We start from the raw sequence: 115,343 nt of genomic DNA on the forward strand, positions 1-115,343 counted from the left end.
GGCGACCGGCACCAAGGCGGCCACCGCCAAGGCGGCGGGCACCAAGGCGACCACGGCGAAGGCGGCCAGCAAGAAGACCGCCCCGGCCAAGGCGAGCAAGACCGCCACGGCGACCAAGACGGCCGCCAGCAAGAAGACCGCCCCGGCCAAGGCGAGCAAGACCACCACGGCGACCAAGACGGCCGCCAGCAAGAAGACCACCGCGGCGAAGAAGACCACCGCCGCGACCCGGTCGACCGCGGCGAAGAAGACCACCGCGGCGGCGAGCAAGAGCACGGCGGCCAAGAAGGCGCCGGCGAAGAAGGCTCCGGCCAAGAAGGCGGCCAGCAAGCGCTGACCGACCCGTACCGCAAGGGCGTCTACCAGTGGGTGGGCGCCCTTTCGGCGTACCGGACGGCTTTTCGGCGTACGGGGAGCCGTTGACCGGGTTGGCGCGGCTCGCGCAGAATCGCCGTGCCGGCCACCCCTGGGCCGGCCCGTCGACGGGAAATGGGGCGCCGGTGCGCTACCGCCAGCTCACCACCGGCACGCTCGCGCTGGGCGTGCTCCTCCTCATCGACGTGCTGCGGGTCTGGTTGCCCGGCATCATCACCATCTTCGGTCAGGCGGCGTCCACCCCGGCCGAGCTGATGGGGGCGTTCGCCCTCGGCTGGTTCGTGCTCGCGATGGGCGCGCCCGCCGTGGTCCGCCGAGTCGGAGCCCGCCCGGTCACTGTCGTCGCCGCTGTCGCGCTCGCCGTCGCCCGGCTCGCGCTCACCGCCGCTCCCGGCGGGCGTACGCAGCTCTGGTTGGCCACCGCCGGGTTGCTCGCCGGGCTGGTCTGGCTGGTCGGCGTCGCCGCCGACACCGACCGCCCGGTCCCGGGGCTGGCGTTGGGGTTCGCGGTCAACGCGGCAGTGCACGCGGTGCTGGACACCGTCGACCTGGTCTGGCGGGGTGACTGGGTGGCCTGGCTGCTCAGCGCCGTCGCGGTGGTGGTGTTCCTGGCCGGCACGGCGCAAGCCGGTCAGCGCGGCGGTGCAGGTAACGCCCTCGCTGGCCCCGCTGACGCCCCTGTCGGCCCCGCTGACGCCACTGCGGGCCCTGGTGGTGGTCGAGCCTGGCTGCTGGCCGGGCCGGCGCTGCTGCTGGCCGGGATGGTGGCGCTCTCTCCGGCGCTGGCCCGAACCGGGATGTCGTACCTGGTCGCCGGGGACGGGGTGGCTCGTTCTCCGCTGTTCGGCCTGGCGCCGGTGCCGGTGGCGGTTGCCGGGTTCCTGTGCGCCGCGTTGACCCGGCCGCCCAGCGGGTGGGGCCGGGCGTACGGTCCGGTGGCGCTGCTCGGCGGCGCTGTGCTGTTCGCCCTCGACCGGGGCGACCTGCTCCTGCCGGCCATCCTCCTCGCCGCTGTCGGCCTCGGCGCCTGCCTCGCGCTGACCGATGACACCAGCCAGCCTGCCATCGACACCGCGAGCGCCGGCACCGCTGGTGGCACCAGCGCCTCCCGGCGGGGGTACGCGGTCGCCGCCGGGATGCTCGTCTTCGCGCTGGGGGCGGTCGGCTACTACTCGGCCTACGACCTCGGCTACCCCAACGCGGCGGTGCCAGTGGTGGTGGCCGTGCTGATCGCCGCCATGGCGTTCACCGCCCGCCCCGTCGTCCACCGGCTTCCCGGGCCGTTTCCGCCGCTCCGGGCCGCCGCCGCGGTCACCGCGCTGGCCCTGCTGGCACCGGTGCTCGCCGACGAGGTACCGGTGGCCAGCAACCGGGACGGCCCACCGGAACGGTTGACGGTGGTGGCGTACAACATCCGGATGGGGTTCGGGCTGGACGGCCGGTTCGACCTGAACGGCCTCGCCCAGGTCGTCGACCGGCAACGGCCCGACGTGGTGCTGCTCAGCGAGGTCGACCGGGCGTGGCTGCTCAACGGCGGCCACGACACCCTGGACCTGTTGTCAGACCGGCTCGGTATGCCGTACGTCTTCGGGCCTGCCGCCGACCCGGTCTGGGGTGACGCGGTGCTCAGCCGTTGGCCGGTACGCGATCCGCGGACGCTGCCGCTGGCCGCCGTCGGCGCGCCCACCGGAGCGCAGGCCCTCGCCGTCACGCTGGACCTCGGCGACGGTGTCCGTACCGCAGTGGTCAGCACCCACCTGCAACCGCCACCCGGCAAGGGCCCGGTGGTCCAGGCCCGCGCGGTCGCCGACTTCGCCACCCGGTACGCGGCCGGTCGGCCGTTGGTGGTGGGGGGTGACCTGAACACCGAGCCGGGCGACGAGGCGTTCGCGGAGTTCACCAAGGCCGGCCTGGTCGACGCGTTGGCCGCCGCCCGACCACTGGCGACCAGCCCGGCGGACGACCCGCGCCAGCAGATCGACCACATCTTCGTCTCGCCCGGCCTGACCCCCGGCGATCCCGTCGCGCCGCACAGCACGGCCAGCGACCACCTGCCGGTCGCGGTGACAGTGACCCTGCCGCCCCGCTGACCAGGCCGGGCCCGTCGAACGCGGGCCCTACAGGCGATCGGTGGCGAGCAGCCGGTCGGCGGCGAAGGCGAGCAGCCACCCGCCGCCCTTCGGGGTGGCGAAGTCCTCATCGGTGCGGCCGGTCAGCCGCTCCAGGGCACCCGGCAGGACCTTGCCCTGGCTGCACACCGCCGACTGCCCACCGGTGCCGGCCAGCTCCAGAAGTCGGGCGGCGGTGGCCAGGATCTGCTCGTCGCTCTGCTGGCCCGGTTGTGGTTCGTCCAGGTCGCCGCAGACCTCGATCGGCAGGTCGAGCAACGCGGCGGCCGGGTCGAGTGTCTGTACGCACCGTCGCGGCGACGCCGACACCAGCCGGGCCGGTCGGATCAGGGCGATCAGCTCGGCCAGCGTGCTCGCCTGGGCCCACCCCTCGGCGTCCAGGGGCCGTCCGACGTCCGGGCCGGACCAGGTGGCCCGCTTACCGGCGTGCGCGTGCCGAACCAGCGCGACCGTCGCCGTCACCGACGGCAGCGCGGCGAACGCCGCCAACACCTCGGCGTCGTGCGGGTAGCTGACCAACCGGATCGCGTCGTCCACCGCGAGCCAGCGGATGTCGTCCACCTCGGTGTCCGGTTGGAAGCCGCCACTGGCCACCGCGAGCATCGACCAGTAGTCGACCAGCTTGGGCTGCCCCTCGCTGCGGTACCGCACCGACGGCAGCCGCACCTGCGGCACGCCCCGCACGTCGGCCTCCTCGGCCACCTCACGCACCGCCGCGGCCAGCGCGTGCTCGCCCGGCTCCAGCTTGCCCTTCGGCAGCGTCCAGTCGCCGTAACGGGGGCGGTGCACCACGCAGACGCGTACGCCGTCGTCGGTCGGCCGCCAGGCCACCCCGCCTGCCGCCCGGATGCCCGTCACGGCAGCCAACTGGTGCGCCGTCGCCGGGTGGCCCGGTGCCAGGCAGCCGGGAGGAGACCCCGCATCCGGCGTACCGACTGGCGTTCCCGCTCGGCCAGCCGCCCGGCGGTGACCGCCAGCTCGTGGTCGTCCGGTCGCTCGGCGGCGATCTCCAACCAGGTGTCCGCCGCCACCGCCGCGTCCTGGTGCTCGCCGAGCACGTCCTGCACCCGGGCGAGTGCGCGGGACAGCCGCCGTGCGTCCTTGCCGACCGTCGGGGCCACCGCGTTGACCGCGTACCGGGCCTGCTTGCCCTCCCTGCGGACGGCGTGCCAACGGTCGTCCGGCGACTGTGCGTCGAGCCCGCCGACGCCGTCCGGCCCGCTCAACCGCCGCCAGGGGCGGGCCACCAGCGCGGGTAGCGCCTGCGCGGCGGGCGCTGCCGCCCGGCGGGTGAACCGGGGCGCGCGGGCGGCCAGCACCAGGGAGTCCACCAGGGCCAGGTAGCGCGCGGAGCGCAGCATCTCGTCGATCGCGGTGAGCGCCTGCCGCTGCCGCTCGGCGAGCACCTTGTCGAGCCGGTCCACCGCGCCCCGGTCGAGCGGGCTCAGCGGATCGGCGTCGGCGGTACGGCGCAGCCGCGCGCGCAGCACCTCGGCGTCGCGGGCCGCGCCGAGCACGTCGGCCAACCAGCGCAGCTCGGTGCGCAGCGGGCGGGACCAGGTCTTTCGCAGCAACGGTTTGAAGGTGCGCAGATCACTGCGCAGGCGTCGGCAGGCCACCCGCATCTGATGCACTGCGGTGTCGCCGCCGGCGGCCGGGGCGCGCAGCCGGACCAGCGGGTCGTGCGCCAACAGCCGGCGGATCTCCTTGCGTAGCGACTCGGTCACCACGTCACCGGCGCTCGGCTCGGCGGTCAGCCCGGCCGGCGCGACCAGATCCGGATCGGCCTGCGCCGTCGCGCCCAGCGCCCGTACGTGCTTCGGCGTGAACGACCCGCCCTGCGCGCCAGCCTCGCGCAGCACCCCGCCGACCCGGTCGAGCAGCTTCCGGTCGCCGGCCTTCAGCTCCACCTCCACCTCGCGGAACGTGTCGGTGGTGCTGCCGGCGTCGTCGAGCACTGTCACCCGGTCGTCCACCACTTCGGCGAGCACAGTGCCGGCCCGGTCACACACCTCGTACGCGTGCCGCACCGTCCGCACCACTGTCACCGGGGCCAGCGGAGCCCCCCGGTGCAGGACGGTGACCAGCTCCACCAGCTCCGGAGGCGGCTGCCCCTTCGGCCCGGCACGGGAAATCTCGTGCCGGACGCCCGGCGTCCCGGTCGGTAGTTTCACCGTCCAGGGCAGCTCGTCGCCCCGGCGGTGGCGCAGGGAAGCACCGGCCCGGGCCAGCCGCAGGTCGACAGTGTCGAGGTAGCGGGCGACAAGCGTCACCGGTGGCAGCACCCGGACCTGACCGCCGGCCGGGGCCGTGCCGGCCAGGTCCGGCAGCACGTAGGCGTCGTCCACCTCGTACTTCTGCTCCTCCTCGACCATCAGCTCAGCCTATGCGCTGCGCGGTCAGCTGGCCGTGCCACCGACGCGGCGCAGCAGCAGTTCCTGCAGATGGGCCCGGGCGGCGTTGTCACCGCCGGTACGCCGGGTCCAGGTGCCGTCGCCGGCCAGCTCGAACGCGTCCACGTCGGGGCTCATCGCGGCGGTGAGCACATGGTCCAGCTCGGCGCGGGCGACCGGGTCGCTCACCTGCACCAGCGCCTCCACCCGCCGGTCCAGGTTGCGGTGCATGAGGTCGGCCGAACCCATCCAGAACTCGGCCTCGCCGTTGTTGCCGAACCGGAAGACCCGGGAGTGTTCCAGGAACCGGCCGAGGATCGAGCGGACCCGGATGTTCTCCGACAACCCCGGCACCCCCGGGCGCAGCGTGCACATGCCCCGGATGAGCAGGTCGACGTGGACGCCGGCCTGGGAGGCGCGGTACAGCGCGTCGGTCACCCCCTCGTCGACCAGGGAGTTGACCTTGAACTGGACCAGGCCGGGCATGCCCAGGCGGACGTGCGAGATCTCCCGCTCGATCCGCTCGATGAGGCCGCTGCGGATGCCCTGCGGGGCAACCAGCAACCGCCGGTACGCGGTCTGCCGGCTGTACCCGGTGAGCACGTTGAACAGGTCGGTGAGGTCGGCGCCGATCTCCGGGTCGGCGGTGAGCATGCCGAAGTCCTCGTACAGTCGGGCCGTCTTCGGGTGGTAGTTGCCGGTGCCGATGTGGCAGTAGCGACGGATCTGGTTGCCCTCCTGCCGGACCACCAGCGCGGTCTTGCAGTGCGTCTTCAAGCCGACCAGGCCGTACACCACGTGGCAGCCGGCGCGTTCCAGAGTGCGGGCCCAGCCGATGTTGGCCACCTCGTCGAAGCGGGCCTTCACCTCCACCAGCACCACCACCTGCTTGCCGGCGGCGGCCGCGTCGACGAGCGCGTCGACGATCGGGGAGTCGCCGCTGGTCCGGTAGAGGGTCTGCTTGATGGCCAGCACGTTCGGGTCGGCGGCGGCCTGCTCGATGAAGCGCTGCACGCTGGTGGCGAACGAGTGGTACGGGTGGTGCACCAGGATGTCCCCGTCGCGCAGGGTGGAGAAGACGCTGCGCGGCACCTCGCCCTCGGCGAGCCGGGGATGGGTGGCCGGCACGAACGGCGGGTCCTTCAGGTCCGGCCGGTCCGCCTCGCCGTAGACCTGCCACAGCGCGGACAGGTCCAGCAGGCCGGGCACCCGCAGGACGTCCTGCTCGTCCATGTCCAGCTCGCGGACGAGCAGCTCCAACATGTGGTCGGAGATGGACGCGGCGACCTCCAGGCGGACCGGGGGACCGAACCGCCGACGGGCCAGCTCCCTTTCCAGGGCCTGGAGCAGATCCTCGTCGCGGTCCTCGTCGACCTCCACCTCGGCGTTGCGGGTGACCCGGAACAGGTGGCACTCGACCACCTGCATGCCACTGAACAGCTGCCCCAGGTGCACCGAGATCAGGTCCTCCACCGGCAACATCCGGACGCCCGGCTGGTCCCGGTCCACCCGGACGAAGCGGGGGACGTTGTTGGGCACCTTCACCCGGGCGAACAGCTCCGAACCGCCGTCCGGGTCACGAACCGCCACCGCCAGGTTCAGCGACCGCCCCGAGATGTACGGGAACGGGTGCGCCGGGTCCACCGCGAGCGGGGTCAGCACCGGAAAGATGTGCTCCCGGAAATAGGTGCGCAGCCGCTCCCGTTCGCCGTCTCCCAGCTCGCCCCAGCGCAGGATGCGGATGCCCTCGTCGGCCAGCTTGGGCAGCACGTCGTCGACGAAGCAGGCGGCGTGCCGGGCACCGAGTGCGGCGGTCCGCTCGGCGATCAGCTCCAACTGCGTACGCAGGGGCAACCGGTCCCCGCCGCGCACCGGCAGGCCGGCGGAGAGCCGCCGCTTCAGCCCGGCGATGCGCACCATGTAGAACTCGTCGAGATTGCTGGCGAAGATGGCCAGGAACTTGGCCCGCTCCAGCAGCGGGGTGCGCTGGTCCTCGGCCAGGGTGAGCACCCGGGCGTTGAAGTCGAGCCAGGACAGCTCCCGGTTGAGGAACCGGTCCTCCGGCAGCGGTGGGGCCGCCGAGGGCTCGTCGTCGTCCTCCGGTGTGGCACCGGTCGGCAGGTCGTCGGGCAGGACCTGGTGGACGTCACCGGCGGCCGGGCCGTCCGCTGCGATCTTCGGGGCGGGGTCGATGACCTCGTCCAGCCCGGAGGAGGCGGCACCGGGATCGTCGGCGAGTGTGTCGGCGCGGGCGGCACCGGCACGTTCGGCACGGGACGGGCGGAAGCGCCCATCGGTGCCGCGCGTACGGGAGCCGTTGCGAAGGTCGGTGGCGGGCGGGTGGGCCGGTTGCTCGCGAGGGGTGCTCACCCGCTCATAATCACCCGATTACGGTAAACGCAAAATGAACTTGGGCTCGCCGGGTCAGATCATCGTCGGCAATGTCACCCGGACAACCTCGCCGTCGGGATCGGTGTCGATGCGAACCCGCTGGCCGAGCCGGAGAAGCCGCAGCCCGGAGGCGTCGAAGGCCCGGGCGGGGAAACGCATCTCGGTGCCGTCGTCGAGCAGCAGGACACCGCTGCGCGTCGCCGCGTCGTAGCTGGCCACCGTGCCCTGCATGCTGGCACCGTACACCCGGGGGCTCACCCCGTGGCGCGGGCTCAGCCCACCGGGCGGCTCAGCCTGCGGCGCGGGCGGGGCGACCGGCGGCCACCAGTGCGGCAGTGCGCGGCCCCAGCCCGAGCCGGGCCGCGGCGGCCAGGTCCGCGGCGGTGTCCACGTCCCGGCGCAGGCTGGGCCAGTCGCCGTCGAGCGGCAGGGCACCGCTCGCCGCGTGCGCTACCGCCGAGCCCACCCCGAAACGGGGATCCAGCGGCACGCCCGGCCCGGCGGTGAGCAGCACCGTGCCACCGCCGGGTGCGTCCGGCAGGAACCGGCGTACCTCGGGTCGGCCGCTCTGCGCCGCGAGCAGCGCGCCGGCCAGCTCGGTCGGGCGCAGCGCCGGCACGTCCGCGGTGATCCCGGCCACCCACCCGGTGGCGGCCCTGGCCGCCCCGTGCCGGAACGCGGCGTTCAGGCCGGCGTCCGGCTCGTCCGGCAGCACCCGCGCGCCGGCGGCCCGCGCCGCCGCCGCCACCCGGGCGTCGTCGGTCACCACCACGGCCTCGGCGACCGCCGGGCAGGCCAGCACCGCGCGGAGCGTGTCGGCCGCCAGGGCCAGCGCCAACTCCTCATGCGGTACGCCCGGCAGCGCGCCCCGCAGCCGGCTCTTGGCCACGGCCAGCCGCTTCACCGGCACCACCACGGCCCACCTCGGCTGACTCACGTCCGCAATCCTGCCAGCCGGACGACGGGCCCCTCGCTGGCCGTACCGGGGGCGAGCAGGCATGATTTCCGCTGCGGGTGTCGCGGGCGGGATTTCGCGGCGGGATCGGGGCGCGAAGAGGAGGCACAGTGGCACGGCGGAGGCTGGGGTTCTGGCAACGGTTCGCCGTGGGGCTGGTGAAGCCGGTGATGACCGTCTGGACCCGGCGTACCTGGCGTGGTCAGGAGCATCTCCACCGCGACGGCGGCGTGATCATCGTGGCGAACCACATCTCCCACGCCGACCCGCTGGTGTCCGCGCACTTCATCTACGACTCCGGGCGCTGGCCGCAGTACCTGGGCAAGGCCAGCGTGTTCCGGGTGCCGGTGGTCGGCTGGATCCTGCACCGGTGCCGGCAGATCCCGGTCGAGCGGGGCAGCGTGGACGCCGTCCGCTCACTGGACGCGCTGGTCGCCGCGCTCGACGAGGGCGGCGCGGTCGTGATCTACCCTGAGGGCACCACCACGCGACAGCCGGAGCTCTGGCCGATGAAGGCCAAGACCGGTGCGGCCCGGCTGGCCCTGGCCACCGGCGCCCCCGTCGTACCGGTGGTGATGTGGGGGCCGGAACGGATCTTCGACCCGCGGACGACCCGTGTCAGCCTGCGCCCTCGGATCCCGGTGACCGTTGCCGCCGGGGAGCCGATCGACCTGAGCCGGTGGGCGGACGCCCAGCCGACCCGGGCCACCCTCGAGGAGATGACGGACACCATCATGTTGCGGCTGCGGGACATGCTCGCCGAGATCCGTGGCGGTACCCCGCCGCCACTGTGGGAGCGACCGGCCCGGTCCTCCGTCGGCCGCGAGCAGCGGGACGACGCAGCATGAGCGGTCACGTCGCGGTGCTCGGTGCCGGTTCCTGGGGCACCGCGTTCGCCAAGATCCTCGCGGACGCGGGGCGGGACGTGACGGTGTGGGCCCGCCGGGCGCCGGTCGCCGAGAGCATCCGGACCGAGCGCCGCAATCCGGAGTACCTGCCCGATCTGCTGCTCCCGGCCCGCGTCACCGCCACCGCCGACGCCGCCGAGGCGATCACCGGCGCCGAGGTGGTGGTGTTGGCCGTGCCGTCGCAGACCCTGCGCGGCAACCTTGCCGAATGGGCCGGGCACCTGCACCCGGATTCCACCCTGGTGTCGCTGATGAAGGGCATCGAGCTGGGCACCACCAAGCGGATGAGCGAGGTCATCGTGGAGACCGCCGGGGTCGCCGCGGACCGGGTGGTCGTCGTTTCCGGCCCGAACCTCGCCCCGGAGATCGCCGCCGAGCAGCCCGCCGCGACAGTGGTCGCCGGGACGAACAGCGCCCGCGCCACGCTCGTCCAGTCGTCGATCCGGACGCCGTACCTGCGCCCCTACACCAACGACGACGTGATCGGCTGTGAGCTGGGCGGGGCGGTCAAGAACGTGATCGCCCTGTCGTACGGCATCGCCACCGCGATGGGTTTCGGCGACAACACCCGGGCCATGCTGATGACCCGTGGGCTGGCCGAGACGGCCCGCCTGGGCGTGGCGCTCGGCGCGGACCCGATCACCTTCGCCGGCCTCGCCGGCATGGGCGACCTGGTCGCGTCCTGCTCGTCCCCGCTGGCCCGCAACCGCACCTTCGGCGAGCATCTGGGCCGGGGCGAGACGCTGGAGCAGGCCCAGGCCGCCACCCGGCAGACCGCCGAGGGCGTGAAGAGCTGCCTGGCGATCCGCGACCTGGCCCGGGCGCACGGCGTGGAGATGCCGATCACCGAGCACGTCGAACGGATCTGTCACGAGGGCATGGACCCGCGCCTCGCCGTGGAGACCCTGATGAGCCGCACCGCCAAACCCGAGTCGTACGAGTGAGGAACCCGATGAGCGAGTGGGGAGACGGCACCCGCTGCGTACGTGCTGGCCTGCCCGAGCCGGCACCGGGGGACCCGTTCCTACCCGGGCCGGTCTTCGCCGCGCCGTACCACCTCGACCCGTTTGCGGGTCAGGGCACGTCGCCGAACGGCTACGGTCGCCCCGACAACCCGACCCGCCGGCTGCTGGAGGCTGCGGTGGGCGAGCTGGAGGGCGGTGACTGCCGGGTCTTCGCGACCGGTCAGGCGGCCATCACCGGCCTGCTGCTCACCCTGCTGCGGCCGGGGGACACCGTGGTGCTCCCCACCGACGGATACTTCCCGGTCCGGGCGTTCGCCACCGATGTGCTGGAGGGGATCGGCGTCCGGGTGCTGTTCGCGCCGACCGTGGGGCCGTACCCGTCGTTCGAGGGCGTCCGGCTGGTGCTGGTGGAGACGCCCGCCAATCCGGGCCTCGACGTGGTCGACGTGGCGGCCCTGGCCGAGCGGGCGCACGCCGCCGGCGCGCTGCTCGCGGTGGACAACACCACTGCCACCCCGCTCGGACAGCGTCCGCTGGATCTCGGTGCCGACCTGGTGGTCGCCTCCGGCACGAAGGCGCTCACCGGCCACTCCGACCTGCTGCTGGGCTACCTGGCCAGCCGGTCCGCCGAGCTGATCGATGCGGTGACGACCTGGCGGACCACCACCGGGGCGGTTCCGGGCGCGTTCGACGCCTGGCTGGCCCACCGGTCACTGGCCACTCTCGACCTGCGGCTGGCGCGGCAGAGCGCGAACGCCGCCGCGGTCGTCGACCTGCTCGCCGGCCGGTCGGACGTGACCGGCCTGCGGTGGCCGGGGCGGCCGGACGACCCGGCGTACGCGGTGGCCTCGGCGCAGATGCGCCGGATCCCGGGGGTGCTCTCGTTCGACCTGGGCGACGCCGACCGGGTGGGCCGATTCGTCGAGGCCGCCCGGCTGGTGGCGGCGGCGACCTCCTTCGGTGGCCTGCACACCACTGCGGACCGGCGGGCGCAGTGGGGCGACGACACCGCTCCCGGCTTCGTCCGGCTCTCCTGCGGCGCGGAGGACACCGCGGACCTGGTGGCCGACATCGCCGCCGCGCTCGACGCCGCCGGCCCGCTCTGAGTTAGGGTGTCGGCGGCCGCACCGGCGGCCACGACCGGAGGAGGTGAGTCCGATCCGCCAACAGACAGGACCGGCGCTTCCTCCCGTGTCCCTGCCGCAATAGCGGCCGCGGGAGCGCCGGCGAGCGTTTCCCGGAGGATTCCCATGGCACCACCGTTCCCCACCGACCGTCCTGCGCTCGTACGCCGGCTGCGCGCCGCCGGTTGCGTCTACGCCGAGGACGAGGCCGAGCTGCTGCTGGCCGCCGCGCGCAGCCCGGCGGCGTTGGCCGACCTGACCGACCGTCGGGTGGCCGGCGAACCGTTGGAGTACCTGCTCGGCTGGGCGGAGTTCTGCGGCCTGCGGATAGCCGTCGACGACGGCGTCTTCGTGCCCCGGGCCCGGACCGCTCTGCTGGTCGAGGTGGCGGCCGAACTGACCGGCACGGCTCCGGCCGTGGTCGACCTGTGCTGCGGCTCCGGGGCCACCACCGTCGCACTGGCGCACCGCCTCGCGCCGCGCTGGCTGGCCGCCGCCGACATCGACCCGGCGGCCGTGGCGTGTGCGCGCCGCAACGTCGTCGGGTTGGACGCCGAGGTGTACGAGGGCGACCTCTTCGCGCCGCTGCCCCGGCGGTGGCGGGGGTGGCTGGACCTGGTGGTCGCCAACGCCCCGTACGTGCCGACCGACGCGGTCGCGCTGATGCCGCCGGAGGCGCGGCTGCACGAGGCCCCGGTGGCGCTCGACGGCGGCCCGGACGGGCTCTCCGTGTTGCGCCGGGTCGGTGCCGACGCCGCCGGGTGGCTGACCCCCGGCGGCCACCTGGTGGTCGAAGCCGGCACCACCCAGGTCGACACACTCTGCGAAGCGTTCAGCGCGGCGGGCCTTGTGCCAACCGTGCGCCACGACGAAGACCTGGACGCCACCGCGGTCTTCGCCCGCCGCCCCTGACCCACCCCACCCCGCCCGCGCGATCTTGCAGTTCCGGTTGTCGGAATGAGTGGCGTGCCCCTTGTTGCGGGGCAGTAATTGCAAGATCGCGGGGAGGGTGAGGCCGTCCGGCATGGCGGGGGAGGGGGGTTGGCACTAGCCTCGGCTCACACTCATGACGGCGGGAGGCGGTTTCGGTGGGCAGCGCAGGGGTGCCGGTGGTCGTCGGGCTGGACAACGGCGGCACCAGCAACAACGCCACGGTGCTGACGGTGGACGGCCGCTTCCTGGTGGACGGGCTGTTGGAGATCCCCAGCGAGGTGCGGGCCGGGCCGGAGGCGGCGATCGAGGCGTTGGCCCAGGCGCTGGACGGCGCCCTTGCGCAGACCGGCGTGCCGCGTGACCTGGTCCAGGCGGTCGGGCTGGACACTCCCGGCCCGGCCAGCGCCGAGGGCGTCATCTCGTCGCGGGGCTCCACCAACTTCTCCCAGCCGGCCTGGCGCGGCTTCGACGTGCGAGGGGCGCTGGAGCGACGGCTCGGGCTGCCGGTGATCTATCACAACGACGGCAACGCGGCCGCGCTCTACGCCCACCACGTCCACTTCGGCGCCGACGCGATGAACCGCTCGTCGGTGTCCGCGATCGTCGGCACCGGCCTCGGCGGCGGTGTGGTCGAGAGCGGTCGGGTGATCGCCGGTGCGGCCGGGATGGCGGGCGAGTTGGGCCACGTGCACATCCCGCTGAGCGGGCTGCTCGGCCCGGGTCAACCGGAGCCCACCTGCGCCTGCGGCTTCACCGGAGATGTCGAGAGCGTCGCCTCGCTGACCGGCATCGAACGCAACCTGCTGCCGTACTGGCTGACCCGGTACCCCGACCACCCGCTCGCCGCCGAGCCGGTGGCCCGCGCGGCCAAGCTGGTCCGGGGGTACGGCGAGCGCGAGGACGCCCTCGCCCGGGACCTCTTCACCCAGCAGGCGATGGCGCTGGGGCGGCTGTTCACCGTCGCCGCGAACTTCACCGACCCGCACGCGTACTTCGTCGGCGGCGGGGTGGTGGAGGCGGCACCGGAGTTCCGCGACTGGTTCCTGGCGACGGTCCGCGAGCACACCGTGCTCCGCGAGGAGCAGGCGGCGGTGGCCACCTTCGCCCTGGTACCGGATCGGGACATGGCCGGTGCCCGAGGCGTCGCGATCGCCGCGCTGGAGGCGCTACGCGCTGTTCCGGAGCCCCGCCCGCTGGTTGCCTGAGCCGGCGCGGGCCTCGGCCCGCACCGGCTCGGCACCTCTGGTCAGCGCTGCGGTGGCGCCTGGGCGAAGGCGGCCCAGGCCGCCGTTGGGAACAGCAGGGCCGGGCCGGCCGGGTCCTTGGAGTCGCGCACGGCAACGAGCCGCGGGATCGCGGCCACCTCCACGCAGGCGCCTTCGTCGCCGCTGCGGCTGCTCTTGCGCCACCGCGCCGCGGCCAAGGCCGCTGTGATCATCGGGGTCATCGGTCCTACCGTCCCTTCAGGACTGACAGGAGCATCTCGCGGCTGTCCGCCGGGCTGAGCGCCACGCTTCGGAGATGCTCCATGATCTTGGTGCAGGTACGCGTCTCGCCGGCGCGGTCGAGGATCATCTGACCCGCAACGGTTTCCACCGACGCGATGATCGGGTCCTCCGGGTCGGCGAACTCGAGGATGTGCAGGGAACCCCGGGTGCCCCGGTGGTAGCCGGCGGAGAGCGGGATCACCTGGACGCTGATGTTCGGCAACTCGGCCATCTTGACCAGGTGCCGTAGTTGCCCGTTCATCACCGACTGGTCACCGACCGGCCGTAGCAGCGCGCCCTCGTCGATGATCGCGTCGAGGATGGGCGGCTGGTCGGCGGTGAGCCGCTGTTGTCGGTCGAGCCGGATCTTGACCCGCTGCTCCACCAGGTCGTCACCGAGGGTGTGCGGCCCGCCGCGCATCACGCCACGGATGTAGTCCGCGGTCTGCAACAGGCCGGGCACCACCGAGGGCTCGAAGTTGGCGATGGCGGTCGCCTCGGCCTCCAGCGCGATGAAGTCGATGGTGCGCGGATCCAGCAGGTAGGAGTACGACACCCACCAGCCGGGCTTGCGGGCGTCCTTGGCGAGCTGCACCGCGGCGGCCACCTCCTCGGCGCTCACCCCGTACGACGTGAGCAGGGCGCGCACGGTGGCCGGGCTGATCAGGGTCTGGGCGTTCTCGTAGCGGGAGAGGGTGCTGCGGGTGCTGTTGATCTCATCCGCCGCAGTCTCCAGCGTCAGCCCGGCGGCTTCCCGGTGGTGGCGCAGGGCGATGCCGAGCCGGCGGGCGCGGGCGGTCTTCGGAGCCATGCATCGATGGTCGCATACATTTGCGGGAACGTCTGCATGAGAGAACGTCGATGGGAGTTGCATTCACGCCTATACACGTGTCAATCTGTGATGGCGTCCTCACCGCCGGTTGTCGTGGCGACGGTGGTGGTGAGCGACCGGAGGGGATGGGGCGCGCGGCGATCGGGTTTCTCCCCCGTACCCGATCGTCGCGTGCCGCCCCTCCATCCCGGCCTGCCGGAAGGAGACGACGTGCGAACCCGCCCGGAGCCCCCCGCCGTACCCTGGGGCGGCGTGCGATGACCCGCTTCCTCGTGGTGCTCACCGACGTGCGCCCCGTCGAGGGCGTCAACCGCAACGAGCGGGTCGCGCCGGAACGGCGCCGGCAGGTCGTCGGCGCCAGCAGCCGGGAGGCCGCCGACCGCATCGCCGGCGCGTTCATGGCGCTGGGCATGGTGCGGGCCGGTCGGCAGCGGGTGAAGGTGATCGCGGTGGGCCGCCGGCACTCCCGGGACTGAGCAGCCCCAGGTCAGCGCTCTGTGGCACCGCTACCACCCGGTTACGCACCGTATATCCTCTCCTGACCGTTTGCCGTGTCGTGCCGTGGCTCGCCGGGTATCGCCTCGCCCCGTGGCCACGCACAGTAAGGTCAACCGGGTGAGCGCCACCGGCGAGCACGACCAGCCGCAGTCGCGTACGAAGAGGTGACCGGAGTGACCACCCCAGGCAAGACCCGCGTGGCGATCGTCTTCGGCGGCCGCAGCCCGGAGCACGGCATCTCCTGCGTCAGCGCCGGCAGCGTGTTCGGCGCACTCGACCCGGACGAGTTCGAGGTGGTGCCGGTGGGCATCACCCGGGCCGGCCAGTGGGTGCTGACCAACGGAGACCCCGCCCAGCTCGCGATCAACGCCCGTCAGCTGCCGGAGATCACCGCCGACTCGGGCGACGACATCGTGCTGCGCGCCGACCCCACCGGTAACGGACTGATGGTGCTCGACCCGACCGAGGGCCCCCGGGCGCTGGCCGACGTGGACGTGGTCTTCCCGGTGCTGCACGGCACCTACGGCGAGGACGGCACCATCCAGGGAATGCTGGAGATGGCCGGCATCCCCTACGTCGGGGCGAACGTGTTCGCCTCCGCGGCCGCCATGGACAAGGAGTTCACCAAGAAGCTCTGTGCCGTCGAGGGCATCCCGGTCGGCACGTACGCCGTGCTGCGCAACGGCATGACGCTCAGCGAGCAGGACAAGGAGCGGCTCGGCCTGCCGGTCTTCGTCAAGCCGTCCCGGGCCGGGTCATCGTTCGGCGTCAGCAAGGTCACCGACTGGGCCGAGCTGGACGCGGCGGTCGCCGCCGCCCGGCAGTTCGACCCGAAGGTCATCATCGAGGCCGCGATCGTCGGCCGCGAGATCGAGTGCGGTGTGCTGGAGGGCGAGGCCGGCGGCACGCCCGAGGCGTCCGTGCTGGCCGAGGTACGGGTCGTCGCCGACCACGACTTCTACGACTTCGAGGCGAAGTACCTCGACGACTCCTGCGAGTACGACATTCCGGCCAACCTGCCGGAGAAGGTGACCCGCCAGGTGCAGGAGTACGCGGTCCGCGCGTTCACCGCGCTGGACTGCGCCGGTCTGGCCCGGGCCGACTTCTTCGTCACTCCCGAGCTGGACGTCTACCTCAACGAGATCAACACGATGCCCGGCTTCACCCCGACGTCGATGTTCCCGCGGATGTGGGCGGCCTCCGGCCTGGAGTACCCGAAGCTGGTCAACCGGCTGATCCGTACCGCCCAGCGTCGCGGCGTCGGCCTGCACTGAGCCGTCCGATCCCGCCCGCGCAGGTCAAGCCGGCGCGGGCGGAGTCGGTTCGAGTTCAGCGCTGGCAGCCGGACGGGATCGCGCCGCCGGAGGGCACGCTCGCCACGATCGTGCTGGAGATCGTCGGCAACCACTGCAACGGCTGCTCGTACGAGCGCGGGACGCGCACGGTGATCAGCGTCTCCCGGTCGACGGTGGAGAGGACCGCCGCGTCGGCCTGCTCGGCCAGGTGCCAGCAGACCCGGTTGACCGTCCAGACCTCGTCGGTGCTGGGGAAGGCCGGCTCGGTGCCGCCGCAGGCCACGGTGAGCGCGGGGTCGCCGTAGGCGGCGTTCTGCTCCGGGCCGGCGGTGACCGGCCGCTGAGCCAGGTCGCGGATGCTCGCCGGAAGCTGGGAGAGCAGGGCCCGGCAGACCGTGGCCGGGCGGGCGGCCAGCGCCGGGGCGGCCATCTCCACCGGGGTGGTGGACTGCACCCGGGCGGTGGTCGCGGAGGGCGTCGGCGCGGCGGCCGGCGCGTCCGGGCTGAGCTTGCTGAAGGCCAGCACGGCCACCAGCAGCGTGATCGGCAGCGCGATCAACGTGGCCAGCAGGGCCGCGCCACGCATGGTCCGATCCCGGCCGGCCGGCGCGGCGGCGGCGGGATCGGTCGACTCGCGGTTACCGTCAGCCGGCTCCGACGTCCCGTCGGCCGCGTCGCGCGCCCCGTCGTCGTCCAGAGCCGAGGAGGAGGTCGTCATCTCGTCCACTTACAGCCGCACCACCGAACACGTGAGGGTGCGAGTGATGCCGGGCACCATCTGCACCTTGCTGACGATGAGTTTGCCGAGCTCGTCGACGGTGTTCGCCTCGGTGAGGACGACCACGTCGTACGGCCCGGTGACGGCGTCGACGCGTACCACGCCGGGGATGTCCGCGATGAGACCCGCCACGTCACGTGCGCGGCCGACCTCGGTCTGGATGAGGATGTACGCCTGTACCACGACTCGACCTCCGTCCGTCGCCGCCCGGGAGCGGCCCGAAGGGTGAAAGTACCTTACGGACCAGGTCTGATCCCTATCGGTGGTCAAGGAGCAGCGGTGAGCGAGCACGGCGGAGCCGGGCAGCACGGGCGGAACGCCAGCGGTGGCGTCGGCGTGTCCGGGATCGGGGAGTTCGGGCTGATCGGGAAAATCACCGCCCGACTGTCGTACGGGCCGACGACCCTGCTCGGCCCGGGCGACGACGCGGCGGTCGTGGCCGCGCCGGACGGCCGGGTGGCGGCCTCCACCGACGTGCTGGTCGACGGGCGGCACTTCCGCCGGGACTGGTCATCGGCCCGCGACGTCGGGCACCGGGCGGCAGCCGCCAACCTGGCGGACATCGCGGCGATGGGTGCCACGCCGACCGCCCTGCTGGTCGCTCTCTGCATGCCGGCGGACCTGGACACCGCCTGGGCGGAGGAGTTGGCCGACGGGATCTCCGCCGAGGCGGCGACGGTCGGCGCGAGCGTCGTCGGCGGGGACATGTCGGCCAGTCCCACCCTGACCGTCGCGGTCACCGCGCTGGGCGACCTGGCGGGCCGTCCGCCCGTGCTGCGCTCGGGGGCCCGACCGGGGGACGTGCTCGCTCTGGCCGGGCGCACCGGGTTCGCGGCAGCCGGGCTGACCGTGCTGACCCGGGGCTTCCGTACCCCCCGGCTGTTGGTCGAGGCGTACCGGCGGCCGCAGGTGCCCTACCAGGCCGGCCCGCAGGCCGCCCAGCTCGGCGCCACCTCCATGATCGACGTGTCGGACGGGCTCCTCGCCGACCTCGGGCACGTCTCGGCGGCCAGCGGGGTGGCGATCGACGTACGCCGCGACGGGTTCGAGGTGCCCCGGCAGATGGCCGACGCGGCGCAGGCACTGGGCGTCGACCCGTACACCTGGATCCTCGCCGGTGGCGACGACCACGCGCTGGCCGCGACCTTCCCCCCGGCGGTGGTCCTGCCGTCGGGCTGGCGGCCGATCGGCCTGGTCACCGACGGTGCCGGCGTGACGGTCGACGGCGTCGCCCACGACGGCCCGGTCGGCTGGGACCACTTCCGGTGAGACCCGCGCGCGGCCGTACCCTGGATACCGTGAGTGAGATCGAGATCCGGGTGGTGCGGTTCGACGCACCGGTGGCGCAGCACCTGATCCACGCCGCACTGGCGGACCTCGGTGCCCGCTACGGCGGCACCGGCGACGACACCCCGGTGGACGCGGCCGAGTTCGAGCCGCCCGACGGCGCGTTCCTGGTGGCCTACCTGGCCGGCGAGCCGGTCGGCTGCGGTGGCTGGCGCAGTCACGGCGCGGACACCGCGGAGCTGAAGCGGATGTACACGACCCCGGCGGCACGGGGGCGGGGGGTGGCCCGTGCGGTGCTGGCGGCCGTCGAGCGCTCCGCCCGCGAGCAGGGCCGCAAGCGGGTGGTCCTGGAATGCGGCGACAAGCAGCCCGAGGCGATCGCCATGTACGGCTCCGCCGGGTACGAGCGGATCCCGAACTTCGGCTTCTACAAGGACGCGGAGGGCTGCGTCTCCTTCGGCCGCACCCTCTGACCTGCGCGCCGGCCGCGGTGGGCCCGGCCTGGCCGGTGTGCCGGCCCCGCCGGGCTCGGCCTGGCCGGTGTGCCAGGCCACCCGGCCGGTGTGCGGCGTCCGCCCGGGCACACGACAGAGCCGGCGGACCCTCGGGGTCCGCCGGCTGAGCCGAACGAAAAGGTGGGTGCTACCGCGTCAGGCGCGGGTGACCTTGCCGGCCTTGATGCACGAGGTGCAGACCTTCAACTTCTTGGTGTTGCCGCCACCGGCCGGGGTACGCACCGACTGGATGTTCGGGTTCCAGCGGCGGTTGGTCCGCCGGTGCGAGTGGGACACGTTGTGGCCGAAGCCCGGTCCCTTGCCACAGACGTCGCACACGCTAGCCACGGGATACTCCTGGGATTGATACGTTCATGAGGTCGCCGGCAGGTGCTGCCCGGGCAACCTGGTCAGGTTACCCGATGACTCGCCGACCCGGCCAACCGGCCCGGTCCGGCGCTCGCCCGTGCCCCGGCTCACGCCTGGTCGTGGGCCCGTCCGCCCAACGGTGGGCCGGCCCGGCGGCAAGGGTACCGGAGGCGCTCCTCCCCGCTGCGGCCAGCGCCGGCCCGGGCCGGCGCGGACACGCCGGACGAGTCCGACGGGTGTCGGTGCGCGCCAGTAGGCTTCTGCCCGTGCTGGACACCCTCGACGCCGCCGCGGTCCGCCGCTGGTGCGCGAGCGGGCTGGCCGCACTGAAGCGTCACCAGGGCGAGATCGACCAGCTCAACGTCTATCCGGTGCCCGACGGCGACACCGGCACCAACCTTGTGCTCACCCTCACCTCGGCGCAGCAGGCGCTCGCCATGGATCTGGACACTCTCCCCGACAGCGGGCCGACAGCGCACGGGCACGCGCTGCGGCTGATGGCGCAGGGCGCGCTGCTCGGCGCGCGGGGCAACTCCGGGGTGATCCTTTCGCAGATCCTGCGTGGTTTCGCCGACCAGGTCGCCGGGGTGCCGGCGGTGCGTGGCCGGGAGTTGGCCGCCGCTCTGCGCTCCGGCACCGCCGCCGCGTACACCGCGGTCTCCCGGCCGGTCGAGGGCACAGTTCTCACAGTGGTCGCGGCGGCCGCCGCCGCAGCCGAGGGCGCGGACAGCGACGACCTGCCGACGGTGGCCGGCGTCGCGGCCCGGGCGGCGGCCGAGGCGCTCGCCCGCACCCCGGAACAGTTGCCGGCGCTGGCCCGCGCGGGCGTGGTCGACGCCGGTGGTCGAGGGCTCTGCGTCCTGCTCGACGCCCTGGTCGAGGTGCTGACCGGGGAGCGCACGGCCCGGCCCGCGCCGACGCCGCGCTCCGCCCGCCCGGCGGCCACCGTCGCCCGCGAGACCGGTTCGGATGAATACGCGTACGAGGTGCAGTTCCTGCTCGACGCCCGAGCCGAGGCGGTCGCCGGGCTGCGGCGAGCACTCGACGCCCTGGGAGATTCACTGGTCGTCGTCGGCGACGGGCGTGAGCCGGAAGGCACCTGGAACGTGCACGTGCACGTCAACGACGTGGGCGCGGCGGTCGAGGCCGGTGTCGCCGCCGGCCGCCCGTACCGCATCTCGGTGACCCGTTTCGCCGACCAGTCGGAGTCGCCCTCCGGCCCGGTGGTGGCCGGCCGGGCCGCGGTGGTGGTGGCCACCGGCGGCGGCATCGCCGACCTGTTCGCCGCGGAGGGCGCCACCGTCGTGCCGGGCAACCCGTCCACGGGTGAGTTGCTGGACGCCGTCCGCAGCACCGGCGCGGCCCGGGTGGTGGTGCTGCCCAACGACGCCAACACCGAGGCGGTGGCGAGCGCGGCCGCCCGCGAGGCCCATCGGTACGGCATCAAGGTGAGCGTGGTGCCGACCCGCTCGCCGGTGCAGGCGCTCGCAGCCCTCGCGGTCCGCGACGGTGACCGCCGTTTCGAGGACGACGTCATCGCGATGGCCGAGGCGGCTGGCGCCTGCCGTTACGCCGAGGTCTGCCATGCCAGCCGGGAGGCGCTGACAGTGGCCGGCCCGTGCCGTCCCGGTGACGTGCTGGCGTTGGTGGAGGGGGAGGTGCACCTGATCGGCACCGACCTCACCGACACCTGCGCGGCAGTGGTCGACCGGATGCTCGGTGGTGGCGGCGAGATGGTCACACTGCTGGCCGGGGTGGACGCTCCGGCCGGGCTCACCGATGCCGTCCGCGCGCACGTCGCGCGACGCTGGCCGTTCGTCGAGGTGCACGCGTACCCGGGCGGTCAGCCGTTTTATCCGCTCCTGGTAGGGATCGAATGAGCGAACCAGCCACGGTGGACACTCCGCTGAAGAAGCTGGTCGGGGACAAGACAGCCAAGGCGCTGGCCTCGCACCTCGACCTGCACACCGCGGGTGACCTGGTCTACCACTTCCCGCGTCGCTACGACGAGCGTGGTGAACACACCGACATCCGCTCGCTGGACGTCGGTGAGCAGGTCACCGTGCTGGCCCAGGTGCAGCGCACCGCGGTGCGCCCGATGCGTCAGCGGCGGGGCAACCTGCTGGAGGTGACAGTCGGCGACGGCTCCGGCGGGGTGCTGACGTTGACCTTCTTCGGCAACCAGGCGTGGCGCGAGCGCGAGCTGCGCCCGGGCCGGTGGGGCCTGTTCGCCGGCAAGGTCACCGAGTTCCGGGGCAAACGGCAGCTCAACGGCCCGGAGTACGTCCTGCTCGGCGAGGGTGGCGACGGTGAGGCAGCGGTCAGCGACGACATCGAGGAGTTCGCCGGGGCGCTGATCCCCGTCTACCCGGCCGCCGCGGCCGTGCCGACCTGGGTGATCGCGCGCTGCGTGCGCGTCGTACTGGACACGTTCACCCCGCCGGACGATCCACTGCCGAGCGCCGTGCGGGCCAGCCGCAAGCTGGTCGGGCTGGGCGCCGCGCTGACCGAGATCCACCGGCCGTCCAGCAAGGAGGCGCTGCACCAGGCCCGCCGGCGACTCAAGTGGGACGAGGCCTTCGCCGTCCAGGTGACACTGGTGCAGCGCAAGCACCGGGCGGCCGACTGGCCGGCCCGACCCCGCCCGGCGCGCCCGGGTGGGCTGCTGGAGGCCTTTGACGCCCGACTCCCGTACGAGCTGACGGCCGGTCAGCGTGAGGTGGGTGTGGAGATCGCGGCGGACCTGGCCACCCCGCACCCCATGCACCGCCTGTTGCAGGGCGAGGTGGGCTCGGGCAAGACGGTGGTGGCGCTACGGGCGATGCTTCAGGTGGTCGACGCGGGCGGGCAGGCCGCGCTGCTGGCACCCACCGAGGTGCTGGCCGCCCAGCACCACCGCGGCATGCTCGACCTGCTCGGGCCGCTCGGGCGGGCCGGTGAGCTGGGCTCCGCCGAGCACGCCACCCGGGTCGAGCTGGTCACCGGCTCGCTGGGCGCGGCGGCTCGCCGCCGGGCGCTCGGCGAGGTGGCCAGCGGTGCCGCCGGCATCGTGCTCGGCACCCATGCCCTGCTGTACGAGGGGGTCGACTTCGCCGACCTCGGCCTGGTGGTGGTCGACGAGCAGCACCGCTTCGGCGTGGAGCAGCGCGACGCCCTGCGGGCCAAGGCCGACCAACCGCCGCACGTGCTGGTGATGACGGCCACCCCGATCCCGCGCACTGTGGCGATGACCGTCTACGGCGACCTGGAGGTCTCCACGCTCTCCCAGCTGCCCCGAGGGCGGTCGCCGATCGCCTCGCACGTGGTGCCGGCCGCCGAGAAACCCGCCTACCTGGACCGGGCCTGGCGCCGGCTGCGCGAGGAGGTGACCGCCGGCCACCAGGCGTACGTGGTGTGCCCGCGGATCGGTGACGGGCCGACCAGCGACGAGGAACCGCCACCCGAGGACGACAACGGCCGTCGGCCACCGCTGGCGGTCACCGAGGTGGCTCCGCTGCTGGCCGAGGGCCCGCTGCACGGCCTGCGGATCGGGGTGCTGCACGGTCGACTGCCGGCCGACGAGAAGGACGCGGTGATGCGTACCTTCGCGGCCGGTGACCTGGACGTGCTGGTGGCGACGACAGTGATCGAGGTTGGCGTGGACGTGCCGAACGCCACCGTGATGATCGTGTTGGACGCCGACCGGTTCGGCGTCTCCCAGCTGCACCAGCTGCGGGGCCGGGTCGGCCGGGGTGCTGCCGCCGGGCTCTGCCTGCTGGTCAGCGAGGCGGCCGAGGGTTCGTCGGCGCGGGAACGGTTGGACGCGGTCGCGTCCACGAGTGACGGTTTCAAGCTCGCCGAACTGGATCTGGAGCAACGCCGCGAGGGCGACGTGCTGGGTGCCACCCAGTCCGGTCACCGTTCGCACCTGCGGTTGCTGTCCCTGCGACGCGACGCCGATCTGATCCGCGACGCCCGCGCCGAGGCGATCACCCTGATCGAGGACGACCCGGAGCTTGCCCGCAGCCCGGCACTGGCCGCCTCGGTGGCCGCACTGGTGGACGAGGATCGCGCGGAGTACCTGGAAAAGGGCTGACCACAGAGGCCATCACATGGCTGAGGGCGCGCCGACCGGGTGGTCGACGCGCCCTCAACTGTCAGAGCGGGTTGGTTCAGGCGGTGAAGCGAACCCGACGACGACGGGCCACCACGAACAGGGCGGCACCGGCGGCCAGCAGCACCACGGCGCCGGCGATGATGCCGCCGGTGGCAGCACCGGTCAGCGGCAGAGCCGGTTCGTCCTTACCGCCACCCTGACCCGGGGCGCACTCGGCCGGCTGCTCCCAGGCGATCGGCGCGGTGTCGTCGAGGCCCTCGGCGGCCGGCGTGACGGTCAGACCCTCGAACGCGTCGAAGGAGACGGAACCGGTCTCGCCCGGCTTCACGACAAGCGTCTTCACCTCGCCCTTGTTCGGGGTCAGGGTGAGCGTGACGGTCTCACCGTCGGCGGGGTTCTCAATCGTGAAGGTGAGCTTGTCGCAGGTCGACTCGACCGAGCCCACCGGCTCCGCCGGAGCCGGGGTGGCAGTCGGGGTCGGGCTCTGGGTCGGAGGCTGGCTCGGCGACGGAGAGACGACAGTGGGGGTCGGGGTGGGGGTCGCCGACGGAGTGGCGGTCGGCGTCGGGCTGCTCGGCGAGGGCGTGGCCTCTGCCGCGCAGGTGCCCTTCGGCTCGGCGGCCACGGTCCGCTCCTCGGTCACGATCCGGTCGGAGCGCACCCACCGCGCCTCGACGGTCAGCTCGATCGTCGGCCGCTTCTGGTCGAAGCGGTGGGCCTGGGTGCCGGTGAGGAAACCCTCGCCCTTCGCCGGGAGAGTGGCGTCCTTCGCCAGGCCACCGGTGAAGTCGGCCGGGACGGTCGACTCGAGCTTGGTGATCTTCGCGTCGATGTTCTCGCTGTTGCCGACCGTCCAGGTCACCTTGACCTGGCCGTCGGAGGTCAGGCAGTAGGTGCCGGAGGGCTCGGGGTGGTGGGCACTCGCGGGGCTCGCGAGGACGCCGACGCCGGCGATGCCGATCAACGCGCCCGCAGCGATGGCCGCGACGCGCCGGAACGGAGACTTGGGAGGGTTCACGCCTGCTCCTGGTGAGGGGGGTACGGATCGCGTGGCGGGAGGCCGGGAGACATCGTGACCGGGGGGTCACCTGCTCACCGGGGGCGTCGCGCGACGCGGTGGTGTTCCCGCGGCGAAAGCGGGGACAGGGGGAGACTGTACTGATGGGTGGTTAATGAGGGGAGTTCAGATCATTGCCATCCGGCAATGTAGTCGATTCGTGATCTTTGATAGACCGAAGGTGTCGGTCCGGTCACTGGGGACGGTGCGGCCACCGTGGCTCCACGGTGGATGCCGCGCCGTCGGGGCTGCTCAGGTGCTCCCCGTCGTCGCCGGCCGGCCAACCCCTCGGATCCGCGCCGTGCTGACCGGGTCCGCGCCGCGTCGCGTAGCGTCGCGGGCATGAGCAGGAGGAAACGGTGACCCGGATCGTGGCCGGGACGCTCGGTGGCCGGCGGATCGCCGCGCCGCCCGGCGCCGGCACCCGACCCACCTCGGACCGGGTCCGGGAGGCGCTGTTCAGTGCCGTCCAGGCCGAGGTCGATCTCGACGGCGCCCGCTTCGCCGACCTGTACGCCGGCTCCGGCGCGGTCGGCCTGGAGGCGCTCTCCCGGGGTGCCCGGCACGTGTTACTGGTCGAGTCCGACCCGCGGGCGGCCCGGGTGATCCGGGAGAACGTGGCGGCCCTCCGTGCCGGTCCGGCGGCCCGTCTGGTCACCGGCAAGGTGGCGACGGTGCTTGCCGCCGGACCGGACGGCGAGCCGTACGACGTGGTCTTCGCCGACCCGCCGTACGCCGTGCCGGACGAGGAGATCACCGCGCTGTTGGCCGCGCTGGTCGACGGCGGCTGGCTGGCGCCCGACGCGTTGGTGGTGGTGGAGCGGTCCCGCCGTACCAGGGAGTTCGACTGGGTGGAAGGGATCACCGCCGAGCGCAGTCGCCGTTACGGCGAGACCACCCTTTGGTACGGTCGCCGATCATGAGACGTGCGGTGTGCCCTGGTTCGTTCGACCCGGTCACCAACGGACACCTCGACATCATCGGGAGGGCCAGTCGGCTCTTCGATGAGGTGATCGTCGGTGTGCTGGTGAATCAGTCGAAGAGTGGCCTGTTCACCGTCGAGGAGCGCATCGAGATGCTCCGCGAGGTGACCTCGTCGTACGGCAACGTGCGGGTCGAGTCGTTCCGAGGGCTGCTGGTGGACTTCTGCCGGGCCCAGCAGGCCAGTGTGCTGATCAAGGGCCTGCGGGCGGTCAGCGACTTCGACTACGAGTTGCAGATGGCCCAGATGAACATAGGTCTGGCCGGCGTCGAGACGCTCTTCATGCCGACCAACCCGCTCTACTCGTTCCTCTCGTCGAGCCTGGTCAAGGACGTGGCCAAGTGGGGTGGCGACATCTCCGCCCACGTCCCCGACCCGGTCCGCGAAGCCCTCCAGGCCCGCCTGGGCCCCCGCCCCTAACCTGCCCCCACGCCCTCGCTCCTTCACTCCCGGGATCTTGCACTTGTGGTTCCCTGACCGCCCCTTTCGGCGTCGTTCGGCGCGACCGAAAGTGCAAGATCGGCGCGGGGGAGGCCGGGTGGGAGCCGGGGGTGACTATGTCGCGACTCGCCGGGTTGGGGTGAGTGGGGCGGCGGTGGGGCCGGCACGACATGATTGGTGGCGCGGGGAACGGCCGTAGCCCGCATCATGGAGGTCGGCCGACGAACGACAGGAGTGAGGTAGCCGGTGGACCCGCTCGATCGCATCGACGAACTGATCGCCATCCTGGAGCAGGCCCGCTCCGTCCCGATGTCGCGCAACAACTGCATGGTCGACCGGGGTGAGATGATCGCTGCCCTCGATGAGATGCGTGCCGATCTCCCCGCCGACCTGCGTCGCGCCGCCGCGCTCCTCGAGGAGCGCGACAAGATCATGGAAGCCGGCAAGCGCGAGGCGGACCGGATCATCAGCGAGGGTGAGGCAGAACACGCCCGCCTGGTCTCCGTGAACGAGATCACCGTGTCGGCCGAGCACGAGGGCGCCCGGATCATCGGCGAGGCCCGCGCCGAGGCGCAGCGCCTGCGTGAGGAGGTCGACGACTACGTCGACACCGCGCTGGCCAACTTCGAGCAGTTCCTCACCCGGGCGCTGGCCTCGATAGAGCGCGGCCGGGACAAGATGCACGCGCTGCGCGAGATCGGCACCTTCGCTGGGGATGAGGCGGAACGCCCGCTACCCTTCTGAGCGGCACCTCACCAGCCGACTTCTCAGGCGGGCGTCGCCCCCGGTTCGACGGTCCGGCGGTCGTCCAGGTAACCTTTTTTGTCGGCCTCTCACCGGCCGGAGTCTAACTATGCCCAAGCACTCGCCATCGACACTCAACCCCAGGTCGCCGTTGGTCCTCGACACGAGGGACCTCCCGCGTCGCCCTGGCGCGTTGCGTGAGGTCCGGCGGGTCGTGCCGGCACCGGCGGACCTCGGTGTGGAGTTGATCGGCGTGCCGGAGGGCGCGGACCTCGACCTCGATCTGAGGTTGCAGTCGGTGTCCGAGGGCGTGCTCGTCTCCGGGACCATCACCGGTCCCGTCCGGGGCGAGTGCGGCCGTTGCCTGCGCGAGATCAACGACTCGATGGGCGTGACGATCCAGGAGCTGTACGCGTACGAGGACAGCACCACGGACGCCACGACCGACGAGGACGAGGTGGGCCGGATGCAGGGCGATCTGATCGACCTGGAGCCGGCGCTGCGGGACGCGTTGGTGCTCACGCTGCCGACCAACCCGCTCTGCCGGGAGGACTGCCCAGGACTGTGCCCCGAATGCGGGGCGCACTGGGACGATCTGCCGGCCGACCACAGTCACCAGCAGATCGACCCGCGTTGGGCGGGCCTGTCGCAACTGACCGTTACAGAGGAGTAAGAACCGTGGCCGTCCCGAAGCGCAAGATGTCGCGCAGCAACACCCGGTCCCGCCGGGCGAACTGGAAGGCGACAGTGGTCGCGACCGTTGCGTGCCCGCAGTGCAAGTCCCCGAAGCTGCCGCACGCCGCCTGCTCCGTCTGCGGCACCTACAACGGCCGCCAGGTTCTCGAGGTCTGACCTGGACGCCGAGTGACGCCCCCGACCCCAGGTCGGGCGGCGCGCGCATCCTGGCATTCGCCCGGTGCTCCGGCTCCCTCCGACGCCGGCCGGCCCAATCCGGCCGGCGTTCCGGTGGAGCCGGGCGCCGCGCGGATCGCCGTTGACCTCCTCGGCGGGGACGACGCTCCCGCCGTCGTGGTTGACGGCGCTCTGCGGGCCATGCGCGCCGACCCTGACCTGCATCTGCTTCTCGTCGGTCCGACTGAGGTCGCCGACGAGCTGATTGCTGCCCTCGATCCGGCGCAACGCGCCCGGATCACGGTGCGGCCCGTTCGCGACGTAGTCGGCATGGCCGACCATCCCAGCGCCGCCCGCTCCGAGAGCACCGTCCGGGCCGCGGTCACCGCCGTCCGGGACGGGACCGCCGACGCCCTGGTCTCCGCCGGCGCCACCGGCGCCACAGTCACCGCAGCCGTGCTCGGCCTCGGCCGCTCGCCGGAGATCCGCCAACCCGCGCTGGCCGCCACCCTGCCCGCCGTGGCGGGACCTGTCGTGTTGCTCGACGTCGGCGGCTCCCTGGAACCCCGCCCGGCCACCCTCGCCCGCCACGCCGTGCTCGGCGCCGCGTACGCGGCGGTGGCCCACTCGATCGCCGCGCCCCGGGTCGGGCTGCTCTCGGTCGGCACCGAGGCCGGCAAGGGCGACCGGGTCCGCCGCGCCACCGACCCCCTGCTCGCCGTCGAACCGCTGCCCGGTGGGGCGCGCTACGTCGGCCTGGTCGAGGGGTACGACGTGGCCCTCGGTGCGCGCGCAGATGTGGTCGTCACCGACGGCTTCACCGGTAACGTGCTGCTCAAGGCCATCGAGGGCGCGTACGCGATGGCCGGCGGCCCACCTGCCCAGGGCGGCGCGCCCCGCGCGGCGGCCCTGCTGGGCGTCGCGGGGACGGTGGTCGTCTGTCACGGGTCCGCCCGCGCCGACGACGTCGCCTCCGGCATAGCTCTCGCCGCCCACCTGTGGCGGCGGCGCGCCACCGATCTGGTCTCCGCGTTGCTCGACCGCGACGCCGCGACGGATCGCACCGACCGCTCCACCGACACCGAGGTACGCACATGAGCAACGACAAGCGGCGGCGGGCGTCCGTCGGTCACCTGGAAGCCGCCTTCGGAGTGAGCCTGGAACCCGAGCTGCTCCAGCGCGCGTTGACCCACCGGTCGTACGCGTACGAGAACGGCGGGCTGCCGACCAACGAGCGGCTGGAGTTCCTCGGCGACTCGGTGCTCGGCGTGGTGATCACCACGGCGCTCTTCCACAACCACCCGGATCTGCCCGAGGGGCAGTTGGCCAAGTTGCGGGCCAGCGTGGTCAACATGCGGGCGCTCGCCGACGTGGCCCGCGGCCTGGGCCCGGACGGGCTGGGCGCGTACCTACTGCTCGGGAAGGGCGAGGAGACGACCGGGGGCCGGGACAAGGCGAGCATCCTCGCCGACACGCTGGAGGCGCTGCTCGGCGCGATCTACCTCCAGTACGGCCTGGACACCACGGGCATCGTCATCCACCGGCTCTTCGACCCGCTGATGGCCGAGTCGGCTGGTCGCGGGGCCGCCCTGGACTGGAAGACCAGCCTCCAGGAGCTGACGGCGGCGCTCGGGCTCGGCGTCCCGGAGTACCGGATCGAGGGCACCGGCCCGGATCACCTCAAGACGTTCACCGCCTGGGTGGTGGTGGCCGGCATCCGGTACGGCGGCGCCGAGGGGCGCAGCAAGAAGGAGGCCGAGCAGCGGGCCGCCGAGGCCGCCTGGCGGACGCTCGCCGAGCAGAACGGCCAAGCCGGCGACGACGGCAAGGACAGCCAAGCCAGCATCGACGGCAAGGACGGGCGGGCCGGCGACGACCGCCGGAACGGTCGGGTCGGCGACGACCGCACGGACCAGCCGATCGACCCGGACGACGCGGCCGACCGGGACGAGCCGTTCGGGCCGCTGGAGCGCGCCGAGCGGGCGGCTCAGGCCGAGCAGGCCGACCACCTGGCGCAGGCACTGCCGGCCGGGGGCGCCGACGGTCACGAGACGGGTCGGCGGCGTGCCTGAGCTACCCGAGGTGGAGACCGTCCGACAGGGGGTGGCCCAGTGGGTCGTCGGCCGTCGGATCGCCTCCGTCGAGGTTCGTCATCCGCGTGCGGTCCGCCGGCACGCTCCCGGCGACGTGCACTTCGCCGACGTGCTCGCCGGCCGGACGGTGCTGGACGCCCGCCGTCGCGGCAAGTACCTGTGGCTGCCACTGGACAGCGGTGACGCGATCGTCGGGCACCTCGGCATGTCGGGTCAACTGCTGCTCCAGCCACCGGGGACGACGGACGAGACCCACCTTCGGGTCCGGTTCCGGTTCAGCGACGACGGCCCGGAGCTGCGTTTCGTCGACCAGCGAACGTTCGGCGGGCTCTCGGTGAGCGAGGGCGGCGCCGAGCTGCCCGACGAGATCGCGCACATCGCCCGCGACCCGATGGACCCGGAGTTCTCCGACGAGGCGTTCGTCGCGGCGCTGCGCCGCCGGCACACCGAGGTGAAGCGGGCACTGCTCGACCAGACCCTGATCTCCGGGGTGGGCAACATCTACGCCGACGAGGCGCTCTGGCGCGCCAAGCTGCACGGCGGCCGACCCACCGACGCGTTGACCGGCCCGGCCGCACAGCGCCTGCTCGGCCACGTCCGCGACGTGCTGGCCGAGGCGATCAGCGAGGGCGGCACCAGCTTCGACGCCCTCTACGTGAACGTCAACGGCGAGAGTGGCTACTTCGACCGGGCGCTCAACGCCTACGGCCGCGAGGGCGAGCCGTGCCGGCGGTGTGGCGCGCCGATCCGCCGCGAGGCGTTCATGAACCGGTCCTCGTACAGCTGCCCGAACTGTCAGCCACGGCCCCGGGGTTCCCTTCGGGGATGACCCGGAGCCGGCTCGGGGCGATGCCGGCGGGTCGCGGCCTGTCGCTCCGGGGTGGACCCCGGTGTACGTCCGGATCGCGGTTCGACCCCCGGCGAACGCACCCCCGCACCCGGTCCGGTGGTTCCAGGGTGGGCCCGGGTCGATCCCCGATGTGACCGCCTCGTCACGCACCTAGCGTCAGCACCGTTGACAGGGGGTTGACGTGACAGGGGGACCCGAGATGGGGAGAAGACCGGTGACGGTGCGGCTGGCGCGGTGGAGCGCCGAGCACCCGTGGCGGGCGATCGCGCTGTGGGCCGTGTTCGTGGCGGTGTGTTTCGTGGGCGGCAACGCCGCCGGACTCAACGAGGCCACCAGCGGTGACCAGGCGATCGGCGAGGCGGGGCGGGCCAGCCTCATCGTGGACGGCGGTGACTTCGACGACCCGGCCGTGGACAACGTCCTCATCACCTCCAGGGGCGGCGCGTTGGACCAGGCGGCGGCGAAGTCGGCGGCCGACGACGCGGCGGCCCGGCTGCGTACGGTCGCCGGGGTGGCCGGGGTGGGCCAGCCGGTCACCGCGCGGGACGGCTCGGCGCTGCTGCTGCCGATCACCATGTCGGGTGACCCGGAGACGGCCTCGGATCGGGTGCAGCCGTTGCGCGACGCCACCGCCTCCGTGCAGGACGCGTACCCCGGGCTGCGCGTCGAGCAGGTCGGCGGGCCGTCGATCGGCCAGGCCCTCGACGACACCCTGGGTAAGGACTTCAAGCGCGCCGAACTGCTCAGTCTGCCGGTCACCCTGGCGATCCTGATCATCGCGTTCGGCGCGCTGATCGCGGCGAGCGTGCCGGTGCTGCTGGCGCTCTCCTCGGTGGCCGCCGCGATGGGTCTGTCCACTCTCGCCTCGCACCTGGTGCCGGCCACCGACACCACGGCACCGGTGATCCTGCTGATCGGCATGGCGGTCGGCGTCGACTACTCGCTGTTCTACATCCGTCGGGAGCGGGAGGAACGCGCCAAGGGTCGGTCCGGTCTGGACGCGGTGGAGATCGCCGCGGAGACCTCCGGGCACGCGGTGGTGGTCTCCGGCTTCGCGGTGATCATCTCGATGGCCGGGCTGCTGCTCGCCGGCGACGTGGTCTTCTCGTCCCTCGCCATCGGTTCGATCCTCGTGGTGGCCGTCGCGGTGACCGGTTCACTGACCGTCCTGCCCGCCCTGCTGGCCCGGCTCGGTCGTTGGGTGGACCGGCCCCGGGTGCCGCTGCTCTGGCGACTGACCGCGCCGCGTACCGGCCGGCACGGCGAGTCCCGCGCGCCCCGGCTGTGGCCGGCGGTGCTCCGGCCCGCGCTGCGCGCGCCGGTGGCGACGCTTGTCATCTCGGTCGGGCTGCTGCTCGCGCTGGCCGCGCCGGCGCTCGGGATGAAGCTGAAGTTCCCCGGCATGGAGGACCTGCCTCGCACGACGCCGGCAATGCAGGCGTACGACCGGCTCACCGCCGCCTTCCCGAGCGCCGGCACCAATCACGTGGTGGCCGTCCGGGCGCCCGCCGACCAGGCCGACCGGGTACGCGCCGCCCTCACCGGCCTGTCCACCCGGGCTGCCGGCGATCCGCTGTTCGCCCCGGCCGAGGCGGACGGCCCGAAGATCGAGGTGTCGGCCGACCGGCGGGTCTCGGTGCTGGACGTCCCCACCCCGTACGCCAGTCGCGACGACCGGTCGGTGCAGTCGTTGGAGAAGCTGCGCGGGGACCTGGTCCCGGCCGAGCTGCGCGGCATTCCCGGCATCGAGTACGCGGTGGGCGGGAGTGTCGCCGACAGCGAGGACTACGCCCAGCACGTCCGGGACAAGTTGCCGCTGGTCATGGGCTTCGTGCTGGTGCTGACCTTCCTGGTCATGACGTTCACCTTCCGGTCGGTGGTGATCGCGGCCAGCTCGATCGCGCTGAACCTGCTCTCCGCGGGTGCCGCGTACGGTCTGCTGGTGCTGATCTTCCAGGGCGAGTGGGCGCAGGGACTGCTCGGCTTCACGTCGATGGGCGCGATCGTGTCCTGGTTGCCGCTGTTCCTGTTCGTGGTGCTGTTCGGCCTCTCGATGGACTACCACGTCTTCGTGGTCAGTCGGATCCGCGAGGGTGTCCGGTCCGGCCTGCCCAACCGCGACGCCGTGTCGTACGGGATCACCTCGTCGGCCGGAGTGGTGACCAGCGCGGCGATCGTGATGGTCGGGGTCTTCTCGATCTTCGCCACGCTGAGCACTATCGACATGAAGCAGCTCGGCATCGGTCTGGCGGCGGCGATCCTGCTGGACGCCACCATCATCCGGGGAGTGGTGCTGCCGGCGCTGATGACCATGCTCGGCGATGCCAACTGGTGGGCCCCGCGCTTCCTGCGGCCCCGCCCGGCACCCGCGCCCACCGACCCGCCCGCCCCCGCGCCGGAGCTGGTCCCGGTCCCCTGACCGCCCGAACCCGCTGGGCCAGGCCGCGAATCGTGGCCTGGCCCAACGGGGTCAGGGAAGTGGGCAGGGCTCCCGGGAGGCGTCCAGCGTGCGGTCCTTGCGGATCGACGCGAAGCCGTAGCCGACGGTGGTGACGCAGAAGTCGTCGGTCGAGCCGGTGTACTCGACGTGAAAGACCGGCTTGCCGGCGTCGCTGAACGGCAGCAGTTTGGCGCACTGGGCCAGCCGGACGCACTCCTCGTTGACCGCGAAGTCGAAGTCCGGGGCCAGCGCGGCGAGCTGTGGCACGTCGTTGACCAACCCCGGGGAGAGACTCAGCGAGCGGGCCAACTCGGCCAGCCGGCGGTTGAACAGCAGTTGGTCGTCGAAGTCGAGAGCAAAGCCGGTGCGTGCCGCGTACCCGTCGGCGTCGAAGAGCGCCACCGCGCCGAAGCCCTTGCCCCGGCAGAGCCGGAACCGGTCGGCCAGCACCGGCCGGAGCGCGTCCCAACTCCGGACGTCCAGCCACCGGCTGTCGGGTCGACGCCCGGCCGCGCCCCGGACGACCTGCGGGAACCGGCTGGCGTCCGGGTCGTCGGAGCGGACCGATCCCACGTTCACCTGGCAGATCAACCGGCGGTCCCGGGAGCGCAACTCGGCGGTCTGTGCGGCGGTGGTGGCCACCGGGTCGAGGAGGAAGACGTGGGCGTCCACCGCCGGGTCGAGCTGGCCGCTGAGCTGCCACTGCCACTGCCAGTGCCGGGCCTGGGCCGCCGGCCACGCGGTGGGCGCGCCGGGCGGGGTCAGCTCGGGCCGGCACCCGTACGCCGGCACCAGCAGCACGAGAGCGACGCTGGCGGACAGGGCGCGGCGCAGTGGGCGTACGGCGACGCGTCGCCGCGGCCGGATCCGCATCGGCAGCTCCCGGGTCCCGGACGGCCGGTCGCCGCCCGCACCGGTACGCGGCCCCCACGCTCCGGCCCGACGTACCTCACGGGTCAACGAGCGCGGGGGCGGGAACGACGCGCGGTCAGCGCGGCGCCGCGAAGACCTGCGTCCAGTACGGCCCGTTGCTGTTGGCGATGCCGACGCCGATTTCGGTGAACGCGCAGTTCAGGATGTTGGCCCGGTGGCCGGAGCTGTTCATCCAGGCGTCCATCACAGCGGCGGGGGTTTTCTGGTTCCAGGCCACGTTCTCGCCGTACGTGCGCCAGGTGTAGCCGACCCGGTCCAGCCGGGTGCCGGCGTTGCTGCCGTCGCTGCCGGTGTGTGACATGTTCTGGTTGTCGGCCTGGTCCTGGCTGTGCCGCTGGGCGGCCGTCATCAGCTTGTCGTCGATGCTCAGCGCCTTGCAGCCGGCCTTGGCCCGCTCGGCGTTGACCAGGTCCACCACCTCACGGGCCTGAGCGCTGACGGAGCCGCTGGAGCCGTTGGAACCGGTGGAGCTGCCGGTGTTGCTCGGCGCGGTGCTGCGCTCGACGCTGCGGCGCGACGCGGCGGTGCTCCGCGACGACGCCGGCGTGGGCTTGACGACCTTGCTGGGCGACGGGCTCGGAGACGCCGGGGTGGGGATGGTTGACGGGGAGGGTGCGGCGAGGGTGTCCAGCGCCGGCTCTTCGGTCGGCGCGGCCGACGCGGCGAAGGAGTCGTCGACGGCCGTCGGTTGGGCGGCCCCGTCGTCACCGCCGGGGAGGGTGAGCGCGCCGACGCCGAAGCTGACCACGAGGGTGGCGGCCGCGGCGGCGCCCCCGATCATCAGCGGCCGGCGCCAGCGGCGTGGGGAGCGGTGCCGTCCCTCGCCGGGCCGGCCGGTCTCGGCTGCGCCGTGCCAGCCGTCGGTGCTCTCCGGGTCGGTGTCGGTGTGCCAGCCGCCGGGCGCCTCGGCGCGCCGTCCGCCGGTGGTGTCCTGGGCCGGGCGGCTGTCGCCCCAGCCGTCGGTCTCGCTGTCCGGCTGGTAGGCCCCCCAGGCCGCGGTGCGGGCGTCGGCCGCCTCGGCGGGGATCACCGGGTCCGGTTGCCGGCCCTCGGTGGGCTGCTCCCGGTGCCACTCGTCGCCCGACTGACCGGGCTCGTCGCCGAAGAGGTAGGCCGAGCGGGGCTCTGGGCGGTCGTGCAGCCAGGCCGGCTCGTCGGTCGGTCCCTCGGCGCGCCGGGGGGCGCCGTTCGGGTCCATCGGATCGGTCCAGCCGTACACGCCTATGCCTCCAGGGGTCGGTTGCGGGCCGGGGTGACGCTACGGCGCGCCTACGACCTGCGGCAACGTGGCTAAGAAAGAGTTAAGGGGAAGTCGGACGCCAGGGTGCGGACTTCCGCAGATCCGGGCGTACAGTAAAGGCGTCCGGACAGAGAGTGTCCGTGCCTTGCGGCAGCCCCCCGACAAGTGGACAGGTCGACGTGGAGATGATCTACGGCCTGCGAGAACTTGACGAAGGAGGGGTTTGCGGCTCAATATATAGGTGTCGCCAGTCGCGCCCGGTCATGCCCAGATACAGCCTGGAATGACAGCCGCGTATGAATTGGGCGCGCGTTGGCCGGCCTTTCCGGCAGCGCATATCAAGGAGTCAGCATGGCGAAGGCCCTCTACGGCCACGTAGGTGCAGCGCCCGACCGGCGTCTGCTCGACGAGGTCACCCGACTGCGTTCCAGGGTTCAGGCACTGGAGTTCGAGATCACGCGTCTGCGTGCCGACAATGATCGGCTCGCGGCGGCCGCGGCGGAGGCGGACGATCTGCTCCGTCTGGCCGAGCCGGCGCTGACCTGATCTTCAGGTCGTAAAAACTGAATCGCACCACCGCAAAAATACGCGCCGACACCTCTGTGCCGGCGCGTAACACTGTCCGGGTCCTTTTCGACGCCGACGATTCATGATCTTGCGGCCGATCGTGCGGGAAGCGCGCCGCGCAGTTACCGAAAAGCGCGTCGGCGGATAAGCCGATCATGAAAGGCGCTTGCCTTTCTCGCGGTCTCCGGAACAACAGCGCGCCCACCGTCGACACGACGCGGGGCGGGTCGCGTGCCGGGCCGCTCGCACCGCCGGGTTAGTCTGCGAGTTCACCCAGGTCCCCACAGCCGGCGACGGTACGGCGGCCACCGGACGAGGATCGAGTAGGTGTATCTCAAGAGCCTGACGGTGAAGGGGTTCAAGTCCTTCGCCTCCGCGACGACGTTGAAGCTGGAGCCCGGGATCACCTGCGTGGTGGGCCCGAACGGCTCCGGCAAGTCCAACGTCGTCGACGCCATCGCCTGGGTCCTCGGCGAACAGGGCGCCAAGGCCCTCCGTGGCGGCAAGATGGAGGACGTCATCTTCGCCGGCACCGCCGGCCGGGCACCGCTGGGTCGTGCCGAGGTCACCCTCACCATCGACAACACCGACGGCGCGCTGCCGATCGAGTACACCGAGGTGTCCATCACCCGCCGGATGTTCCGCTCCGGCGAGAGCGAGTACGAGATCAACGGCAACTCCTGCCGGTTGCTCGACATCCAGGAGCTGCTCTCCGACTCCGGCATCGGCCGGGAGATGCACATCATCGTCGGGCAGGGCCGCCTCGACGGCATGCTGCACGCCAAGCCGGAGGACCGCCGGGCGTTCATCGAGGAGGCGGCCGGCGTCCTCAAGCACCGCAAGCGCAAGGAAAAGGCGCTGCGCAAGCTCGACGCGATGCAAGTAAATCTCAATCGCTTGACCGACCTCACGGCCGAGCTGCGTCGTCAGCTCAAGCCGCTGGGCCGGCAGGCCGAGGTGGCCCGGCGCGCCGCCGCCATCCAGGCCAACCTGCGCGACGCCCGGTTGCGACTGCTCGCCGACGACCTGGCCACCCTGCGGACCACCCTCGACCGGGAGATCGCCGACGAGACCGCGCTGCGCGAGCGGCGCGAGCAGATCGAGGGTGAGCACACCGAGGTGCAGGGCCGGCTCGGCGAGTTGGAGGCCGCCCTCGCGGAGGACGCGCCGCTGCTCGCCGCCGCCCAGGACACCTGGTACAAGCTCTCCGCCCTCCAGGAACGCTTCCGCTCGATCGAGCAGTTGGCCCGGGAGCGGCTGCGGCACCTCAGCGCCACCGGCGACGACGAGCGGCCCGGCCGCGACCCGGACCAGCTGGAGGCCGAGGCGGAACGCGTCCGCGAGCAGGAGGAGGAACTGCGCGGCGCGCTCACCGACGACCAGATCCGACTGGCCGAGGCGGTCGAGCACCGCCAGGAGTTGGAGCGGCAGTTGGCCGCCGCCGAGCGCGAGCTGGTCGCCGCGGCCAAGGCCATCGCCGACCGGCGCGAGGGGATGGCCCGGCTCACCGGCCAGGTCAACTCCGCCCGGGCCCGGACCACCAGCGCCGGCGAGGAGATCGAACGCCTCGCGATCGCGCACGCCGACGCGCTGGGCCGCGCCGAGCAGGCGCAGGCCGACCTGGACGCGGTCGCCGCCCAGTCCACCGAGGCCGACCGGGACAACGCGGACCTGGACGCCCGGCACGCCGAGGCGGTCGCCGTGCAGGAACGGGCCCAGGCCACCGTCCGATCGCTGTCCGACGCCGAGCGGGCGGCGGAGAAGGACGCCGCCACCTGGAAGGCCCGCGAGGAGGCACTCGCCCTGGGGCTGCGGCGCAAGGACGGCGCCGGGGCGCTGCTCGCCCGCGCCGGGGACGTGCCCGGCCTGCTCGGCAGCCTCGCCGGGTTGCTCACCGTCGCGCCCGGTCACGAGGCCGCGCTGGCCGCCGCGCTCGGCGGCCTCGCCGACGCGGTCGCCGTCAGCGGGGTGGACGAGGCCGTCGAGGCGATGCGGCTGTTGAAGATCTCCGACGCCGGCCGGGCCGGCCTGCTGGTCGGCAGCCCGGCGGGGCCCGGCATGACCGGCTCCGCCGACGCGCTGCGCCCGAAGCTGCCGGACGACGCCCGGTGGGCACCTGATCTGGTGGAGTGCAGCGCCGAGCTGCGTCCGGCGGTGCACCGGGCCCTGCGGGACGTGGCGCTCGTCGACGATCTCGCCGCCGCCGCCGAGCTGGTCGCCAGCAACCCCGAGCTGCGGGCGGTCACCCCGGACGGTGACGTGGTCGGGGCGTACGCGGCGGCGGGCGGGTCGGCCAAGGCCCAGAGCTACATCGAGGTGCAGGCCGCCGTCGAGGAGGCCCGCGCCAACCGGGTCACCGCCGAACGCGCTGGCCTGGAGCTTCGTGATCAGTTGGTCGAGGCGCGCGCCGAGGTGGCGGCCGCCAAGGAGGCCGTGCAGCACGCCGCCGCCGAGAAGCGCGAGGCGGAGAGCCACCGCAACGCTGCTGCTCGCCGGCTGGCCGAGCTGGGGGCGGCGGCCCGCTCCGCGAAGGCCGAGACCGACCGGCTCGGCGACTCCCGCTCCCGCGCCGAGGCCGCCCGGCAACGGGACCTCACCGCGCTCGCCGAGCTGGAGGAGCGGCTACGGCTGGCCGAGGAGACCCCGGTCGACGCCGAGCCCTCCACGGAGGAACGGGATCAACTGGCGGCCATGGTGCCGCAGGCCCGGCAGAACGAGATGGAGGTCCGGCTCGCCGTGCGTACCGCCGAGGAGCGGGTCTCCTCGATCGCCGGCCGAGCCGACTCGCTCGCGCGGCAGGCCACCGCGGAGCGCGCCGCCCGGGAACGCGCGGCGGCGCGGCGGGCCGCCCGCGCCCGGGGCGCGGGCATCGCCCGGTCCGTCGCCGGTGGCGCCCGGGAGGCGCTGACCCGGCTTACCACCTCGATCGCGACGGCCGAGGAGCACCGCGACGCGGTCGCCCTGGAGCGCGCCGCGCGGGAGGCAGAGCTTCAGGAGGTACGCGGTGCCGCCAAGCGGCTCGGCGCGGAGTTGGAGCGGCTGACCAGCCAGGTGCACCGCGACGAGGTGGCCCGGGCGGAGCAGCGGCTGCGCATCGAGCAGTTGGAGGCGAAGGCCGCCGAGGACTTCGGGCTGGACGTGGAGACGCTGGTCGCCGAGTACGGCCCGACTCAGCCCGTTCCGCCGACCCAGGTCGACGTCGCGGCGGCCGAACGTGACGGTCTGCCGGTGCCCGAGCCGGTGCGCTACGAGCGGCCGGTGCAGGAGAAGCGTGCCGCCAAGGCGGAACGCGAACTGGCCCTGCTCGGCAAGGTCAACCCACTCGCGTTGGAGGAGTTCGCCGCGCTGGAGGAGCGTTTCAAGTTCCTCTCCGAGCAGCTGGAGGACCTCAAGGCCACCCGTCGGGACCTGCTCACAGTGGTCAAGGACGTGGACGAACGGATCCTGGAGGTCTTCGCCAGCGCCTTCGAGGACACCGCCCGGGAGTTCGAGCAGGTGTTCACAGTGCTCTTCCCCGGTGGCGAGGGACGGCTGATCCTCACCGAACCGGACGACCTGCTCACCACCGGCGTCGAGGTGGAGGCCCGCCCGCCGGGCAAGAAGATCAAGCGGCTGTCGCTGCTCTCCGGTGGCGAGCGGTCGCTGACCGCGGTGGCCATGTTGGTGGCGATCTTCCGCGCCCGGCCCAGCCCGTTCTACATCATGGACGAGGTGGAGGCGGCCCTGGACGACGTCAACCTGGGCCGACTGATCACGTTGCTGGCACAGTTGCGCGAGAAGAGTCAGCTGATCGTCATCACGCACCAGAAGCGGACGATGGAGATCGCCGACGCGCTCTATGGCGTGACGATGCGCAGTGGGGTCACTCAGGTGATCAGCCAACGGCTCAACCGGGCCGACGAGGACGACCAGCGGCACGGCCGCGGCGAGGAGAACGGGTAGTGGCTCGGGAACGCGCGACGGCGCTCCTGCTGGACTTCGACGGCGTGCTGCGCCGGTGGGACCCGGCGGTGGCCGCCGTTGTCGAGCGGGAGTACGGCCTCTCCGAGGGCGTGCTCGGTGAGATCGCCATGCAGTGGGGGCGGCTCCAGCCGGTGCTCACCGGCCAGGTCAACCACGCCGAGTGGATGACCAGCGTGGCGGACGCCCTGGCCGAATCGGTGGGCAGCCCGGAACGGGCCCGCGCCGCTGTGGAGCAGTGGCAGAGCTACCGGGGAGAGGTCGACCAGGAGGTGCTGGCGTTCGTTCGGGAGGCCCGGGCGGCGGGCATCCGGGTCGGGCTGGGCACCAACGCCACCGACCTGCTCGACGCCGACCTGGCCGCGCTCGGCCTGGTCGGCGAGCTGGACGTGGTGGTCAACTCCTCGGTGATCGGCGTGCACAAGCCCGCCCCGGAATACTTCAAGGCCGCCTGCGTGGCCCTGGCCACTCCGCCGGCCCGGGTCCTCTGCGTCGACGACGAGGACTGGGCCGTGCGGGGCGCCCGGTCGGCCGGGCTGTCGGCGCACCGCTGGGGCGGCCACGCCGACCTGCGTTACCTGCGGGCGGCCCTGGACTACTGAGCGCCTGTCACTCGCCGGTGACGCCGTCGATGCGTTCGCGGATCAGGTCGGCGTGGCCGTTGTGCCGGGCGTACTCCTCGATCATGTGCACGTACACCCAGCGCAGGTTGAAGGTGCGCTTCTTCGCGCCGACCTCGGTGAACGTCTCGTCGAGCGAATGGCCGGCGGCGGCCTCGCGGGCCAGAGCCACCTCGCGGTGGAAGATGGCGAAGTCGGCAGCGGCGTCGGCGGCGCTGACGTCGTGGTCGGCGTCCGGGGTCTCCGGGGTGAAGTACGGGTAGTCGACAGGCTCGCCGGCGAAGTTCTCCCGGAACCACCAGGCCTCCACCTCGGCCAGGTGACGGACCAGGCCGAGCAGGGTCAGCCCGGACGGTTGGACGCTCGGCGTCCGCAACTGCTCCTCGGTCAGGCCGGCGCACTTGAGCAGCAGTGTCTGTCGGTGGTAGTCGAGCCAGCCGTCGAGCATGGTGCGCTCGTCGCCGACGTACGGTTCGGGGGTCCGGGTGATCTCCGGCGCGATCCAGGTCATGCCGCGCATCCTGCCCGGCACCTCGGACATGGCGCGACGGGTTATCAGGGCACCACGACGACCGGCCAGCGGCCGGCGCGGACCAGCCGGGTGGCGACCGAGCCGACCAGCCGGTGTCCGGCCTGCTCGGAGGCGCCGACCACCAGCATGTCGGCCTGGAACTCGTCGGCCGCCGCGCACAGCTCGCCGTACGCGTCGCCGCGCCGCACCAGCAGGGTCACCGGAATGCCCCACTGCTCGGCGCCACGCCGGCACTCCCGGCGTAGCTCGTCGGCCAACTCGTCGTGGGTGCGCTGGACCGCGCCGGCGTCCATGCCGGGCACCAGGGCGGTCAGCCCGCTCGTTGAGCTGACGAAGACCACCACCAGCGCGGCGCCCTGCCGACGGGCCAGGCCCGCGGCGTAGGAGCCGGCCCGCTCGGAGGTCCGGGTGCCGTCGATGCCCACCATGATCACCCGAGGGCCGTCCGTGCCGCGCTCGAAGGGCAGCGGTCGGGTCCGGGGGCCGTACTCCTCGCGGTCCGGTGCTCCCACGCCCATGGCTCTACCTCACCTCTGCTCGCCGGTACGGATCACGGATGCGCCAGCGCCGGCAGCGACTGTCGATTCCCGCTCGACCTGGTCGGAAACCGGGTTGCCGTTGTGCTGGCGCAGTGGCACCTCCTTGATGAAGGCCACCGCGATCAGCGCGATCAGCGCGAACGGGGCGGCGGCCAGGAAGATGTCACCGGCGCCGTGGCCGTACGCGCTCTCCACCACCGCCCGCAGCGGGCCGGGCAGGGTGTGCACGTCGGGCAGGGCGCCGCCGCTGCCCGAGCTGGAGGCGGGGATGCCGAGTTGGGCCAGCCCGTCGGCGGTGTAGTCCTTGACCTTGTGGGCGAGCACCGCGCCGAGGGCGGAGACGCCGATCGCGCCACCCAGGCTGCGGAAGAACGCCACCACCGAGCTGGCTGCGCCGAGTTCGTGCGGGCCGACGGTGTTCTGCACGGCGAGGACCAGGTTCTGCATGGTCATGCCCAGGCCGACGCCGATCAGCAGCATGTAGACGCTGAGCAGTGTGAAGTTGGTGTCGGCGCGGAGGGTGCCCATCAGCGCGAAGCCGATGGTGAGCAGCGCCGACCCGATCACCAGGTACCGCTTCCAGCGACCGGTCTTGGTGATGACCCGCCCGATGACCGTGGAGGCGACCAGCAGGCCGAGGATCATCGGCAGGGTCATCAGACCGGACATGGTGGGGCTCTGCCCGCGGCTGATCTGGAAGTACTGGCCCAGGAAGATCGATGCGCCGAACATGCCCACACCGACCGCGATGCTGGCGATGACGGCGAGGGTGATGGTGCGGTTGCGGAACAGCCGTGGCGGGATCATCGGCTCGGCGGCCCGGGTCTCGACCCGGATGGCCAGCGCGCCGAGGACCAGCGCGCCGACGACCATGGCGGCGGTCTGCCAGGAGGCCCAGGCGAACTGGTCGCCAGCGAGCGAGACCCAGATCAGCAGCACCGAGACGGCCGCGGTGATCAGAGTGGCGCCCCACCAGTCGATCTCGGCCTTCCGCTTGATCACCGGCAGGTGCAGGGTCTTCTGGAGCACGATCAGCGCGATGATGGCGAACGGCACGCCGACGTAGAAGCACCAGCGCCAGCCGAGCCAGGAGGTGTCCACGATCACGCCGCCGATCAGCGGGCCACCGATGGTGCCGACGGCCATCACGGCACCGAGGTAGCCGCTGTAACGGCCGCGTTCGCGGGGCGCGATCATCGTGGCCATGATCACCTGGGCCAGCGCGGTGAGACCGCCGGCGCCGACGCCCTGGAGCACCCGGCAGGCGATCAGCTCACCGGTGCCCTGGGCGAGGCCGGCCAGCACCGAGCCCAGCACGTAGATCCCCAGGGCCAGCTGGACCAGCGTCTTCTTACTGGTCAGGTCGGCCAGCTTGCCCCAGATGGGGGTGGTCGCGGTGGTCGCGAGCAGGGCCGAGGTCACCACCCAGGTGTACGCGGACTGGCCGCCGTGCAGTTCGGTGATGATCCGCGGCAGCGCGTTCGAGATGACCGTGGAGGAGAGGATCGCGACGAACAGGCCCAGCAGCAGGCCGGAGAGTGCTTCCAGGATCTGCCGGTGGGTCATGGTCACGGCGGTCGCCTGGGGAGGCACTGTCGCCTGGCTCATCGTTTGTTGCCTCCGAGCGGAGTCGAGGTGGAACGGCGGGGCTGGTACGCACAGGCCGCCTGTGAGTTGCCTGAGGCAAACGTATTACTTGGTTGCCTGAAGCAACAACTTGTCGGACCGGCACCCTATTCCCGGTTCCGTGCGGCTACTGCCAGGACTTCCCTGGCACCGTGCGGCTACTGCCAGGAGTCGTTGAACCGGCCGAGCAGCCGGGCGAACTCCTCGACGTCCCGCTCCGGCCAGCCGTCCAGAGCGCGCAGGAACTCGCCCAGCCGGGCCGCGCGGGCCACGTCGAACCGGCGCTGCCCCTCGTCGGTCAGGCTGATCTGCGCGGCCCGCCGGTCACTCGGATCGGGGTCGCGGTGCACCAGACCGAGGACCTCCAGGGCGTTGATCTGCCGGCTCAGCGTCCCCTTGCCCACGCCCAGCCGCGCCGCCAACTCGGTCAACCGGATCGACCCGCTACGCCGCAACCAGAGCAGCAACCCGTAGGTGTTCGGCTCCAGGTTCGGGTGCACCTCCCGGGCGATCTCCCAGGAGACCGCCCGGCCACGGCGCAGCAGAGCGGTCAACTCGTGCTCGACCGCCCGGATCGGCTCCGGCAGGTGCTCGTCCACGGCGTAGAGACTACGGCGCGACCGGCTCGCCGGCGCCGGAGAGTCGACGCCGCATCACCGGGCGTAGGTGCCCGTCCTTGGTGGTGCCCTCGATGACCACGTCGGCCCCGCGCCCGTGATGGGTCAGGGTGGCGACGGCGTTACCGAAGTACGGGCCCGCCAGCTTGCGCCAGCGCACCCCCGGTCGACGTACGCCCGCCGAACGGGCCAGCGCCCGGGTGGCCCCGGCGGGACCGGGCGACCAGCCCAGCCGCATCAGCGGACGGATGCCCGCCGGCACCTGGTTGTGGATCGGCGAACAGGTGAGCTGGTGCACCGGGGTCACCACCGCCGGGTCCGCGAACCGGGCCCGCGCCACGTACGAGTGGTGCACGTCACCGGAGAGCACGCTGATCGACGCCGGTGGGGCGTACGCCGGGCCGGCCCCGATCCGCGCGCCGGACTGCCGCGGGGTGCCGGTGCCGATGCGGGCGAACGTCTCCGCGAGCGCCTCGAAGGACCGCCGGAACGCCGCCCAGTGCTCCAGGTCCAGGGCGCGGCGCAGCTTCTCCGCCCCGCGCGCCACCCACGGTCGGCGTGAGTCCGCCAGTTTCTCGTTCCATGCCTCGATGTGGTGGATGCCCTGCGGCAGCAGCCAGGGCAGTGAGGCGCCCACCACCAGGTGGTCGTAGACCCCGTGCGCCTGGTCGAGGAACCAGGCCCACTCGCCGGGCGGCAGCATCGCCCGGCTGTTGGGCTCGAGCACCCGGCTGCACCGGTTGTCCAGCATGACGAGCCGGGTCCGGCCCAGGTCCAGTGCGTAGCTCCACTGGTACTGCACCGCGCGCCAGCGCTCGGTGTCGTGCGCCAGGTCGGACTCCTGGTCGACCCGGTGACCGAACTCGCGCAGCACGCTGGTGGCGTCCTCGGCGGCGGCGACCTTCGCGAAGACCGGATCGGCGACGATCTCGTCGGGGGAGAGGTTGCCCAGGTGCTGGTAGACCCAGTACGAGGCGAGCCCACTGCCGATCCGCTCCTGCCACCACGGCTGCTCGCGCACCTCGGCTCGCCACGCCGCCGAGGTGTTCCAGTCGTCGATGATCTCGTGATCGTCGAAGATCATCACGCTGGGCACTGTGGAGAGCAGCCAGCGGATCTCCGGGTCACGCCAGGACTCCAGGTAGAGCTTGGTGTACTCGTCGAAGCTCACCACCTGGTCGGCCGGAGCACCCTTCGGCCGCCGCCGCCGTCGGCGCAGCAGTCGGCGCACGGTGGGCGAGGTGACGTCGGCGTAGACCTGGTCACCGAGCAGCACCAGCAGATCGGGCAGCGGGTTCGACTCCGGGTCGGCCATCAGCCGCCGGGCGTACGCGTCCAACGCGTCCGGTGGCAGTTTGCGGGTGGTGGCGTGCTGGGTGGTCTCGCGACACGAGCCAAAGATCAGATTTACCGGCTGGTCCCGATCGTCGGCGGCCCGGGTGCGGATCACGCTCGGCGGGAACCCGCTGCTCGGCACCGGCCAGACGATCTCGTCGTCGACCAGCACCTCGTAGGTGGTCTCGCTGTCCGGGGCAAGGCCCTCGACCACCACGAGGGCGTAGTGGTGGTCGTACGCCGAGAAGGTGGGCGCGGTGCCGGTGGCGCCGCCGGCGGTGCGGACGGTGACCACGGCGGGCGCCGCCGTCTCCACCCAGATCGTCGCCCGGGTGTCCACCACTCGCCGCAGAAGTGGGCCGATGAGGAGGTGTGCGGCGGGCATGCGGCCGAGCCTACCGCCGGTTCGCTGGTGCCGGCCGGGTGCGGTGCTGAGACCCCCAGTACCGCGCGCGGGAGCGGTGGGCTGAGGCTCCGGGCACCGCTCGGGGTGCGGTGGCTGAGGCTCCGGGCACAGCTCGGGGTGCGGTGGCTGGGACGCCGCCGCCGGCATCTGACAGGATTCCGGCATGGCCGAATATCTCGTCCTCGCTCTGGTCCTGCTCGGTGTGCTGATCGCCGGCACAGTCGGGCTGGTCGTGCCGCGATTGCGGCGACGGCCCGAGCCCCCGCTGCCACGCACGGAGGTCGACACCAGGGCCGAGGAGGATCTCGCCGGCCCGCCGGTCGAGGCACCGGAGTCCGATCTGTCCACCGGCGTCCTGGTCGAGCCGCCGCCGGTGCTCGAACCACAGGTCGAGGTCCCCGAGCCGACCGCCGGGCGGCTGGTCCGGCTCCGCTCGCGGCTGTCGCGCTCACAGAACGTGTTCGGCAAGAGCCTGCTCGGCCTGCTCGCCCGCGACCACCTCGACGAGGACGTCTGGGAGGAGATCGAGGACAGCCTGATCACCGCCGACGTCGGCGTCGACGCCACCCGCGACATCGTCGACCGGCTCCGCGAGCGCACCCGGGTGCTCGGCACCCGCTCGGCCTCCGAGCTGCGGGCCCTGCTCGCCGCCGAGCTGGTCAACGCGCTCGACCCGAGCCTGGACCGCTCGTTGCGGACCGCCCCCAAGGACGGCGTGCCGGCTGTGGTCCTGGTCGTCGGCGTCAACGGCGCCGGCAAGACCACCACCTGCGGCAAGATCGCCCGGGTGCTGGTGGCCGACGGACGCAGCGTGCTGCTCGGCGCGGCGGACACCTTCCGGGCCGCCGCGGCCGACCAACTGGAGACCTGGGGCTCGCGCGTCGGAGCCGAGACCGTGCGGGGGCCCGAGGCCGCCGACCCGGCAAGCGTCGCCTTCGACGCCGTCAAGCGCGGCATCGACACCGGCGTGGACACCGTGCTCATCGACACCGCCGGCCGCCTGCAGAACAAGGTCGGCCTGATGGACGAGCTGGGCAAGGTCAAGCGCGTGGTGGAGAAGCAGGGCCCGATCGACGAGACACTGCTCATCCTGGACGCCACCACCGGGCAGAACGGCCTGGAGCAGGCCCGGGTCTTCACCGAGGTGGTCAACGTGACCGGTGTGGTGCTGACCAAGCTCGACGGCACCGCCAAGGGTGGCATCGTGATCGCGGTGCAGCGCAAGCTGGGCATCCCCGTGAAGCTGGTCGGCCTCGGCGAAGGCAAGGACGACCTGGCCCCGTTCGACCCGGCGCAGTTCGTCGACGCGTTGCTGGGGACCGAGGCCACCGGCCGGGACGCGTAGTCTCGGGTGACCACTGACGATCGCGCGTACGCGGGCTGGCGTGACCCCGGCCATCCTTCGCAGCGCCTCGGGAGACCGTACGTGACTTCGCAGGAGATCCCGCTGCACGGCGGCAACGTGAGCACCGTTGTCCGCGTGGGTGACACGGTCCGACGCAACGCCGGGCCGTGGACCCCGTCCGTGCACGCGCTGCTGCGCCACCTGGAGTACGTGGGGTTCACCGGCGCCCCCCGGGCGCTCGGGATGGACGAGCGCAACCGTGAGGTGCTGTCGTACCTGGAGGGGGAGTGCGGAGAATATCCGCTCGCCCCGCACTGGGTGACCGACGAGGCCCTGGTCACCGTCGCCACCATGCTGCGGATGTTCCACGACGCGCAGTACGGCTTCACCCCTCCGCAGGCGGCGGTCTGGCGCTCGTTCGGGCCCCCACCACCGGACACCGAGGTGATCTGCCACCACGACGCCGCGCCGCACAACGTGATCTGGCGTCCGGACGGCACCCTCGGGCTGATCGACTTCGACCTCGCCTCGCCCGGAGCGCGGATCTACGACGTGGCGTACGCGGCCTGGACCTGGGTGCCGATCTTCGCGGACCGGGACTCGATCACGCTGGGCTGGAAGCACCCGGACCGCCCGCGCCGTCTCCGGCTCTTCGCCGACGCGTACGGGCTGATCCCCCGGGACCGGCACCGGCTGATCCGGACCATCCGCAAACGGATCGTGGACCACGTCGAGGGGATCCGGCGGATGGCCGCCGCCGGTGAGCCGGCGTTCGTCCGGATCGTGCACAAGGGCCACCTGCGTCGACCGATGCGCGATCTGCGGCTGCTCGACTACGAGCGGCACACCCTGGAGAACGCCCTCCGCTGAGCGCCGGTCGGGCGATGCTCGGCCGGGGGGTGTCAGGCGCACCGGTCGATGCCGCTGACCGGTCAGCCATCGACGTTCACCGTCCGGTCGATCCACAGTCGTCCATGCTGCTGACTGTGCGGAGTTCGTGACACGTCCGAAACAACCCGTCACGAAACGGAAACCCGCACGGGACCCAAAGTGAAACAGCCGGCCGCGAAGCTTCCGCGCAACCGGCCTACGGGCGACGCTGCCCCGGAAAGCCGCGAAGGAGGACTTCACCTTTAGGAGGCCAGCGTGCCTGAAGCACCGACGATCGACGGCGCCAATACCACGTGGCTGCTGGTTTCGACCGCGCTCGTGCTGCTCATGACCCCCGGACTGGCGCTGTTCTACGGCGGCCTCAACCGGGCCAAGGGCGTACTCAACATGATGATGATGAGCTTCTCGGCTATCGGGCTCATCTCTATTCTGTGGTGGTTCTACGGATTCAGCGTCGCCTTCGGGGCCGACGTGAACGGCTTCTGGGGCGACCCGGGCGCGTACCTCGGCACCAAGACCTTCCTCGCCGAAACCGACCTGTGGGGTGCCACGGCGGAGAACCCCAGCGGCATCGGCGTCCCGCTCTACGTGTTCATGGCCTTCCAGATGGTCTTCGCGGTGATCACCGTCGCGCTGATCAGCGGTGCCATCGCCGACCGGGCCAAGTTCGCCGGCTGGCTGCTCTTCGCCTTCGGCTGGGCCACCCTGGTCTACTTCCCGGTCGCCCACTGGGTGTGGGGCGGCGGCATCATCGGCGGCGACATCCACGCACTGGACTTCGCCGGTGGCACCGCTGTGCACATCAACGCCGGTGCGGCGGCCCTGGCCGTGGTCCTGGTCCTCGGAAAGCGGCTCGGTTGGCCGCGTGAGGGCATGAAGCCGCACAATATCCCGCTTGTCGCGCTCGGTGCTGGTCTGCTGTGGTTCGGCTGGTTCGGGTTCAACGCCGGCTCGGAGCTGACCGTCGACTCGGTCGCCGGCCTCGCCTTCATCAACACCCAGCTCGCCACGGCGGCGGCGGTGCTCGGCTGGATCGCTGTCGAGTGGGTCAAAGACCGTAAGCCGACCATGGTCGGTGCCTCGTCCGGCGCAGTCGCCGGTCTGGTCGCCATCACCCCGGCCTGCGGCTTCATCGCACCGTGGGCGTCCGTCCTGCTCGGCATCGTCGCCGGTGTCGTGTGCGCGCTCGCCGTCAGCCTCAAGTACAAGCTCGGCTACGACGACTCGCTCGACGTGGTCGGCGTGCACTTCGTCGGTGGTTGGATCGGCTCGCTCTGGCTCGGTCTCTTCGCCACCAACTCGGTCAACGCCGCGATCACCGACGTGGTGGGCGCCTCCGACGGCCTCTTCTACGGCGGCGGCGCGACCCAGCTCGGGCGGCAGGCCCTCGCCGGCCTGATCGTCACCGCCTGGTCGTTCGGCATCGCCTGGGTGCTCGCCTTCGTCATCGAGAAGACGATCGGCTTCCGCGTCAAGGCCGAGGCGGAGGTCGAGGGCATCGACATCGCCGAGCACGCCGAGAGTAGCTACGACCTGTCCCCGGCCGGCGGCGGCACGGGCAGCGCGTTCGCGATGGCCGGCATCGGCACCCCCGGTGGCGGCGCGACGAGTGGTGCCAAGCCGGAGGCGGAGCCCGCCGAGCCGGTCAGCGAAAAGGTCGCCGGTTAACGTTCCTGGGATGGAGGGGTTGGACATGAAACTGGTGACCGCAGTCATCAAGCCGTACCAACTGGACGCGGTGAAGGAGGCCCTGCACGCCCTCGGGGTGGCCGGGCTGACCGTCAGCGAGGTTCAGGGGTACGGGCGCCAGAAGGGGCACACCGAGGTCTACCGGGGTGCCGAGTACACGGTCGAGTTCCTGCCCAAGATCCGGGTCGAGGTGCTCACCGACGAGATCGACGTCGACAAGGTGGTGGACGCCATCGTCGGAGCGGCCCGCACGGGCAAGATCGGTGACGGCAAGGTCTGGGTCACCGGTGTCGAAGAGGTCGTCCGGGTACGTACCGGCGAACGCGGCCTCGACGCACTCTGACGCGGCCACTACCGACATGACCTCGTTGATCAAGAAGAACGCGTCAGGACCCGCCGATGACGGCGACGCGAACCTCTTGATCAACGAGGTCGTCGGCGTTCCCGGGGGGATCGGGGAAGCGGCCCGGCGGGGGCGGGCCGCCGCCTACGACTCGTTCCTGCGGGGGTTGCTGCCGGAGCGGGACGGGGTGGCACTGCTGGCGGTCGGAGGGTTGGGTCGGCGGCAGTGTGCCCCGTACGGCGACCTCGACCTGGTGCTGCTGCACGCCGGGGTGCCCGGCACTGACGAGTTGGCCGCCTCGGTCTGGTACCCGATCTGGGACGCGGGCCTGCGGCTCGACCATTCCGTCCGCACCGTCGCCGAGGCGCTCTCGGTGGCCCAGGACGACGTCAAGGTCGCCCTCGGGCTGCTCGACGCCCGGTTGATCGTGGGGGATCAGGCGCTGGCCGACGCGCTGATCCGCACCGCCGCCGATCACTGGCGACGCACCGCGGTCCGGCACCTGCCCGGCCTGCGGGAGGTCACCGAAGCCCGTTGGCAGTCCCACGGTGAGCTGGCGTTCCTGCTGGAGGGCGACCTCAAGGAGGCCGCCGGTGGTCTGCGTGACGTGGGGCTGCTGCGGGCGATCTCCGCCGCCGGCATCACCGACGCGCTGCGTCCCGCCGTACGCGCCGCCCACCTGCGCCTGTTGGACACCCGCGACGCGCTGCACCAGCAGGTCGGCCGACGGGTCGACCGGCTGGTCGCCCAGGAGCGCGACGGAGTGGCCAACCTGCTCGGCCTGCGACAACTCCAGCCCGGCGCGTCTGACGGCGCGCGGCGGCCTGGAGCCGTCGTGGAAGACGGCGACGCGCTGCTGCGTCGGGTCGCCGGTGACGCCCGCACGGTCAGCCACGCCTTGGACGACGCCTTCCGGGCCGCCGACCGGCTGCGCTCCGGCCGCTCCCGGGGTGGCAACGGCCGCCCCGCCCGCCGCCCGGTCGCCCGCGACGTGGTCGAACACGACGGCGAGTTGGTGCTCGCCCGCACGGCGATCGGGGCGCGCCCCGACCCGAGCCTTTCGCTGCGGGTGGCCGCCGCGTCGGCCACCACCCGGATCCCCATCGCGCGGGCCACCTGCGAGTGGCTGGCGGCGTACTGCCCGCCCCTGCCGGCTCCCTGGCCGGCCGAGGCCCGGGCCGCGCTGATCACCCTGCTCGGCGCCGGCGCCGGCCTGGTGCCGGCCTGGGAGACCTGCGACAGGTACGGGCTGGTCGACGGCTGGCTGCCCGAGTGGACCCGGCTGCGCAGCCTGCCCCAGCACAACCCGGTACACCGCTTCACCCTCGACCGGCACCTCGTGCAGACCGCGCACGAGGCCAGCCGGCACGCCCGGGAGGTGGAGCGCCCCGACCTGCTGCTCCTCGGCGCTCTCCTGCACGACATCGGCAAGGGCCTCCCTGGTGACCACAGCACCGTCGGTGTGCCGGTTGCCCAGGCGGTGGCCACCACTGTCGGTCTGCCCACCGCGGAGGTCGAGCTGATCGGCAAGCTGGTCCGGCTGCACCTGCTGCTGCCCGACGTGGCCACCCGCCGGGACCTGAGCGACCCGGTCACCATCGCCTCGGTGGCCGAGGCGGTCGGTGACACCGGCACCCTCGACGTGCTGCACGCGTTGGTCCGCGCCGACGCGGCGGCGACCGGGCCGGCGGCCTGGTCCGACTGGAAGGGCCGCCTCGTCGCCGAGCTGGTCGCCCGGGTTCGCACCGCGCTGGACACCGGCGTACTCCCCGAGCCACCCGCCCCGAACCCGGAGCTGCTGGCCGGGCCACTGCCGGTCGTCCACCTGACCGGCGACCGGGTGTCGGTCGCGGCGGCCGACCGGCGGGGTCTGCTCGCCACGGTGGCCGGCTGCCTGGCGCTGCACCGGCTGGAGGTGATCTCCGCGGACGCCTCCGCCGTCGACGGCCGGGCCCTGGTCGAGTGCCGGGTGCAGCCCCGCTACGGTCTTCCGCCGGACCCGGTCCCCCTCCGCGCCGACCTGCGCCGGGCGGTCGCCGGCGACGTGTCGGTCATCCAACGGCTGCGCGGCCGTGCGCTCGCCAGCCGTGGCGGTGGCGCGGCTCCACGAGTGGTCTGGCACCGCGAGGCGGCCACCGACGCCGTACTGCTGGAACTGCGCGCCGCCGACGCCGCCGGGCTGCTCTACCGGGTCGCCTGCGCGCTCGACGAGGCCGGCGCCCTGGTCCGCGCGGCCCGCATCTCCACCCTCGGCGCCGACGTGGTCGACGCCTTCTATCTGGTCGGCGGTTGGCCGGACGACGCCACCCGGGCCCGCCTGGAGGCCGCGGTCCTCGCCGCCGTCTGATCCACGGTTGCCGTCCTGGCCGAGGCTGCCGTCCTGGCCAGCGCTGCCGTCCTGGCCAGCGCTGCCGTTCGGGCCGAGGCTGCGGTTTGGGGGTCGAGGCGTGCTGCCTCTGCGGCTACCGGTTCTCTTCGGCGACCTCGCGGCCCTGCCACCTCGGCCCTGCCACCCGGGAGCAGCCGTGAAGCAGGCCCGCCGACCCTCGTGCCCCTTTCAGCGCTATACCTCAGAGGCATATTTATACCTCTGAGGTATAGCGCTCTCCGCGATGTCCGCCGTCGATTGCGTCCGCTGACGTCTGTCAGCTCTGCTTGCCGCCGCCCGCAAGCGCCGCCCGCAAGCGCCGCCCGCAAGCGCCGCCCGCAAGCGCCGCCCGCAAGTCCGTCGGCTAGCAGCGCCGGACAAGTGGGCGCCGTGAGCGGCCGGGCGGGCAAGGAAGGGCGGGGGCAGGGACGGGGGCGGGCCGTAACCGGCCGGTCCGGACAGGGAGAGGCGCGGGGCGGACAGCGGGGGCGGGCTGCGGCAGCGGGTACGTCCGGGGGCGTAGTGGCGGTGCCGCTCGTGGACGCACGTCGAGCGGCAGCTGCGCGGGCAGAATGACGGCCATGCGACGAGGCGGGCAGTGGCGGTGGCCGGAGGTGGCGGCGGATGCCGCGCTCGCCCTGGTGCTGCTCGCGTTCGGATTGCTCGCCACCGGTCTGGCCGGGGACAACCAGCCGGGGTCGAGGCCGGTGGACGCCGCCAGTCGGCTGCTGATCGCCGTCGCCGCGCTCGCCCTGCTCGTCCGGCGGCGTGCTCCGGTCGCCGCCCTCGCCGTGGTCACCGTGGCCACCTCGACGTACCTGCTGATCGGCTACCCGTACGGGCCGATTCTGGTCACGTTCCTGGTCGCGGTCTACACCGTGGCCGTGTGGCTGCCGGTGCGATCGGCGGCGCTCGCCACCGGCGGCGCGTTCGTTCTGTTGTTGGCGCACGTCTTCTTCGGGCGGGGGCCCGCGCCGGGTTGGACGGGAGTGCTGCCCGCGGCGGCCTGGGTGGTCGTACCGTTCGCGGTGGGGGTGGTGGTGCGGGTGAGCCGTGAGGCGACCGCGCGTACCCGTGCCGAAGAGGCCCGCAGCCGAGTTGAGCAGGCGCGACGGCAGGCCGACGAGGAGCGGCTGCGCATCGCGCAGGAGGTGCACGACGTGGTGGGGCACGGGCTGGCCGCGATCAGCATGCAGGCGGAGATCGCCCTGCACCTGCTGCCGAAGCGGCCGGAGCAGGCGGAGGTGGCCCTGACCGCGATCAGCCGGACGAGCCGCGAGGCGCTGGACGAGCTGCGGGTGACCCTGGGCGCGGTGCGGCGGGGTGCCGAGCGCGAGCCGGTACCCGGCCTGGCCCGGCTCCCCGCGCTGCGCGACCGGCTCGCCGGGGCGGGGCTCGCCGTCGAGGTGCGCGTGGTCGGGCACCCCCGGGAGGTGCCGGCCGCGCTCGACCTGGCCGCTTACCGGGTGGTGCAGGAGGCGTTGACCAACGTGCTGCGTCACGCGGGGGTGGCGAGCGCGGAGGTGACCGTGGACTACCGCGTCGACGAGGTGACCGTCGAGGTCACCGACCGGGGGATGGGCGCCGACCGCGCCGGGCCGGCTCCGGCCGACGACGAGGGTGGCCACGGTCTGGCCGGGATGCGCGAGCGGGTCGCGGCGCTGGGCGGGCGGTTGACCACCGGGCCGCGAGCCGGGGGCGGCTTCCGGGTGTACGCCGCGCTGCCCTTGGAGCCGACGACGTGATCCGGGTGCTGATCGTCGACGACCAGGACCTGGTCCGGCTCGGGCTGCGCGCGCTGGTGGAGAGCGAGGACGACCTGGCGCTGGCCGGCGAGGCGTCCGACGGGCTGCGGGCGGTCGAGTTGGCCCGTCGGGAACGGCCGGACGTGGTGCTGATGGACATCCGGATGCCCGGCATCGACGGCATCGAGGCGACCCGCCGTATCGTCGCCGACCCCGATCTGACCGGTACCCGGGTGGTGGTGCTCACCACCTTTGAGCTGGACGAGTACGTCTTCGACGCGCTGCGGCACGGTGCGAGCGGGTTCCTCACCAAGGACACCAGACCGGCTGAGCTGCTGCGCGCGATCCGGCTCGTCGCCGAGGGGGAGGCGCTGCTGTCGCCGTCGGTGACCCGTCGGGTGGTGCGGGAGTTCGCCACCCGGCCGTCCCGGGTGCTTCGTCCGCACCCCCGACTGGGGGCGCTGACCGATCGGGAGCGTCAGGTCGTCGGCCTGGTCGGTGAGGGCCTGAACAACGAGGAGATCGCTGCGCAGCTGGTGGTCAGCCGGGCGACCGCGCGGACCCACGTCAGCCGGGCGATGGGCAAGCTGGGAGCCCGGGATCGGGCCCAGCTCGTCGTGTTCGCGTACCAGTCGGGGTTGGTGTCGGGGTGAGGCCCGGGCCGGGCGACAGCGGCCCTACGGCCGGGCGGTTACCCTAGCGGTGGCCGGACTCCGCAGTGCCGGCCGCGTTGTGCCCGCCGGAACACTGACAAACGGGATGTTCGCGTGTTTGACACCTTGAGTGACCGCCTGTCCGGGATCTTCACCAAGCTCCGCGGCAAGGGGCGGCTCACCGACGCCGACATCGACGCCACCGCGCGCGAGATCCGCCTCGCGCTGCTGGAGGCGGACGTTGCGCTGCCGGTGGTCAAGGGCTTCATCGCGGCCGTCAAGGAGCGGGCCCGCAGCTCCGAGGTTTCCCAGGCGCTGAACCCGGCTCAGCAGATCATCAAGATCGTCAACGAAGAGCTGATCACCGTGCTCGGTGGCGAGGGCCGGCGGCTCCAGTTCGCCAAGCAGCCGCCGACCGTGATCATGCTGGCCGGCCTCCAGGGTTCCGGTAAGACGACCCTCGCCGGCAAGCTGGCCCGCTGGCTCAAGGCCCAGGGGCACCAGCCGCTGCTCGTCGCCGCCGACCTCCAGCGCCCCAACGCCGTCGGGCAGCTCCAGGTGCTCGGTGGCCGGGCCGGTGTCGAGGTGTACGCCCCGGAGCCCGGCAACGGCACCGGTGACCCGGTGCAGGTGGCCCGCGCGTCGATCGAGCACGCGAAGCGCGCCGCACGCGACATCGTCATTGTCGACACCGCCGGCCGGCTCGGCATCGACGCCGAGATGATGCAGCAGGCCGCCGACATCCGCGACGCCGTCTCGCCGGACGAGGTCATCTTCGTCATCGACGCGATGGTCGGTCAGGACGCCGTCCGCACCGCCGAGGCGTTCCGCGACGGCGTCGGCATCACCGGTGTGGTGCTCTCCAAGCTTGACGGCGACGCCCGCGGTGGTGCCGCGCTGTCGGTCCGCGAGGTCACCGGGCAGCCGATCCTGTTCGCCTCCACCGGTGAAAAGCTGGAGGACTTCGACGTCTTCCACCCCGACCGGATGGCCAGCCGGATCCTCGGCATGGGCGACGTCCTCACTCTGATCGAGCAGGCCGAGCAGGCCTTCGACTCCGATCAGAAGGAGAAGATGACCGCCAAGCTGATGGGCGGTGAGCAGTTCACCCTGGACGACTTCCTCGACCAGCTCATCGCGGTGCGGCGGATGGGCCCGATCGCCAACGTGCTGGCCATGATGCCCGGCATGGGGCAGATGAAGGACCAGCTCGCCGATCTGGACGACAGCCACTTCGACCGGGTCACCGCGATCATCCGGTCGATGACCCCGGGTGAGCGGACCAACCCGAAGATCATCAACGGTTCCCGCCGGGCGCGCATCGCCAACGGCTCCGGGGTCACCGTGATGGACGTCAACCAGCTGCTCAACCGCTTCGCCGACGCGCAGAAGATGATGAAGCAGATGGGCGGCATGATGGGCCTGCCCGGCGGTGGCCGCCGCAAGGCGACCAAGTCGCCGAAGAACAAGCGCAAGGGCACCAAGGGCGGCGGTCGTCCGCGTACGGGCGCCGGCGCCGGGATGCCCGCCGGCTTCCCGGGTGGCATGCCGCAGCTCCCGCCGGGGATGGACCCGAACGACCTCGCTGGCGGCCAGGGTCTCCCGCCCGGCTTCAAGCTCCCGAAGATCGACTTCAACAAGCTCGGCAAGGGCGGCGACAAGGGCCCGCGCTGACCTCTGTGCCGGTCGAGGACCACCTGCTCGCCCCCGACGGGGAGTGATCGGGTAGGACTGTGCGCATGGCTCTTCATGTGCGCGGCGTGCTGCTCCCCGACGACGAGGTACGGGATCTCTGGCTGGTCGGCGACCGGGTGACCTTCACCCCGGTGCCCGATTCGGAGACCGTCGTCGACGGTGGTTTCGTGCTGCCAGGGCTTGTCGACGCGCACTGCCACATCGGCATCGCCCGAGGTGGCGCCCCGATCACCTCGCTCGACCAGGCCCGCGCGTTGGCCCACGTCGACCGGGACGCCGGGGTGCTGGCGATCCGGGACGCCGGCTCGCCGTACCCGTACCCCGAACTGGACGACGAGCCGGACCTGCCGCGACTGGCCCGCGCGGGCCAGCATGTCGCCCCGCCGAAGCGCTACCTGCGCGACATCGGCGTGGAGGTGGACGCCACCGACGTGGCCGCGGCGGTCGCCGCTCAGGCGCGGGCCGGCAACGGCTGGGTCAAGCTGGTCGGCGACTGGATCGACCGGGGCGTCGGTGACCTGGCGCCGGCCTGGGACGCGGATACCCTCACCGCGGCCGTGCGGGCGGCGCACGACGCCGGGGTACGCGCCGCGGTGCACACCTTCTCCGAGTCGGCCGTCGAGATCATGGTGCGGGCCGGCGTCGACTCGGTGGAGCACGGCACCGGGCTCAGCCTCGACCTGATCGACGAGATGGCCCGCCAGGGCACCGCCCTGGTCCCCACAATGATCAACATTGCCACCTTCGGGGGCATCGCCGAGCAGGCACGGGGCAAGTTCCCCGGGTACGCCGACCACATGCTCGCGCTGCGCGACGGCTTCCCCGAGGTGGTGCGTGCCGCGCACGAGGCTGGGGTGCCGATCTACGTGGGCACCGACGCCGGTGGCGGCATCGATCACGGGCTGGCCGCCGAGGAGATGCTGCTGCTGCACGAACAGGCCGGCATGGCACCCATCGACGTACTCGCCGCCGCCTCCTGGGGCGCCCGTGCCTGGCTCGGCTTCCCCGGGCTGGTCGAAGGCGGCCTCGCCGACCTGACCGTCTACCCCGAAGACCCCCGTAGCGACCTGCGCGTCGTCCGCGCCCCGTCCCGCACGATCCTCCGCGGCCGCGTCATCCGCTGACCCCGCGAGAGCGTCGCCCCCGCCGGGCCGCGCCCCGCCGGGCTGTTCCGCGCCGGGCTGTTCCGCGCCGGGCTGTTTCGCCGGGCCGTGCGTGCGCCGCAAGATCGCGCTCGAACCAGGATGTAGTGGCCTCGGCGCTTGGGGATGCCACTACATCCAGGATCGAGCGCGATCTTGGAGTGCGGCGAGATCAATGAGGAAGAAGATCCCCGCAACATCAGGGATGTTGCTGCCTCCTGCGCGCCTGATGCAGCAACATCCGGGAAGTTGCTGCGGATGTTGGCGCGGGGCGCGGGGCGCGGGGCGCGGGGCGCGGGGCGCGGGGCGCGGGAGCGCGGGAGCGCGGGAGGCGGGGAGGCGGAGGGGGCGCACGGGCGGGCGGGGCGGAGGGGGCGCACGGGCGGGGCGAGGGGCGCGGGTGCGGGGGCTAGTGGGCTGGGCGGGCGGCGGCGCTGAAGAGGCGTACGGCAAGGTCGGCGAGGGCCGTGGCGGTCTGCTCGATCGGTTCGCGGGGGAGCACGATGTGGCTGACCACCAGGCGGACGATGGTGTCGGCGGCGAAGGCCAGCGCGGCGTGGTCCGCTCCGGGCAGGTGGTCGCCGGCCCAGTCGATCAGAGCGCCGGACGCCTCGGTGAGCACCACCTCGGCCCGGGTGGTGAGGTACGGCAGTAGCTCGTCCGAGCCGCCCCGGGCGCTGGTCAGGATCGCCTTGATCAGCGGGTTTTCCCCCGCCGTGGTGAGGGTGTGCGCGATAGCCGCGTACGCGCCGGCCCGTACGTCGGTGCCGTGGGCGAGCAGAGCGGCCCGGACGGCGCCGACGAAACGGTCCACCTCGGCGCGGGCGAGCGCCTCGGCCAGCCCGGCCTTGCTGCCGAACTCGTTGTAGACGGTCTGTCGGCTCACCCCGGCGGCAGTGGCGACGGCACCCATCCGGACGCCGTCCCATCCGGTCGCGACGGTCAGCGCGCGGGCGGCGTCGACGATGCCGGTCCGTACCGGGGTGGGTTCCCTCTGCTCAATCATGGTGGTCGAAGTGTAAGTCGGCGTGTCGGCGGGGGCCGGTCGGCGATCGGGCTGGTCGGCTGCCGGGCCCAGCGCACCCAGTTCGCCGCCAGGTGTGCCATATCGGGGGCCTCGGGCTCGGGGCTGGAGCCGCTTCGGGGTGCGGATCGAGGAAGGCCTTGACGGCGGATGCCAATGATGCCGCGCCCGAGCGCACCGCCCTGACGAGCGGCGCATAGGATGTGCGGTCATGGCACGCGTGCTCACTCCCCGTGCGGAGGATTTCCCCCGCTGGTACCAGGACCTGATCGCCAAGGCGAAGCTGGCCGACAACGGCCCGGTTCGCGGCACCATGGTCATCCGACCGGCCGGCTACGCCATCTGGGAGCGTATGCAGGCTGAGATGGACGCTCGAATCAAGGCGGCGGGTGCGGAGAACGCGTACTTCCCGTTGTTCATCCCCGAGAGCTACCTCAAGCGCGAGGCGCAGCACGTCGAGGGCTTCTCGCCGGAGCTGGCGGTCGTCACCCACGGTGGTGGCAAGCCGCTGGCCGAGCCGGTGGTGGTGCGTCCGACCAGCGAGACGGTCATCGGCGAGTTCATGGCCAAGTGGATCGACTCGTACCGGGACCTTCCGCTGCTGCTGAACCAGTGGGCGAACGTGGTCCGGTGGGAGCTCCGTCCGCGGATCTTCCTGCGTACCAGCGAATTCCTCTGGCAGGAGGGGCACACCGCGCACGCCACCCGTGAGGACGCCCGGGCGTACGCGCGGCGGATCCTGCACGAGGCGTACGAGGACCTGATGGTCAACGTGATCGGCATTCCGGTGGTGGTCGGCCTGAAGACGACGCGCGAGCGCTTCGCCGGGGCGACGGCCACGTACACCTGCGAAGGCATGATGGGCGACGGCAAGGCGTTGCAGCTGGGCACCAGCCACGAGCTGGGCCAGAACTTCGCCAAGGCGTTCGACATCAGCTACTCCTCCAAGGAGGGCGGCCGGGAGCACGCCTGGACCACGTCCTGGGGCACGTCCACCCGGATGCTCGGCGGCCTGATCATGGCGCACGGCGACGACAACGGTCTGCGCGTGCCGCCGAGGCTCGCGCCGATCCAGGCGTACGTCATGATCGTCAAGGACGGCGACGGCGTCGGCGAGGCGGCGGCCAAGCTGCGCGACGGCCTGCGCGACGCCGGTGTCCGGGTCGCGCTCGACGACCGGACCGACACCCCGTTCGGCCGCCGGGCCGTCGACGCCGAGCTGCGCGGCTATCCGGTACGCGTCGAGGTCGGCCCCCGTGACCTCGCCGTGGGCAACGCGACGGTGGTGCGTCGGACCGACGGCTCGAAGACTCCGACGCCGGTGGCGGACGTGGTCACCGCGGTGCTGGCCGCGCTGGAGACCGACCAGCAGGTGCTGCACGACCAGGCGCTGGCGAACCGCGAGTCGCGCACCGTGGAGGTGGCGACCCTGGCCGAGGCGATCGAGGCCGCCGCGACCGGCTGGGCGCGGGTGCCGTGGTCGGCGGTCGGCGTGGCCGGTGAGGCCGAGGCGAACGGTCAGGGCGTCACGGTGCGCTGCCTGCTGCGCGCCGACGGTTCGGTACCGGACTCGGAGGACGAGCCGGATCTGGTCGCCATTCTCGCCCGCGCCTACTGAGGTGCGGCCGGGCAACCCCGTCGACCGGTTCGAGCCGGGTCGGCTGATCATGCATCGGAACGTGCGGCACGGCCGGATCGGGTGGGCCCGGCCGGCCCGCGTGGTCAGCGACGACGATCGAGGGTTGCTGGTCTGGATCGCCCGGGACTCGCCGGTGGCCCACGAGGTGACCGAGGCCGGGCTGGGGATGCGGGCGATGCCGTTCGCCGAGTGGATCTCGTCGACGTACCGGTTGGCGCAGGGGCGCTGGAACGGCCCGCCGCTGTTGAAGTTCCTGCCCACGGGGGCGGCGCACTCCGTCTGGTGGTTCCGGGACGCCCTGGGCCGGTTCGCCCACTGGTACGTCAACCTTGAGGAGCCCGGCGTCCGCTGGGACGACGGCCCGGTGGCCGGCGTCGACGTGGTGGACCAGGACCTGGACGTGGTGGTGTGGCCGGACCGCAGCTGGGAGTGGAAGGACGAGGGCGAGTTCGTCGAGCGGCTCGCCTTCGGCGCTGACTACTGGGTGACCGACGAGAAGGCGGTCCGCGCCGAGGGGGAGCGGGTGATCGCGCTCGCCGAGGCCGGCGAGTTCCCGTTCGATGGCACCTGGTGTGACTTCACACCCCCTCCGGAGTGGGGCATACCGGACAAACTTCCACCGGGATGGGATCGTCCACCGGTGCGCTGAGCGGTACCCCAGGCCACCGACAGCGCGGTGTACGGGTCCGATGCGGGAGATCGGCATCGGATCTGGCAGAATAGGTCGCTGGTATCCGGCGCGCGTCCGGCGCCCTCTAACCCGGGCACGTCGCCAGTCCACCGAGTAGTCTCCGGCCCAACCCCACTGTGCCGGTCGGCGCTCACCCATGCACACCGCCCGCTTGGGCCGGTGAGATCGCAACAGGAGCGAAACAACTGTGGCCGTAAAGATCCGGCTCCTGCGGATGGGCAAGATCCGCAACCCGCAGTACCGCATCGTCATCGCCGACTCGCGCACCAAGCGCGACGGCCGGGCGATCGAGTTCGTCGGGGTTTACCAGCCCAAGGAAGACCCCTCGATCATCGAGGTCAAGTCGGAGCGGGTCCAGTACTGGCTGTCCGTCGGCGCTCAGCCGAGCGAGGCGGTGCAGCGGCTGCTGGAGCTGACCGGTGACTGGCAGAAGTACAAGGGCCTGCCGGCCCCGCCGCCGCTCCTGGTCGCCCCCGAGCGGGCCGACCGCAAGGCGGCGTACGAGGCTGAGGCGAAGGCCGCCGCCGGGCTCGCCCCGGAGACCCCGGCCAAGCCGGCCAAGAAGGCCGCCAAGGCTGCCGAGGCTCCGAAGACCGAGGCTCCGGCTGAGGCTCCGGCCGCCGAGGCGCCGAAGACCGAGGCTCCGGCCGAGGCCCCGGCCGCTGCCGACGCCGGTGAGCAGGCCTGACATGCCACTGCGTCCGGCGTTGGAGCACCTGGTCAAGGGCATCGTCGACCACCCGGACGACGTCCGGGTGCGGATGGTCGATTCCCGTCGGGGCAAGCGGCTCGAAGTCCGCGTGCACCCCGAGGACCTCGGCACTGTGATCGGGCGGTCCGGCCGGACCGCCAAGGCGCTGCGCCAGGTGATCGGCTCCATCGGCGGGCGCGGGGTTCGCGTCGACATCGTCGACTCGTACTGATGCAGCTCGTCGTCGGCAGGATCGGCAAGCCGCACGGTGTCCGCGGTGAGGTCACCGTGGAAGTGCGGACCGACGAGCCCGAGGCACGGTTCGCCCCCGGCACAGTGCTGCGCACTGAGCCGGGGGCGACACCCCCGCCAGCCAGCGATGAGCCCGGGGTGCCGTTCCGGGTTCCCGCGGAGCTGACCATCGAGGAATCCCGCTTCCACCAGGGTCGGGTGCTGATCGCGTTCGAGGGCATCCTGGACCGCAACACCGCCGAGGCGCTGCGCGGGACGCTGCTCGTGGTGGACAGCGCCGACGTGACCCCACCGGATGACCCGGAGGAGTTCCACGACCACCAGCTGGTCGGGTTGGCCGTGGTGACCCCGGCCGGCGAACGCCTGGGCGAGGTCGCCCGCATCGACCACGCGCCCTCGTCCGACCTGCTGGTGCTGCGGCGCCCCGAGGGGCGTACCGCGTTGATCCCGTTCGTCCGGGCGATCGTTCCGGAGGTCGACCTGGCTGGCGGACGTGTGATCGTCGACCCGCCAGCCGGACTGCTCGACCTTTAGGACCAGCCCGCATGCGCGTCGACGTCGTGTCGATCTTTCCGGAGTACTTCGCCCCGCTGGACCTGTCGCTGATCGGACGGGCGCGGGCCAACGGCGTACTCCAGCTCGCCGTGCACGACCTGCGGACCTGGACCCACGACGTGCACCGCACTGTCGACGACACCCCCTACGGTGGCGGGCCGGGAATGGTGATGCGCCCCGAGCCGTGGGGTGAGGCTCTGGACGCTCTCGCGCCGCTCGACGCCCCGCCGCCAAGGCTGCTGGTGCCGTCGCCGGCCGGTGCCCCCTTCACCCAGGCCATGGCGTACGAGTTGGCGGCCGAGTCGCATCTGCTCTTCGCCTGCGGTCGTTACGAGGGGATCGACCAGCGGGTCCTGGCGCACGCCGCCACCCGGATGCCGGTCACCGAGGTGTCGCTCGGTGACTACGTGCTCTTCGGCGGCGAGGTCGCGGTCCTGGTGATGCTGGAGGCGGTCACCCGGCTGCTGCCGGGGGTGCTGGGCAACGCGGGCTCGTTGGACGAGGAGTCGCACGCGCACGGGCTGCTGGAGGCGCCGATCTACACCAAGCCGCCGAGTTGGCGTGGGCACGACGTGCCGGAGGTGCTCCGCTCCGGTGACCACGGCAAGATCGCCCGCTGGCGGCGCGAGGAGGGTCTGCTGCGCACGGCCGCCCGCCGGCCGGACCTGCTGGCCGCGCTGCCGGCCGATCGGCTCGACAAACGGGACATCGCGGCCCTGGACCAGGCCGGATTTCAGCCTCCACCGGGGGATGTGGCAAAGTAGGGGGGTTGCCGCATCCGTCCGCGCCCGCGGTCGGCTGTGAGGATCCCCGACCGGGGTCGGTCCGCCGATCACCACCCGGGAATCAGAATCACCCACCCGCGCACCGAGTGACGGTGCGCCGTGAGCCTTACGAGGACGCAGCGATGAACATCCTGGACGCCCTTGACGCCCAGTCGAAGCGGACCGACCTTCCCGACTTCCGGGCCGGTGACACCGTCAAGGTGCACGCCCGCGTCGTCGAGGGCAACCGGTCCCGTGTCCAGATCTTCCAGGGCGTCGTGATCCGCCGCCAGGGTGACGGTCTGCGCGAGACCTTCTCGGTCCGCAAGGTCAGCTTCGGTGTCGGCGTCGAGCGGACCTACCCGCTCAACGGCCCGGGCATCGACCGGATCGAGGTCGTGACCCGCGGTGACGTGCGTCGCGCCAAGCTCTACTACCTGCGCGAGCTGCGCGGCAAGAAGGCCAAGATCAAGGAGAAGCGGGAGAAGCAGCCCAGCTGACTTCCCGCTCGCCACGCCGCCCGAGCTGCGCGTATGCCGTACCGACCAGAGCGCACTACCCTGGTCGGTACGGGCGCAGCGAGGCGGCGGTCCCGCCCAGGTGGCGGGCAGTTGTCCACTACCGCCCGTGGAGCCTCGACGAGGCTCCCGGGCGGTGGTGTTTCTGCGGACCGGGGAGTGGCGTGGTGCAGACGCTTGACGAGGACGGCACCGTCGATCCGTGGCGCCGACGGGCTCGCCGCACCCGCCGGCAGATGCCTCTCTGGCAGGAGCTGCCGCTGCTGCTGGTGGTCGCGTTCTGTCTCGCGGTGCTGATCCGCACCTTCCTGCTCCAGGCGTTCTTCATTCCGTCCGGCTCGATGGAGGACACCCTCCTCGTCGGTGACCGGGTGCTGGTCAACAAGGTCGTCTACGACGTCCGTGACCCGCTGCGCGGCGAGGTGGTGGTCTTCCGGGGCACCGACCGCTGGGCGCCGCAGGTCGACGAGCAGCCGAAGCCCGGTGTCGCCGGCCGGCTCGCCCGCACCGTCGGCGACCTGGTCGGGGTGAGCCGCCCCGGTGAGAAGGACTTCATCAAGCGGGTGATCGGTCTCCCCGGTGACCGGGTCAAGTGCTGCGACAGTCAGGGTCGGGTGACGGTCAACGGCATCCCGCTCAACGAGTCGTACGTCCTGCGGGACTCCCCCCTGGACCTGCCGCCCAACCCGGCGGAGTGTCGCTCCCGGCGCTTCGACGAGATCGTCGTGCCGCCCGGTCAGATCTTCGTGATGGGTGACCATCGCGAGGTCTCCCAGGACGCGCGTTGCCAGGGGCCGGTGCCGATCGACAACGTGGTCGGCCGGGCCTTCATGGTGGTCTGGCCGTCGTCGCGGTGGAGTGCGCTGTCGGTGCCGTCCACGTTCGAGGACGTCTCCGGGCCGGCCACGGCGTCGCCCGGTGCGACTCCGGCGCGACCGACTCCACAGGGCGGTGTGCTGCTGATGCTTCCGTTGGCAGCCGCGCTCCGTGGTTCCCGCGCGTTCCGGACGGTGCCGTCCAGCCGGGCAACGTAGGCTCCTTGGCGTGATTGACGAGCAGACCGACAAGCCGCGCAGCTCCTTCTGGAAGGAGCTGCCGATCCTGCTGGGTGTGGCGATCCTGGTCGCGGTGCTGGTCCGCGCCTTCGTGCTGCAGACCTTCTTCATCCCCTCCCCGTCCATGGAAAACACCCTCAAGATCGATGACCGTGTGCTGGTCAACAAGTTGGTCTACGACTTCCGGTCACCGCACCGCGGCGAGGTGATCGTGTTCAAGGCTCCGACCGCGTGGAGCGGCAACCCCGACGGTGAGGACTTCATCAAGCGGGTGATCGGCATCCCCGGGGACCACGTGGTCTGCTGCGACCCCGAGGAACGGCTGATGATCAACGGCAAGTCGCTGGACGAGCCGTACATCTTCTCCATGGACGGGATTCGCGACAAGCCCGCCGACCAGGAGTTCGACATCACCGTGCCGGAGGGCCGGCTGTGGGTGATGGGCGACCACCGGTCGGCCTCCGGCGACTCGCTGGAGCACTGGCAGCAGTCCCAGCAGAACATCACCGAGGCCACGATCCCCGAGGACGACGTGGTCGGGCGGGCGTTCACCGTCTTCTGGCCGGTCAGCCGGGCCACCTGGCTGACGGTGCCCGACGGGTTCGACGGCATTCCCAAGCCGTAGGCCGTACGGGGCGTGGGCGATCCGTCCCCGGTCTGGCAGGCTGGTGCGGTGACCGTCTACACCCCTCGACGCGCGGCCCGCGTGCTGCTCGTCGACGCGGCCGGCCGGGTCCTGCTGTTCGAGGGCTTCGACCCGGCCCGACCCGGGCACCGATACTGGTTCACCCCCGGCGGTGGGCTCGATCCGGGGGAGGCGCCGGCAGTGGGCGCGGCCCGGGAGTTGGCCGAGGAGACCGGCCTGCGGCTCGACCCGTCCCAGCTGGGCGAGCCGGTCTGGTCCGACGCGACCGAGTTCTCCTTCGACGGCATCTGGTACCGCCAGGAGCAGGATTTCTTCCTCTTCCGGGTGGACTCCTGGCAAGTGGACACCACGGGCTTCAACGACATCGAGCGACGCAGCATCGCCGACCACCGCTGGTGGGTTCCGGACGAGTTGGCGGCCAGCGGTGACCGGTTCTACCCGCCCGAACTGCCCACCCTGCTGACCCGGCTGGGGCAGTCGACCACCGCCGGCCAGGACGAGGCGTCGTGCTGACCCCGCCGCGCACCGTGGTGCGCCGCGAGGCCGGCCTGTACGCCCTGGAGCGGGCGTTGCAGCGGCGTGGCTTCCGGCACGTCGCCGGCGCCGACGAGGCGGGCCGGGGGGCGTGCGCCGGTCCGCTGGTCGCCGCCGCGGCAGTGCTGCCCGAGGGGCGGCGTGGCGAGATCGAGGGGCTGGCCGACTCGAAGCTGCTCACCCCGGCCAGCCGGGAACGGGTGTACGCGGAGGTCGTGGACCGCGCGCTCGCGTACGCCGTCGTGGTTATCCCAGCCGAGGAGGTCGACGCCCGGGGTCTGCACGTGTGCAACCTGGCCGCAATGCGCCGGGCGCTCGCCTCGCTCACCACCCGCCCGGAGTACGTGCTGACCGACGGGTTCGGCGTGGACGGCCTGGGTGTGCCCGGGCTGGCGGTGTGGAAGGGCGACCGGGTGGCCGCGTGCGTGGCGGCGGCCAGTGTGCTGGCCAAGGTCACCCGGGACCGGCTCATGGTGGAGTTGGACGGGGTGTTCCCGGCGTACGGCTTCGCCGAGCACAAGGGGTACATCACCCCGGAGCACTCGGCGGCGCTGCGGGAGCACGGGCCGTGCCGGGAGCACCGGTTCTCGTACGTCAATGTCGCCGCGGTCTCCGGCCGCGACGGCCGGCCGCCGCGCGCCCGACGGCCCGGCGGCCACGGCCCGGATGAGCCGATGGAGCGCTCGTGGGCGTCAGGGGGTACCGTCGGCGTGGCGTTGGGCGAGCAGCCTCGGCCTCCGACGCCGGTGGGGGAAGATGTGGCCATGGAAGGCGGAGTGCGATGAGCGCGGAAGATCTCGAGAAGTACGAGACCGAGATGGAGCTGCAGCTCTACCGGGAGTACCGCGACATTGTCCGCCAATTCTCCTACGTGGTGGAGACGGAGCGCAGGTTCTACCTGGCCAACCAGGTCGACCTGCACGTGCGGAACTCCGACGGCGAGGTCTACTTCGAGGTCGAGATGCACGACGCCTGGGTGTGGGACATGTACCGTCCTGCCCGCTTCGTGAAGAACGTCCGGGTGATGACTTTCAAGGACGTCAACGTCGAGGAGCTGGAGAAGCCCGACATCTCACTGCCCGCCGACTCCGGCTTCGGCGGCTGAGCGCACCCGAGCCCCCGGGGCCGTGCCACGGGCCCCCACCCGTGGCGTGACACCCACCGCCGATCACTCGGCCGGCACCACGACCTCGACCCGCTGCACCATGTTGTTGGCGAAGCCGCCACGGTTCCACTGTTGCTCGACCGGCTGGGTCCGCCCGGACGCGTCGGTGGCCCGCGCGCCGAGCACGTACCGGCCGGGGCTGGCGACCCACTCGTGCCGCCAGCGCCGCCAGGCGAAGTCCCCCGCGTCCGCCGGGTCCAACTCGGCCGGCGACCAGCTCTGCCCTCCGTCGGTGGTCACCTCCACGGCGACCACCGGGGCGTGCCCCGACCAGGCCCGACCATCCAGCGTGCACGAGCCGGGTCGCAGCACCCGACGGCGCGACATGAAGTCAGGGAAGCCGGGCGGGCGGACCAGCGCCCGCGGCTCGATCCGGGTGACCGGCACGCCCGGGTCGTCCGCGTCGCGGCGTACCCGGTAGGCCACCGCGTTCTGGTACCCCTCGAACGGCTCGGTCCGCAGCTCGATGGAGTGGACCCACTTCACGTGCGCCATGCCGTACCAGCCCGGCACGATCAGGCGCAGCGGCGCACCGTGCTGCGGCAGCAGGGGAGCGCCGTTCATCTCGTACGCCAGCAGCACCTCCTCGCGCAGCGCGTCGGCGACCGGAAGCGCCCGCTGGTAGTCCTGCTCGATCCCGCGCTCCACGCCGTGATCGGCGCCGGTGAAGACCACGTCCACCGCGTCCGGGTCGACGCCCGCCTCCCGCAGCAGCGGCGCGAGGGGGGTGCCGGTCCACTCCGCGTTGCCGACCGCCTCGACCAGCCAGGGCTGGCTGACCGGCCGGGGGTGCAGCAGGGCCCGCCCGTTGCCGGCGCACTCCAGTGTCACCTGCCGGGTGACGCGGGGGCGTTCGCGCAGGTCGGCGAGGGTGACCGCCAACTGACGGTCCACCGCACCGCCGATGGTCAACGTGTGCGTCGCCGGGTCGAGCTCCGGGATGTCGTAGTGGATCAGCAGGTAGTGCAACCCGGCCGGGGTGACGTCGTAGCGCAGCGCCTCCAACGGGATGCCGTGGTTGCGGGCCGCGAGCTGCAACTCCTCGGCGCTGATCGTCTCGTCCGGCTCCGCGAGCCGGGACGGGCCGCTCACGTCGGCCACCGTCGGCCCGGTGGGGTACGACGTCCGGTCATCGAGAGTGGTCATGCGGCCTCCCCGGTACAGACGGCGGCACCCGCCGTACGCGGCCCAGCCTAGGCCCTCCGTGTCGGCCCGAAAACGGCACCGAGGGTACGGCGGCGTCCGCGCGGCGGGTCGTGGACAGCGTCCCGCCGTACCGGGCATAGCAGATCATCGAGGGCGTTGGGTGGTCGTCCACAGCACCTCCGGTTGTCCACAGCCCAGGCGTCCGGGCCGGCGGACGACCCGGCGTCGGCCGGAAGCTGCCGTCATGCGACCGCCACCCGCCCGCTCGATCCGCCGCACGCTGCTGCTCTGCACCGCGCTCCCGCTCGCACTGACCGTGCAGCTCTGCGGGCTGGCGGTGCTGGTCGCGGCGGTGCCCGGTCAATCACCGACCCCGACCGTGCCGGTCGCGGCCCTGGCGGAGCCGGTCGTCGCCGCAGCGCCCGCCGGGCGGTTCCGCTGGCCGGTCGACGGGCCACCCCGTCCGGTGCGCCGGTTCGACCCGCCGCCGCGACCGTGGCTGCCCGGCCATCGCGGCGTCGACCTGGCCGCCCCCGCCGGAGCGGTGGTCCGCAGCGCCGGGCCGGGCACCGTCCTCTTCGCCGGTCTGGTGGCGGGTCGACCGGTGGTCACCGTGGGGCACGCCGGCGGGCTGCGGACGACCCACGAGCCGGTCCAACCCGCCGTACGCCCCGGCCAGCCGGTCACCGCCGGCGCACCGCTGGGCGAGCTGCTGCCCGGGCATCCGGGGTGCCCGGCCGAGGCGTGCCTGCACTGGGGCCTGCGCCGGGGCGAGGAGTATCTCGACCCGCTCGCCCTGCTCGGCCTCGGCCCGGTACGCCTGCTCCCGGTCGGTCCGGTCCCGGTGTCCGCTCCCGGCCGGCCGCTCAGCGCTGGGCGAGCAGCGCCGGCAGCCGTGCGGCCAGCCGCTCGTACTCGTCGGCGGCGTTGTAGACCTGACCGGTGAGCCGCAACCACCCTCGGCCGTTCCAGCTCATCACCGCCACCTCCGCGCCGAGCCGCTCACCGATCCGCGCCTGCAACGCCCGCGCCGCGTCGATCGTGGTGCCCGTGCCGGCCGGCAGCGGGATGAGACGCAGCGCCACCCCCGGTCCGCCGGGGTCGGGCAGATCGGCGGGGGCCACCCCCAGGGCGTCCCCCACCACCCGCTGGCCGTACGCGGCGAGCGCGGCGTTGTGCGCCCGCACCCGGTCGACGCCGAGACTGCGCATCGTGAACAGGCCCGCCGGGGCGGCCAGCCAGGGCGTGTAGTCGAGCGTCGCCTGCCACTCGAGCCGGGCCGGGAAACCCGACTCCTGCTCCCAGGACACCACCAGTGGCTCGATCCGGTCCCGCCACTGCGGTGCCACCGCCAGCAGGGCGGTCCCGCGCGGGGCGTACGCCCACTTGTGCAGGTTGCCCACCCAGAAGTCCGCGCCGATGCTGGCCACCGGGGTGGGCAGCATGCCCGGGGCGTGCGCGGCGTCCACCAGGACCGGCACGCCGTGTTCGCGGGCCACCCCGGCGACGGCGGCGGTCGGAAAGAGCTTGGCGGTGGCCGAGGTGAGCTGGTCGACGACGAGCAGCCGGGTCTGCCCGGGGCGCAGGCCAGCGCGGATGATCTGCACGATCTGCTCGTCGGTGGCGGCCAGGGGGATCGGCAGGACCCGGCTGACCGCGCCGGTGCGGCGGCACTCGCGCTGGATGGCCAGGCTCACCGCCCCGTACCCGTGGTCGGTGCTCAACACCTCGTCGCCGGCAGTGAGGCCCACCGACTGGAGCACCACGGCGACGCCGGTGGTGGTGTTGCCCACCAGGGCGCTGCCGTCCGGGTCGGCGCCCAGGAACCCGGCGAGGTGCCGGCGGGTGTGCGCGATCCGGTCGACCAGCCCCTGGGTGAAGAAGCGCAGCGGGTTCGCCTCCATCTCGTCGCGCAGCCGCTGCTGGGCGCGCTGCACGCCGATCGGCACCGCGCCGAACGAGCCATGGTTGAGGTGACTGACCGCCGGGTCCAGGGAGAAGAGCAGGCGGGCGCCCGGGATCGGCTCAGGGGGATTCGGGACGCTCACTTGATGATCGTAACCGCCACGCGTGCGCGCCCTGCGGCCCTTGATCAGGCGCGGGGGTGCGCCTGCCGGTAGGCAGCGCGCAGCCGCTCGACCGAGACGTGGGTGTAGATCTGCGTACTCGCCAGGGACGAGTGGCCGAGCAGCTCCTGCACGGCGCGCAGGTCCGCGCCACCCTCCAGGAGGTGGGTGGCCGCGGAGTGGCGGAGATCGTGCGGGCTGGTCCGGGGCAGCCCGGCGGTCTCGGCGTACGCACCGACGATCTGACGTGCTGTCGTCGGGTTGAGCCGACCACCCCGAGCCCCCAGCAGCAGGGCGTCACCGGAGCGGGCGCCCACCATCGCCGGGCGGCCGTGGCGCAGCCAGTCGTCCAACGCCCGCTGGGCGGGCACCCCGTACGGCACCGAGCGCTCCCGCCCACCCTTGCCGAACACCCGGATCACCCGCCGGCCGTGGTCGACGTCCCCGACGTCCAACCCGCACGCCTCGCTGACCCGTACGCCGGTGGCGTAGAGCAGCTCCAGCAGCATCCGGTCCCGCAGCCGTACCGCCTCGGCCGCTTCGCTCGGGCCCGACTCCGCCGGCGGGTTCGGGGGCGGTGCCTGCCGGGCCGGTGCCTCGACCAGGGCGGCGGCCTGGTCGGCGCGCAGCACGCTGGGTAGTTCCCGGTGCGCGCGGGGGCTGGCCAGTGCGGCGCCCACGTCGGCGGGGAGCAGCCCGGCCCGGTGTGCCCAGGCGCTGAATGCCCGCGCCGATGCGGCCCGTCGGGCCAACGACGTGCGGGCGGCACCCGTGGTGCGCTGCCGCGCCAGCCAACTGCGCAGCACCGACAGGTCCAGCTCGGCGAGGTCGACGCAGCCCATCCGGACGGCGTGGTCGAGCAGCGAAACCAGATCGGTGACGTACGCGCGGACGGTGTGCGCCGACCGGTTACGGACCCGGGACAGGTGCTCGGCGAAGTCGTCGACCGCGTCGCGCAACGCTGGCGGGAGTGCCTGGTGCATGGCCCGGGTGCCCCGGTCCGGTCGGCTCATCGTGGCCGCGCCGGCGTGCTTGCCGGTTCGTCGGCCCCGGCGCTCTCGATCACAGCTGGCACGGCACCAGCCTACGGCCAGTCCGTCTACGCCACCGGACATGACGGTGCCGGTGTCCACCCCCGGCTACCGGCGGTTGTTCCTCTTGCTCAGGAACACGACCAAGCCGACAACGAGCACGGCGGTCACGACGAGACAGCAGAGCACGCTGATGTGCCACGGCTTGATTGCACCCATGACCGGGCACCGTACCGGTCGTAGTGGCAGGCCGTTGCCCCGCGCGAGCGCACCTCAGGCCGGCCCGGACGTCTTCGCGGCCGTCACACGCTTGGCTGCCGTGACGGCCCTCAGTGTCCGGGCGACCCCAGCCCTCGCCAGGGATCGCCCGGACACCGGGGTATCAGGCGTCGTGCCGCATGAGGTAGTTGAGAGCCCCGAAGATGAGGGGAGCCGAGCCGGCGAACGCCGCAGCCCCGGCGATCAGGGCCTTGCCGACGCTCGGGTCCATCGACCATGTGATCCAACTGGCGATCGTCGCGACCTGGCTCGACCCGAGGGCGACAATAGTGAGGCACAGTAGGCGAACGGGGAACTGACTTCCCATCTCATCCTCCACTCGACGGACTCCTCCTCTTGGAGGTGACCTCGTCGAGCGGGATTAAAGGGGACCCGCCAAGAGCACCCTGGTGGCCGTGCAGAGGCTTGGCAAGCTTTTGTGGTGGTTGTCATATCCACTGTGCTCGCTGGCCTTGAGACGGTGTTTGGAATGCCGGGACGTCTGCCGGGGCCGCGTGAGCACACCTCATGTCGACGCGGGCGTCTCCGCCGCAGCACGCTTGGGTTTGGCGGGTGGGGCCAAGGCATAGCCATCGTCGCGACGGACCACCATGGACAGCTCCTCCAGCAGCGACAGCTTGCGCAACGCGGTCCGTAGGTCGACGCCGGCGCGGGCGGAGAGCCGGTCCACGCCCATCGCGCCTCGGCGGGGCAGCGCCTCCAGCAGCGACCTCGCCTCGTCGTCCAGCGCGTCGGTGGCCCGCTGCGGTCCACGCGCCAACGGGGCCAGGTCCGTGCCGATCCGACCCACCTCCTCCAGCACGTGCGCCACCCCGGTGACCAGTCGGGCCTTGGAGTGCTCGCGCAGGAACTCGTGCGCGCCGACGGACATCGCCGAGGTCACCGGCCCCGGCACCACCATGGCCACCCGATTGGAGTGGATGGCTCGCCGCGCGGTCTGCGTCGCGCCACTGCGCGCCGACGCCTCCACCACGACGGTGCCCCGGGTGCCTGCGGCGATCACCCGGTTGCGGATCAGGAACCGGGGTCGCAGCGGCTCGGCACCGGGCGGCCACTCACTGACCAGCAGCCCCGTCTCGGCGATCCGGTCGAAGAGCGCGGCGTTGCCCATCGGGTACGGACGGTCGAGCCCGCAGGCGAGCACTGCGACGGTCAGACCCCCCGCGGTGAGTGCGCCCCGGTGGGCGGCGGCGTCGATGCCGAACGCGCCACCGGACACGACCGTCCAGTCCCGCTCCGCCAAGCCGTACCCCAGCTCAGTCGCGACGTGCTGCCCGTAACCGGTGGCCGCCCGGGCCCCCACCACGGCCACCGAGCGATCCAGAGCCTCACCGAGCGGCCAGCTTCCGCGTACCCAGAAGCAGAGCGGCGGGGCGGTCTCACCATCCACCCGGCGGCTGACGTCCGGCAGCCGCAGTGCGGCCAGGCTGGCGACCTGGGCCGGCCACTCCTCGTCGTCCGGCGTGACCAGCCGGGCACCCAGTCGGTCCGCCCGCTCCAGGGCCTCCGCGGCCACCGCCCGTGCGTCGCCGGCCGCCGAGCGTGCGGCGACAGTGGTGTGCAGCCAGCCGGCCGGGCTGCCGCCGTCGAGCAGCAGATCCAGGGTCTCCACCGGGCCGTGCCGTTCGACCAGGTGATGCACCGCGCGCGTACCCGGCTCGGCCAGCCAGGTCAGGGCGACCCGGGCCAGCCTGCGTTCCTCCTCGGCGCTCACGTCGCCTCCCCCGTCCGTAGTTGAAGCGCTTCCCGGACGTCGTCCCGGTCAGGTCGGTCGCGACCGTCCAGATCGGCGATGGTCCAGGCCATCCGGATCACCCGGTCGAAGCCGCGCGCCGACAGCGAGCCGGAGTCGAGCCGGCCACGCAGCTCCACGGTGACCCGGGCCGGCAGCCGCCACGGCGGTCGGCGCAGGTGCGGCCCTTCCACCTCGGCGTTGAGCCGTCGGTCGAGGTCGGCCCAGCGGGCAGCCGCCGCCTGCCGGGCCGCCGCCACCCGGGCGGCGACCGTCGCCGAGGGCTCGACATCGCCGTCGGTCGCCATCAGCTCGGCCGCCCGCACCGGCATCAGCCGCACCTGGACGTCGATCCGGTCGAGCAGCGGCCCGGAGAGCCTTCCCAGGTAGCGGCGGCGAACCAGCGGCGAACACTCGCAGTGCGCGTCGCCGGCCGGTTTCGCGCACGGACACGGGTTGGCCGCCAGCACCAACTGGGTGCGGGCCGGGTACACGGTGCCGCCTCCGCTGCGGCTCAGCTGGATGCGGCCGTGCTCCAGCGGCTGGCGCAGCGCCTCCAGCGCACCCTTGCTGAATTCGGGAGCCTCATCGAGGAAGAGCACCCCGCGATGCGCCAGCGACACCGCACCGGGTCGGGCCAGCCCCGAGCCACCCCCGACCAGCGACGGCACGGTCGCGGTGTGGTGCGGCGCCTGGAACGGCGGGCGACGCAGCAGGCGACCACCCGGCGGCAGCAGCCCGGCGACCGAGTGCAGCGCGGTGACCTCCAGCGCCGCGTCGTCGTCCAGCTCGGGCAGGATCGACGGCAGGCGTTCGGCGAGCATCGTCTTGCCGGCGCCCGGAGGGCCGAGCAGTGCCACGTGGTGCCCGCCGGCCGCGGCGACCTCCAGGGCGCGTCGACCCATCTGCTGCCCGGCGACGTCGGCGAGATCCGGCCCACCGGCCAGCGGCTCCGGGATGTCCGCCGGTGGTTCGATCAGCGGGGTCCCGTCCCGAACGAAGGCGACGAGCCGGTGCAGGGTGTCCACCGCCCGTACCCGTATCCCCGGGATGACGGCGGCCTCGGCGGCGTTGCCGACCGGAACGATCACCCGCGTGACGCCGGCCTGGGCTGCGGCGGCGACCATCGGGAGCACGCCGCGCACCGGCCGGACCGTCCCGTCGAGCCCCAGCTCGCCGAGGACCACCACCCCCTCCAGAGGGAGCAGCGGCAGCTCACCCGAGCCACCCAGTAGGGCTGCGGCGATGGCCAGATCGAAGGCCGACCCGAACTTCGGCAGCGTGGCGGGCAGCAGGTTGAGGGTGATCCGCCGGTTGGGCCAGCGCTGGCCGGAGTTGACCACGGCGGCGCGGACCCGGTCGCGGGCCTCGTGCAGGGCGGTGTCCGGCAGACCGGAGATCACCACCGCAGGCAGACCGGCGGCCAGGTCGGCCTCCACCTCGACGAGGTGGCCGGTCACTCCGACCAGACCCACGCAGAGCACCTTCGCGTAGCTCACGGCACGTCACCGATCCTCCGGGTACGCATGTCAGAACGCGCCCTTGAGGTGGTCGACCTGCGCCGGCCCGGAGTCGGGCAGCCGCACCGACAGCACGTCGAAGCGCACCTCCTCGGCGGTCGTACCGGTCTCGGTGAGCCACCGTGCGGCGAGCCCTCGCAGCCGGCGGGCCTTGGCCGGTACGACCGCCTCGGCCGGGGTGCCGAAGCCCTCACCCCGGCGGGTCTTCACCTCGCAGAAGGCGAGCACGGGCCCGTCCCACGCGATGATGTCGATCTCCCCGGCCGGGCAGCGCCAGTTTCGGGCGATCGGGCGTAGCCCCGCCTCGGTCAGGTGCCGGGCGGCGCACCGCTCGCCGTACGCGCCAACCGCCTGGTTCCGCTTCGTCATGGCCGGCACGGTGCCCGCCGGAGGGTGATCGCCGCGACCCGGCAGCAGCCCAACTGTGGACAACGGGGGTGCTGTGGACAGTCGGATGATCATGCCCGCGCTGTGCTAGGGCGCGACTCGTGTCCGCGCTGCCCGGACGATCGGCGGCGTGGTCGGCCGGGTTGAAATGGCGCGGGCGTGGCCGGTCGCATACGGTGCCTGACGTGGACGGACGACGGAGTTTTCCGGAAGATCAGGAGTCGCGCTGGTACCCCGACGAGCGGGGTCGCGGTTACGGCGAGTCGGAGTGGCGCGGCGCGGGCGAACCGCGGTACCGGGAGGGTGAGATTCCCGAGCCGCGTGGCGCGGAAGACGGCCGCTCCGTCGAGGACACGGGAGTCGGCCGCCGCCGCGAGCCGGACTCGGGACGCTTCGGCGCCGTCGACGCGAGCCGCTTCGGTACGCCGGAGTCGGACTCGGGTCGCCTGAGTGCTGTGGACGCGGGTCGCTTCGGTACGCCGGAGTCGGATTCGGGTCGCCTGAGTGCTGTGGACGCGGGTCGCTTCGGTGCGCCCGAGTCGGACTCGCGTCGCTTCGGCGCCCTGGACGCTCAGACCGGTCGGTTCGGGGGGAGCGAGGCTGATTCGGGGCGTTTCGGTGCGGTGGAGCCGTTGGGTGCCGGGCGGTCGGAGGCGGACGGTTACCGGGCCACCCGATCGCGGCGGGCGGACCGGGACCCCTCGGAGACCTCCGGTGAGCTGCCCGGACGGCGGGCCGCCCGCGAGACGACCACGGCGGGATCTCCGGTGACCAGCGCCCCGCCGGAGACGTCCCGCGACAGCACGTCGACAGCGCCGGCGGCCGTGCTCGCTGACCAGGCTCGGCCTGCTCCGCTCGCTGGCTACCCGATCATCGAACCGACCCGTGGCGGCGGCGACACGCCGCACCCGCTGGAGATGCCAACCGGCCCGATGCCGGGGATCGGCCCGCGACCCGACCTGCCCGCAGGCGAGCCGCCGATGTATCCGCCGGCCGCCGACGGCGTCTATCGGACCCGTCGACCGGTGCTGGCCGTACTCTTCGCTCTGCTGGTGTTGGTCTTCGAGGTCCCCGCGTTGCGGGTGCTGCTGGCGGGCGTGACCGGCGACCCGGTGGACGCCGGGAACGTGGTGGTGGGTATCGCCCTGGTCGCCGGCCTGCCGATCTTCGCGACCGGGCTGTACGGGCTACGAACCGGAGGTCTGGCGCTCGCCGACAACGGTCGGGGCTGGCTGCGCCCACCGACGGCCTACCTGACCGTCGGCCTGGTGCTCTTCGTGGCTGCCGCGCTCGCCGCCGGCTGACCCGGCGACCCGCCGCCGGCCTGTCGCGCGCGCTGACGGTTCGGACAACAACCAGGAAATAGTGGCCTCCGGCGACGCGGAGGCCACTATTTCCACGAACCAGCGCGATCTTCCCAGCGACTCGCGCGGGCGAGCGGGGGAGCGGCGGAGCAGCACCCCACGCGCACCCCGGGGCGGCTGAACGGGTGAGGGGCGTACACTGGCCAACTGGCGACCGCCTCGTGCGGTCGACCTCGCGCGCCCTCTTCACGAATCGTCGTGGAGCGACGGCCTCCCTGGTCCCGATCTTGATCGGGTCCACCATGGGTCGGCGACCAGGCGCCAGGACGCCCGGCCACCGGCCGGGCGTGACAACCAGGGACCTTGAGGAGTACCCCAACCATGGCCGTCGTGACCATGCGTCAGCTGCTGGAGAGCGGTGTCCACTTCGGGCACCAGACCCGGCGCTGGAACCCGAAGATGAAGCGCTTCATCATGACCGAGCGCAACGGCATCTACATCATCGACCTGCGCCAGACCCTCGAGTACATCGAGAAGGCGTACGAGTTCGTGCGTGGGACCGTCGCCGAGGGTGGCAGCATCCTGTTCGTCGGCACCAAGAAGCAGGCCCAGGAGGCGATTGCCGAGCAGGCGACCCGGGTCGGCCAGCCGTACGTCAACCACCGCTGGCTCGGTGGCATGCTGACCAACTTCCAGACCGTTTACAAGCGGCTTCAGCGGATGAAGGAGCTGGAGGGTCTGGGTGACCTCAGCGGCACCGCCGCCGGTTACACCAAGAAGGAGACCCTGCAGCTCTCCCGCGAGAAGATCAAGCTGACCCGCACCCTCGGTGGCCTGCGGGACATGCAGAAGCTTCCCGCCGCGGTCTGGATCGTCGACACCAAGAAGGAGCACATCGCCGTCGACGAGGCCCGCAAGCTGGGCATCCCGGTGATCGCGGTGCTGGACACCAACTGTGACCCGGACGAGGTCGACTTCCCGATCCCGGGTAACGACGACGCGATCCGCTCGGCGGAGCTGCTGACCAAGGTCGTCGCCGCCGCCGTCGCGGATGGTCTGATCGCGCGTTCCGGCCGTCGCCGGGGCAACGACGAGAAGCCCGAGGGTGTCGCGAGCGACGAGCCGCTGACCGAGTGGGAGCGCGAGCTGCTCGAGCCGAAGAAGGCCGACGAGTCGGCTGCCCCGGCCGCTGCGGCCGCCCCGGCCGAGCAGCCCGCCGCTGCCGCCGCCGAGCAGCCCACCACCCCGGAGCAGCCGGCGCAGGCCGCCACCGAGCAGCCGGCGGCCGCCACCGCGGAGTGATCGCACCGTCGCTGCCCCGCCGTCCGTTTTCGCGAACGGCGGGCAGCGACGGTACGCCGGGCACGATCCGCCCGGATCCGGGTAACCGGCACCTCTGACCATCCACACGCCGTCTCAACACCGAAGAGAGAGCCATGTCCCAAATCACCGCCGCGGACGTCAAGAAGCTCCGCGACCTCACCGGCGCCGGCATGATGGACAGCAAGAAGGCGCTGACCGAGGCCGAGGGCGACTTCGACAAGGCCGTCGAGATCCTGCGCGTCAAGGGCGCCAAGGATGTTGGCAAGCGGGCCGGCCGTACGGCCGCGAACGGCCTGGTCGCCCACTCCGGCAAGGCGCTGCTCGAGCTCAACTGCGAGACCGACTTCGTCGCCAAGACCGAGTCGTTCATCGCGCTGGGCCAGCAGTTGGTCGAGCACGGTGAGCGCGCCGGCGTGAACTCCGCCGAGGAGCTGCTCGCCACCGAGCTCGACGGCAAGGTCGTCGCGGACCTGATCCAGGAGCAGTCCGCCAAGATCGGCGAGAAGCTGGTGCTCAACCGGTTCGCCCGGGTCGAGGGCACCACCGCCGTCTACCTGCACCGCAAGGCCCAGGACCTGCCGCCGGCCGTTGGCGTGCTGGTGTCGTACACCGGCAAGACCGATGAGGCCGGCGACGCCGACGCCCGTGGTGTGGCCATGCAGATCGCCGCGATGCGGCCGAAGTACCTCACCCGGGACGAGGTTCCGGCTGAGGTCGTCGAGTCCGAGCGGCGCATCGCCGAGCAGACCGCCCGCGAGGAGAACAAGCCCGAGGCGGCTCTGCCGAAGATCATCGAGGGTCGGGTCAACTCCTTCTTCAAGGACTTCGTCCTGATCGAGCAGTCGTCCGTCTCTGACAACAAGAAGTCGGTGAAGCAGCTGCTGGCCGAGGCCGGCATCGAGGTCACCCGCTTCGTGCGGTTCGAGGTCGGCCAGGCCTGAGCCGCCACCGGGCGCCGCTGGCGCCCGTGGGCAGGAGACATCAACGAGGAGGCCGCCGGTGTACGTGACAGGCACCGCGGCCTCCTCGTCACATAGGGTCGGCAGCGGCAGGTTCGCGGTACGCGCCGCACGGGGCGTGCGCGTGGGGAAGGGCGGGGCGGATGACGCAGGTTGTGAGTGACCGGACGCTGGAGCTGGACGATCCGACGGCACCGCCGCCGGGGCGTGCCCGCCGGGTGGTGCTGAAGCTCTCCGGTGAGGTCTTCGGTGGCGGCGCGATCGGCGTCGACCCGGACGTCGTCCAGGCCATCGCCCGGCAGATCGCCACAGTGGTCCGCCGCGGCGTGCAGGTCTCCGTGGTGGTCGGCGGAGGCAACTTCTTCCGCGGCGCGGAGCTGCAGAAGCGTGGAATGGACCGGGCCCGCGCCGACTACATGGGCATGCTCGGCACCGTGATGAACTGCCTCGCGCTCCAGGACTTCCTGGAGAAGGAGGGCATCGAGACCCGGGTCCAGAGCGCCATCACGATGGCCCAGGTCGCCGAGCCGTACATCCCGCTGCGGGCCATCCGGCACCTGGAGAAGGGCCGCGTGGTCATCTTCGGCGCCGGTGCCGGAATGCCGTACTTCTCCACTGACACGGTGGCCGCCCAGCGGGCGCTGGAGATCCGGGCCGACGTGGTGCTGATGAGCAAGAACGGCGTGGACGGCGTCTACACCGCCGACCCGCGGATCGACCCCACCGCCAGTAAGCTCGACTCGATCACCTTCTCCGAGGCGCTGCGCCGCAACCTGCGGGTGGCCGACGCGGCAGCGTTCAGCCTCTGCATGGAGAACGGCCTGCCGATGCTGGTCTTTGGCGCGCAGGGTGACGACACCATCATCCGCGCGGTGGGTGGCGACAAGATCGGCACCCTGATCACCGCCTGAGTCCCGCCGACGGCGACGGTCTGACGACTTTCAGCAGAGCCCACCACGAGCACAGAAGGAGGCGAGGAGACCGGTGATCGACGACACCCTCCTCGAGGCCGAGGAGAAGATGGAGCGTGCGGTTGAGCACGCCAAGGAGGAGTTCGGCGCCATCCGTACCGGTCGCGCCAACGCCGCCATGTTCTCCAAGGTCATCATCGACTACTACGGCACGCCCACGCCGCTGACGCAGATGGCGTCTATCGCGGTCCCCGAGCCGCGGATGGCCATCATCAAGCCGTACGACAACTCGCAGATCAACGCGATGGAGAAGGCGATCCGCGACTCGGACCTCGGGGTGAACCCGAACAACGAGGGCAACCAGCTGCGCATCCTGCTCCCGCAGATGACCGAGGAACGCCGCCGCGACATGATCAAGGTGGCTCGGCACAAGGGCGAGGAGGCCAAGGTGGCGATCCGCAACGTCCGCCGCCGTGGCAAGGAAGAGCTGGACCGGATCGTCAAGGACGGCGAGGCCGGCGAGGACGACGGTCGCCGCGCCGAGAAGGAACTCGACGACCTGACCCAGCGGTACGTGGCCAGCATCGACGACCTGGTGAAGCACAAGGAAACCGAGCTGCTCGAGGTGTGACCCATGCTTCGAGGCCCGTTCCCGACGTCGGGGACGGGCCTCGTTCCATAGGTCAGCAGGGGATCCAGACGGTCCTGGTGCTCTCGGCGAACTGCTCGCCGGTGTCCCAGTCGCGCAGCGAGAAGTGGGCGGTGGCCCGACCGGGGTGCAGCGCCGGAGCGATCCGGGCGAACGCCATCCCGAGTTCGACAGTGCCGCCGTCGCAGAGGATCTCGCCGGCGCCGTGTCCCCCGGTGGCCCAGAGGGTCGGCAGGCCGTCCTGCACCAGCGAGGCCGACATGAGGACGATGCCGGCCGGGCAGTTCCGGGCGGTGGCGGTGACCCCTGCTGCCGGGTACGTCACTCCCGGCTCGCCGACGGGCGGCTCGAACGGGAACAGCTCGCTGGTATGGCGGTCGATGGTGATCCTGGTCCGTGCCGTGGTGGCGGCGGCCGGTGACCCTGCTCCCAGGACCATGGCGGCCACCGTCAACACCGCGAGACCGAACTTGTACATGTGAGTGCCCTTCCCCCGTTGCGAAGCGCGGGCTGGCGCCGGCGCGGCACCAGCGGACCACGCCGGGCGGGTTCGGTCAGTACTCGATCGCGCACCGGACGAGTCGGATCGACGGCTGCGGATTGCCTCCGGTCTGCCGTACCGAACGGGTGGGCGTCGCTGGCCGGCGGGCCGGCGGCGCGGGTGGTGTCCGTGGGCGTGCCTCGTCCGCCGTGCCGATCCGGCGTGTGCAGTAGGCTCGGCAGGATTCCCGGCCACCGGGTGGTGAACACCGGGGATCGACCGACCGTCGGGGCGGTCAATCGGAGGAACATCGCACGTGTAGGGGATGCTTGTGGTCTTGCGTCATGTGGTGGATCTCGTGCCGCTTCGCGGTGCGTGATGTCCCACCCCGACCCCTACGGCAGCGAGCCTCGCGGCTGGGACCGGCCGGAGCGCCCGGTGGCGCTGCCCTGGCCGGAGCAGGAGCTGGAGGCCGGCCAGTGGAGCCGCCGTCCGGCTGCCGGCCCTGAGCTGTACGCCGACCCGCACGCGCGGCCGTACGCCGACCCGCACCCAGCGGACCCGTACGACGAGCGTGGCCGCCCGGTCCGCCCGGACGACCGTTTCGACGACCGCGACCGGCACGATCGTTTCGACGACCGGGACCGGCACGTCGACGACCGCAACCAGCCCGACCGGTACGACGACCGGGGTCGCGGTGACCGCTACCCGGATCGACCTCCCGCGGGGGAGGGGCCGCCCGGTTACGACGGTCCGGACCGTGGGCGTTTCGACGAGCCGAGCCGTTTCGACGGCCCTCCCGTCCGCTTCGACGACCCGGGGTACCCGACCGAGCAGCTCGCGCCCGTCCGGGCGGAGGTGGTGCCGGACGAGGCTCCGACGACCGGTCGACGGTCGAAGGGGCGACGTCGGGCCAGCCTCGACCGACCGGCCACCCAGCAGGTGGGCACCGGGCGGGCCGGGCGCAACCTTCCCGCGGCGATCGGGGTCGGGCTCGGCCTCGGCGCGCTGATCGTGGTGCCGCTGGCCTTCTATCCGTTGGCCTTCCTGCCGGTGATCGCCGCCGCGGTAGCCATCGGCATCTGGGAGATGGCCCGCGCGGTACGACGCAGCGGTGCACACCCGCCGCTGGTGCCACTGATCGCCGGTGGCGTGTTGACAGTGGGTCTGGCCTGGTACGCCGGCCCGGACGCGCTCAGCCTGGGGCTGCTGGTCACCGTGCTGGGCACCATGATCTGGCGGTTGGGTGACGGGCCGGCCGGCTTCCAGCGGGATCTCACCGCGGCCACCCTGATCGCCGTCTACGTGCCGTTCCTCGCCGGTTTCGCGGCGTTGCTGGCGGCGGCCCCCGGCGATGGGCACCTGCGCATCCTGGCCACGCTGATCGGGGTGGTCCTCTCCGACACCGGTGGGTACGCGGCCGGGGTCTCCTTCGGCCGTCACCCGATGGCCCCGTCGATCAGCCCGAAGAAGTCCTGGGAGGGCTTCGCCGGCTCGGTCACCGCGGCGGCCCTGGGCAGCGCGGTGCTGCTGTGGCTGATGTTCGAGGTGGCCCCCTGGTGGGGCGCGCTGTTCGGGGTGGCCGTCTCCTGCGCGGCGGTCCTCGGCGACCTGGCCGAGTCGATGATCAAGCGGGATCTCGGCGTCAAGGACATGAGTAACCTGCTGCCCGGCCACGGCGGTCTGATGGACCGGCTGGACTCGATCCTGTTCGCGGTGCCGACGGCCTACCTGCTGTTGGCGGTCTTCGTGCCGGTGGTGAGCTGAGGTATGAATCACGGCGACCTGGTCATCCGGCTCCGGCGGTCGCGGCCCGTTCGACACCTCCGGACCGGCAGCCACCGCCGACGGCGTGACACACTGGACCAGCCATGACGAGCCTGCCCTTGATCCCCGCCATCTCGGTCGCCCCCGCCGCGCGCCGGGCCTCCATGCCCCCTCAGCACCTCGCTGACCTGGACCTGGCCGGCCGCCAGGCGTTGGTCACCGGGCTGGGTGAGCCGGCCTTCCGCGCCAAGCAGGTCTCCAACCACTACTTCGGGCGGTTGGTCCGCGACCCGCAGGCGATGACCGATCTGCCCGCTGCGACCCGGGAGCGGCTGGCCGACCAGTTGCTGCCGACATTGCTCAACCCGGTGCGCGAGCTGGCCTGCGATGACGGCGCGACCCGCAAGGCGCTCTGGCGGCTGCACGACGGTGCGCTGGTGGAGAGCGTGCTGATGGGTTACCCGGACCGGGTGACAGTCTGCATCTCCAGCCAGGCGGGTTGCGGCATGGCCTGTCCGTTCTGCGCGACCGGCCAGGCCGGGCTGACCCGCAACCTGTCGACGGCGGAGATCGTCGACCAGGCGGTGTACATGGCCGGGGTGGCGGCCTCCGGCGTGGTGGCGGGTTCCCCGCCGAGGCTGTCGCGCGTCGTCTTCATGGGCATGGGCGAGCCGCTGGCCAACTACAACCGGGTGATCGCGGCCATCCGTCGGCTGGTCAGCCCGGCTCCGGAGGGGCTCGGCCTGTCCCAGCGGCACATCACCGTTTCCACGGTCGGCCTGGTTCCGGCCATCCACCGACTGGCCAGCGAAGACCTCTCAGTGACCCTTGCGTTGTCGTTGCACGCGCCCGATGATGATCTGCGCGACGAACTCGTGCCGGTAAACCAGCGCTGGAAGGTAGCCGAGGTGCTGGACGCAGCGTGGGACTACGCCGCCCGGACGGGCCGCCGCGTGTCGATCGAGTACGCGATGATCAAGGACGTGAACGACCAGCCGTGGCGAGCCGACCTGCTCGGGCGGCTGCTGGCCGGCAAGTTGGCCCACGTGAACCTCATTCCGCTCAATCCGACGCCGGGCAGCCGCTGGGACGCGAGCCCGAAGCCGGTCGAGCGGGAGTTCGTCCGGCGGTTGCGCGACGCCGGGGTGTCCACCACAGTTCGGGACACCCGAGGTCGCGAGATCGACGGCGCGTGTGGCCAGCTTGCCGCCGCCGAAGACAACGACACCAATACCGACCGCGCCGGAGAGGCACCGGCGTGACCGGGCGTGGCGAACGAGACCAGGAGACATAGTGGCGAGTCAGGGTCAGCGTTTCCGGCGCAAGGCGCTCCGCCGGGGATACAAGGTCGACGAGGTGGATGCCTTCCTCGACCGGGTCGAGGCGACGCTCGACGGCCGACAGGTCGGTGCCCCGGTGGCCTCCCAGGAGGTTCATGACGTCGTCTTCCGGGTCCGCTTCAACGGCTACGACGAGTGGCAGGTCGACCTGCACCTGGACCGGGTCGAGCGGCAGCTGGCCGAGCTGGAGGAGCGCAACAGCGCCGGACGCGGTGGCGACCCCCGGATGGGTGACCGGATGGGCCCACCGGACCGGATGGGTCCGCCGATGCGTGATGACCGCGGCATGGTCCCGCAGCCGATGCCGCCCCGGCCGATGCCCGCGCAGGCTGGCCCGCCCTACGGCCGCTACGACGAGCCGACAGGTGCCTTCGCCGGTGGGTACGACGCCCCCCGCGGCGGTGGTTACGACGCGCCACGTGGCCCGGCCGGCCCCCCGATGGGTCCCGGTGGCCCGATGGGCCCCGGCCCGATGGGTGGCCACGGCATGCCGCAGCGCGGCCTGCCCGCCGGTCCCAGCGGGTACGGCCCCCCGGACGACCAGCGCTCACCCGGTGGCTACGGCCAGGATGATCAGCGCGGCGGGTACGGCGCCGACGACCAGCGCGCGCCCGGCGGTTATCCGCCGCCGCCGGAGGAGCCGCGCTTCGACGGCTTCGAGGCCGGGCGGCACGGTCGCGCCGACATGACGGCCGAGATCCGGATGCCGGAGCGGGATCTGCGCGACATGCGCCGTGGTCCGGCCGGTCCGCCTCCGCTGCCGCAGCAGGGCATGGGTGGCCCGCCGATGGCCGGTCCGCCCGCGGTGGCCGGCCCCCCGATGGGTGGCCCGCCGATGGGTGGTCCGCCGATGGCCGGTCCGCCCGGCAGCGACCTGTACCGGGTCGACCAGATCCGTCGTAGCTTCCAGGTGCGCCGGTTCGGCAGCGGGTACGACCCCGACCAGGTGGACCGGTTCTTCGACACCCTGCTCGGTGGCATGCAGCGCCGCAACCCGATGCCGGTCGACCCGAAGGACCTGGACACGCTCCGGTTCGGCCTGGTGCCGGGTGGCTACTTCGAGGCCGAGGTCGACGCCGCGCTCAAGGACGTGCAGGACATCCTCTTCGGGCGCTGACCCCGACGCGATACGGACGAGGGCCCGTCCCCCGGGTGGGGGCGGGCCCTCGGCGTACGTCGGCCGGTCGTCCGGCGGTGGGGTCGGGTCAGGAGCGCAGACCGCTGCGCCGCAACACGATGTCGCCGATCACGATGATCAGCAGCAGCGCGGCCAGGCCGATCAGCCAGATGTCCTCGACCCTGCCCTCGTGGTTGCCGCAGATCATCGCCAGCAGCGCCAGTGCGGACAGCACGGCGCCGATCTGCCCGGCCTTGCGGTGCCCGGGCTTGTGCTGGTCTGGCGACGTTACCGGCTCGCTTCCTGCCACTGTCGGTCCTTCCCTCGCGATCGGATCTTTGGTTAGTCTGGCACGCCTCGTACCCGGTGCGGTGGGGTGGGGGTTTCCTGGCCATCGGCCCTGCCCCACACGGGCTGGACGGCACTACCGGCGTCGCGGGGCGGCGGTCAGACTCGCTCCGGTAGCGTTTGGCGTACACCTGATTGTCTGTTTGAGGGGGACTGTGCGGTGCGAGTGACCGGAACCGGGCACGCCAGCATGCGGATCGACACGGCCGCGGGCAGCATCCTGTGCGACCCGTGGGTCAACCCGGCCTACTTCGCGTCGTGGTTCCCGTTCCCGGATAATTCACTGCTGGACTGGGAGAGTCTGGGTCAGGTCGACTACCTGTACGTCTCCCACCTGCACCGGGACCACTTCGACGCGAAGCACCTGCGCGACTTCGTCTCCAAGGACGCCACGGTCCTGCTCCCCGAGTTCCCCACCTCGGAGATGGAGGACGAGTTCCGGGCGCTGGGCTTCACCAAGTTCCTCAAGGCGCCCAACGAGCAGGTGGTGGAGCTGCCCGGCGGCCTGAAGATCATGATTCAGGCGTTGACCAGCCCGACCGACGGGCCGATCGGCGACTCGTCGCTCTGGGTCGAGTACGAGGGTGTGCGGCTGCTCAACCAGAACGACGCCCGCCCCACCGACCTGAGCGTCTTCGCCGAACTGGGGCACGTGCACGCGCACCTGCTCCAGTTCTCCGGTGCGATCTGGTACCCGATGGTCTACGAACTGCCGCAGGCGGCGAAGACCGCGTTCGGCAAGCAGAAGCGTGACCGGCAGTTCGACAGGACCTGGCGGTACATCGACGACCTGAAGGCGTCGCACGTCTTCCCGATCGCCGGCCCGCCGTGCTTCCTCGACGACGCCCTGTGGCAGTTCAACGACATCCACGGCGACGAGGGCAACATCTTCCCCGACCAGTCCGTCTTCCTGTCGGAGTACGCCAAGGTCGGCGGCACCAACGGGATCGTGCTGCTGCCGGGCAGCGTCGCCGAGGTCACCACCGAGGGCGCGAGCACCACCCACCCGGTGCCGGTGCAGGAGTTCTTCGCGAACAAGGTCGCGCACCTGGAGGAGATGCGGGAGCGCAAGCGCCCGATCATCGAGGCGGAGAAGGCGTCCTGGCGGCACCCCGAGGTGGACGTGCTCGGCGAGATGAAGCGTCGGATCGAGCCGCTGCTCGACGAGTCGATCTACCTGGCCAAGGGGGTCGGCGGCCCGGTCCGTTTCGACCTGGTGGGGTATGACGGCGAGAGCGTCGAGTCGATCGTGGTGGACTTCCCCGGCAAGGAGGTCCGGCCGTACGCGGACGAGAAGGTGCGCTACCGGTTCCGGACCGAGCGGTCGCTGATCGAGCACCTGCTCTTCATCGACGAGGTGGACTGGGTCAACTCGCTCTTCCTGTCCTGCCGGTTCTCGGCGGCCCGGATCGGCCAGTACAACGAGTTCGTCTACGCGTTCTTCAAGTGCCTCTCCGAGGAGCGGCTCCAGTACGCCGAGGGCTGGTACGACGAGCACGAACGCAGCACCGACGCCGAGGACATCACGTTGGGCGACTGGGTGGTGCAGCGGCGGTGCCCGCACCTGAAGGCGGACCTGACCCGCTTCGGCATCGTCGACGGTGACCAGCTCACCTGCCAGTTGCACGGCTGGCGCTTCGACCTGCCCAGCGGCCGCTGCCTGACGAGCGTCGGCCACAAGGTGCGAGCCCACCGGGTAGACGCGGAAACCCCCGCCCCCGCAGGCGAGGCCGTGATCTGACCCCGCCCTCGTCGATCATGAAGTTATTGCCCCGACACGCCGCCATGGCAGGCAATAACTTCATGATCAACGGAGGTCTGGGGGGTCCCGGTTAGGCCGACAGGTCGGTGAGGATGCGGCGGGCGGCGTTGTGGCCGGCGGCGCCGATGACGCTGCCGGCCGGGTGGCAGCCGGCGCTGCCCGCGTACACACCGTCGATACCGGTGGCGTAGGGCATCCGGTCGGTGAACGAGACGGTGTTGTCGACGTGGTGGATGTGCCCGCCGGTGATCCCGAAGTGCTCCTCGATCCCGGGCGGGGGCAGCGGCACCGCGTCGGCGATCAGGTCGGCGGTGCCGGGGGCGTACCGCTCGACGATCCCGATCAGCCGGTCGACGTAGCCGGGCAGCTCCGCGTCCCAGGTGGTGCCGGCCAACTCGTAGGGGACGGACTGGACGAAGAGCGCCGACGAGTGGTGCCCGGCGGCGTCGGAGAGCGACGGGTCGACGGTGGTGTGCAGGTACCACTCGATGGTGGGCTCCGCCGGCAGCAGCCCGGCCTGCACGTCCGCCCACATGGCGCGTAGCGCGGTCATCGGCGATGCCTCCGCCCCACCGACCAGCGACGCCGACCCGGGCAGCAGGTGGATGGTCGAGCCGAACGGGCTCGGCGTGCCGTCCGGAAGGCAGGAGAAGCGCGGCAGCCCGGTGAGCGCCAGGTTGAGCTTGAGGGTGGTGCCGGGCCGGCGGACCGCCGCCATCCGTTCGCCGAGCCGCGCCGGGAGCGCGCCGTCGGGCAACAGGTCCATCAACCGGTACGGGTCACACGCGCCGAGCACCACCCGGGCGGCGACCTCCCGACCGTCGGTCAGCACCACTCCGCTCGCCGCGCCGCCGTCCACTGTCACCGCCTGCACCGGCGTACCGGTCAGGATTGTCGCTCCGGCGGCGCGCGCGGCCTCGGCGAAGGTCCGGGAGACGGTGCCCATCCCACCCTCGGCGATCATCCAGGTGCCGCCGGAGCCGGGCAGTCGGCACATGTTGTGCACGAGGAAGTTGTGGCCGGTGCCGGGGTCGTCCGGGCCGGCGTTGAGCCCGGACAGGCCGTCGGTGACCGCGTACATGCTGACCAGCAGCTCGGAGCGGAACTCGAACCGGGCCAGGTAGTCGGCGACCGAGCCCTGCACGAGGTCGACGAAGACCTGGCGCAGGGCCGGGCGGACGTGCCGCTCGGCGGTCTCCTGGACGCTCAGCGGCTCGGCCAGCCAGGCCGGGGCGAGGTCTTCCCGCAGCGCGGCCAGCTCGGCCTGCATGGCGTCGTCGGCGGCCACGTCGGCGGGGGAGAAGAACTCGGCGAGCTGCGCCCGGGTGGCGGCGGTGTCACTGCCGAAGAGCAGGTACGGCGAGCCGAGGCCGCCCGGGGTGGGGAGGAAGTAGTGCGGGTCGCGGCGCAGCACCGGGATCCGTACGTCGAGCGTGGCGAGGAGTTCCGGGGGCATCAGCCCGAGCAGGTACGACCCGGTGGAGTGGCGCAGCCCCGGCACCTTCGGGAACGGGTTCTCGGTGCGGGTCGCGCCGCCGATGACGTCGGCGGCCTCCAGCACGAGGACGTCCAGGCCGGCGCGGGCAAGCAGGACCGCGGAGACCAGACCGTTGTGCCCGGCACCGACGATCACGACGTCGGCGCGGGCCGGAATCTCACTGCTCATGCCGCGGCAGCCTAGTCCGCCCCACCAGCCCAGGTCACCCCTTCCGCTCCCCACCCACCCTTCCCCTGCCGCCCCGCCCCTGCCCCACCCGGCCTCCGCTCCCGGTGATCAAGAGGTTTGCGTCACCAGCGGGCCGCCGGATGACGCAAACCTCTTGATCACCGGAAGGGGATGGGGGTGGGAGCGGGGGTGGGGGCTGGGGGTGGGGGTAGGTGGAGGGTGAAGGTGGAGCCTTGGGCGGGGATGCTGGTGGCGCTGACCGTGCCGCCGTGGGCCTCGGCGAGCTTGCGCACGATGGCGAGGCCCAGGCCGCTGCCGCCGGTCTGCCGGCTCCGGGACTTCTCGGCCCGCCAGAAGCGGTCGAAGACCCGGGGCAGATCCTCGGCGCTGATACCGCTGCCGGTGTCGGTCACCGAGACGATGACCTCGGCGTCGGTCGCGCTGGCGCTGAGCGTCACGCGCCCGCCCGACGGGGTGTGTCGTACCGCGTTGGCGACCAGGTTGCCGACTGCCTGGCGGAGTCGCACCGGGTCGGCGTCCACCTGCGGGTCGGCCTCGGTGCGTACCGTGATGGTGACGCCGACCCGGTCGGCCTGGGCCCGGTGCGCCTCCGCGACCTGGGCGAGCAGGTCGGTGAGGTAGACCTCTTCACGGTGCAGCCGCAGCGCGCCCGCGTCGGCCTCGGCCAGGTCCTGCAGGTCGGTGATCACGTGCTGGAGCACTGTCGCCTCCTCCAGCAGTGAGGAGAGCAGCCTGCGGTCGGGAGCCGCGACGCCGTCCTCGACCGCTTCGAGCCAGCCCCGGATGTTGCTCACCGGCGTACGCATCTCGTGGGCGATGTCGCTGACCATGGCCCGGCGTAGCTGCTCCAGCCGTTCCCGCCGTTCGGCCATGTCGTTGAAGGCCTCGGCCAGCCGGGCGATCTCGTCGCGGCCGGTCACCCGGACCCGGGCGGTGCCGTCGCCGTCGCGCATCCGCTGGGCGGCCCCGGTCAGCGCGTGCAGCGGCCGGGTCAGCCGGATGCCGGCGAGGACTGTGAAGCCGATCGTCACCAGCAGGACGAGACCGGCGACCGCGACGATGCGGGTCTGGTTGGCGGGGGAGAGGTCGAAGGTGGTCGAGGGGCGACCGCCCGGGTCGGTGACGAAGAGGGTCGCGGCCGGGGCGACGTACGGGAGGAGTTGTTCGCGTCGGCTGGTGCCGACGCAGGCACTGATCGCCCGGTTGTGCTCCTGGTCGACGCCGGCCGCGCTGCGGGAGTCGGGTGCGCTGGCCGCCGGCTGCCTCGTCCAGGTCCAGTTCAGGTCCACCTGCACGGCGGGCAGGCGCCGCCGCGCCAGGCAGGTGTTCACCAGGGCGTTGAGCTGGGCGAGCGCCTTGCCCTCGGTGGCCGTACGGGTCGCGAGCTCCTCTCTCGGCTGGCCGCAGACGGCACTGTCGGCGAGGTCGGTGCCCGGGGTGTCGATCCGTGGGCGGCCGGTGGGGCCGTCCACGACGGCCGCGTCGATCTGCGCCCGCAGCCGCAGACACTGGACCGCCGTGGCCGCCTTGTCGCGCAGCGCGGCGCGCTCCTCGGGCGGGAGCAGGTACGGCCCGGTGGTGCGCGGGTCGATACGACTGGTGCCGCCGTCACCGCTGCCCGGCAGTGTGGTGCCGGGCATCAGGGCGGTGTCGACGGCGAGCGCGTCGACGGTCGCGGACGACGTCGTCGGCAACGGGCCGGCGCCGGGGGCCGAGTCCGCGATCGGCGCACCGGTCTCGGTGGTCAGGGCGATCCGCCGGCCGACGTCCTGGGCGAGCGGCCGAAGGGCCGCGTCGACCCCGTCCCAGTTCGGGTGGGTCGCCGCGTACGCGAGCACTGTGTCGTAGATGCGCGCGTCGTCGGCGAGCGCCTGCCCCTGCTCCTGCCGGATCGCCCCGGTGGTGGTGCGGACGGCCAGCCACGCGGTCGCCGCGATCGAGCCGACGGCGATGAGGACGGCCAACGCCAGCAGCCGGAGCAGCAGGCTGCGGCGCAGCGGGACCTCACCCGACACGGGGTGACTCTTCGACCAGCTTGTATCCGATGCCGTACACGGTCACCAACCGGGCCGGCTTGCGCGGGTTCGGCTCGATCTTCCGGCGGAGGTTCATCACGTGCACGTCGACGGTCCGGTTGGTGATGTACCTGTCGAACCCGTGCAGGTAGCCCAGGAGCTGATCCCGGGTGAACGCCCGGGCGGGCTGGGCGGCCATCGCCTGGAGCAGCTGGAACTCACCAGGTGTGCAGTCGACGAGGCGTCCGTCGCTGCGTACCTCGTGGCGCACCGGGTCGACGTGCACCGCGCCGACCCGCAGCACCGGGTCCGCCTGTGTCCGTTGGCCCCGGCGCAGCAGGCTGCGGGCCCGGGCGACCAGCTCACGCGGGCTGTACGGCTTCGTCATGTAGTCGTCCGCGCCCAGGTCGAGGCCGAGCAGCAGGTCGTCCTCCGTCGACCGGGCGGTCAGCATGAGCACCGGCAGGTCGGATTCCCGGCGCAGGATGCGACAGACGTCCAGACCGTCGACCTTCGGCATCATCACGTCGAGGACCAGCAGCGCCGGGGGCCGCTGCCGGATCTGCTCCAGGGCGGCCCGCCCGTCGGCCACCACGACCACCTCGTGCCCCTCGCGTTCCAGATACCGGCGCGCCAGCTCCGCCTGCTTCCGGTCGTCCTCGGCTACCAGCACGTACGCACACACGGCAGCGACTGTACGTGGCCCCGACGGGTTCCAGTACGGCCGCTGAGCTGGGGCTATCGGATGACGACCGGTTTCTTACAGGTCTCTGACACCCGGCCGTGAAGCTGCACGCCATGACCAACTCAACCCATCGCGTCGCCGCCGGGCTCGCCGCGGTCACAGTGCTCGCCGTGGCCCTCACCGGCTGCGGCGGCGGTGCGTCCAGCGCCGACAAGGACGCCGCCAGCGGTGACGTCGCGTCGCTCGTCACCCCGTCCGCCCCGCCGAGCGCCACCCCCGCGGGTGGTGCCGCCAACGGTCGACCGCAGCTACGCCTGGACATGACCGACGAGGAGGAGGAGCGGCTCTGGGGGGCGTACAACATCTGCCTGCATGACAACGGCGTGAAGCTGAACGACGGCCGGTCACAACCCGGCCCGGTGGGCGACGGTACGGGCCTGTCCCTCGACCAGAGCGGGGAGCCGAAGGCGGCGTACGTGGCGTGCGCGAACAAGCTGCCGCTCCAGCCGCCGGAGTTGGACCCGGAGAAGAACCCGAACTACGTGAGCCAGTGGAACGACTACGTCCAGTGCCTGCGTGGACGAGGAATGAAGATCCACTCGCTGCCCGACGGCTCCGGCTGGACCTACGACGACGGGGTCGCCGACCCCGCCGGCGGCCTTGAGGGTCCCGCCCTGGCCACTGTCGAGAGGGAATGCACGATGGAGATCTTCGGTGCCCAGAAGTAAGCCGACCGACGATCCTGGTCGGCGGACGACCCGGCGTACCGCGATCGTGGTGGCGGTGGTGACCCTGGTGGTCGCCGTGGGTGCCGGCGTCGGGGCGCTGGCGCTGCGGCGTCACCCCGGCGGTGATGTCGCCAGCGCCCCGCCGCCGGTGACCACGACGACTGTGACCCGGGCCGACCTGTCGGACAGTCGCTCGCTCAACGGGACGCTCGGCTTCGGCCCGGAGCGGTTGGTGAAGGGCGCCGGGGAGGGCGTCGTCACCCGGCTGCCGAAGGTGGGCGACACGGTGGCCCGGGGCAAGTCGCTCTACTGGGTAGACGACCGACCGGTGCCGGTGCTGTTCGGCGGGACCCCGCTCTTCCGCACGCTCGACAAACCCGGACTGGTGGGCAGCGACGTGCGGATTGTGTCGGACAACCTCAGAGCGTTGGGATTCGGCACCGGGTCGCAGCCATCCCGAGGCAAGGACGGCACGAAGATCGGCACGGGTCAGGCTCTACTCACCGAGTCCCTGGTCGGCGCGATCAAGAAGTGGCAGCAGGCCCTCGGCCTGGAGCCCACCGGCACGATCGGGGTCGGGCAGGTCGCCGTGCTGACCGGACCGGCCCGGGTCAGCGCGGTGAAGGCGCTGCCCGGTGACCCGGTGGCCGGTGAGCTGCTGGCCGTCACCGAGAAGGTCAAGCTGGTCACCGTGCCGGTCGGGGCCACCGAGGTCGGCACCATCACGGTGGGTGCCGCCGTCGTCGTCGCCCTGCCGGACAGCTCTGAGATCCCGGCCACTGTGGCCTCGATCTCGCAGACCGTTCGCGGCGGCGGGTCGGACGGCGGCACCGGGCAGAGCAGCCCGCCAACGGTGGACGTCCTCGTCGCACCGACCCGGGCGGCGGACGTGGCCAAGCTGGACGTGGCCACGGTGCAGGTCCGCTTCACCACCGCCGTCCACAAGGGCGTGCTCGCGGTGCCGGTCGGCGCGCTGGTGGCGCTCCGCGAGGGCGGGCATGCGCTGCAACTGCCCGACGGTGGGCTGGTGGCCGTGGAGACCGGGATGTTCGCCCGGGGCCTGGTCGAGGTCAGCGGCACCGGTGTGACAGAGGGCCTCGACGTGGTGACGGCCTCGTGATCGCCGAAGCGGTGCTGAACGTCGAGGGGGTGAGCAGGACGTACCCCGGCGGGGTGACCGCCCTGGACGACGTCTCACTGACCGTGCGGGCGGGCGAGATGCTCGCCATCGTCGGGCCTTCCGGGTCCGGCAAGTCCACGCTGCTGAACATCATGGGCACCCTCGACCTGCCGACCAGCGGTCGGGTACGCGTCGCCGGGCAGGAGGTAACCGCGCTGTCCGACCGTCGGCTCTCCGCGCTGCGGGGCCGCTGGCTCGGTTTCGTCTTCCAGCAGTTCCACCTCACCGACGGGCTGGATGCCGCCGAGAACGTCGCCACCGGCCTGCTCTACGCCGGGGTGCCCCGCCGTCGCCGTCGCCGCACCGCTATCGACGCGCTGGCCCGGGTCGGCCTGGCGCACCGGGTCGACCACCTGCCGCAGCAGCTCTCCGGCGGGGAGCGGCAGCGGGTGGCGATAGCTCGGGCGCTGGTCAACGAGCCTGCGCTGGTGCTGGCCGACGAGCCGACCGGCGCCCTCGACACTGTCAACGGGGAGGCTGTTCTTGCCCTGCTCACAGACCTCAACGCGGAGGGCACCACCATCGCCGTGATCACCCACGACCGCGATCTCGCCGCCCGTACGCCTCGACAGGTGGAGATCCGCGACGGCCGGATCGTCGCCGACACCGTCACCGGGAGCCGGGCATGAGCGCGACCCGGCTCGCCCCGGCCGACGTACTCCGGCTCGGTCTGCTCGGCCTGACCACCCGCCGGATGCGGGCCGTCCTCTCCGCCCTGGGCATCTCCATCGGCATTGCCACGTTGGTCGTCGTGGTGGGTATCCCCGCGTCCAGCCAGCGCGACCTGATGGACCAGCTCTCCGCCCTCGGCACCAACCTGCTGCGGGCCGAGCCCGTGCCGGATCAGAACCCGCCAGTCCTCCTGCCCGAGGACGCCGCCGCCATGGCGTCGCGGATCGGGCCGGTCCACACGGCGAGCGCGGTCGCGAACACCCACACCGCCGTGCGCCGCAACGACCTGCTGGACCGGTACGACACGTCCGGGCTCACCGTGCTCGCGTCCCGGCCGGACCTGTTGGGGACTGTCAACGGCCGGATCCGCAGCGGGCGGGCCCTCGACGCCGGCGCGGCCGGGCTGCCGACCGCCGTCCTCGGCTACGTCGCGGCGAGCCGGCTCGGCTTCGCCACTGTGGACCCCCGGCAACCACCCCAGGTGTTCATCGGCGAGCGCTGGTTCACAGTGATCGGCATCCTGGACCCGTTGCCGCTCTCCCCGGATCTCGACCGCTCGGTGCTGGTCGGGTGGGACGCCGCCAAGGCCATGCTCGGCTTCGACGGTCACCCCACTGTCGTCTACCTGCGGGCCAGGGAGGACGCGTTGGAGGACGTCCGTGCCGTGCTGCCGGCCACCCTCAACCCGCAGTTGCCCGGGCTGGTCCAGGTCAGCCGCCCCTCCGACGCGCTCGCCGCGAAACGGGCCACCGAGGACAGCTTCTCCGCGCTGTTCCTCGGGTTGGCGGCGGTCGCCCTGCTGGTCGGCGGGATCGGCGTGGCCAACACGATGGTCATCTCGGTGCTGGAGCGCCGTCGGGAGATTGGCCTGCGCCGGGCGCTCGGCGCGAACCGCGGCCAGATCCGGGTGCAGTTCCTCACCGAGTCGGTGCTGCTCAGCGTGCTCGGCGGTGCAGCCGGGGCGGCGCTGGGGGTGCTCGCCACTGTCGGCTACGCCAGCTACCAGGGCTGGCCGCCCACGATTCCACTGACTGCGGTGGTAGGCGGGATAGCCGGCGCCCTCCTGGTAGGGGTGATCGCCGGCGTCTACCCGTCAATCCGAGCTGCCCGCCTAACCCCCACCGAAGCCCTCTCCACCCCCTAACCCCCTGCCCCACCCCCGGTGATCAAGAGGTTTGCGTCAAGGAGTGCCCTCCCGATGACGCAAACCTCTTGATCAACCCGGCGGGGTGGGGGTGGGGGTGGGGGTGGTGCGCCAGTGGGAGAGGGCCAGGGTGGCGGAGTAGCCGGCCAGGACGATCACGTGGAACAGGTAGAGCCAGAGGAGGACGGCCACGCCGGCGCCTATGTCGTCGAAGCCGCCGAAGGGCACTCCCAGGTCCAGCGGGAGCGAGGCGAAGAGCACGAAGCCGTGCAGGAAGCCGGAGAGGTTCGCCGCGGTGAACGACCCGACCCCGAGGGTGGAGAGCCAGTCCGGTGAGGCCGGCCCGACGACCCGGAACACCCACATCAGCACCGGCGTCAGCACCAGCCAGACCCCCAGGAACGACAGCACCACGCCGAGCACACCGAGCCAACCGCCCTGGCGTACGAGGCGGGTGGTGAGCGGGAGCGCCAGCAGGATCGACAGCAGCAGCGCGGGGGCCGGCGCGAGCAGTGGCAGTAGCAGGAGCCGGCCCCGCCAGCCGACCAGGTGCTCGTCGGAGCGGGACGCGGCCACCGAGACGAACGCCCGGCGCAGGCCCTCGCCGTACAGCGAGGCGGGCAGCAGGGAGGCCAGCGCCAGCAGCGGGGTCAACTCCACCCCGGCGTCGACCAGCGCCTCCACCGCCCGGGGCGCGCCGATCGCTGTGGGCAGGGCCTCCACGGCGTACGAGGTGAGCCGGCGTACCCGGTCGGCCCCGGCCACCAGCGCGGTGAGCCAGATCGCCAGCAGGGCGACCGGCACCACGGCGATCGCCCCGTAGAAGGTGATCGCGGCGGCGTGCAGCGACAGGTCCCGTCCGCGCACCGGACGGAATGCGGCACTGGTGATCCGTTTCGCGCGCTGCCATCCGTTGCCCATCAGATCCTCCTTCCCTGTCGCCGGGGCCGCCACTCCTTAAGATCGCCGGTCATGACTGTTCTCACCACCGAACGCCTGATCCTGCGCGATTGGACCGACGATCCGGCCGATCTGGCCCGGATCTACGACATCTACTCGCGTCCCGAGGTCAGCCGCTATCTGGGCATGGCGTCCGGTCTGCCGATGACCAACCCGGCCCAGGCCGTCGAGCGGCTGCGGATCTGGCAGGAGCGGCACGCCGACGACGGCGGTCGGTACGGCACCTGGGCGATCGAGGTACGCGAGACGGGTCAGGTGGTGGGCACCGTGTTGCTCAAGCCGCTGCCGGGGCGCGACGAGTCGCGCCGGACCGACGACATCGAGGTGGGCTGGCACCTGCACCCGGACGCGTGGGGCCACGGCTACGCCACCGAGGCGGCCCGCGCGGCGGTGGCCCGGGAGTTCGCCGCCGGTACCCGGGAAATCTACGCGGTCGTGTCGCCGAGCAACGAGCCGTCGATGGCGGTCGCTCGGAGGCTGGGCATGAGACATGTCGGTCAGCGCACCGACTGGTATGGCGGGGAGCTGCTGGAGACCTTCGTGCTGACCGCACCAGATGCCTGATCGTTCCCGCACGACCTGACGCAAGATCCGTGCAACTTCGGGGAAGGTGTGGCCTCCAGTCGTCGGGAGGCGGCACCTTCCCCGAAATTGTGGGCAGGTGGGCAGGGGCGGCGGCCATCAGGGCAGACAAGTCCGTCAATAGTCACGGTGGTCGAAGTGTTGACGCTCTCGTAGCACGTCAGTAACCTTTGGGCCAAAGTAACGCAAGATTTCGACAAAGAAGTGCACGGTTCCGTGCATGCTCTCGGAAGATTCAACGGGCCTCCTGGGGAGGCCCGTTGATGGTCGTACCCATCTGGTGTTTCCAGGACGAGCGGCGCCCCCGCGCCGCGCGTACCACCCCGTCTCTCCCCACACCGGCCCGCTCGCGTCGGCCGGCGCTGCACCGCCGCACCTCCACCCCCGTGGTCCAGCCACCGCGGCAACCGTCCCCCGACGACAAGGACAGTGATGAGACGAACGAATCTGTTCAGGATGGTGGCGGCCACAGCTGCCGCCGCGCTGATCGCGACGGCCGGGGCGACCGCCCTCGCGAACCCGGCCGCCGCCGCGCGCCCGGCCGACCGGGCCGCCGCACCGAGCACCGGCTTCGCCCCGGCGGCCACCAACCTCGCCCAGGGCCGTCCCACCCAGGAGAGCGGCCACGCCGACGTCTACGACTCGTCGAAGGTCGTCGACGGCAACGCGGGCAGCTACTGGGAGAGCGTCAACAACGCGTTCCCGCAGTGGGTGCAGGTCGATCTCGGCTCATCGCAGAGCGTCAACCAGGTAGTGCTGAAGCTGCCGACCTCCGGTTGGGGAACCCGGACGCAGACGCTGAGCGTGCGGGGCAGCACCAACGGTTCGTCCTTCACCGATCTGGTCGGGTCGCAGACGTACACCTTCAACCCCGCCAGCGGCAGCACCGTCACGATCAACTTCAGCTCGACCTCCGCCCGCTACGTCCGGATCGCCATCACCGCCAACAGCGGCTGGCCGGCCGGGCAGCTCTCCGAGCTGGAGGTGTACGGCAGCGGCGGCACCACCCCCGACACCACCGCGCCGAGCGTTCCCGGCAACCTGTCCTACACCCAGTCGGGCACCACCATCAGCCTCAACTGGGTCGCGTCGACCGACAACGCGGGCGGCAGCGGCATCGCCGGCTACGACGTCTACCGCAACGGCGCGTTCCTCCAGTCCATCGGCAACGTGACCACCTTCAACGACACCCAGCCGGCCACGGCGACCGTGTCGTACCACGTCCGGGCCCGCGACGCCGCCGGCAACCTCTCCGGCAACAGCAACACGGTGACCCGTACCGGCAGCGGTGACACCACCGCGCCGAGCGTCCCGGGGACGCTGTCGCACAGCACGTCGGGAAGCACGATCACGCTCAACTGGGGGGCCTCCACCGACTCCGGTGGCAGCGGGCTCGCCGGCTACAACGTCTACCGGGGCGGCAGCCTGATCGCCACGCTGGGCACCGTCCTCACCTACCAGGACACCCAACCGGCGACGGCGACCGTGTCGTACTACGTCCGGGCCCGCGACGGCGCCGGCAACCTCTCCGGCAACAGCAACACCGTCACCCGCACCGGCAGCAACCCGCCGGCCTGCACCAACGTGGCGCAGGGCAAGAGCATGACGGCGAGCGGCTCCACCTTCAGCTTCACCCCTGACAAGGCGAACGACGGGCAGCTCACCACCTACTGGGAGGGCGCGGCGAGCTACCCGCAGAACCTGACCGTGGCGCTCGGCGCGAACCACTCCATCTCCGGTGTCACTGTGAAGCTCAACCCGGACCCGGCCTGGGGCACCCGTACCCAGACCATCCAGGTGCTCGGTCGCGACCAGGCGTCGTCCTCGTACACCAGTCTGGTGTCGGCGGCGGCCTACCAGTTCGCCCAGGGCAGCAACGTGGTGACCATCCCGGTCAGCGCGACCACCGCGGACGTGCAGTTGCGGTTCACCGGCAACACCGGTGCCCCGTCCGGCCAGGTGGCCGAGCTTGAGGTGTGCGGCACCCCGGCACCCAACCCGGATCTGGTCGTCAGCTCGGTGACCTGGTCGCCCACGTCGCCCAGTGAGGTCTCCCCGGTCACCCTCTCGGCAGTGGTGCAGAACATCGGGTCGGCCGCCGCCGGTGCGACCACTGTGAACTTCAGCCTGGCCGGCGCGGTCGTCGGCAGCGCCTCGGTGGGCACGCTCGCCGCGGGCGCCTCGACCACAGTGTCGTTCAACGCGGGTACGCGGCCGATGGGCAGCTACGCCGTCTCGGCGGTGGTCGACCCGGCGAACACGATCGTCGAGCAGAACAACGGCAACAACAGCTTCACGGCCGCGTCGCCGCTGGTGGTGGCGCAGGCCCCGGGCCCCGACCTCCAGGTGCTCAGCATCGCCTCGAACCCGCCGAACCCGGCCGTCGGGGCGTCCGTCACCTTCACCGTGACGGTTCGGAACCGGGGCACCACCGCGACCGGCGCGGCAACTGTCACCCGGCTGGTGGCGGGCAGCACCACGCTCAACACCAACACCGCCTCGATCGCCGCCGGCGCGACGGTCACCGTGGCGGTCAGCGGTAGCTGGACCGCCACCAGTGGCGGCGCCACCATCACCGCCACCGCCGACGCCACAAACGTGGTCGCCGAAACCAACGAGACCAACAACTCGTTCAGTCAGTCGATAGTGGTCGGTCGTGGGGCCGCCGTCCCGTACGTCTCCTACGAGGCGGAGGCCGGCCGTTACCAGGGCACGCTGCTGGAGGCCGACCCGCTGCGCACCTTCGGGCACACCAACTTCGCCAGCGAGTCCTCGGGCCGCAAGTCGGTACGACTCAGCAGCACCGGCCAGTTCGTCGAGTTCACCTCGGCCAACCAGGCCAACTCCATAGTCGTGCGTAACTCCATCCCGGACGCGCCCGGTGGTGGCGGCATCGAGGCGACCATCAGCCTCTACGTCAACGACGTCTTCTCCCGGAAGTTGACACTGTCGTCGAAGCACAGCTGGCTCTACGGCAACACCGACGGGCCGGAGGCGCTGACCAACACCCCGCAGGCCGACGCCCGACGGCTCTTCGACGAGTCGAACGCGCTGCTGGCGCAGTCGTACCCGGCCGGCACCCGGTTCAAGTTGCAGCGCGACTCGGGTGACACCGCCTCCTTCTACGTCATCGACACGATCGATCTGGAGCAGGTGGCGCCAGCGGCGAGCCAGCCGGCCGGTTGCACCTCGATCACCTCGTACGGTGCGGTCCCGAACGACGGGCTCGACGACACCGCCGCGATCCAGCGGGCGGTGACCGACGACCAGAACGGTGTCATCAGCTGCGTCTGGATCCCCGCCGGGCAGTGGCGGCAGGAGCAGAAGATCCTGACCGACGACCCGCTGAACCGGGGCACGCACAACCAGGTCGGCATCAGCAACGTCACGATCCGGGGCGCCGGGATGTGGCACTCGCAGCTCTACACGCTGACCGAGCCGCAGAACGTGGTGGGCGGCATCAACCACCCGCACGAGGGCAACTTCGGCTTCGACATCGACAAGAACACCCAGATCTCCGACATCGCCATCTTCGGCTCGGGTCGGATCCGGGGCGGTGACGGCAACGCCGAGGGTGGCGTTGGTCTGAACGGTCGCTTCGGCGCCGGCACGAAGATCAGCAACGTCTGGATCGAGCACGCCAACGTGGGTGTCTGGGTGGGCCGCGACTACGACAACATCCCCGACCTGTGGGGGCCGGCCGACGGGCTGGAGTTCACCGGCATGCGGATCCGCAACACGTACGCCGACGGCATCAACTTCAGCAACGGCACGCGTAACTCGCGGGTGTTCAACTCGTCCTTCCGCACCACAGGTGACGACGCGCTCGCCGTCTGGGCCAACCCGTACGTCAAGGACCGCAACGTCGACATCGCCCACGACAACCACTTCGTCAACAACACCATCCAGCTGCCCTGGCGGGCCAACGGCATCGCCATCTACGGCGGCTACGACAACTCGATCGAGAACAACCTGATCTACGACACCGCCAACTACCCGGGCATCATGCTGGCGACCGACCACGACCCGCTGCCGTTCTCCGGCACGACGCTGATCGCCAACAACGGGCTCTACCGCACCGGCGGCGCCTTCTGGAACGAGGACCAGGAGTTCGGTGCCATCACCCTCTTCCCCTCCACCAGAGACATCGTCGGAGTCACCATCCGCGACACCGACATCATCGACTCCACGTACGACGGCATCCAGTTCAAGAACGGCGGCGGCAACATGCCGAACGTCGCCATCACCAACGTGCGGATCGACAGGTCCGTCAACGGTGCCGGCATCCTCGCGATGAGCGGCGCGCGCGGCAACGCCAACCTGACCAACGTGACAATCACCAACTCGGCCGACGGCAACATCGTCATCCAGCCGGGCTCGCAGTTCGTCATCAACGGCGGCTAGCCCTGATCGGGGGCCGCTCCGGCGGTCCCCGATCGACGATCGCGCTTGATCAACAGGATTCAGTGAAGTCGGGGTGTCCGCACGCTGCGGACACCCCGACTTCCGTAATCCCGAGTCGATCATCACCGGGTAGGGGCGTTAGTCGGACATCCGACGCCGCTGCCGACCTGTCGAACCGGTCATGACCGCCGAGGGTGGCCGTTGACCTGGTGCGACAGGGTGGGCAGCGGATGCCGTGCGGCCCCCTGTCGGCGATCCAGGGTGCGTGACGGGTCTCGGGGCGACCTGTCAATGTGGAAAGTGGATCGGCGCTGCGATTCGCGGAGGGCTGCCCAGCAACAGGGTCGGAGGCGAGCATGGATGACGAAACCGGGTCCACCACAAGCCGGCCGCTGCGGGCCCTACTGCGCTGGTTGGGTGCCGCTGCCGCGATCGCCGGCATCGTGGGCGTGGTGTTCCAGGTGATCGAATGGGCCGGTTCGCGCGGCACGCCAGAGGCGCGGAGCAGCGCGGGAGCGAGCCCGACAGTGGCCACGCCCACCGCCACGGCGAGCGGCGACGAGCAGTTCGTGCAGGCCGGCCAGTGTGTGCGCAACGTCGGTGGCGCGGCCACCGTGGTGTACGAGATTTCCCCGTGTGGTCCCGGGACGTGGCGCGTGCTGGCTCGCATCGAACAGGCCGTCGCCGACGAGGCGCAGGCCGATGCGGTGTGCGAGGCCCAGGCACCCGGCTTCATGGATTACCACTACTCGAACTGGACAAAACGCTCCGACTACCTCGACGTCGTGTTCTGCGTCGCCCCGGTCTGAACGCCGCCGGAACCTGGGGATCAGGCCGATATCCCAATCTGTCGCACCGTGTGTGCGATGCCGTACCGGGCGGGGCGGCGCGACTAGGCTGAGCTGAGCAGGATGGTCCGCTGAGGGGGTGAGCCCGGATGACCCAGGCAGCGTTCGCGCCGGAGCCGGCGCCGCAGCACACCGAGCCGTCGTTCGACGTACTGCGGTGGCACGACGAACCCTGGACTGCGCAGCTCGCCCTCGACCTGTTGCCGGAGACCAACGGCCCCAAGGTTGAGGTCCTGAGCGGAAGCGTGATCCTGACACCACATGCCGGGTACGACCATCAGGACGCGGAGTTGGGCCTCGCTTATCTCCTCAAGCAGGCGGCCCGTCGGGCGAAGCTGTGGCTCTATCTTGAGACGAACATCGTCTCGGGCCAGGATCTCTTCATCCCGGACATCGTCATTCTCGACGCGCCCGGCGGCGGTCGCACGACGATGGACATCGGGCACGCCGTGCTTCTCGGGGAGATCGTCTCCCCCGGAAACCGACGCAAGGACATTATCGACCGCCCGCGTGAGTACGCCGCCGCACGCGTGCCTTTCTTCCTCCGGGTCGACCTGCGCAATCGGGTGCCCACCATCGCGTTGTACGAGCTGACCGAGGGGGAGTACCGGCCGGTGGCTGCCGCTGCGGCCGGGACGCGCTTCGTCATGCGGGAGCCGTTCGAGTTCTCCATTGATCCGGCCGACCTGCTGGGCGAGGAGGCACTGCCCGAAGCGTCGTCGGAGGGGGAGGGCTGAGGCTCCCAGCGAGCGTGCAGCGAGGGTGGGGAAGAATGGCCGGGTGACTACCCCCCGCGACCTTGTTCTGCTCGGGTCCACCGGCTCGATCGGCACCCAGGCCATCGACATCGTCCGGCGCAACCCGGACCGGTTCCGGGTGGTCGCCGTGGGCGCCGGTGGCGGCAACGTCGAGCTGCTCGCCGCGCAGGCCCTCGAACTGGGCGTCGAGGCGGTCGGGGTGGCGAAGGCCTCCGCCGCGCAGGATCTGCAACTCGCGTTCTACGCCGAGGCGAGCCGGCGTGGGTGGGCCACCGGTGACTTCAAGCTTCCCAAGATCGTGGCGGGCCCGGACGCCATGACCGAGCTGGCCCAGTGGCCGTGCGACATCGTGCTCAACGGGGTGGTCGGCTCGCTGGGCCTCGCTCCTACGCTGGCCGCCCTGCGCGGTGGTCGTACTCTCGCGTTGGCCAACAAGGAGTCGCTCGTGGCCGGCGGCCCGCTGGTCAAGGCCGCTGTGACGCGGCCGGGGCAGATCGTTCCGGTCGACTCGGAGCACTCGGCGCTGGCCCAGTGTCTGCGCTCGGGTTCGCGCGGTGAGGTGCGTCGACTGATCGTCACGGCCAGCGGTGGCCCGTTCCGGGGTCGACGGCGCGACGAGTTGACGCAGGTCACACCCGAGCAGGCCCTCGCGCACCCGACCTGGAACATGGGGCCGGTCGTCACGATCAACTCCGCGACCATGGTCAACAAGGCGCTTGAGGTGATCGAGGCGCACGAGCTGTTCGACGTGCCCTACGCCGACATCGTCGTGATGGTGCACCCCCAGTCGGTGATCCACTCGATGGTCGAGTTCGTCGACGGGTCGACGATCGCCCAGGCCAGCCCACCGGACATGCGGCTGCCCATCGCGCTCGGCATCGGCTGGCCGGACCGGGTGCCCGAGGCCGCCACCGCCGTCGACTGGACGGCTGCGCACACCTGGGAGTTCGCGCCGCTCGACGACGCGGCGTTCCCGGCCGTCGCGCTGGCCAAGGCCGCCGGGGAGGCCGGGCGTAGCCGCCCGGCGATCTACAACGCGGCGAACGAGGAGTGCGTGGCCGCGTTCGTGGCGGGCCGACTGCCGTTCCTCGGCATCGTCGACACCCTCGAACGCGTGTTGGAGGAGGCTCCGGACTTCGACGAACCAGGTACCGTCGAGGACGTGCTCGCGGCCGAGTCGTGGGCACGCGCGCACGCGCAGGAGATCATCGCGGGTTCGGTGGAAGGAGCTTGATGTCGTACCTGCTCGGGGTGGTCCTCTTCGCCCTGGCCATTCTCATCTCGGTGAGTCTGCACGAGGCGGGGCACCTGCTGACCGCCAAGATGTTCGGGATGAAGGTCACCAAGTACTTCGTCGGTTTCGGCCCCACCCTCTGGTCCTTCAAGCGCGGCGAAACCGAGTACGGCGTCAAGGGCATTCCGCTCGGCGGTTTCTGCAAGATCGTCGGGATGACCCCGCAGGACGACGACGTCGAGCCGGGCGACGAGTCGCGGGTGATGTGGCGCTACCCGGTCTGGAAGCGGACGATCGTGATGGCCGCCGGGTCGATCACGCACTTCGCGCTCGCCCTGGTCACCATCTGGATCCTCGCCGTCTCCGCCGGCCTGCCCAACCCCGACTTCCCGACCACCGACGCGCAGGCCCGCCAGGAGCCCGCCGTCATCCAGCTCAGTGAGTGCGTGGTTCCGGAGAACGCGGTGCGGGCGTGCACCCCGGCCGACGCGGCCAGCCCGGCCGCCCAGGCGCAACTGCGCAACGGGGACCGGATCACCTCGGTCAACGGCACCCCGATCAACTCCTACGGCGACCTGCTCACCACGCTGCGCGGGCTCAAGCCGGGCGAGACCGCGCAGATCGCGTACGTCCGCGACGGGCAGCCGGGCACCACCAGCACGGTGCTCGCGCAGACCCAGCGTCCGCCGCTGGACGACCCCAAGGGCGCCGCCGCGCCGGTGGCCGCGCTCGGTGTCGGGCTCGTCCCCAGCACGCCCACCCGCGTGACGTACGGCCCGGTCGGCGCCTTCGGCGCCACCGCCGACTTCACCGGTCAGCTGGCCGTCGGCACCGCCCAGGCGCTCCAGCGCCTCCCGCAGAAGGTCCCCGCCCTGTGGACCGCCCTCACCGGCGGCGAGCGGGACGTCGACACCCCGATCAGCGTGGTCGGCGCCAGCCGACTCGGCGGCGAGGCGGTGGAGAACAACGCCTGGCTGGTCTTCTTCATGCTCTTCGTGTCGCTGAACTTCTTCATCGGCGTGTTCAACCTGCTGCCGCTGCTCCCGGTGGACGGCGGCCACATCGCCATCGCCTGGTTCGAACGGGCCCGCTCCTGGGTCTACGGTCGCATCGGCCGGGCCGACCCCGGCCGGGTGGACTACCTCAAACTGATGCCCTTCACGTACGTGGTGATCCTGATCGGTGGCGCGTTCACGCTGCTGACCATCGCCGCGGACGTCGTCAACCCCATCACGCTCTTCTCAAGGTGAGTGCCTGAAGTGACAGCTATCAGTCTCGGTATGCCCGCCGTGCCGCCCCCGCCGCTCGCTCCCCGTCGGGCCAGCCGCCAGATCATGGTCGGTTCGGTTCCGGTCGGTGGTGGTGCGCCGGTGTCCGTGCAGTCGATGACCACGACCCTCACCTCCGACATCAACGCGACCCTTCAGCAGATCGCCGAGCTGACCGCGTCCGGCTGCCAGATCGTCCGAGTGGCGGTGCCGTCCCAGGACGACGTCGAGGCGCTGCCCGCGATCGCCAAGAAGTCGCAGATCCCGGTGATCGCCGACATCCACTTCCAGCCCAAGTACGTCTTCGCCGCGATCGACGCCGGCTGCGCGGCGGTCCGGGTCAACCCGGGCAACATCCGGCAGTTCGACGACAAGGTCAAGGAGATCGCTCGTGCCGCGGGGGCGGCGGGGGTGCCGATCCGGATCGGCGTCAACGCCGGATCGCTGGACAAGCGCCTGCTGAGCAAGTACGGCAAGGCCACCGCCGAAGCGCTTGTCGAGTCGGCGCTGTGGGAGTGCTCGCTGTTCGAGGAGCACGGGTTCCGTGACATCAAGATCTCGGTCAAGCACAACGACCCGGTCGTGATGATCCGGGCGTACCGGCAGCTCGCCGAGCAGTGCGACTACCCGCTGCACCTCGGCGTCACCGAGGCCGGGCCGGCGTTCCAGGGCACCATCAAGTCGGCGGTCGCCTTCGGCGCCCTGTTGGCCGAGGGGATCGGCGACACGATCCGGGTGTCGCTGTCCGCCCCGCCGGTCGAGGAGATCAAGGTCGGCAACCAGATCCTGGAGTCCCTCGGCCTGCGTGAGCGGGGCCTGGAGATCGTCTCGTGCCCGTCCTGCGGCCGGGCCCAGGTGGACGTCTACAAGCTCGCCGAGGAGGTCACCGCCGGCCTGGAAGGGTTGCCGGTGCCGCTGCGGGTCGCCGTCATGGGCTGCGTGGTCAACGGTCCGGGCGAGGCCCGGGAAGCCGACCTCGGTGTCGCCTCCGGCAACGGCAAGGGCCAGATCTTCGTCAAGGGGCAGGTCGTCAAGACGGTGCCCGAGGCGCAGATCGTGGAGACGCTGATCGAGGAGGCGCTGCGGATCGCCGACGAGATGGGCGCCGAGCTCCCCGAGGAGCTGCGCGGGCTGGTCACCGGTCCGACCGTCACCGTGCACTGATTTTCCATTTGGAAAAAGCGGCCGTTCCCCGTGCGGGGAACGGCCGCTGTGCGTTTGTGCTGATCCTGCGCTCTCGCGCTGTGCTGCCCGTGCCGTGCCGTGATGTGCTGTGCCGTGCCTTGGTGTGCCGTGGCGCCGGCCCGGCGTCACTCGGATTCGGCGAGGATCGCGTACAGCTTGCGCCGGGTCTCGTCGAGCACCTGGGCGGCCCGCTCGCGCTGGTCGTCGGTGCCGTTCATCATCACCTGGCGCAGCGCGTTCATCGCTTGCGCGCCCGAGTCACGGATGTCGTGCCAGCTGCTCACCGTGCCCTGGGCGACGTCCGCCCACGGTGGGGTCTGCGCGGCCTCGGTGGCCTCCGCCTGACCGGCCTCGGTGACAGTGAACCGCTTCCGCCCGCCACCGGACTCCTCGGTGCTGGCGACGATCACGCCCTCGTCCTCCAGTAGCTGGAGGGTGGGGTAGATCGAGCCGGGGCTCGGCCGCCACGCACCGCCGGTGCGGGAGTCGATCTCCTGGATCATCTCGTAGCCGTGCATCGGCCGCTCGGTGAGCAGGGCCAACACGGAGGCTCGGACGTTGGGGCGTCGGCCCCGACCCCGTCCACGGCCCCGGCCGCCCCAGGGGCCGCCGTGTCCGTGCTCGTGGCCGTGCGGACCGGGCGGAACCGGTGGGAACCCGAACCCCCGCATCCGCGCTTCGTGCATCGGGTGGTGCTGTCGGTGGAACCTCATCGGGTTCTTCCTTCCGTAGGACTATCGCTGATGCATCAACGATATATCGGCAATGCATCGCCGACAACCCCGATCTACCAAACCGTACGTACGTCTTGTTAGGGTGTCGGTCATGCGCCTGCTTCCCCCGCCGGGTCCGGCCCGGGTCCTCACCCTCGGCACTCTGGTCAAGACCGTCGGGCGGGGCCTCTGGCTCGTCGCCAGCGCGCTCTTCCTCACCCGGTCGGTCGGCCTGTCGGCCACCCAGGTGGGCATCGGGCTGACCGTCTCTGCCCTGGTCGGTGTCCTGGCCAGCGCCCCGAGCGGCTACCTGGCCGACCGCGTCGGCCCACGCGGGGTGCAGGTCGGCGCGCTGTTCGTCGCCGGCACCCTGACCATCGGCCTGATCGCCGTCCGGTCGTTCCCCACGTTCGTGCTGGTGGGAGCGGCGACCGCGCTCGCCGACGCGGTTGAGCGCGGTGCCCGCGGCGCGCTCATCGCCGGAGCCGTCCCAGCCGACCAGCGGGTCCGCACCCGGGCCTACCTACGCGCCACCACCAACGTCGGGATCTCCGTCGGCGCCGTCCTCGGCGGCTTCGCCATCGCCGCCGACACCCGAACCGGTTACGTCGCGCTGATCCTGGCCTCGGCGGCGACCTCACTGGCCGCAGCGGTGGTGTTTCTCCGACTGCCCGCCGTCGCCCCGGTCGCCGCCCCGACGCACGGCCCTCGGCTGGTCGCCCTACGGGACCGCCCGTTCCTCGCCTTCACACTGGTCGACGGGCTGATGTCGATGCACTTCAGCCTGCTCACCATCGCCCTGCCGCTGTGGATCGCCGGCCACACCCGGGCCCCCGCCTGGATGATCTCCGCGTTGACGCTGGTCAACACAGTGCTGGTCGTGCTCCTTCAGGTACGGGCCGCGGGCACCGCCGCCACCCTGCCCGGAGCCGCCCGGGCCGCCCGCCGAGCGGGCGTGGCCATCGCCCTGGCCTGCGTACTCTTCGCCGCCAGCGGCGCGGTGCCCACCGCCGGCGCGGTGGGCCTGCTCGGCCTCGGGTCACTCGCGCACGTCACCGGGGAGCTGTGGCACTCCGCCGCCGGCTGGGGGATCTCCTTCGGGCTGGCACCAGCGGACGCCCAGGGGCAGTACCAGGGGACTTACGGCATGGGCTACGAACTGGGCAAGATGCTCGCACCGGTGGTGGTGACCAGCCTCGCACTCGGCTGGGGCGTACCTGGTTGGCTCGTGCTCGGTGCCCTGTTTCTCCTGCTCGGGGCCCTGGTGCCCCCGGTCGTCCGGTGGGCCGGGCGGACCCGGCCGATCAGTGGGCCCGCAGAACCGGTGCCGGCCTCGGCACTCGACCGGCGGAGCGGGGGGTCGATCTGGCAGGCTGATAGTCGTGCTGACGGTGCCGGTACGCCAACTGGGGGAATCGGAGCGCCGCGCGGTCGAGCGACTGCTCGATCATGACCCGTTCGCGGGCGCGCAGGTCGCCGAGCGGATCGCCGCGCGCGGACTCTCCTGGTGGCGGGCCGAGGGCAGAATCCTGGGGTACGGGGCTCGCCGCAACCTCGAGTCACTCTGCTGGCTCGGCGGCAACCTGACCCCGGTGCTGGCCAGTGACGCCGCGGTGGCTGCCTTCGCCGACCTGCTCGCGGGCGAGGAGCGGCTCTGCTCCTCCATCGTCGGCCGCGCCGATGCCGTCCTCGGGCTGTGGGACCGCCTGTCCGACACCTGGGGGCCAGCGCGAGACGTTCGCCCCAATCAGCCACTGCTGGTCACCGACACGCTGCCGCCCGTACCGGCCGATCCGGAGGTACGCCAGGTTCGCTCCGGCGAGGTCGACCGGCTCTTCCCGGCGGCGGTCGCCATGTACACCGAAGAGGTCGGCGTCTCCCCGCTGGCCGAGGACGGCGGCCGCAGCTACCGCCGGCGGGTCAACGACCTGGTCCGGAGCGGTCGCGCGTACGCCCGCGTCATCGACGGCAAGGTCGTGTTCAAGGCCGAGCTGGCCGTGGTGACCAAGCGGACGGCGCAGGTCCAGGGCGTCTGGGTGGCACCGGAGTGGCGAGGCCGGGGGATCGCCACCGCCGCCATGGCAGCCGTGGTCCGCGACGCGCTGCTCCGGGTCGCCCCCACCGTCAGCCTGTACGTCAATGATTTCAACCTCCCGGCCCGCCGCGTCTACGAGCGCTGCGGCTTCCAGCCGATCGGCACCCTGGCCACAGTCCTCTTCTGACCGCTGCCGGTTGGCACGAGCGGCACGCGGTGATGTCCCGCAGACCTTGGACACTTTCCGTTCGCGCGGAACGGAAAGTGTCCAAGATCTGCTGGCGGATGCCGGTTTGGATGACGCGAGCCACACCCCGCGAGGGCTCCGGCACCGCGGGATCTCCAGTTCTGGGAGCAGCGTCAGGCGGCTAACAACCGGAGGCCAGCGTCCGGCCACAACGGAAAGGCCGCTGGCCGGCACCCCGGGTTGGGGATGCCGGCCAGCGGTCGGTGTCGTGCAGTGGTGCTTAGTGCGCTGGTTCTGCGATGTGGCGCGGGTCAGCTGTTCCAGTACTGGCCGACCAGGTCGGTGGCCTGCTGCTCCCACTGGGCGTAGGCGTCCGGGTAGGCCGATACCTGCACGGTCTGCGCGGCGTCGGTCAGCGGCATGTCCTGCCAGCCGTCAACCTGCTTCAGGCCCTTGAGGAACGCGGTCGTCGAGTACTCCGGGTTCGTGATCTGCTCCGGCGTACCCCAACCCGAGCTCGGGCGCTGCTGGAACAGGCCCAGCGAGTCGTGGTCGTTCATGTCGCCCAGGTGACCCAGGTTCTCCAGCTTCGACTCCTGCAGGCTCGTCGCGATCGAGATCACCGCGGCCCGCTCCGGCAGACCGGCCTTCTTCGTCGCGGCGATGATCGCCTTCACGTTCGCGGTCTGCTCATCGTTGAGGCTGATGTGGGACTGGTCGCCCTGCGGCTTCGGCGCCGACTGCACAGCCACCGCGACGGGCTTGGCATCGACCGGGTTGGCGTGCGCGGCGATCGGACCGGCGAACACACCACCGGCGAACGCGAGACCAGCAACAGACAACATGCTCTTACGGAAGATCGTGTTCATGGGGGTAGCTCCTTCGGGGGTAGGAAACACCCGACCACCAGGGGGCGGCGGCAGGGTGTGAGCACCTCGTCCGGCGCTGCACTAACAAAGGGGAAAAGTTTGGGGGGTGACGCCCTGTCGGGCGCCGGGCGGCGACCTGCGAGCGGGGGGCTCGTGGCGCCGGGTCCCTGTGTAACGACCGGCGGGCCGGGGTCATTCCGGGGTGGCCCCACCTGCCGGCACCGGCACCCTGATCGGGGCGGTACCAGGTGGTCGTTCGTGGGGACTGTAACGACCGGGGGGCCGAGGTCATTCCGGGTGGCCCACCCCGTCGGCACCCTCGTCGTGGCGGTGCCTGCGGTCGTTCGCTGGGGGGTGTAACGACCGGGGGGCCGGGGTCATTCCGGGGTTGGCCCACCCGTCGGCACCCTCATCAAGGCGGTGCCTGCGGTCGTTCGTGGGGACTGTAACGACCGGGCGCGGGCTGGCATTCCGGCCTGCGCGACCAGCCCCCAGGGGTCGGGCGGCGGGTCGGTGGTACTGCGATCGTCAGGGTATGTAACGACCCCGACCCCGCCATGATTCCAGCCTGCGGGTGCGCCCAGTCACCACCCACACACCCCCACCAACGGACAAATGGCCCACACAACGTCGGGCTCGCAGCGCCGAACCGGGCCTCACCGGGTGATCGACTCGGGTTCACGGAAGTCGGGGCATCCCGGACGCCCGGACACCCCGACATCAAGGAACCCGAATCGATCAAGAAGCCTCTGACGGCGACGCGTTTGGCTAGACCGCATCAGATCGGGCGAAACGCCTGGGATGCCGGTGGAGCCGCCGGAGTTCTGCCGGCCGGCTCTGGTCCGCCACTGTGCCGTGCGTTGCCGGCTGCTGGCGGCGCTGACCTGAAACCGCCGGTTCTGTGCCCCGTGTCTGGTTCGGGAAACGGGCGACGTGGCCGTGGCCGGCGGCGTCGAGCAGGTCGGCTGCCGCCGCTGGCGGAACTGACGGAAGTCCAGCTCAGGGGCGGGAAAATCGGTTGAGTTGGCGGGGTGGTGCCGGCAGGCTGAGGTCTCCGCCACCCACGTCCCGGAGGACTTTCCATGCGCCTGCTCCGTGATCTGTGGGGTACTTCGACCCGTCGTGTGACGATCGTGGCCGTTCTGATCGTGCTGGGTGCCGCTGGGCAGGCGGGCGCGTCGGCGCTGGCCGGCGCGGTGCTGGTGCATCGTTCGGCTGGCTTCTTCGCCGTACTGGCCGCAGCCCTGGTCGCCGTGGTCCTCAGCGACCTCGCTGTGAGTCTGCTGATGGCCGGCCTGACCGCCGACTGGTCCGCCGACGTGCGTCGCCGGCTCTGCCGCGTGGCTCTCGGGCAGGACCTGCCCACCTTGGAGACCACTCCGGTGGGCGAGTTGCTGGACCGGATCGACGGGGACGTCTATCAGGTGGCGTCGGCAATTCGTAACCAGGGCACCCGGCTCGCCCAGGGCCTCTGCGTCGGTCTGTTGTCGATGGTCGTGGCGCTGTTCGTCTGGTGGCCGGCCGGGATCGCGATGGTGCTGCTCACTGTGGTGCTCGCGGTCGGCCTGCGCCGGCCCACGGCGCGGATCGGCCCGGCCCGGATGGCCGAGGAGGAGGCGTGGTCCGACCTGGCCGCCGTGATGGAGGAGGCGGTGCACGGCCAGGACGACGTTCGCACCAGTCTGGCGCGGCCGTACGTGCTGCGGTTGTACGCCCGGCGGGCCTCCGCCGTGCTGTCCCGTGGCCTGGTGGTCTGGGTGCTGTCCGCCCGGGTGGCGACGGTGGCCACCGCGACGATCCGGGCGGGCATCGGCGCTGTGGTGCTCGGCGGTGCCTGGGCGTTGGCCACCGGCCGGATCGACGCCGCGCGGCTCACCGCCATCTGGCTGCTCGCCCTGGCCTTCGGGGCGACAGCGGAACACGTCAGCCGGATGGTGCCGGAGATCCAGGAGGCGCTCGGCGCGTGGGCGCGGGTGCAGTTGCTCTACAAGGCCCGGCAGGAGCCGGTCGGCGGGGCCAGCCCGAGCGAGGGTGACCTGCGCATCCGGGATCTGACATTCGGGTACGGGGAGAGTGACCGAGGTGCCGCGCTGCGCGGGCTCAGCCTCACCTTCGCGCGCGGTCGCTCGTACGCGCTGATCGGGCGGACCGGTTCGGGCAAGTCGACGCTGGCGAAGGTGCTCACCCGGGCGGTCGACGTGCCGCCGGGCACTGTCTTCCTTGGCGGCACCGACCTGTGCGACCTCGACGTCGAGCAGCTGCGCCGCTGGGTGGCGTTGGTGCCGCAGCGCACCGAGATCCTGGCCGGCACGCTCGCCGAGAACGTGGCGCTCTTCGACCCGGAGTTGCTCGAAGCGGCTGCTCGGGCGCTCGACGAGCTGGGCCTGGCCGGCTGGATCGCCGAGCTGCCGGACGGGTTGACGACCCGGCTGGGGGAGGGCGGGCATGTGCTCTCCGCCGGTCAGGAGCAGTTGGTGGCGTTCGCCCGGATCCTGGTCCGGGAGCCGCACGTGGTGATCCTCGACGAGGCCACCGCTCGGCTGGACCCGGTCACCGAGGCGCGGGTGCAGCGGGCCACCGAACGACTGCTGCGCGACCGGATCGGCATCGTCATCGCGCACCGACTCTCCTCGGTGCGCCGCTGTGACGAGGTGGTCGTCCTGGCCGACGGCACGGTGGTCGAGGCCGGTCCGCTGGAGTCGTCGACCCGCTTCGCGGAACTGTTGGCGACCAGCCACGCTGCCGCGTACGCGACTGTGGCGCCGGCCGGTCGCAGCGGCGTCGGCACCGACCTTCTGGTCGGCCCCGGTCCGGACGCGTGGCCGAGCGAGCCGGCGCCCGCGCGGGGCGAGCCGGTCGCGCCGACCGAGCATGCCGCCGCCTGGCCGACCGAGCCGGCGTCCGCGCGGGCCGAGCCGAATAGGCAGACCGCGCCGGCGACACCGCCGAACGGCACGCAGGGCGCGGTCGGGCCGACCCGGGCCGACCCGCCGCCGCTGCCGCCGGTGCCGCAGGCCCGGACGCTGCGGGAGATCTTCCGACTCTGCACCAACGATCCCCGGTACGGTGCGGCCGCGATCGTGCTGTTCCTCGGGCTCAGCCTGCTCGGGCTGGACGGCCCGGTGCTGCCCTGGCTCTGGGCGGACCTGGTCGACGGGACGGGCAACCCGTACCTGCCGGCGGTGGGGATCGTCGCCGGGTTGCTGGTCACCCTGCCGCTGCCGTTCTACACCCACGTCTGGTTCCCGCAGTGGTGGGTGCGGCAGATGCTGAGGATCGGCCTTCGCCTGGTGCACGGGCAGACCGGGCCGCGCCGGGTCAGCTCACACACCCCCGCCGAGGTGGTGGCGCAGGGCGGGGACACCGAACGGGTGGTCCAGCTCGCCGACAACGTGCTGGACCAGACCGTCGCGCTGGTGCTCGTGGTCGCCATGACGGCGGTCACCGGCAGCGTCGTACCCGGGCTGTTCTTCCTCGGCACGATGGTCGTCTCCGGGCTGGCCGCGACGTTGTTCGGGCCGAAGCTGGAGCGTGCGGCCCGGGCGACCGTGGCGGCGCGGGCCTCCTTCGCCACGGCGCTGGTCTCCGCGCTCTCCGCGGCGCGGACGGTGAAGCTCGCCGGCGCGACCACTGCGGTGCTGCGCCACCTGGCGGGCCTGGACGTGCTGCGCAGCGACCGGCAGCGGCGGGAGATCTCGGTGCAGGTGTGGGCGCGCTCCACACCGTCGATGGCCAGTGGGCTGTTGCCGATCGGCGCCTGGGCGCTCTACCTGAACGGCTCGCTCTCCGCCGGGGCGGTGCTGGTGGCCGTCTCCACCCTGGGCGCGGCCCGCTGGTTCGCCTGGACGACGGCGTCGTTGATCTCGCAGCTGCCCTCGGCGCGGGTCTGGACCCGGCGCACGGCGGCGATGACCGGGGTGAGCGCGTACTCCGCGGGGGTGCCGGAGGTCGACCTGACCGCCGGGACGGCGCCCGCGCCGACCATGCCGCCGCGGCATCCGCTGCGCCGGCTGGAGCTGCGCGGCTTCGGGGTGGTGCACTCCGACGGCACGGTGGCCGTCCGGGACGTGGACCTGACCGTGCAGCGGGGGCAGTTGGTGCTGGTCGTCGGGCCGGTGGGGTCGGGCAAGTCCTCGTTGCTGCGCGGGCTGGCCGGGATCGTGCACCACACCGGCGAGCTGGCCTGGAACGGTGACCCGGTCACCGAGCCGGAGCTGTTCCTACGTCCCAACCAGGTCGGCTACGTCGGTCAGTTGCCGCGGGTGCTCTCCGGCACGGTGGCCGACAACATCGCCCTCGGGCACCAGGTGGACGCGGCGGGGGCGGTCAGCACCGCCCAGCTCGACCATGACCTGGCCGCCGCTGGTGGTGGGCTGGGCCTGCTCATCGGGCACAAGGGCACCCGGCTCTCCGGCGGGCAGTTGCAGCGGTTGGCGCTGGCCCGGGCGCTGGCGCCGCGTACCGAACTGCTGGTCGCCGACGACGTGTCGTCGGCGCTGGACGTCACCACCGAGCTGGCGCTGTGGCAGGCGTTGCGCGGCCACGGGGTGACAGTTGTCGGCTCGACCGCGAAACGCGCAGCGTTGGTCCGGGCCGACCACGTGGTGGTGCTGCTCGGCGGCACGGTGGCCGCCCAGGGCACCTGGCAGGACCTGGAGGGCGACTGGTCGCACCTGGCCGGCTGACCGACGGTCGGGCGGCCGCTCAAGCGGCGGCCGCCCGACCGGTCGGGATCAGGAGGCGCGGGCGTACTGGGCGGGGCCGGAGTATGCGACGCCGAGCTTCGCGGCGGCCCGGCGCGGCCAGTACGGGTCGCGCAGCAACTCCCGACCCAGCAGCACCAGGTCGGCCTCGCCGCTGGCGACGATCTGCTCGGCGTGCTCGGGCTCCACGATGAGGCCCACCGCGCCGGTCGGAACGCCCGCCTCCCGGCGGATCTGGGCGGCCAGCGGCACCTGGTAACCCGGGCCGAGCGGGATGCGCTGTTCCGTGCTCACCCCACCGGAGGACGCGTCGACCAGGTCGACGCCGACGCCGGCCAGCTCACCGGCGAGCACCACGCTGTCCTCGATCGTCCAGCCGCCCTCGACCCAGTCGGTGGCGGAGATCCGAGTCAGCACCGGCACGTCCTCGCCGACCGCGGCGCGCACCGCGCGGGCCACGTCCAGGGTGAGCCGCATCCGGGCGGCCCGGTCGCCGCCGTACGCGTCGGTGCGGTGGTTGGTCAGCGGCGAGAGGAACTCGTTGAGCAGGTAACCGTGGGCGGCGTGGATCTCCACGGCGGCGAAGCCGGCGTCCAGGGCGCGTTCGGCTCCGGCCGCGAACGCCTCGACCACACCGGCGATGCCGGCCTCGTCGAGGCTGGTCGGCGTCCGGTAGTCGGCGGTGAACGGCTCCGAACCGGGGGCGACGGGCGTCCAGCCGCCTTCGGCGTCCGGCACACCACCGCGCTCGGGTGCCCACGGCCGGTAGGTGGAGGCCTTGAAGCCGGCGTGCGCGAGCTGCACGGCCGGCACCGC

At 72.1% G+C, this 115,343-nt stretch carries 103 protein-coding genes and 2 pseudogenes (2 of these 105 cut by a window edge); 70 read left to right on the top strand and 35 right to left on the bottom strand.

Features of this window, described 5'->3' with window-relative positions:
* Positions 1 to 337, top strand: partial view of an HU family DNA-binding protein gene (locus MED15_RS17360; protein ID WP_181518641.1) — the end only. 347 nt of this gene lie to the left of the window's left edge; the window shows 337 of its 684 coding nt (coding positions 348-684); its start codon lies off the left edge, out of view; its stop codon occupies positions 335 to 337.
* 28 nt (positions 338 to 365) lie between these two features.
* Entirely contained in the window at positions 366 to 2,465 is a 2,100-nt protein-coding gene (locus MED15_RS17365; RefSeq protein WP_244220482.1) for an endonuclease/exonuclease/phosphatase family protein, read from the top strand.
* A gap of 27 nt (positions 2,466 to 2,492) precedes the next feature.
* On the opposite strand, the gene MED15_RS17370 is transcribed toward MED15_RS17365, so the two are convergent.
* The 5 genes from MED15_RS17370 to cofC are packed head-to-tail and all read right to left on the bottom strand — an operon-like array spanning position 2,493 to position 8,225.
* Entirely contained in the window at positions 2,493 to 3,371 is an 879-nt protein-coding gene (locus MED15_RS17370; protein ID WP_112582029.1) for an NUDIX hydrolase, read from the bottom strand.
* The gene (locus tag MED15_RS17375; protein ID WP_112604361.1) at positions 3,359 to 4,879 is read right to left on the bottom strand and encodes a CYTH and CHAD domain-containing protein; all 1,521 of its coding nucleotides are present in this window, start codon (positions 4,877 to 4,879) and stop codon (positions 3,359 to 3,361) included. Before MED15_RS17375 ends, MED15_RS17370 begins: the two co-directional genes overlap by 13 nt.
* Positions 4,880 to 4,903: 24 nt before the next feature.
* A complete protein-coding gene (locus MED15_RS17380) occupies positions 4,904 to 7,267 on the bottom strand; it encodes an RNA degradosome polyphosphate kinase (protein WP_112582027.1) in 2,364 nt (787 codons plus the stop codon).
* Positions 7,268 to 7,321: 54 nt separating this feature from the next.
* Positions 7,322 to 7,519: a cold-shock protein gene (locus tag MED15_RS17385; protein WP_030335323.1), complete on the bottom strand. Its 198-nt coding sequence runs from the start codon at positions 7,517 to 7,519 to the stop codon at positions 7,322 to 7,324.
* A gap of 58 nt (positions 7,520 to 7,577) precedes the next feature.
* Positions 7,578 to 8,225 carry a 2-phospho-L-lactate guanylyltransferase gene (gene cofC, locus MED15_RS17390; RefSeq protein WP_112582025.1) on the bottom strand — a complete coding sequence of 216 codons (648 nt, stop codon included), beginning with the start codon at positions 8,223 to 8,225 and terminating at the stop codon, positions 7,578 to 7,580.
* Positions 8,226 to 8,353: 128 nt separating this feature from the next.
* On the opposite strand from cofC, the gene MED15_RS17395 reads away from it, so the two are divergent.
* The 5 genes from MED15_RS17395 to MED15_RS17415 all read left to right on the top strand — a co-directional run bounded on the left by MED15_RS17395 (position 8,354) and on the right by MED15_RS17415 (position 13,378).
* On the top strand, positions 8,354 to 9,091 hold the full coding sequence (locus MED15_RS17395; protein ID WP_112603448.1) for a lysophospholipid acyltransferase family protein: 738 nt from the start codon (positions 8,354 to 8,356) through the stop codon (positions 9,089 to 9,091).
* Positions 9,088 to 10,095: an NAD(P)H-dependent glycerol-3-phosphate dehydrogenase gene (locus MED15_RS17400; protein ID WP_091393100.1), complete on the top strand. Its 1,008-nt coding sequence runs from the start codon at positions 9,088 to 9,090 to the stop codon at positions 10,093 to 10,095. Before MED15_RS17395 ends, MED15_RS17400 begins: the two co-directional genes overlap by 4 nt.
* An 8-nt stretch (positions 10,096 to 10,103) precedes the next feature.
* On the top strand, positions 10,104 to 11,222 hold the full coding sequence (locus tag MED15_RS17405; protein ID WP_112736202.1) for a cystathionine gamma-lyase: 1,119 nt from the start codon (positions 10,104 to 10,106) through the stop codon (positions 11,220 to 11,222).
* 144 nt (positions 11,223 to 11,366) lie between these two features.
* Complete coding sequence (locus tag MED15_RS17410) at positions 11,367 to 12,152, top strand: putative protein N(5)-glutamine methyltransferase (RefSeq protein WP_112736204.1); 786 nt, start codon at positions 11,367 to 11,369, stop codon at positions 12,150 to 12,152.
* A gap of 176 nt (positions 12,153 to 12,328) precedes the next feature.
* Positions 12,329 to 13,378: an ROK family protein gene (locus tag MED15_RS17415; RefSeq protein ID WP_112582018.1), complete on the top strand. Its 1,050-nt coding sequence runs from the start codon at positions 12,329 to 12,331 to the stop codon at positions 13,376 to 13,378.
* Between the two features lie 41 nt (positions 13,379 to 13,419).
* Here the strand turns inward: MED15_RS17415 and MED15_RS17420 are convergent, their stop codons facing one another.
* Both MED15_RS17420 and MED15_RS17425 read right to left on the bottom strand, forming a co-directional pair.
* A complete protein-coding gene (locus MED15_RS17420; protein WP_112582016.1) occupies positions 13,420 to 13,620 on the bottom strand; it encodes a DUF397 domain-containing protein in 201 nt (66 codons plus the stop codon).
* Between the two features lie 5 nt (positions 13,621 to 13,625).
* Positions 13,626 to 14,471 carry a helix-turn-helix domain-containing protein gene (locus MED15_RS17425; RefSeq protein ID WP_091393087.1) on the bottom strand — a complete coding sequence of 282 codons (846 nt, stop codon included), beginning with the start codon at positions 14,469 to 14,471 and terminating at the stop codon, positions 13,626 to 13,628.
* A 278-nt stretch (positions 14,472 to 14,749) separates the two neighbouring features.
* Here MED15_RS17425 and MED15_RS17430 point away from each other — a divergent pair, with 278 nt between their 5' ends.
* Positions 14,750 to 14,968, top strand: coding sequence for a hypothetical protein (locus tag MED15_RS17430; protein ID WP_030335309.1), 219 nt, complete (start codon positions 14,750 to 14,752; stop codon positions 14,966 to 14,968).
* Between the two features lie 195 nt (positions 14,969 to 15,163).
* Entirely contained in the window at positions 15,164 to 16,264 is a 1,101-nt protein-coding gene (locus tag MED15_RS17435; RefSeq protein ID WP_091393084.1) for a D-alanine--D-alanine ligase family protein, read from the top strand.
* Positions 16,265 to 16,319: 55 nt separating this feature from the next.
* Here MED15_RS17435 and MED15_RS17440 read toward each other — a convergent pair whose 3' ends face one another.
* Positions 16,320 to 17,003 carry a DUF3515 family protein gene (locus MED15_RS17440; RefSeq protein ID WP_112582478.1) on the bottom strand — a complete coding sequence of 228 codons (684 nt, stop codon included), beginning with the start codon at positions 17,001 to 17,003 and terminating at the stop codon, positions 16,320 to 16,322.
* 9 nt (positions 17,004 to 17,012) lie between these two features.
* A complete protein-coding gene (locus MED15_RS17445) occupies positions 17,013 to 17,246 on the bottom strand; it encodes an Lrp/AsnC ligand binding domain-containing protein (RefSeq protein WP_030487446.1) in 234 nt (77 codons plus the stop codon).
* A 96-nt stretch (positions 17,247 to 17,342) separates the two neighbouring features.
* Here MED15_RS17445 and MED15_RS17450 point away from each other — a divergent pair, with 96 nt between their 5' ends.
* On the top strand, positions 17,343 to 18,332 hold the full coding sequence (locus tag MED15_RS17450; RefSeq protein WP_112736206.1) for a thiamine-phosphate kinase: 990 nt from the start codon (positions 17,343 to 17,345) through the stop codon (positions 18,330 to 18,332).
* A 29-nt stretch (positions 18,333 to 18,361) separates the two neighbouring features.
* The gene (locus MED15_RS17455; protein WP_112582014.1) at positions 18,362 to 18,823 is read left to right on the top strand and encodes a GNAT family N-acetyltransferase; all 462 of its coding nucleotides are present in this window, start codon (positions 18,362 to 18,364) and stop codon (positions 18,821 to 18,823) included.
* Positions 18,824 to 19,000: 177 nt separating this feature from the next.
* Here MED15_RS17455 and rpmB read toward each other — a convergent pair whose 3' ends face one another.
* Positions 19,001 to 19,192, bottom strand: coding sequence for a 50S ribosomal protein L28 (gene rpmB, locus MED15_RS17460; RefSeq protein WP_011905179.1), 192 nt, complete (start codon positions 19,190 to 19,192; stop codon positions 19,001 to 19,003).
* Between the two features lie 287 nt (positions 19,193 to 19,479).
* Here rpmB and MED15_RS17465 point away from each other — a divergent pair, with 287 nt between their 5' ends.
* Complete coding sequence (locus MED15_RS17465) at positions 19,480 to 21,093, top strand: DAK2 domain-containing protein (protein WP_112582477.1); 1,614 nt, start codon at positions 19,480 to 19,482, stop codon at positions 21,091 to 21,093.
* Positions 21,090 to 23,288, top strand: coding sequence for an ATP-dependent DNA helicase RecG (gene recG, locus MED15_RS17470; protein WP_112603456.1), 2,199 nt, complete (start codon positions 21,090 to 21,092; stop codon positions 23,286 to 23,288). Before MED15_RS17465 ends, recG begins: the two co-directional genes overlap by 4 nt.
* A gap of 76 nt (positions 23,289 to 23,364) precedes the next feature.
* Here the strand turns inward: recG and MED15_RS17475 are convergent, their stop codons facing one another.
* Positions 23,365 to 24,327, bottom strand: coding sequence for an S-Ena type endospore appendage (locus MED15_RS17475; RefSeq protein ID WP_112582011.1), 963 nt, complete (start codon positions 24,325 to 24,327; stop codon positions 23,365 to 23,367).
* Positions 24,328 to 24,725: 398 nt separating this feature from the next.
* Between MED15_RS17475 and rsmD the strand changes: the two genes are divergently transcribed.
* The 9 genes and pseudogenes from rsmD to MED15_RS17520 all read left to right on the top strand — a co-directional run bounded on the left by rsmD (position 24,726) and on the right by MED15_RS17520 (position 32,747).
* Positions 24,726 to 25,289, top strand: coding sequence for a 16S rRNA (guanine(966)-N(2))-methyltransferase RsmD (gene rsmD / locus MED15_RS17480; protein WP_091393070.1), 564 nt, complete (start codon positions 24,726 to 24,728; stop codon positions 25,287 to 25,289).
* Positions 25,286 to 25,768, top strand: coding sequence for a pantetheine-phosphate adenylyltransferase (gene coaD / locus MED15_RS17485; protein ID WP_091393067.1), 483 nt, complete (start codon positions 25,286 to 25,288; stop codon positions 25,766 to 25,768). Before rsmD ends, coaD begins: the two co-directional genes overlap by 4 nt.
* Before the next feature lie 267 nt (positions 25,769 to 26,035).
* Positions 26,036 to 26,533 (top strand): SPFH domain-containing protein, encoded by a 498-nt coding sequence (locus MED15_RS17490; RefSeq protein ID WP_030335287.1) that lies wholly within the window; start codon positions 26,036 to 26,038, stop codon positions 26,531 to 26,533.
* A 109-nt stretch (positions 26,534 to 26,642) separates the two neighbouring features.
* A complete protein-coding gene (locus MED15_RS17495; protein ID WP_091393061.1) occupies positions 26,643 to 27,206 on the top strand; it encodes a YceD family protein in 564 nt (187 codons plus the stop codon).
* A gap of 5 nt (positions 27,207 to 27,211) precedes the next feature.
* Positions 27,212 to 27,385, top strand: a complete 174-nt coding sequence (gene rpmF, locus MED15_RS17500) for a 50S ribosomal protein L32 (RefSeq protein ID WP_030335284.1) — start codon at positions 27,212 to 27,214, stop codon at positions 27,383 to 27,385.
* 114 nt (positions 27,386 to 27,499) lie between these two features.
* Positions 27,500 to 28,483 carry a phosphate acyltransferase gene (locus MED15_RS17505; protein ID WP_112582010.1) on the top strand — a complete coding sequence of 328 codons (984 nt, stop codon included), beginning with the start codon at positions 27,500 to 27,502 and terminating at the stop codon, positions 28,481 to 28,483.
* Positions 28,480 to 29,196 (top strand): annotated as a pseudogene (rnc, locus tag MED15_RS17510) (ribonuclease III); the annotation flags it as partial. The gene MED15_RS17505 and the pseudogene rnc, both read left to right, overlap by 4 nt.
* Before the next feature lie 253 nt (positions 29,197 to 29,449).
* Positions 29,450 to 30,307 carry a bifunctional DNA-formamidopyrimidine glycosylase/DNA-(apurinic or apyrimidinic site) lyase gene (gene mutM, locus MED15_RS17515; protein WP_112736208.1) on the top strand — a complete coding sequence of 286 codons (858 nt, stop codon included), beginning with the start codon at positions 29,450 to 29,452 and terminating at the stop codon, positions 30,305 to 30,307.
* A 220-nt stretch (positions 30,308 to 30,527) separates the two neighbouring features.
* Positions 30,528 to 32,747 (top strand): MMPL family transporter, encoded by a 2,220-nt coding sequence (locus tag MED15_RS17520; protein ID WP_112736210.1) that lies wholly within the window; start codon positions 30,528 to 30,530, stop codon positions 32,745 to 32,747.
* Between the two features lie 51 nt (positions 32,748 to 32,798).
* Here the strand turns inward: MED15_RS17520 and MED15_RS17525 are convergent, their stop codons facing one another.
* A complete protein-coding gene (locus tag MED15_RS17525) occupies positions 32,799 to 33,641 on the bottom strand; it encodes an endo alpha-1,4 polygalactosaminidase (protein WP_112699987.1) in 843 nt (280 codons plus the stop codon).
* A gap of 115 nt (positions 33,642 to 33,756) precedes the next feature.
* Positions 33,757 to 34,920 carry a CAP domain-containing protein gene (locus MED15_RS17530; RefSeq protein WP_112699988.1) on the bottom strand — a complete coding sequence of 388 codons (1,164 nt, stop codon included), beginning with the start codon at positions 34,918 to 34,920 and terminating at the stop codon, positions 33,757 to 33,759.
* A gap of 372 nt (positions 34,921 to 35,292) precedes the next feature.
* Between MED15_RS17530 and MED15_RS17535 the strand changes: the two genes are divergently transcribed.
* The 3 genes from MED15_RS17535 (at position 35,293) to MED15_RS17545 (ending at position 40,070) form a co-directional block, all read left to right on the top strand.
* Positions 35,293 to 35,487 (top strand): hypothetical protein, encoded by a 195-nt coding sequence (locus MED15_RS17535; RefSeq protein WP_030487463.1) that lies wholly within the window; start codon positions 35,293 to 35,295, stop codon positions 35,485 to 35,487.
* Between the two features lie 348 nt (positions 35,488 to 35,835).
* Positions 35,836 to 39,450, top strand: coding sequence for a chromosome segregation protein SMC (smc, locus tag MED15_RS17540; RefSeq protein ID WP_112582002.1), 3,615 nt, complete (start codon positions 35,836 to 35,838; stop codon positions 39,448 to 39,450).
* Positions 39,450 to 40,070, top strand: coding sequence for an HAD family hydrolase (locus MED15_RS17545; protein WP_112736212.1), 621 nt, complete (start codon positions 39,450 to 39,452; stop codon positions 40,068 to 40,070). Before smc ends, MED15_RS17545 begins: the two co-directional genes overlap by 1 nt.
* 7 nt (positions 40,071 to 40,077) lie before the next feature.
* Here the strand turns inward: MED15_RS17545 and MED15_RS17550 are convergent, their stop codons facing one another.
* From MED15_RS17550 to MED15_RS17570, 5 genes are all read right to left on the bottom strand, one after another.
* Entirely contained in the window at positions 40,078 to 40,599 is a 522-nt protein-coding gene (locus MED15_RS17550; RefSeq protein ID WP_112725576.1) for a DinB family protein, read from the bottom strand.
* A gap of 44 nt (positions 40,600 to 40,643) precedes the next feature.
* A complete protein-coding gene (locus tag MED15_RS17555; RefSeq protein ID WP_181518596.1) occupies positions 40,644 to 41,138 on the bottom strand; it encodes a universal stress protein in 495 nt (164 codons plus the stop codon).
* 9 nt (positions 41,139 to 41,147) lie between these two features.
* Positions 41,148 to 42,725 (bottom strand): MDR family MFS transporter, encoded by a 1,578-nt coding sequence (locus MED15_RS17560; RefSeq protein ID WP_482805327.1) that lies wholly within the window; start codon positions 42,723 to 42,725, stop codon positions 41,148 to 41,150.
* 218 nt (positions 42,726 to 42,943) lie between these two features.
* Positions 42,944 to 43,384: a MarR family winged helix-turn-helix transcriptional regulator gene (locus MED15_RS17565; RefSeq protein WP_238681244.1), complete on the bottom strand. Its 441-nt coding sequence runs from the start codon at positions 43,382 to 43,384 to the stop codon at positions 42,944 to 42,946.
* A 10-nt stretch (positions 43,385 to 43,394) separates the two neighbouring features.
* The gene (locus MED15_RS17570) at positions 43,395 to 45,122 is read right to left on the bottom strand and encodes an alkaline phosphatase D family protein (RefSeq protein WP_112581996.1); all 1,728 of its coding nucleotides are present in this window, start codon (positions 45,120 to 45,122) and stop codon (positions 43,395 to 43,397) included.
* Positions 45,123 to 45,306: 184 nt separating this feature from the next.
* On the opposite strand from MED15_RS17570, the gene ftsY reads away from it, so the two are divergent.
* From ftsY to MED15_RS17615, 9 genes are all read left to right on the top strand, one after another.
* Positions 45,307 to 46,488: a signal recognition particle-docking protein FtsY gene (ftsY, locus tag MED15_RS17575; RefSeq protein ID WP_112603473.1), complete on the top strand. Its 1,182-nt coding sequence runs from the start codon at positions 45,307 to 45,309 to the stop codon at positions 46,486 to 46,488.
* Between the two features lie 6 nt (positions 46,489 to 46,494).
* The gene (locus tag MED15_RS17580) at positions 46,495 to 47,358 is read left to right on the top strand and encodes a phosphotransferase (protein WP_181518597.1); all 864 of its coding nucleotides are present in this window, start codon (positions 46,495 to 46,497) and stop codon (positions 47,356 to 47,358) included.
* A gap of 276 nt (positions 47,359 to 47,634) precedes the next feature.
* Positions 47,635 to 49,047, top strand: coding sequence for an ammonium transporter (locus tag MED15_RS17585; protein WP_112603477.1), 1,413 nt, complete (start codon positions 47,635 to 47,637; stop codon positions 49,045 to 49,047).
* A 25-nt stretch (positions 49,048 to 49,072) separates the two neighbouring features.
* Positions 49,073 to 49,411, top strand: a complete 339-nt coding sequence (locus tag MED15_RS17590) for a P-II family nitrogen regulator (protein ID WP_172862163.1) — start codon at positions 49,073 to 49,075, stop codon at positions 49,409 to 49,411.
* A gap of 16 nt (positions 49,412 to 49,427) precedes the next feature.
* Positions 49,428 to 51,758, top strand: a complete 2,331-nt coding sequence (locus tag MED15_RS17595; protein ID WP_112581989.1) for a [protein-PII] uridylyltransferase — start codon at positions 49,428 to 49,430, stop codon at positions 51,756 to 51,758.
* 602 nt (positions 51,759 to 52,360) lie between these two features.
* On the top strand, positions 52,361 to 53,524 hold the full coding sequence (locus MED15_RS17600) for a sensor histidine kinase (RefSeq protein ID WP_244220483.1): 1,164 nt from the start codon (positions 52,361 to 52,363) through the stop codon (positions 53,522 to 53,524).
* Positions 53,521 to 54,177: a response regulator transcription factor gene (locus MED15_RS17605; RefSeq protein WP_112581986.1), complete on the top strand. Its 657-nt coding sequence runs from the start codon at positions 53,521 to 53,523 to the stop codon at positions 54,175 to 54,177. Before MED15_RS17600 ends, MED15_RS17605 begins: the two co-directional genes overlap by 4 nt.
* 114 nt (positions 54,178 to 54,291) lie before the next feature.
* Positions 54,292 to 55,851: a signal recognition particle protein gene (gene ffh, locus MED15_RS17610; protein WP_112605981.1), complete on the top strand. Its 1,560-nt coding sequence runs from the start codon at positions 54,292 to 54,294 to the stop codon at positions 55,849 to 55,851.
* Between the two features lie 65 nt (positions 55,852 to 55,916).
* Positions 55,917 to 56,996 carry an amidohydrolase family protein gene (locus MED15_RS17615; RefSeq protein ID WP_112605978.1) on the top strand — a complete coding sequence of 360 codons (1,080 nt, stop codon included), beginning with the start codon at positions 55,917 to 55,919 and terminating at the stop codon, positions 56,994 to 56,996.
* A 427-nt stretch (positions 56,997 to 57,423) separates the two neighbouring features.
* On the opposite strand, the gene MED15_RS17620 is transcribed toward MED15_RS17615, so the two are convergent.
* Positions 57,424 to 58,020, bottom strand: a complete 597-nt coding sequence (locus MED15_RS17620) for a TetR/AcrR family transcriptional regulator (RefSeq protein WP_112605999.1) — start codon at positions 58,018 to 58,020, stop codon at positions 57,424 to 57,426.
* 229 nt (positions 58,021 to 58,249) lie between these two features.
* On the opposite strand from MED15_RS17620, the gene proS reads away from it, so the two are divergent.
* From proS to MED15_RS17680, 12 genes are all read left to right on the top strand, one after another.
* A complete protein-coding gene (gene proS / locus MED15_RS17625) occupies positions 58,250 to 59,656 on the top strand; it encodes a proline--tRNA ligase (RefSeq protein WP_112588417.1) in 1,407 nt (468 codons plus the stop codon).
* Between the two features lie 49 nt (positions 59,657 to 59,705).
* Complete coding sequence (locus MED15_RS17630; RefSeq protein ID WP_112732024.1) at positions 59,706 to 60,326, top strand: ribonuclease FAU-1 family protein; 621 nt, start codon at positions 59,706 to 59,708, stop codon at positions 60,324 to 60,326.
* Positions 60,327 to 60,555: 229 nt separating this feature from the next.
* Positions 60,556 to 61,056: a 30S ribosomal protein S16 gene (gene rpsP, locus MED15_RS17635; protein WP_112736214.1), complete on the top strand. Its 501-nt coding sequence runs from the start codon at positions 60,556 to 60,558 to the stop codon at positions 61,054 to 61,056.
* Positions 61,031 to 61,291 (top strand): RNA-binding protein, encoded by a 261-nt coding sequence (locus tag MED15_RS17640; protein ID WP_172862164.1) that lies wholly within the window; start codon positions 61,031 to 61,033, stop codon positions 61,289 to 61,291. The genes rpsP and MED15_RS17640 overlap by 26 nt, the downstream gene beginning before the upstream one ends.
* Positions 61,291 to 61,845, top strand: coding sequence for a ribosome maturation factor RimM (gene rimM / locus MED15_RS17645; protein WP_112588422.1), 555 nt, complete (start codon positions 61,291 to 61,293; stop codon positions 61,843 to 61,845). Before MED15_RS17640 ends, rimM begins: the two co-directional genes overlap by 1 nt.
* Before the next feature lie 11 nt (positions 61,846 to 61,856).
* Positions 61,857 to 62,630, top strand: coding sequence for a tRNA (guanosine(37)-N1)-methyltransferase TrmD (trmD, locus tag MED15_RS17650; protein ID WP_112588424.1), 774 nt, complete (start codon positions 61,857 to 61,859; stop codon positions 62,628 to 62,630).
* A gap of 143 nt (positions 62,631 to 62,773) precedes the next feature.
* Positions 62,774 to 63,130 (top strand): 50S ribosomal protein L19, encoded by a 357-nt coding sequence (gene rplS, locus MED15_RS17655; RefSeq protein WP_030335223.1) that lies wholly within the window; start codon positions 62,774 to 62,776, stop codon positions 63,128 to 63,130.
* Between the two features lie 182 nt (positions 63,131 to 63,312).
* Positions 63,313 to 64,182 (top strand): signal peptidase I, encoded by an 870-nt coding sequence (gene lepB, locus MED15_RS17660; RefSeq protein WP_091400281.1) that lies wholly within the window; start codon positions 63,313 to 63,315, stop codon positions 64,180 to 64,182.
* A 10-nt stretch (positions 64,183 to 64,192) separates the two neighbouring features.
* Positions 64,193 to 64,828: a signal peptidase I gene (gene lepB, locus MED15_RS17665; RefSeq protein WP_112588428.1), complete on the top strand. Its 636-nt coding sequence runs from the start codon at positions 64,193 to 64,195 to the stop codon at positions 64,826 to 64,828.
* Between the two features lie 48 nt (positions 64,829 to 64,876).
* Entirely contained in the window at positions 64,877 to 65,362 is a 486-nt protein-coding gene (locus MED15_RS17670) for an NUDIX hydrolase (RefSeq protein WP_112736312.1), read from the top strand.
* Positions 65,356 to 66,168 carry a ribonuclease HII gene (locus MED15_RS17675; protein ID WP_112699866.1) on the top strand — a complete coding sequence of 271 codons (813 nt, stop codon included), beginning with the start codon at positions 65,356 to 65,358 and terminating at the stop codon, positions 66,166 to 66,168. Before MED15_RS17670 ends, MED15_RS17675 begins: the two co-directional genes overlap by 7 nt.
* Positions 66,165 to 66,488 (top strand): DUF2469 domain-containing protein, encoded by a 324-nt coding sequence (locus MED15_RS17680; RefSeq protein WP_007075222.1) that lies wholly within the window; start codon positions 66,165 to 66,167, stop codon positions 66,486 to 66,488. The genes MED15_RS17675 and MED15_RS17680 overlap by 4 nt, the downstream gene beginning before the upstream one ends.
* Positions 66,489 to 66,551: 63 nt before the next feature.
* On the opposite strand, the gene MED15_RS17685 is transcribed toward MED15_RS17680, so the two are convergent.
* Positions 66,552 to 67,694 carry a sulfite oxidase gene (locus MED15_RS17685; RefSeq protein ID WP_112736216.1) on the bottom strand — a complete coding sequence of 381 codons (1,143 nt, stop codon included), beginning with the start codon at positions 67,692 to 67,694 and terminating at the stop codon, positions 66,552 to 66,554.
* 244 nt (positions 67,695 to 67,938) lie between these two features.
* Between MED15_RS17685 and MED15_RS17690 the strand changes: the two genes are divergently transcribed.
* A complete protein-coding gene (locus MED15_RS17690; RefSeq protein WP_112736218.1) occupies positions 67,939 to 68,640 on the top strand; it encodes a murein hydrolase activator EnvC family protein in 702 nt (233 codons plus the stop codon).
* Here MED15_RS17690 and MED15_RS17695 read toward each other — a convergent pair.
* The 6 genes from MED15_RS17695 to MED15_RS17720 form a co-directional block, all read right to left on the bottom strand.
* Positions 68,561 to 69,742 carry an aminotransferase class V-fold PLP-dependent enzyme gene (locus tag MED15_RS17695; protein WP_112736220.1) on the bottom strand — a complete coding sequence of 394 codons (1,182 nt, stop codon included), beginning with the start codon at positions 69,740 to 69,742 and terminating at the stop codon, positions 68,561 to 68,563. The two genes, MED15_RS17690 and MED15_RS17695, sit on opposite strands and share 80 nt — an antisense overlap.
* A gap of 44 nt (positions 69,743 to 69,786) precedes the next feature.
* Positions 69,787 to 70,773 carry a tyrosine recombinase XerC gene (locus MED15_RS17700; protein WP_112736222.1) on the bottom strand — a complete coding sequence of 329 codons (987 nt, stop codon included), beginning with the start codon at positions 70,771 to 70,773 and terminating at the stop codon, positions 69,787 to 69,789.
* Between the two features lie 400 nt (positions 70,774 to 71,173).
* Positions 71,174 to 71,377, bottom strand: a complete 204-nt coding sequence (locus tag MED15_RS17705; protein WP_146754573.1) for a hypothetical protein — start codon at positions 71,375 to 71,377, stop codon at positions 71,174 to 71,176.
* 198 nt (positions 71,378 to 71,575) lie between these two features.
* Positions 71,576 to 72,784, bottom strand: a complete 1,209-nt coding sequence (dprA, locus tag MED15_RS17710) for a DNA-processing protein DprA (protein ID WP_112736224.1) — start codon at positions 72,782 to 72,784, stop codon at positions 71,576 to 71,578.
* Positions 72,781 to 74,301 carry a YifB family Mg chelatase-like AAA ATPase gene (locus MED15_RS17715; protein ID WP_112736226.1) on the bottom strand — a complete coding sequence of 507 codons (1,521 nt, stop codon included), beginning with the start codon at positions 74,299 to 74,301 and terminating at the stop codon, positions 72,781 to 72,783. Before MED15_RS17715 ends, dprA begins: the two co-directional genes overlap by 4 nt.
* Positions 74,302 to 74,331: 30 nt before the next feature.
* Entirely contained in the window at positions 74,332 to 74,691 is a 360-nt protein-coding gene (locus MED15_RS17720; RefSeq protein WP_112588468.1) for a YraN family protein, read from the bottom strand.
* Positions 74,692 to 74,857: 166 nt separating this feature from the next.
* Between MED15_RS17720 and MED15_RS17725 the strand changes: the two are divergent.
* The 5 genes and pseudogenes from MED15_RS17725 to frr all read left to right on the top strand — a co-directional run bounded on the left by MED15_RS17725 (position 74,858) and on the right by frr (position 79,837).
* Positions 74,858 to 76,013: pseudogene (locus MED15_RS17725) on the top strand (hypothetical protein).
* Positions 76,014 to 76,394: 381 nt separating this feature from the next.
* Positions 76,395 to 77,315 carry a 30S ribosomal protein S2 gene (rpsB, locus tag MED15_RS17730; RefSeq protein WP_112588472.1) on the top strand — a complete coding sequence of 307 codons (921 nt, stop codon included), beginning with the start codon at positions 76,395 to 76,397 and terminating at the stop codon, positions 77,313 to 77,315.
* Positions 77,316 to 77,449: 134 nt separating this feature from the next.
* Positions 77,450 to 78,277 carry a translation elongation factor Ts gene (tsf, locus tag MED15_RS17735; protein WP_112588474.1) on the top strand — a complete coding sequence of 276 codons (828 nt, stop codon included), beginning with the start codon at positions 77,450 to 77,452 and terminating at the stop codon, positions 78,275 to 78,277.
* A 161-nt stretch (positions 78,278 to 78,438) separates the two neighbouring features.
* Positions 78,439 to 79,206 (top strand): UMP kinase, encoded by a 768-nt coding sequence (gene pyrH / locus MED15_RS17740; protein ID WP_030487501.1) that lies wholly within the window; start codon positions 78,439 to 78,441, stop codon positions 79,204 to 79,206.
* Between the two features lie 73 nt (positions 79,207 to 79,279).
* Positions 79,280 to 79,837: a ribosome recycling factor gene (gene frr, locus MED15_RS17745; RefSeq protein ID WP_088946658.1), complete on the top strand. Its 558-nt coding sequence runs from the start codon at positions 79,280 to 79,282 to the stop codon at positions 79,835 to 79,837.
* Positions 79,838 to 79,889: 52 nt separating this feature from the next.
* Here frr and MED15_RS17750 read toward each other — a convergent pair whose 3' ends face one another.
* Entirely contained in the window at positions 79,890 to 80,333 is a 444-nt protein-coding gene (locus tag MED15_RS17750) for a hypothetical protein (RefSeq protein ID WP_112605945.1), read from the bottom strand.
* Between the two features lie 381 nt (positions 80,334 to 80,714).
* Between MED15_RS17750 and MED15_RS17755 the strand changes: the two genes are divergently transcribed.
* From MED15_RS17755 to MED15_RS17765, 3 genes are all read left to right on the top strand, one after another.
* A complete protein-coding gene (locus MED15_RS17755; protein WP_112736229.1) occupies positions 80,715 to 82,103 on the top strand; it encodes a phosphatidate cytidylyltransferase in 1,389 nt (462 codons plus the stop codon).
* A 104-nt stretch (positions 82,104 to 82,207) separates the two neighbouring features.
* Positions 82,208 to 83,365, top strand: a complete 1,158-nt coding sequence (gene rlmN, locus MED15_RS17760) for a dual-specificity RNA methyltransferase RlmN (RefSeq protein ID WP_091400305.1) — start codon at positions 82,208 to 82,210, stop codon at positions 83,363 to 83,365.
* A 31-nt stretch (positions 83,366 to 83,396) separates the two neighbouring features.
* Positions 83,397 to 84,560, top strand: coding sequence for a DivIVA domain-containing protein (locus MED15_RS17765; RefSeq protein WP_112588480.1), 1,164 nt, complete (start codon positions 83,397 to 83,399; stop codon positions 84,558 to 84,560).
* A gap of 88 nt (positions 84,561 to 84,648) precedes the next feature.
* Here MED15_RS17765 and MED15_RS17770 read toward each other — a convergent pair whose 3' ends face one another.
* A complete protein-coding gene (locus MED15_RS17770; RefSeq protein ID WP_036412111.1) occupies positions 84,649 to 84,870 on the bottom strand; it encodes a DUF2631 domain-containing protein in 222 nt (73 codons plus the stop codon).
* A 198-nt stretch (positions 84,871 to 85,068) separates the two neighbouring features.
* On the opposite strand from MED15_RS17770, the gene MED15_RS17775 reads away from it, so the two are divergent.
* On the top strand, positions 85,069 to 86,649 hold the full coding sequence (locus MED15_RS17775) for a Rieske 2Fe-2S domain-containing protein (RefSeq protein WP_091400310.1): 1,581 nt from the start codon (positions 85,069 to 85,071) through the stop codon (positions 86,647 to 86,649).
* A gap of 91 nt (positions 86,650 to 86,740) precedes the next feature.
* On the opposite strand, the gene MED15_RS17780 is transcribed toward MED15_RS17775, so the two are convergent.
* From MED15_RS17780 to MED15_RS17790, 3 genes are all read right to left on the bottom strand, one after another.
* The gene (locus MED15_RS17780) at positions 86,741 to 88,336 is read right to left on the bottom strand and encodes a phytoene desaturase family protein (RefSeq protein ID WP_112699856.1); all 1,596 of its coding nucleotides are present in this window, start codon (positions 88,334 to 88,336) and stop codon (positions 86,741 to 86,743) included.
* A 158-nt stretch (positions 88,337 to 88,494) separates the two neighbouring features.
* On the bottom strand, positions 88,495 to 90,372 hold the full coding sequence (locus MED15_RS17785) for a HAMP domain-containing sensor histidine kinase (RefSeq protein ID WP_244220484.1): 1,878 nt from the start codon (positions 90,370 to 90,372) through the stop codon (positions 88,495 to 88,497).
* Positions 90,362 to 91,057 (bottom strand): response regulator transcription factor, encoded by a 696-nt coding sequence (locus MED15_RS17790; RefSeq protein WP_181518693.1) that lies wholly within the window; start codon positions 91,055 to 91,057, stop codon positions 90,362 to 90,364. The genes MED15_RS17785 and MED15_RS17790 overlap by 11 nt, the downstream gene beginning before the upstream one ends.
* A gap of 113 nt (positions 91,058 to 91,170) precedes the next feature.
* Between MED15_RS17790 and MED15_RS17795 the strand changes: the two genes are divergently transcribed.
* From MED15_RS17795 to MED15_RS17810, 4 genes are read left to right on the top strand one after another with little or no spacing between them, the layout of a single operon-like run.
* Positions 91,171 to 91,785 carry a hypothetical protein gene (locus MED15_RS17795; RefSeq protein ID WP_146763016.1) on the top strand — a complete coding sequence of 205 codons (615 nt, stop codon included), beginning with the start codon at positions 91,171 to 91,173 and terminating at the stop codon, positions 91,783 to 91,785.
* Positions 91,772 to 92,905, top strand: a complete 1,134-nt coding sequence (locus MED15_RS17800) for a hypothetical protein (protein ID WP_112731556.1) — start codon at positions 91,772 to 91,774, stop codon at positions 92,903 to 92,905. The genes MED15_RS17795 and MED15_RS17800 overlap by 14 nt, the downstream gene beginning before the upstream one ends.
* Positions 92,905 to 93,594 carry an ABC transporter ATP-binding protein gene (locus MED15_RS17805; protein WP_208646681.1) on the top strand — a complete coding sequence of 230 codons (690 nt, stop codon included), beginning with the start codon at positions 92,905 to 92,907 and terminating at the stop codon, positions 93,592 to 93,594. The genes MED15_RS17800 and MED15_RS17805 overlap by 1 nt, the downstream gene beginning before the upstream one ends.
* Positions 93,591 to 94,781, top strand: coding sequence for an ABC transporter permease (locus MED15_RS17810; RefSeq protein WP_112736233.1), 1,191 nt, complete (start codon positions 93,591 to 93,593; stop codon positions 94,779 to 94,781). Before MED15_RS17805 ends, MED15_RS17810 begins: the two co-directional genes overlap by 4 nt.
* Positions 94,782 to 94,853: 72 nt before the next feature.
* On the opposite strand, the gene MED15_RS17815 is transcribed toward MED15_RS17810, so the two are convergent.
* Positions 94,854 to 95,702 (bottom strand): YhjD/YihY/BrkB family envelope integrity protein, encoded by an 849-nt coding sequence (locus tag MED15_RS17815; RefSeq protein WP_112731554.1) that lies wholly within the window; start codon positions 95,700 to 95,702, stop codon positions 94,854 to 94,856.
* Between the two features lie 51 nt (positions 95,703 to 95,753).
* On the opposite strand from MED15_RS17815, the gene MED15_RS17820 reads away from it, so the two are divergent.
* From MED15_RS17820 to ispG, 7 genes are all read left to right on the top strand, one after another.
* Positions 95,754 to 96,305: a GNAT family N-acetyltransferase gene (locus tag MED15_RS17820; RefSeq protein WP_112736235.1), complete on the top strand. Its 552-nt coding sequence runs from the start codon at positions 95,754 to 95,756 to the stop codon at positions 96,303 to 96,305.
* A 450-nt stretch (positions 96,306 to 96,755) separates the two neighbouring features.
* On the top strand, positions 96,756 to 100,727 hold the full coding sequence (locus MED15_RS17825; protein ID WP_112736237.1) for a CARDB domain-containing protein: 3,972 nt from the start codon (positions 96,756 to 96,758) through the stop codon (positions 100,725 to 100,727).
* Between the two features lie 356 nt (positions 100,728 to 101,083).
* The gene (locus MED15_RS17830) at positions 101,084 to 101,536 is read left to right on the top strand and encodes a hypothetical protein (RefSeq protein WP_112605914.1); all 453 of its coding nucleotides are present in this window, start codon (positions 101,084 to 101,086) and stop codon (positions 101,534 to 101,536) included.
* 128 nt (positions 101,537 to 101,664) lie between these two features.
* Positions 101,665 to 102,312 carry a Uma2 family endonuclease gene (locus MED15_RS17835; protein ID WP_112736239.1) on the top strand — a complete coding sequence of 216 codons (648 nt, stop codon included), beginning with the start codon at positions 101,665 to 101,667 and terminating at the stop codon, positions 102,310 to 102,312.
* 43 nt (positions 102,313 to 102,355) lie between these two features.
* Complete coding sequence (gene dxr / locus MED15_RS17840) at positions 102,356 to 103,567, top strand: 1-deoxy-D-xylulose-5-phosphate reductoisomerase (RefSeq protein ID WP_112605911.1); 1,212 nt, start codon at positions 102,356 to 102,358, stop codon at positions 103,565 to 103,567.
* Positions 103,567 to 104,817: a M50 family metallopeptidase gene (locus MED15_RS17845; RefSeq protein WP_112736241.1), complete on the top strand. Its 1,251-nt coding sequence runs from the start codon at positions 103,567 to 103,569 to the stop codon at positions 104,815 to 104,817. Before dxr ends, MED15_RS17845 begins: the two co-directional genes overlap by 1 nt.
* A gap of 9 nt (positions 104,818 to 104,826) precedes the next feature.
* The gene (ispG, locus tag MED15_RS17850) at positions 104,827 to 105,999 is read left to right on the top strand and encodes a flavodoxin-dependent (E)-4-hydroxy-3-methylbut-2-enyl-diphosphate synthase (protein WP_112588507.1); all 1,173 of its coding nucleotides are present in this window, start codon (positions 104,827 to 104,829) and stop codon (positions 105,997 to 105,999) included.
* A gap of 146 nt (positions 106,000 to 106,145) precedes the next feature.
* Here ispG and MED15_RS17855 read toward each other — a convergent pair whose 3' ends face one another.
* Positions 106,146 to 106,733, bottom strand: a complete 588-nt coding sequence (locus MED15_RS17855; RefSeq protein WP_091400331.1) for a PadR family transcriptional regulator — start codon at positions 106,731 to 106,733, stop codon at positions 106,146 to 106,148.
* Positions 106,734 to 106,845: 112 nt separating this feature from the next.
* On the opposite strand from MED15_RS17855, the gene MED15_RS17860 reads away from it, so the two are divergent.
* Both MED15_RS17860 and MED15_RS17865 read left to right on the top strand, forming a co-directional pair.
* Positions 106,846 to 108,186: an MFS transporter gene (locus tag MED15_RS17860; RefSeq protein ID WP_112605987.1), complete on the top strand. Its 1,341-nt coding sequence runs from the start codon at positions 106,846 to 106,848 to the stop codon at positions 108,184 to 108,186.
* Positions 108,116 to 108,955, top strand: coding sequence for a GNAT family N-acetyltransferase (locus MED15_RS17865; RefSeq protein WP_112725559.1), 840 nt, complete (start codon positions 108,116 to 108,118; stop codon positions 108,953 to 108,955). The genes MED15_RS17860 and MED15_RS17865 overlap by 71 nt, the downstream gene beginning before the upstream one ends.
* Before the next feature lie 311 nt (positions 108,956 to 109,266).
* Here MED15_RS17865 and MED15_RS17870 read toward each other — a convergent pair whose 3' ends face one another.
* Positions 109,267 to 109,824 (bottom strand): hypothetical protein, encoded by a 558-nt coding sequence (locus tag MED15_RS17870; protein WP_112736243.1) that lies wholly within the window; start codon positions 109,822 to 109,824, stop codon positions 109,267 to 109,269.
* Positions 109,825 to 110,906: 1,082 nt separating this feature from the next.
* On the opposite strand from MED15_RS17870, the gene MED15_RS17880 reads away from it, so the two are divergent.
* Positions 110,907 to 114,509 (top strand): ATP-binding cassette domain-containing protein, encoded by a 3,603-nt coding sequence (locus MED15_RS17880; RefSeq protein WP_112736245.1) that lies wholly within the window; start codon positions 110,907 to 110,909, stop codon positions 114,507 to 114,509.
* Between the two features lie 48 nt (positions 114,510 to 114,557).
* Here MED15_RS17880 and MED15_RS17885 read toward each other — a convergent pair whose 3' ends face one another.
* A protein-coding gene (locus tag MED15_RS17885; protein ID WP_112736247.1) for an NADH:flavin oxidoreductase/NADH oxidase crosses the window boundary here: on the bottom strand, positions 114,558 to 115,343 show its 3' portion. 282 nt of this gene lie beyond the right edge of the window; the window shows 786 of its 1,068 coding nt (coding positions 283-1,068); its start codon lies beyond the right edge, outside the window — the gene reads right to left on this strand; it ends in the stop codon at positions 114,558 to 114,560.

The sequence above is a fragment of the Micromonospora noduli genome, from assembly GCF_003264475.1.
Taxonomy (GTDB): Bacteria; Actinomycetota; Actinomycetes; order Mycobacteriales; family Micromonosporaceae; genus Micromonospora; species Micromonospora noduli.

Bases quoted from the DNA above. Each gene is read 5' to 3' on its own strand.
- MED15_RS17375 (WP_112604361.1), bottom strand. From the start codon at position 4,879: ATGGTCGAGGAGGAGCAGAAGTACGAGGTGGACGACGCCTACGTGCTG.
- MED15_RS17385 (WP_030335323.1), bottom strand. From the start codon at position 7,519: ATGCAGGGCACGGTGGCCAGCTACGACGCGGCGACGCGCAGCGGTGTC.
- MED15_RS17400 (WP_091393100.1), top strand. From the start codon at position 9,088: ATGAGCGGTCACGTCGCGGTGCTCGGTGCCGGTTCCTGGGGCACCGCG.
- MED15_RS17405 (WP_112736202.1), top strand. From the start codon at position 10,104: ATGAGCGAGTGGGGAGACGGCACCCGCTGCGTACGTGCTGGCCTGCCC.
- MED15_RS17410 (WP_112736204.1), top strand. From the start codon at position 11,367: ATGGCACCACCGTTCCCCACCGACCGTCCTGCGCTCGTACGCCGGCTG.
- MED15_RS17420 (WP_112582016.1), bottom strand. From the start codon at position 13,620: ATGACCCCGATGATCACAGCGGCCTTGGCCGCGGCGCGGTGGCGCAAG.
- MED15_RS17425 (WP_091393087.1), bottom strand. From the start codon at position 14,471: ATGGCTCCGAAGACCGCCCGCGCCCGCCGGCTCGGCATCGCCCTGCGC.
- MED15_RS17430 (WP_030335309.1), top strand. From the start codon at position 14,750: ATGACCCGCTTCCTCGTGGTGCTCACCGACGTGCGCCCCGTCGAGGGC.
- MED15_RS17440 (WP_112582478.1), bottom strand. From the start codon at position 17,003: ATGACGACCTCCTCCTCGGCTCTGGACGACGACGGGGCGCGCGACGCG.
- recG (WP_112603456.1), top strand. From the start codon at position 21,090: ATGAGCGAACCAGCCACGGTGGACACTCCGCTGAAGAAGCTGGTCGGG.
- coaD (WP_091393067.1), top strand. From the start codon at position 25,286: ATGAGACGTGCGGTGTGCCCTGGTTCGTTCGACCCGGTCACCAACGGA.
- MED15_RS17495 (WP_091393061.1), top strand. From the start codon at position 26,643: ATGCCCAAGCACTCGCCATCGACACTCAACCCCAGGTCGCCGTTGGTC.
- MED15_RS17520 (WP_112736210.1), top strand. From the start codon at position 30,528: ATGGGGAGAAGACCGGTGACGGTGCGGCTGGCGCGGTGGAGCGCCGAG.
- MED15_RS17525 (WP_112699987.1), bottom strand. From the start codon at position 33,641: ATGCGGATCCGGCCGCGGCGACGCGTCGCCGTACGCCCACTGCGCCGC.
- MED15_RS17535 (WP_030487463.1), top strand. From the start codon at position 35,293: ATGGCGAAGGCCCTCTACGGCCACGTAGGTGCAGCGCCCGACCGGCGT.
- MED15_RS17550 (WP_112725576.1), bottom strand. From the start codon at position 40,599: ATGACCTGGATCGCGCCGGAGATCACCCGGACCCCCGAACCGTACGTC.
- MED15_RS17555 (WP_181518596.1), bottom strand. From the start codon at position 41,138: ATGGGCGTGGGAGCACCGGACCGCGAGGAGTACGGCCCCCGGACCCGA.
- MED15_RS17560 (WP_482805327.1), bottom strand. From the start codon at position 42,725: ATGACCCACCGGCAGATCCTGGAAGCACTCTCCGGCCTGCTGCTGGGC.
- MED15_RS17570 (WP_112581996.1), bottom strand. From the start codon at position 45,122: ATGCCCGCCGCACACCTCCTCATCGGCCCACTTCTGCGGCGAGTGGTG.
- ftsY (WP_112603473.1), top strand. From the start codon at position 45,307: ATGGCCGAATATCTCGTCCTCGCTCTGGTCCTGCTCGGTGTGCTGATC.
- MED15_RS17590 (WP_172862163.1), top strand. From the start codon at position 49,073: ATGAAACTGGTGACCGCAGTCATCAAGCCGTACCAACTGGACGCGGTG.
- MED15_RS17595 (WP_112581989.1), top strand. From the start codon at position 49,428: ATGACCTCGTTGATCAAGAAGAACGCGTCAGGACCCGCCGATGACGGC.
- MED15_RS17600 (WP_244220483.1), top strand. From the start codon at position 52,361: ATGCGACGAGGCGGGCAGTGGCGGTGGCCGGAGGTGGCGGCGGATGCC.
- MED15_RS17615 (WP_112605978.1), top strand. From the start codon at position 55,917: ATGGCTCTTCATGTGCGCGGCGTGCTGCTCCCCGACGACGAGGTACGG.
- MED15_RS17620 (WP_112605999.1), bottom strand. From the start codon at position 58,020: ATGATTGAGCAGAGGGAACCCACCCCGGTACGGACCGGCATCGTCGAC.
- proS (WP_112588417.1), top strand. From the start codon at position 58,250: ATGGCACGCGTGCTCACTCCCCGTGCGGAGGATTTCCCCCGCTGGTAC.
- MED15_RS17630 (WP_112732024.1), top strand. From the start codon at position 59,706: ATGCATCGGAACGTGCGGCACGGCCGGATCGGGTGGGCCCGGCCGGCC.
- rimM (WP_112588422.1), top strand. From the start codon at position 61,291: ATGCAGCTCGTCGTCGGCAGGATCGGCAAGCCGCACGGTGTCCGCGGT.
- trmD (WP_112588424.1), top strand. From the start codon at position 61,857: ATGCGCGTCGACGTCGTGTCGATCTTTCCGGAGTACTTCGCCCCGCTG.
- rplS (WP_030335223.1), top strand. From the start codon at position 62,774: ATGAACATCCTGGACGCCCTTGACGCCCAGTCGAAGCGGACCGACCTT.
- MED15_RS17680 (WP_007075222.1), top strand. From the start codon at position 66,165: ATGAGCGCGGAAGATCTCGAGAAGTACGAGACCGAGATGGAGCTGCAG.
- MED15_RS17685 (WP_112736216.1), bottom strand. From the start codon at position 67,694: ATGACCACTCTCGATGACCGGACGTCGTACCCCACCGGGCCGACGGTG.
- MED15_RS17690 (WP_112736218.1), top strand. From the start codon at position 67,939: ATGCGACCGCCACCCGCCCGCTCGATCCGCCGCACGCTGCTGCTCTGC.
- MED15_RS17700 (WP_112736222.1), bottom strand. From the start codon at position 70,773: ATGAGCCGACCGGACCGGGGCACCCGGGCCATGCACCAGGCACTCCCG.
- MED15_RS17705 (WP_146754573.1), bottom strand. From the start codon at position 71,377: ATGGGAAGTCAGTTCCCCGTTCGCCTACTGTGCCTCACTATTGTCGCC.
- MED15_RS17720 (WP_112588468.1), bottom strand. From the start codon at position 74,691: ATGACGAAGCGGAACCAGGCGGTTGGCGCGTACGGCGAGCGGTGCGCC.
- rpsB (WP_112588472.1), top strand. From the start codon at position 76,395: ATGGCCGTCGTGACCATGCGTCAGCTGCTGGAGAGCGGTGTCCACTTC.
- tsf (WP_112588474.1), top strand. From the start codon at position 77,450: ATGTCCCAAATCACCGCCGCGGACGTCAAGAAGCTCCGCGACCTCACC.
- pyrH (WP_030487501.1), top strand. From the start codon at position 78,439: ATGACGCAGGTTGTGAGTGACCGGACGCTGGAGCTGGACGATCCGACG.
- MED15_RS17750 (WP_112605945.1), bottom strand. From the start codon at position 80,333: ATGTACAAGTTCGGTCTCGCGGTGTTGACGGTGGCCGCCATGGTCCTG.
- MED15_RS17755 (WP_112736229.1), top strand. From the start codon at position 80,715: ATGTCCCACCCCGACCCCTACGGCAGCGAGCCTCGCGGCTGGGACCGG.
- rlmN (WP_091400305.1), top strand. From the start codon at position 82,208: ATGACGAGCCTGCCCTTGATCCCCGCCATCTCGGTCGCCCCCGCCGCG.
- MED15_RS17780 (WP_112699856.1), bottom strand. From the start codon at position 88,336: ATGAGCAGTGAGATTCCGGCCCGCGCCGACGTCGTGATCGTCGGTGCC.
- MED15_RS17795 (WP_146763016.1), top strand. From the start codon at position 91,171: ATGACCAACTCAACCCATCGCGTCGCCGCCGGGCTCGCCGCGGTCACA.
- MED15_RS17810 (WP_112736233.1), top strand. From the start codon at position 93,591: ATGAGCGCGACCCGGCTCGCCCCGGCCGACGTACTCCGGCTCGGTCTG.
- MED15_RS17815 (WP_112731554.1), bottom strand. From the start codon at position 95,702: ATGGGCAACGGATGGCAGCGCGCGAAACGGATCACCAGTGCCGCATTC.
- MED15_RS17820 (WP_112736235.1), top strand. From the start codon at position 95,754: ATGACTGTTCTCACCACCGAACGCCTGATCCTGCGCGATTGGACCGAC.
- MED15_RS17825 (WP_112736237.1), top strand. From the start codon at position 96,756: ATGAGACGAACGAATCTGTTCAGGATGGTGGCGGCCACAGCTGCCGCC.
- MED15_RS17830 (WP_112605914.1), top strand. From the start codon at position 101,084: ATGGATGACGAAACCGGGTCCACCACAAGCCGGCCGCTGCGGGCCCTA.
- MED15_RS17835 (WP_112736239.1), top strand. From the start codon at position 101,665: ATGACCCAGGCAGCGTTCGCGCCGGAGCCGGCGCCGCAGCACACCGAG.
- MED15_RS17845 (WP_112736241.1), top strand. From the start codon at position 103,567: ATGTCGTACCTGCTCGGGGTGGTCCTCTTCGCCCTGGCCATTCTCATC.
- MED15_RS17855 (WP_091400331.1), bottom strand. From the start codon at position 106,733: ATGAGGTTCCACCGACAGCACCACCCGATGCACGAAGCGCGGATGCGG.
- MED15_RS17860 (WP_112605987.1), top strand. From the start codon at position 106,846: ATGCGCCTGCTTCCCCCGCCGGGTCCGGCCCGGGTCCTCACCCTCGGC.
- MED15_RS17870 (WP_112736243.1), bottom strand. From the start codon at position 109,824: ATGAACACGATCTTCCGTAAGAGCATGTTGTCTGTTGCTGGTCTCGCG.
- MED15_RS17880 (WP_112736245.1), top strand. From the start codon at position 110,907: ATGCGCCTGCTCCGTGATCTGTGGGGTACTTCGACCCGTCGTGTGACG.